The 115,343-nt window shown below is 43.9% G+C and carries 99 protein-coding genes and 1 tRNA gene (1 of these 100 running past the window's edge); 58 read left to right on the top strand and 42 right to left on the bottom strand.

From position 1 onward, the window contains the following. From MR764_RS05640 to MR764_RS05620, 5 genes are all read left to right on the top strand, one after another. Positions 1-38, top strand: the 3' portion of a protein-coding gene (locus tag MR764_RS05640; RefSeq protein ID WP_247978427.1) for a fasciclin domain-containing protein. It extends 466 nt beyond the left edge of the window; only the last 38 of its 504 coding nucleotides appear in the window; its start codon lies beyond the left edge, outside the window; the stop codon is at positions 36-38. A gap of 184 nt (positions 39-222) precedes the next feature. Continuing rightward, on the top strand, positions 223-1,101 hold the full coding sequence (locus tag MR764_RS05635) for a MerR family transcriptional regulator (protein ID WP_247978426.1): 879 nt from the start codon (positions 223-225) through the stop codon (positions 1,099-1,101). 146 nt (positions 1,102-1,247) lie between these two features. Then, a complete protein-coding gene (locus MR764_RS05630; RefSeq protein ID WP_247978425.1) occupies positions 1,248-1,748 on the top strand; it encodes a hypothetical protein in 501 nt (166 codons plus the stop codon). A gap of 98 nt (positions 1,749-1,846) precedes the next feature. Further along, positions 1,847-2,296, top strand: coding sequence for a hypothetical protein (locus MR764_RS05625; RefSeq protein ID WP_247978424.1), 450 nt, complete (start codon positions 1,847-1,849; stop codon positions 2,294-2,296). Then, on the top strand, positions 2,280-2,474 hold the full coding sequence (locus MR764_RS05620; RefSeq protein WP_119437372.1) for a helix-turn-helix transcriptional regulator: 195 nt from the start codon (positions 2,280-2,282) through the stop codon (positions 2,472-2,474). The genes MR764_RS05625 and MR764_RS05620 overlap by 17 nt, the downstream gene beginning before the upstream one ends. Before the next feature lie 218 nt (positions 2,475-2,692). Here the strand turns inward: MR764_RS05620 and metG are convergent, their stop codons facing one another. Continuing rightward, positions 2,693-4,726 carry a methionine--tRNA ligase gene (metG, locus tag MR764_RS05615; RefSeq protein WP_247978423.1) on the bottom strand — a complete coding sequence of 678 codons (2,034 nt, stop codon included), beginning with the start codon at positions 4,724-4,726 and terminating at the stop codon, positions 2,693-2,695. A 160-nt stretch (positions 4,727-4,886) separates the two neighbouring features. On the opposite strand from metG, the gene MR764_RS05610 reads away from it, so the two are divergent. The 7 genes from MR764_RS05610 to MR764_RS05580 all read left to right on the top strand — a co-directional run bounded on the left by MR764_RS05610 (position 4,887) and on the right by MR764_RS05580 (position 9,900). Beyond that, the gene (locus MR764_RS05610; RefSeq protein WP_247978422.1) at positions 4,887-5,540 is read left to right on the top strand and encodes an HAD hydrolase-like protein; all 654 of its coding nucleotides are present in this window, start codon (positions 4,887-4,889) and stop codon (positions 5,538-5,540) included. 42 nt (positions 5,541-5,582) lie between these two features. Continuing rightward, positions 5,583-6,800: a dienelactone hydrolase family protein gene (locus MR764_RS05605; protein WP_247978421.1), complete on the top strand. Its 1,218-nt coding sequence runs from the start codon at positions 5,583-5,585 to the stop codon at positions 6,798-6,800. Between the two features lie 9 nt (positions 6,801-6,809). Beyond that, on the top strand, positions 6,810-7,712 hold the full coding sequence (locus MR764_RS05600; RefSeq protein WP_247978420.1) for an LD-carboxypeptidase: 903 nt from the start codon (positions 6,810-6,812) through the stop codon (positions 7,710-7,712). A 92-nt stretch (positions 7,713-7,804) separates the two neighbouring features. Then, on the top strand, positions 7,805-8,167 hold the full coding sequence (locus MR764_RS05595; RefSeq protein WP_247978419.1) for a YraN family protein: 363 nt from the start codon (positions 7,805-7,807) through the stop codon (positions 8,165-8,167). Between the two features lie 88 nt (positions 8,168-8,255). Then, the gene (locus MR764_RS05590) at positions 8,256-8,606 is read left to right on the top strand and encodes an MmcQ/YjbR family DNA-binding protein (protein WP_247978418.1); all 351 of its coding nucleotides are present in this window, start codon (positions 8,256-8,258) and stop codon (positions 8,604-8,606) included. Positions 8,607-8,608: 2 nt separating this feature from the next. After that, positions 8,609-9,694, top strand: a complete 1,086-nt coding sequence (locus MR764_RS05585) for a C1 family peptidase (protein WP_247978417.1) — start codon at positions 8,609-8,611, stop codon at positions 9,692-9,694. Continuing rightward, complete coding sequence (locus MR764_RS05580) at positions 9,694-9,900, top strand: RNA-binding S4 domain-containing protein (protein ID WP_247978416.1); 207 nt, start codon at positions 9,694-9,696, stop codon at positions 9,898-9,900. Before MR764_RS05585 ends, MR764_RS05580 begins: the two co-directional genes overlap by 1 nt. A gap of 3 nt (positions 9,901-9,903) precedes the next feature. On the opposite strand, the gene MR764_RS05575 is transcribed toward MR764_RS05580, so the two are convergent. The 5 genes from MR764_RS05575 to MR764_RS05555 all read right to left on the bottom strand — a co-directional run bounded on the left by MR764_RS05575 (position 9,904) and on the right by MR764_RS05555 (position 13,423). Further along, a complete protein-coding gene (locus MR764_RS05575; RefSeq protein WP_247978415.1) occupies positions 9,904-10,311 on the bottom strand; it encodes a hypothetical protein in 408 nt (135 codons plus the stop codon). A 328-nt stretch (positions 10,312-10,639) separates the two neighbouring features. Then, the gene (locus MR764_RS05570) at positions 10,640-11,464 is read right to left on the bottom strand and encodes a mechanosensitive ion channel domain-containing protein (RefSeq protein ID WP_247978414.1); all 825 of its coding nucleotides are present in this window, start codon (positions 11,462-11,464) and stop codon (positions 10,640-10,642) included. A gap of 111 nt (positions 11,465-11,575) precedes the next feature. Then, complete coding sequence (locus tag MR764_RS05565; protein WP_247978413.1) at positions 11,576-11,842, bottom strand: acyl carrier protein; 267 nt, start codon at positions 11,840-11,842, stop codon at positions 11,576-11,578. A 134-nt stretch (positions 11,843-11,976) separates the two neighbouring features. Next, positions 11,977-12,513 (bottom strand): GNAT family N-acetyltransferase, encoded by a 537-nt coding sequence (locus MR764_RS05560; RefSeq protein WP_247978412.1) that lies wholly within the window; start codon positions 12,511-12,513, stop codon positions 11,977-11,979. Beyond that, positions 12,494-13,423, bottom strand: coding sequence for a hypothetical protein (locus MR764_RS05555; RefSeq protein ID WP_247978411.1), 930 nt, complete (start codon positions 13,421-13,423; stop codon positions 12,494-12,496). The genes MR764_RS05560 and MR764_RS05555 overlap by 20 nt, the downstream gene beginning before the upstream one ends. Positions 13,424-13,481: 58 nt before the next feature. Between MR764_RS05555 and MR764_RS05550 the strand changes: the two genes are divergently transcribed. From MR764_RS05550 to MR764_RS05540, 3 genes are read left to right on the top strand one after another with little or no spacing between them, the layout of a single operon-like run. Continuing rightward, on the top strand, positions 13,482-14,303 hold the full coding sequence (locus MR764_RS05550) for a peptidylprolyl isomerase (protein ID WP_247978410.1): 822 nt from the start codon (positions 13,482-13,484) through the stop codon (positions 14,301-14,303). A 2-nt stretch (positions 14,304-14,305) separates the two neighbouring features. Continuing rightward, the gene (locus MR764_RS05545) at positions 14,306-15,118 is read left to right on the top strand and encodes a peptidylprolyl isomerase (protein ID WP_247978409.1); all 813 of its coding nucleotides are present in this window, start codon (positions 14,306-14,308) and stop codon (positions 15,116-15,118) included. Further along, entirely contained in the window at positions 15,111-16,442 is a 1,332-nt protein-coding gene (locus MR764_RS05540) for a peptidylprolyl isomerase (RefSeq protein ID WP_247978408.1), read from the top strand. Before MR764_RS05545 ends, MR764_RS05540 begins: the two co-directional genes overlap by 8 nt. Here the strand turns inward: MR764_RS05540 and MR764_RS05535 are convergent. The 4 genes from MR764_RS05535 to dnaG all read right to left on the bottom strand — a co-directional run bounded on the left by MR764_RS05535 (position 16,434) and on the right by dnaG (position 20,967). Next, entirely contained in the window at positions 16,434-17,057 is a 624-nt protein-coding gene (locus tag MR764_RS05535) for an HAD family phosphatase (protein ID WP_247978407.1), read from the bottom strand. The two genes, MR764_RS05540 and MR764_RS05535, sit on opposite strands and share 9 nt — an antisense overlap. A gap of 441 nt (positions 17,058-17,498) precedes the next feature. After that, on the bottom strand, positions 17,499-18,521 hold the full coding sequence (locus MR764_RS05530) for an NAD-dependent epimerase/dehydratase family protein (protein WP_247978406.1): 1,023 nt from the start codon (positions 18,519-18,521) through the stop codon (positions 17,499-17,501). A 12-nt stretch (positions 18,522-18,533) separates the two neighbouring features. Next, positions 18,534-19,016, bottom strand: a complete 483-nt coding sequence (locus MR764_RS05525) for a pyridoxamine 5'-phosphate oxidase family protein (protein WP_247978405.1) — start codon at positions 19,014-19,016, stop codon at positions 18,534-18,536. A gap of 7 nt (positions 19,017-19,023) precedes the next feature. Continuing rightward, positions 19,024-20,967, bottom strand: coding sequence for a DNA primase (gene dnaG / locus MR764_RS05520; RefSeq protein ID WP_247978404.1), 1,944 nt, complete (start codon positions 20,965-20,967; stop codon positions 19,024-19,026). A gap of 424 nt (positions 20,968-21,391) precedes the next feature. On the opposite strand from dnaG, the gene MR764_RS05515 reads away from it, so the two are divergent. After that, positions 21,392-22,108 (top strand): NAD-dependent deacylase, encoded by a 717-nt coding sequence (locus MR764_RS05515; RefSeq protein WP_247978403.1) that lies wholly within the window; start codon positions 21,392-21,394, stop codon positions 22,106-22,108. A 10-nt stretch (positions 22,109-22,118) separates the two neighbouring features. Further along, positions 22,119-22,721: a porin family protein gene (locus MR764_RS05510; RefSeq protein ID WP_247978402.1), complete on the top strand. Its 603-nt coding sequence runs from the start codon at positions 22,119-22,121 to the stop codon at positions 22,719-22,721. Between the two features lie 18 nt (positions 22,722-22,739). Here the strand turns inward: MR764_RS05510 and MR764_RS05505 are convergent, their stop codons facing one another. Beyond that, positions 22,740-23,165, bottom strand: a complete 426-nt coding sequence (locus MR764_RS05505; protein ID WP_247978401.1) for a hypothetical protein — start codon at positions 23,163-23,165, stop codon at positions 22,740-22,742. Positions 23,166-23,214: 49 nt separating this feature from the next. On the opposite strand from MR764_RS05505, the gene MR764_RS05500 reads away from it, so the two are divergent. From MR764_RS05500 to MR764_RS05485, 4 genes are read left to right on the top strand one after another with little or no spacing between them, the layout of a single operon-like run. Then, a complete protein-coding gene (locus tag MR764_RS05500; RefSeq protein ID WP_348773073.1) occupies positions 23,215-23,826 on the top strand; it encodes a YeeE/YedE thiosulfate transporter family protein in 612 nt (203 codons plus the stop codon). Positions 23,827-23,883: 57 nt separating this feature from the next. Beyond that, complete coding sequence (locus MR764_RS05495) at positions 23,884-24,486, top strand: YeeE/YedE thiosulfate transporter family protein (protein ID WP_247978399.1); 603 nt, start codon at positions 23,884-23,886, stop codon at positions 24,484-24,486. Between the two features lie 10 nt (positions 24,487-24,496). Next, positions 24,497-25,108: a rhodanese-like domain-containing protein gene (locus MR764_RS05490; protein WP_247978398.1), complete on the top strand. Its 612-nt coding sequence runs from the start codon at positions 24,497-24,499 to the stop codon at positions 25,106-25,108. 11 nt (positions 25,109-25,119) lie between these two features. Continuing rightward, complete coding sequence (locus MR764_RS05485; RefSeq protein ID WP_247978397.1) at positions 25,120-25,572, top strand: hypothetical protein; 453 nt, start codon at positions 25,120-25,122, stop codon at positions 25,570-25,572. 13 nt (positions 25,573-25,585) lie between these two features. On the opposite strand, the gene MR764_RS05480 is transcribed toward MR764_RS05485, so the two are convergent. The 3 genes from MR764_RS05480 to MR764_RS05470 all read right to left on the bottom strand — a co-directional run bounded on the left by MR764_RS05480 (position 25,586) and on the right by MR764_RS05470 (position 28,509). Then, positions 25,586-26,629, bottom strand: coding sequence for a rhodanese-like domain-containing protein (locus MR764_RS05480; protein WP_247978396.1), 1,044 nt, complete (start codon positions 26,627-26,629; stop codon positions 25,586-25,588). A 21-nt stretch (positions 26,630-26,650) separates the two neighbouring features. Beyond that, the gene (locus tag MR764_RS05475; protein WP_247978395.1) at positions 26,651-27,700 is read right to left on the bottom strand and encodes a hypothetical protein; all 1,050 of its coding nucleotides are present in this window, start codon (positions 27,698-27,700) and stop codon (positions 26,651-26,653) included. A gap of 107 nt (positions 27,701-27,807) precedes the next feature. Next, a complete protein-coding gene (locus tag MR764_RS05470) occupies positions 27,808-28,509 on the bottom strand; it encodes a phosphoribosyltransferase family protein (RefSeq protein WP_247978394.1) in 702 nt (233 codons plus the stop codon). 347 nt (positions 28,510-28,856) lie between these two features. Here MR764_RS05470 and MR764_RS05465 point away from each other — a divergent pair, with 347 nt between their 5' ends. From MR764_RS05465 to MR764_RS05455, 3 genes are all read left to right on the top strand, one after another. Beyond that, a complete protein-coding gene (locus MR764_RS05465) occupies positions 28,857-30,389 on the top strand; it encodes an SUMF1/EgtB/PvdO family nonheme iron enzyme (protein ID WP_247978393.1) in 1,533 nt (510 codons plus the stop codon). A 40-nt stretch (positions 30,390-30,429) separates the two neighbouring features. Then, positions 30,430-31,791, top strand: coding sequence for a Gfo/Idh/MocA family oxidoreductase (locus MR764_RS05460; protein ID WP_247978392.1), 1,362 nt, complete (start codon positions 30,430-30,432; stop codon positions 31,789-31,791). 115 nt (positions 31,792-31,906) lie between these two features. Further along, positions 31,907-32,449 (top strand): hypothetical protein, encoded by a 543-nt coding sequence (locus tag MR764_RS05455; RefSeq protein ID WP_247978391.1) that lies wholly within the window; start codon positions 31,907-31,909, stop codon positions 32,447-32,449. A gap of 99 nt (positions 32,450-32,548) precedes the next feature. On the opposite strand, the gene MR764_RS05450 is transcribed toward MR764_RS05455, so the two are convergent. Further along, a complete protein-coding gene (locus tag MR764_RS05450; protein WP_247978390.1) occupies positions 32,549-33,241 on the bottom strand; it encodes a Crp/Fnr family transcriptional regulator in 693 nt (230 codons plus the stop codon). Between the two features lie 172 nt (positions 33,242-33,413). Here MR764_RS05450 and MR764_RS05445 point away from each other — a divergent pair, with 172 nt between their 5' ends. Continuing rightward, positions 33,414-33,620 (top strand): hypothetical protein, encoded by a 207-nt coding sequence (locus MR764_RS05445; RefSeq protein ID WP_247978389.1) that lies wholly within the window; start codon positions 33,414-33,416, stop codon positions 33,618-33,620. Between the two features lie 144 nt (positions 33,621-33,764). Here the strand turns inward: MR764_RS05445 and MR764_RS05440 are convergent, their stop codons facing one another. Then, the gene (locus MR764_RS05440; RefSeq protein ID WP_247978388.1) at positions 33,765-34,496 is read right to left on the bottom strand and encodes an MBL fold metallo-hydrolase; all 732 of its coding nucleotides are present in this window, start codon (positions 34,494-34,496) and stop codon (positions 33,765-33,767) included. Between the two features lie 161 nt (positions 34,497-34,657). Between MR764_RS05440 and MR764_RS05435 the strand changes: the two genes are divergently transcribed. Next, positions 34,658-36,607 (top strand): glycoside hydrolase family 97 protein, encoded by a 1,950-nt coding sequence (locus MR764_RS05435; RefSeq protein ID WP_247978387.1) that lies wholly within the window; start codon positions 34,658-34,660, stop codon positions 36,605-36,607. A 144-nt stretch (positions 36,608-36,751) separates the two neighbouring features. On the opposite strand, the gene MR764_RS05430 is transcribed toward MR764_RS05435, so the two are convergent. From MR764_RS05430 to MR764_RS05420, 3 genes are all read right to left on the bottom strand, one after another. After that, positions 36,752-39,016 (bottom strand): M56 family metallopeptidase, encoded by a 2,265-nt coding sequence (locus tag MR764_RS05430; protein ID WP_247978386.1) that lies wholly within the window; start codon positions 39,014-39,016, stop codon positions 36,752-36,754. After that, entirely contained in the window at positions 39,016-39,375 is a 360-nt protein-coding gene (locus tag MR764_RS05425) for a BlaI/MecI/CopY family transcriptional regulator (protein ID WP_247978385.1), read from the bottom strand. The genes MR764_RS05430 and MR764_RS05425 overlap by 1 nt, the downstream gene beginning before the upstream one ends. Before the next feature lie 201 nt (positions 39,376-39,576). Continuing rightward, positions 39,577-42,024, bottom strand: a complete 2,448-nt coding sequence (locus tag MR764_RS05420; RefSeq protein WP_247978384.1) for a TonB-dependent receptor — start codon at positions 42,022-42,024, stop codon at positions 39,577-39,579. A gap of 399 nt (positions 42,025-42,423) precedes the next feature. On the opposite strand from MR764_RS05420, the gene MR764_RS05415 reads away from it, so the two are divergent. After that, a complete protein-coding gene (locus tag MR764_RS05415) occupies positions 42,424-42,717 on the top strand; it encodes a CD225/dispanin family protein (protein WP_247978383.1) in 294 nt (97 codons plus the stop codon). A gap of 3 nt (positions 42,718-42,720) precedes the next feature. Next, complete coding sequence (locus MR764_RS05410) at positions 42,721-43,119, top strand: DUF2752 domain-containing protein (protein ID WP_247978382.1); 399 nt, start codon at positions 42,721-42,723, stop codon at positions 43,117-43,119. A gap of 14 nt (positions 43,120-43,133) precedes the next feature. On the opposite strand, the gene MR764_RS05405 is transcribed toward MR764_RS05410, so the two are convergent. The 3 genes from MR764_RS05405 to MR764_RS05395 form a co-directional block, all read right to left on the bottom strand. After that, positions 43,134-43,206, bottom strand: a tRNA-Lys gene (locus MR764_RS05405). Positions 43,207-43,253: 47 nt separating this feature from the next. Continuing rightward, complete coding sequence (locus MR764_RS05400) at positions 43,254-44,753, bottom strand: family 10 glycosylhydrolase (RefSeq protein WP_247978381.1); 1,500 nt, start codon at positions 44,751-44,753, stop codon at positions 43,254-43,256. Between the two features lie 326 nt (positions 44,754-45,079). After that, positions 45,080-45,664 carry a hypothetical protein gene (locus MR764_RS05395; protein ID WP_247978380.1) on the bottom strand — a complete coding sequence of 195 codons (585 nt, stop codon included), beginning with the start codon at positions 45,662-45,664 and terminating at the stop codon, positions 45,080-45,082. Between the two features lie 263 nt (positions 45,665-45,927). Here MR764_RS05395 and MR764_RS05390 point away from each other — a divergent pair, with 263 nt between their 5' ends. Both MR764_RS05390 and MR764_RS05385 read left to right on the top strand, forming a co-directional pair. Continuing rightward, entirely contained in the window at positions 45,928-46,617 is a 690-nt protein-coding gene (locus MR764_RS05390; protein WP_247978379.1) for a 2-phosphosulfolactate phosphatase, read from the top strand. A gap of 90 nt (positions 46,618-46,707) precedes the next feature. Beyond that, positions 46,708-47,877 (top strand): PatB family C-S lyase, encoded by a 1,170-nt coding sequence (locus tag MR764_RS05385; RefSeq protein WP_247978378.1) that lies wholly within the window; start codon positions 46,708-46,710, stop codon positions 47,875-47,877. 103 nt (positions 47,878-47,980) lie between these two features. On the opposite strand, the gene MR764_RS05380 is transcribed toward MR764_RS05385, so the two are convergent. After that, entirely contained in the window at positions 47,981-49,387 is a 1,407-nt protein-coding gene (locus MR764_RS05380) for a PQQ-dependent sugar dehydrogenase (RefSeq protein WP_247978377.1), read from the bottom strand. A 208-nt stretch (positions 49,388-49,595) separates the two neighbouring features. On the opposite strand from MR764_RS05380, the gene MR764_RS05375 reads away from it, so the two are divergent. Both MR764_RS05375 and MR764_RS05370 read left to right on the top strand, forming a co-directional pair. Beyond that, positions 49,596-50,693: a metallophosphoesterase gene (locus MR764_RS05375; RefSeq protein WP_247978376.1), complete on the top strand. Its 1,098-nt coding sequence runs from the start codon at positions 49,596-49,598 to the stop codon at positions 50,691-50,693. A gap of 1 nt (position 50,694) precedes the next feature. Further along, on the top strand, positions 50,695-51,360 hold the full coding sequence (locus MR764_RS05370) for an NAD-dependent epimerase/dehydratase family protein (protein ID WP_247978375.1): 666 nt from the start codon (positions 50,695-50,697) through the stop codon (positions 51,358-51,360). 27 nt (positions 51,361-51,387) lie between these two features. Here MR764_RS05370 and MR764_RS05365 read toward each other — a convergent pair whose 3' ends face one another. Then, positions 51,388-52,734, bottom strand: a complete 1,347-nt coding sequence (locus tag MR764_RS05365; protein ID WP_247978374.1) for an FAD/NAD(P)-binding oxidoreductase — start codon at positions 52,732-52,734, stop codon at positions 51,388-51,390. A gap of 231 nt (positions 52,735-52,965) precedes the next feature. Between MR764_RS05365 and MR764_RS05360 the strand changes: the two genes are divergently transcribed. The 4 genes from MR764_RS05360 (at position 52,966) to MR764_RS05345 (ending at position 58,454) form a co-directional block, all read left to right on the top strand. Next, positions 52,966-54,024, top strand: a complete 1,059-nt coding sequence (locus MR764_RS05360) for an NAD-dependent epimerase/dehydratase family protein (RefSeq protein ID WP_247978373.1) — start codon at positions 52,966-52,968, stop codon at positions 54,022-54,024. A 185-nt stretch (positions 54,025-54,209) separates the two neighbouring features. Beyond that, the gene (locus tag MR764_RS05355; RefSeq protein WP_247978372.1) at positions 54,210-55,493 is read left to right on the top strand and encodes a transglutaminase-like domain-containing protein; all 1,284 of its coding nucleotides are present in this window, start codon (positions 54,210-54,212) and stop codon (positions 55,491-55,493) included. A 25-nt stretch (positions 55,494-55,518) separates the two neighbouring features. After that, entirely contained in the window at positions 55,519-57,447 is a 1,929-nt protein-coding gene (locus MR764_RS05350) for a peptide-N-glycosidase F-related protein (protein WP_247978371.1), read from the top strand. Positions 57,448-57,572: 125 nt separating this feature from the next. After that, complete coding sequence (locus MR764_RS05345; RefSeq protein WP_247978370.1) at positions 57,573-58,454, top strand: DUF72 domain-containing protein; 882 nt, start codon at positions 57,573-57,575, stop codon at positions 58,452-58,454. Between the two features lie 14 nt (positions 58,455-58,468). On the opposite strand, the gene MR764_RS05340 is transcribed toward MR764_RS05345, so the two are convergent. Next, positions 58,469-59,965: a hypothetical protein gene (locus MR764_RS05340; protein ID WP_247978369.1), complete on the bottom strand. Its 1,497-nt coding sequence runs from the start codon at positions 59,963-59,965 to the stop codon at positions 58,469-58,471. 361 nt (positions 59,966-60,326) lie between these two features. Here MR764_RS05340 and MR764_RS05335 point away from each other — a divergent pair, with 361 nt between their 5' ends. From MR764_RS05335 to MR764_RS05315, 5 genes are all read left to right on the top strand, one after another. Continuing rightward, positions 60,327-61,637, top strand: a complete 1,311-nt coding sequence (locus tag MR764_RS05335) for a cysteate synthase (RefSeq protein ID WP_247978368.1) — start codon at positions 60,327-60,329, stop codon at positions 61,635-61,637. A 70-nt stretch (positions 61,638-61,707) separates the two neighbouring features. Then, positions 61,708-64,893 carry a glycoside hydrolase family 2 TIM barrel-domain containing protein gene (locus tag MR764_RS05330; protein ID WP_247978367.1) on the top strand — a complete coding sequence of 1,062 codons (3,186 nt, stop codon included), beginning with the start codon at positions 61,708-61,710 and terminating at the stop codon, positions 64,891-64,893. Between the two features lie 108 nt (positions 64,894-65,001). Then, the gene (locus MR764_RS05325; RefSeq protein WP_247978366.1) at positions 65,002-65,706 is read left to right on the top strand and encodes a lycopene cyclase domain-containing protein; all 705 of its coding nucleotides are present in this window, start codon (positions 65,002-65,004) and stop codon (positions 65,704-65,706) included. Further along, complete coding sequence (locus MR764_RS05320; protein ID WP_247978365.1) at positions 65,703-66,938, top strand: glycosyltransferase N-terminal domain-containing protein; 1,236 nt, start codon at positions 65,703-65,705, stop codon at positions 66,936-66,938. The genes MR764_RS05325 and MR764_RS05320 overlap by 4 nt, the downstream gene beginning before the upstream one ends. 320 nt (positions 66,939-67,258) lie before the next feature. After that, positions 67,259-69,811, top strand: coding sequence for an adenosylcobalamin-dependent ribonucleoside-diphosphate reductase (locus tag MR764_RS05315; protein ID WP_247978364.1), 2,553 nt, complete (start codon positions 67,259-67,261; stop codon positions 69,809-69,811). Between the two features lie 193 nt (positions 69,812-70,004). On the opposite strand, the gene gcvH is transcribed toward MR764_RS05315, so the two are convergent. Then, entirely contained in the window at positions 70,005-70,385 is a 381-nt protein-coding gene (gene gcvH, locus MR764_RS05310) for a glycine cleavage system protein GcvH (protein ID WP_247978363.1), read from the bottom strand. Positions 70,386-70,632: 247 nt separating this feature from the next. Here gcvH and tsaE point away from each other — a divergent pair, with 247 nt between their 5' ends. From tsaE to MR764_RS05250, 12 genes are all read left to right on the top strand, one after another. Then, positions 70,633-71,055 (top strand): tRNA (adenosine(37)-N6)-threonylcarbamoyltransferase complex ATPase subunit type 1 TsaE, encoded by a 423-nt coding sequence (gene tsaE, locus MR764_RS05305; protein ID WP_247978362.1) that lies wholly within the window; start codon positions 70,633-70,635, stop codon positions 71,053-71,055. 187 nt (positions 71,056-71,242) lie between these two features. Beyond that, positions 71,243-72,415 carry an alanine dehydrogenase gene (locus MR764_RS05300; protein WP_247978361.1) on the top strand — a complete coding sequence of 391 codons (1,173 nt, stop codon included), beginning with the start codon at positions 71,243-71,245 and terminating at the stop codon, positions 72,413-72,415. A gap of 19 nt (positions 72,416-72,434) precedes the next feature. Continuing rightward, positions 72,435-73,286, top strand: coding sequence for a LytTR family transcriptional regulator DNA-binding domain-containing protein (locus MR764_RS05295; protein WP_247978360.1), 852 nt, complete (start codon positions 72,435-72,437; stop codon positions 73,284-73,286). A 200-nt stretch (positions 73,287-73,486) separates the two neighbouring features. Next, positions 73,487-73,990, top strand: a complete 504-nt coding sequence (locus MR764_RS05290; RefSeq protein ID WP_247978359.1) for a hypothetical protein — start codon at positions 73,487-73,489, stop codon at positions 73,988-73,990. 475 nt (positions 73,991-74,465) lie between these two features. Continuing rightward, on the top strand, positions 74,466-76,034 hold the full coding sequence (locus tag MR764_RS05285) for a glycerol-3-phosphate dehydrogenase/oxidase (protein ID WP_247978358.1): 1,569 nt from the start codon (positions 74,466-74,468) through the stop codon (positions 76,032-76,034). 85 nt (positions 76,035-76,119) lie between these two features. Further along, a complete protein-coding gene (gene glpT / locus MR764_RS05280; protein ID WP_247978357.1) occupies positions 76,120-77,463 on the top strand; it encodes a glycerol-3-phosphate transporter in 1,344 nt (447 codons plus the stop codon). A gap of 147 nt (positions 77,464-77,610) precedes the next feature. Continuing rightward, on the top strand, positions 77,611-78,378 hold the full coding sequence (locus MR764_RS05275) for a glycerophosphodiester phosphodiesterase (protein WP_247978356.1): 768 nt from the start codon (positions 77,611-77,613) through the stop codon (positions 78,376-78,378). A gap of 337 nt (positions 78,379-78,715) precedes the next feature. Then, positions 78,716-80,695: a calcineurin-like phosphoesterase family protein gene (locus MR764_RS05270; RefSeq protein ID WP_247978355.1), complete on the top strand. Its 1,980-nt coding sequence runs from the start codon at positions 78,716-78,718 to the stop codon at positions 80,693-80,695. A 30-nt stretch (positions 80,696-80,725) separates the two neighbouring features. Further along, positions 80,726-83,989, top strand: coding sequence for a TonB-dependent receptor (locus tag MR764_RS05265; RefSeq protein WP_247978354.1), 3,264 nt, complete (start codon positions 80,726-80,728; stop codon positions 83,987-83,989). A gap of 21 nt (positions 83,990-84,010) precedes the next feature. Then, positions 84,011-85,810: a RagB/SusD family nutrient uptake outer membrane protein gene (locus MR764_RS05260; protein ID WP_247978353.1), complete on the top strand. Its 1,800-nt coding sequence runs from the start codon at positions 84,011-84,013 to the stop codon at positions 85,808-85,810. Between the two features lie 34 nt (positions 85,811-85,844). After that, positions 85,845-87,347, top strand: coding sequence for a BACON domain-containing protein (locus MR764_RS05255; protein WP_247978352.1), 1,503 nt, complete (start codon positions 85,845-85,847; stop codon positions 87,345-87,347). Between the two features lie 130 nt (positions 87,348-87,477). Beyond that, on the top strand, positions 87,478-89,196 hold the full coding sequence (locus MR764_RS05250) for an arylsulfatase (RefSeq protein WP_247978351.1): 1,719 nt from the start codon (positions 87,478-87,480) through the stop codon (positions 89,194-89,196). Between the two features lie 61 nt (positions 89,197-89,257). On the opposite strand, the gene pulA is transcribed toward MR764_RS05250, so the two are convergent. From pulA to MR764_RS05225, 5 genes are all read right to left on the bottom strand, one after another. Then, the gene (pulA, locus tag MR764_RS05245) at positions 89,258-91,201 is read right to left on the bottom strand and encodes a type I pullulanase (protein ID WP_247978350.1); all 1,944 of its coding nucleotides are present in this window, start codon (positions 91,199-91,201) and stop codon (positions 89,258-89,260) included. After that, entirely contained in the window at positions 91,202-91,750 is a 549-nt protein-coding gene (locus tag MR764_RS05240; RefSeq protein WP_247978349.1) for a hypothetical protein, read from the bottom strand. A gap of 98 nt (positions 91,751-91,848) precedes the next feature. After that, complete coding sequence (locus MR764_RS05235; RefSeq protein WP_247978348.1) at positions 91,849-94,425, bottom strand: phosphatidylglycerol lysyltransferase domain-containing protein; 2,577 nt, start codon at positions 94,423-94,425, stop codon at positions 91,849-91,851. A 60-nt stretch (positions 94,426-94,485) separates the two neighbouring features. Further along, positions 94,486-95,868, bottom strand: coding sequence for an aminopeptidase P family protein (locus MR764_RS05230; RefSeq protein ID WP_247978347.1), 1,383 nt, complete (start codon positions 95,866-95,868; stop codon positions 94,486-94,488). Between the two features lie 13 nt (positions 95,869-95,881). Further along, entirely contained in the window at positions 95,882-97,738 is a 1,857-nt protein-coding gene (locus MR764_RS05225; protein WP_247978346.1) for a Xaa-Pro dipeptidyl-peptidase, read from the bottom strand. 234 nt (positions 97,739-97,972) lie between these two features. On the opposite strand from MR764_RS05225, the gene MR764_RS05220 reads away from it, so the two are divergent. Next, a complete protein-coding gene (locus MR764_RS05220; RefSeq protein ID WP_247978345.1) occupies positions 97,973-98,410 on the top strand; it encodes a DUF4395 domain-containing protein in 438 nt (145 codons plus the stop codon). A 53-nt stretch (positions 98,411-98,463) separates the two neighbouring features. Here the strand turns inward: MR764_RS05220 and MR764_RS05215 are convergent, their stop codons facing one another. The 7 genes from MR764_RS05215 to MR764_RS05185 form a co-directional block, all read right to left on the bottom strand. Beyond that, a complete protein-coding gene (locus tag MR764_RS05215; protein WP_247978344.1) occupies positions 98,464-98,880 on the bottom strand; it encodes a hypothetical protein in 417 nt (138 codons plus the stop codon). 49 nt (positions 98,881-98,929) lie between these two features. Further along, positions 98,930-99,682, bottom strand: coding sequence for a LytTR family DNA-binding domain-containing protein (locus MR764_RS05210; RefSeq protein WP_247978343.1), 753 nt, complete (start codon positions 99,680-99,682; stop codon positions 98,930-98,932). Positions 99,683-99,782: 100 nt separating this feature from the next. Further along, positions 99,783-102,785: a histidine kinase gene (locus tag MR764_RS05205; protein ID WP_247978342.1), complete on the bottom strand. Its 3,003-nt coding sequence runs from the start codon at positions 102,783-102,785 to the stop codon at positions 99,783-99,785. Positions 102,786-102,911: 126 nt separating this feature from the next. Then, positions 102,912-103,424 (bottom strand): OmpH family outer membrane protein, encoded by a 513-nt coding sequence (locus MR764_RS05200; protein WP_247978341.1) that lies wholly within the window; start codon positions 103,422-103,424, stop codon positions 102,912-102,914. 259 nt (positions 103,425-103,683) lie between these two features. Then, on the bottom strand, positions 103,684-104,394 hold the full coding sequence (locus MR764_RS05195; protein ID WP_247978340.1) for an outer membrane lipoprotein-sorting protein: 711 nt from the start codon (positions 104,392-104,394) through the stop codon (positions 103,684-103,686). 73 nt (positions 104,395-104,467) lie between these two features. Next, positions 104,468-105,136 (bottom strand): FAD-dependent oxidoreductase, encoded by a 669-nt coding sequence (locus MR764_RS05190; RefSeq protein ID WP_247978339.1) that lies wholly within the window; start codon positions 105,134-105,136, stop codon positions 104,468-104,470. A 65-nt stretch (positions 105,137-105,201) separates the two neighbouring features. After that, on the bottom strand, positions 105,202-106,308 hold the full coding sequence (locus MR764_RS05185; protein ID WP_247978338.1) for an Sb-PDE family phosphodiesterase: 1,107 nt from the start codon (positions 106,306-106,308) through the stop codon (positions 105,202-105,204). A gap of 198 nt (positions 106,309-106,506) precedes the next feature. On the opposite strand from MR764_RS05185, the gene MR764_RS05180 reads away from it, so the two are divergent. The 3 genes from MR764_RS05180 to nagB all read left to right on the top strand — a co-directional run bounded on the left by MR764_RS05180 (position 106,507) and on the right by nagB (position 110,944). Then, positions 106,507-107,721, top strand: coding sequence for an ROK family transcriptional regulator (locus MR764_RS05180; RefSeq protein ID WP_247978337.1), 1,215 nt, complete (start codon positions 106,507-106,509; stop codon positions 107,719-107,721). Between the two features lie 64 nt (positions 107,722-107,785). Beyond that, positions 107,786-110,092 carry a glucosamine-6-phosphate isomerase gene (locus MR764_RS05175; protein ID WP_247978336.1) on the top strand — a complete coding sequence of 769 codons (2,307 nt, stop codon included), beginning with the start codon at positions 107,786-107,788 and terminating at the stop codon, positions 110,090-110,092. A gap of 72 nt (positions 110,093-110,164) precedes the next feature. Further along, a complete protein-coding gene (nagB, locus tag MR764_RS05170; protein ID WP_247978335.1) occupies positions 110,165-110,944 on the top strand; it encodes a glucosamine-6-phosphate deaminase in 780 nt (259 codons plus the stop codon). A gap of 312 nt (positions 110,945-111,256) precedes the next feature. Here the strand turns inward: nagB and MR764_RS05165 are convergent, their stop codons facing one another. From MR764_RS05165 to yidD, 4 genes are all read right to left on the bottom strand, one after another. Then, positions 111,257-112,066: a metal ABC transporter permease gene (locus tag MR764_RS05165; RefSeq protein WP_247978334.1), complete on the bottom strand. Its 810-nt coding sequence runs from the start codon at positions 112,064-112,066 to the stop codon at positions 111,257-111,259. 2 nt (positions 112,067-112,068) lie between these two features. Then, positions 112,069-112,815, bottom strand: coding sequence for a metal ABC transporter ATP-binding protein (locus MR764_RS05160; RefSeq protein WP_247978333.1), 747 nt, complete (start codon positions 112,813-112,815; stop codon positions 112,069-112,071). Further along, a complete protein-coding gene (locus tag MR764_RS05155; RefSeq protein WP_247978332.1) occupies positions 112,815-113,678 on the bottom strand; it encodes a zinc ABC transporter substrate-binding protein in 864 nt (287 codons plus the stop codon). Before MR764_RS05155 ends, MR764_RS05160 begins: the two co-directional genes overlap by 1 nt. 83 nt (positions 113,679-113,761) lie before the next feature. Beyond that, positions 113,762-114,031, bottom strand: a complete 270-nt coding sequence (gene yidD / locus MR764_RS05150) for a membrane protein insertion efficiency factor YidD (RefSeq protein WP_247978331.1) — start codon at positions 114,029-114,031, stop codon at positions 113,762-113,764. A gap of 199 nt (positions 114,032-114,230) precedes the next feature. Here yidD and MR764_RS05145 point away from each other — a divergent pair, with 199 nt between their 5' ends. Beyond that, on the top strand, positions 114,231-115,211 hold the full coding sequence (locus MR764_RS05145) for an ROK family protein (RefSeq protein WP_247978330.1): 981 nt from the start codon (positions 114,231-114,233) through the stop codon (positions 115,209-115,211). Positions 115,212-115,343 lie beyond the last annotated feature (132 nt).

The following is a 115,343-nucleotide window of genomic DNA, read 5'->3' as shown; positions in this document are numbered from 1 at the left end:
TGGTACATGTAATCGACAAAGTATTAATTCCAGAGTAAACGTCGCAGCCATGACATTTATAGAAAGGATTCCGGGTGGAATCCTTTCATTTTTCTCCTTTCACTGAACAAAACAATGAGCAATTTGCTTATTATGGCGAGCTAATTTTCGTTTAATCTTAACCCAGCTTGATTAAACAAAGTACATTAATTACCTTTACAAAAAGTCAGAAGAGCAGGAAAAATGAAGACAGCAGGCTATTCCATAAAAGACCTGGAAGTGCTTTCGGGAATTAAGATGCACACCATTCGGATCTGGGAAAAAAGGTATGAACTTTTGAATCCGGACCGCACCGACACCAACATTCGCCTATACGACGATGAAGACCTGAAACGCCTTCTGAACGTTTCGCTGCTGACAAAAAACGGCTACAAAATTTCGAAAGTCGCCCAATGGAACGACTCCGAGATAAAAGACACCGTTATAAAGCTGGCCTCTTCAAAAACTTCCTATTCCGACTACATCGATCGGTTTATGTTTCTGATGGTGGAATTAAACACTGTTGGTTTCGAGAAACTGTTAAACGAAGTACTTGCAGAATTTTCGTTCGAAGATGCGCATTTCAATATTATTTTTAAGCTGTTTGAACGCGTTGGCACCTATTGGCAGGTGGGTTCCATTTTTCCGGCACAGGAACATTACGTCACCCATTTGTTTCGCCAAAAGTTAATTGCCGAAATTGACAAAATGGGCAGTTCGGAGGAAGGCAAGCGTACCATTTTGTTTTACCTGCGCGAAAACGAACTACACGAAATGAGTTTGCTTTTCTACTCGTACCTGGCACGCAAAAGTGGCTACAACGTTTTTTATCTGGGGCAGTCGGTACCGTTTGAAGACCTTGAAAAAATCAGTGCAATCAAAGAAATCGATTACGTTTTTACGGCCTTTATTAATTCCATCCCAACCGACGAGCTGGAAGATTACCTCGTCCGCCTGAGAGAGTGCTTCCCGAAACAAAAGATATTTATTACCGGACACCAGGTTCGGGAAAACAACCCTGATCTGCCCCGCAACTTTAAAACGGTAAAAGATCATCGCGAATTCAAAAAATACCTGGGCTAAGCCGGTCAAACTACTGGATCAGAAAAGCAAGTCTCTACATTTCTTTCTTTTTGTTAATTAATGTAAAAACGATTTAATGGACGTTTTTCGCATTAAAAGTTCATCCTAATTTTCATAAATTGCATCCCTGTAACTCAAACAAAAAGATGGAAAAGCTAAGTTGGACAAAGGATATTTTTGGGTCGAAGCTTGAAATCAGGCAGGGAGCGAGCAAAATAGGCAGCATTAACTGGGACAATATGCTCAGTTCGCAGGCACAGGCCATGATAAACGGAAAACTGTTTACACTTAACCGCGAATTTTTTCTCTCGAAACTCGAGATTTACGATTCGAACAGCCAGTCGCTACTCGGAACCATTATGATCAATTTCCTTAATACCCGCAGCGATGTGCTGATTAACGGAAAACGTTTCGAACTCGAAATCAAAAACTTCTGGCAATCGCGGTGGTCGTGGAAATTCAACGGCAACGACATCGTTAGTTACACGTCTCACGAATTTATCACCAAAGACAAAGGCACCATCGATCTGGCGACACCCATCAACGACGAGGTGGAAATCCTTATTCTGCTGGGACTGTTTGTGCGCAACCAGTTTATTCTTTTTATGTTGCTGATCCTGTTGATTGCAGTTTTGGTTATCGTATAACTCCATCATTTTAAAAATTTAAGGATTATTTTCTGAAATTTATGTTTTTTAATTCTATTATTTTTTACATTTGTCATGTAATTTTAACTTAACAAACCATGAAACTTCTACCTCACTACTTTAAATGGATTGGAATTACCTTGTTTTTCTTAGGTTTAATCACAGGAGCTATTGACGATGGAAGAAAAGGATTTATTGAAGGATATAATGATGCAATTGACGACCCATCGGATAGAATTGAAATAAATTTCGAAAGAATTCTTCCCAAAAGCGTCACTCATCTTGCAGATTTTGTCAGTATAGCAGGCTTGTTAATTTATGTTCTTTCAAAAAATAAGCGGGAAGATGAATTCATGCAGAAATTGCGTTATGAATCGGCATTCTTAGTCATGGTTCTTTCATTAACTGTCATTCTAATATTTTATGGTTTTAATCCGGATTTCAAGCTAGATCCTTCCTCTCTACTTTCATTACAAATGATTGTCTATTTAATTATTAGAGCATTAAAACGAAAATTTATTCTTGGAGACTATGAAGAACAAGCTTAAATTTCACCGTGTGATGCTCGATAAAACGCAGGAGGAACTGGCCAATGCCATTGGGGTTTCGCGGCAAACCATTCACGCCATCGAAAAAAACAAGTTCGTCCCTTCGGTGCAAACAGCCATGCGGCTGGCTCAATTTTTCAACCTTACTGTAGAAGAGCTATTTGAACTGGAAGATTAACGCAACGTTTCTTGCCAAACTCTTGTCTTCATAAACAAAAACCGCCTCTGCGTACAGAAACGGTTTAATATAATAGTGTAAGTTTTCTACCCGATTTAACTCGGCAAGAACCCTTACGGAAAAGCACCAACAAGAGTTGGCGCTTGTATTTTTTGACCCACTTTTAATTCCCCCGAAGGAGAAAATATTCCTCCCCTTTGAGGAGGTTAGGACGGGTATTATCGTATTTCAGAGCCGTTTTTCACCTTTTTATCCGGCGAAACAATCGACAGAGTCCCGTCAGCATTCTCCGCACAAAGAATCATTCCCTGCGATTCGATGCCTTTCAGGCTTTTAGGCGCCAGGTTCACCAGAATAGAAACCTGTTTGCCAATCAGTTCTTCGGGCTGGTAGTATTCCGCAATTCCTGAAACCACTGTGCGTTTGTCAATACCGGTATCGATGGTAAGTTTCAGCAGCTTCTTGGTTTTAGCCACTTTTTCGCATTCGATAACGGTTCCGGCACGAACATCCATTTTTGCAAAATCATCAAACTCAATGTTTTCTTTAGCAGGAGCCGCTTTGGCAGTCGCCATTTCGTTGGCTTTCTTGGTATTTTCCAGTTTCTGAAGCTGGGTTTCGATCACACTGTCTTCAATTTTTTCGAAAAGAAGCTCGGGTTTGTTTACCTGATGTCCAACCGGCAACAAAGCTGTGTCACCCAGTTTTTCCCAATCCATTTTCTCCAGGTTCAGGAAGCCACGCAGTTTATCCATACTAAACGGAAGGAAGGGCTCCAGACAGATGGTTAAGTTGGCGGTAACCTGCAAACAAACATTCAGGATGGTTTTTACCCGCTCAGGATCAGTTTTGATTACTTTCCACGGTTCCTCGTCGGCCAGGTATTTGTTTCCCAACCGCGCCAGGTCCATGGCATTTTTCAGCGCTTCACGAATCCGGAAATTATCCAGGCTCTTCTCCACATCCGCTTTAATCGTTGAAATGGAAGCCAGTGTTTCTTTGTCAAAATCCGAAAGTTCTCCGGCTGCCGGAATTACACCGTCGTAATATTTTTGCGTAAGCACCAGCGCGCGGTTTACAAAGTTCCCCAGCACCGCCACCAGCTCGTTGTTATTGCGTGCCTGAAAATCTTTCCAGGTAAAATCGTTGTCTTTGGTTTCCGGCGCGTTGGCTGTCAACACATATTTCAGCACATCTTCTTTTCCCGGGAATTCTTCCAGGTACTCGTGCAACCAAACCGCCCAGTTTCGTGAAGTGGAGATTTTATCGTTTTCCAGGTTCAGGAATTCATTTGCCGGCACATTTTCAGGCAAGTTGAAGGTTCCTTCTGCTTTCAGCATAGCCGGGAAAATGATACAGTGAAAAACAATGTTGTCTTTCCCGATAAAATGCAACATCCGCGTTTCCGGGTCTTTCCAGTACGTTTCCCACTCGGGAGTCAGTTCTTTGGTAGCCGAAATATAACCTATCGGTGCATCAAACCAAACGTACAACACTTTGCCTTCGACACCTTCCACCGGCACCGGCACGCCCCATTCTAGGTCGCGGGTAACCGCACGCGGTTGTAAACCTCCGTCGATCCACGATTTCACCTGGCCGTACACATTCGGTTTCCACTCTTTGTGGCCTTCCAGAATCCACTCGCGCAACCACGGCTCGTACTGATCGAGCGGCAAATACCAGTGTTTGGTTTCCTTTAAAACCGGCTGGTTTCCGCTAAGGGTCGATGTTGGATTGATCAATTCAGTCGGGCTAAGCGATGTTCCGCAGCTTTCGCACTGGTCGCCATAAGCTTTCTCAAATCCACATTTCGGACAGGTACCAATAATGTAACGGTCGGCCAGGAATTGTTTGTTCTCCTCGTCGAAATATTGTTCCGATGTTTTTTCAATTAACTTACCCGTTTCATAAAGCTTTCTGAAAAACTCAGAAGCCGTTTCGTGATGAATCTCCGAACTCGTACGCGAATACACATCAAACGAAATACCCAGTTTCTGAAAAGATTCCTTGATAATTTCGTGGTACCTGTCGACAATATCCTGCGGTGTAACACCTTCATTTTTAGCTTTGATCGTAATCGGCACTCCGTGCTCGTCGGAACCGCCAATCATGATCACGTCTTCCTTTTTCAATCGAAGATAACGTGCATAAATATCAGCCGGGACATAAACTCCGGCCAGGTGACCGATGTGAATCGGGCCATTGGCATAAGGCAGTGCAGTGGTTATCAGCGTACGTTTGAACTTACTCATTCTGAATTATTTTGAAGATTCCTTGATTTCTGTTTCAGGGGTGCAAAGATAATAAAAAGGAACAGCAATGACTTCGCATTAAAAAGCAAATTTTGAGGCAATTTGCCCCTTTGGTTGCGGATATTTGAGCATTCCGTTAACTTCGCTGTTTTAATCTGATATGGCAGCATTCTATCACATCATTTTCGACTTCGACGGAACGCTTAGCGATAACACGCAGGGAATTATTAACTCGTTGAAATACGCACTCAACCGCATGCAAATCGATGAATACCCCGAAAATGTTCTGGATGGTTTTATCGGTCCGCCGCTACAGTGGGGTTTTAGCCAGTTGTTTGGCATGAACGAACGAAACACCAAACTGGCCGTGGAATATTTCAGGGAATATTACAGCGAAAACGGCTGGCACCAGAATGTTCCTTACGACGGAATCCTCGAAATGATGGCCGAACTCGACCGCCTGGGAAAACGCATGTACATTGCCACTTCGAAACTCGAAAAATTTGCGGTACAAATCATGCAGCATTTTGAAATGGACAAATACATCCTTCAGCTGAAAGGAGCAGATTACAACGGAGAGAAAGCCACGAAAACACAGATCATTACCGATCTTTTGCAAATGCAGCAGTTGACTCCTTCTGAAGAGATTGTTATGGTGGGCGATACCTTATTCGATATTGAAGGCGGAAAACAAAATGGCTTATCAACCATTGCGGTGGCCTATGGTTTTGGCAAAGAAGAAGAACTAAAGGCTGCGCAACCCGACTATTATGCCGAAGACGTGGATGAACTTTACGAATTACTGGCCATGTAGTTTAAATTTGAAAATTATTCAGCAACCATAAAAACAACAGAAATGTTAAAAAAATTGATTCTTTTTTCATTCGTCCTTGCCCTGATCTCTTCGTGTGAAAATCAGGACAAAAAAGACGTAAAAATGCTGGAAACACTGAATACCTATCTTCAGTCTTCCCCCGAAAAAGTATCGGAACTTACCGGCGAAATTTCTGCTGAAGCAGCCACAAAAGCTGAACAGGAAATTCATGCCTATCTCGAAAACAAAATAAAAGCTGCCTATCAGGCTGATTGGGACAGCCTGAAACTTGTTGTAAACCACAAAGAACTAAAATTCAAATACCGGAAGTTTGGAGAAAAACCACCGCAAGGCTGGAGCCTTTATATTTCGATGCATGGAGGAGGCAACGCGGCTCCTGAAGTAAACGACCAGCAATGGAAAAATCAGATCAACCTGTACCGTCCCAAAGAAGGTATCTACCTTGCACCCCGTGCACCCACCAACACCTGGAATCTTTGGCATGAGCCACATATCGACAGTATGTTTACGCAACTGATTGAAATAGCCGATGCTTTTGAAGACATCAATACCAACCGCGTTTATTTAACCGGGTATTCTGCCGGAGGTGACGGAACGTATCAACTGGCTCCGCGAATGGCCGATCAGCTGGCCGCTGCCGCCATGATGGCCGGTCATCCAAACGATGCTTCTCCACTCGGATTGCGCAACCTTCCTTTCACCATTCACATGGGCGGCGATGACGGCGCTTACAACCGAAACAAGATTGCCGCCGAATGGAAAAACAAACTGGATTCTTTGCAAAAACAGGATCCCGAAGGTTATATTCACGATGTACAGATTCACGAAGGCAAAGGCCACTGGATGGACAGACAGGATACAGTTGCCATCGAGTGGATGGCGCAATTTACACGCAATCCTTATCCTAAAAAGGTCGTCTGGAAACAAAGCGGCGTAACACACAATCGTTTTTACTGGCTGGTGGTTCCTTCGGGAAGTGCAAAAAAGGATGCTGAAGTCATTGCAACCCTTGATGATCAAACCATTACCATTGAAGAAGCAGAACTGATCGATACTTTATCCATTCGTTTAAACGGCGACATGCTAAAACTCGATCAAAAAGTCAGGGTATTTTATAACGGCCAGCTTTTGTATGATGCAGTTCCTACCCGGAACGTGGCGACCATCTGGAAATCGCTTTCGGAAAGGAACGACCCCGAGCAGGTATTTTCTGCACAAATTGAGGTAAATTTGAAATAAATTCTTTTTATGATCCAGCCATCACCCATCAAACAGGGATCGAAGATCCGTATTGTTTCCCCCGCCGGAAAGATTAGCGATCAGTTTGTTTTACCGGCAGCAGAATGGTTGCAGGACCAAGGTTACGAGGTGGAATTGGGCAGACATGTTTTTTCCACTTACTATCAGTTTGCAGGTTCCGACGCACAACGCCTCCACGATGTTCAGGAAGCGCTGGATGATCCGGAATGTGATGTGATTCTTTGCTCTAGAGGCGGATACGGAACCGTCAGAATCATCGATAAACTCGATTTCAGCAATTTCCTGGAATATCCGAAATGGCTGGTTGGCTTTAGCGATATCACTATCCTGCACTCCTGCCTGAACAATTACGCCGTGCCCACGATTCACGGCGTAATGCCGCGATATTTCCTGGATGAATCAGGTCAGCCTACCGAAAACCTGCAAAGCCTGATGAAACTGCTCACCGGAAACAGCATTGAATATCACATTCCTGTATCAGAAGCCAATCGAAAAGGTGAGGTAAAAGCCGAACTGGTGGGCGGCAACCTGTCGATTATTAGCAGCTTACAGGGAACGAGTTATGATTTGGATACCGACAGCAAAATTCTTTTTCTGGAAGACATTGACGAGTTTTTATACCACACCGACCGCATGATTCACCAACTCAAGTTAAGCGGCAAACTGGATAAACTGGCCGGTTTAATCCTGGGCGATTTTACCGACATGAAAGACAACGAATCGCCTTTTGGAAAAACCGTGCAGGAAATTATCTGCGAGGCGGTGGAAGATTTTTCTTACCCCGTTTGCTTTGGATTTCCTGCAGGCCACGACAAACGAAACCTCGCGCTGATGTTTGGAAAAGAATGGGAACTGAATGTAGGAGATGAAACGACAACACTAAAAAACTAAATATAATGCGATTACAAATCGCATATCCCTCTCAACAACTTTAAACACTGAACTTTGAACACTGAACGCTAAACTATTAAACTCTACCTCCCATGGTTAGCACTCGTAAATTAGGAGAAATTGCTGAAGGCCTGGCCGAAGATCACCTTGTAAAACTGGGCTACCAAATCCTGGAACGCAACTGGCATTATGGGCATCTGGAGCTCGATATTGTTGCGCAAGACGGCGACGAGCTGGTAATTGTAGAAGTAAAAGCCCGTTCGGGATTGCGGTACGAACACCCTTCGGAAGCCGTTACCGATGCCAAGATCAGGAGAATTGTTGAAGCGGCAGATGCCTACATCATTGAGAAAAAGATAGAATCAGACACCCGCTTCGATGTCATCACCGTAATTTTCGTCCATCAAAAATTTGAACTCGAACATTTCAAAGATGCCTTTTACCCCACCATGTAAACAAATCAACAATCTGCAGTTTTACCATCTGCCAATCATTTTTAAGTTGCACTTATTCTGCTAAATTTAGGCATTCAAATCATTTCGTATGAACGTTGAAGAAGTCAGGGAATATTGTATTGCGAAGAAAGCGGTAACAGAGAGTTTTCCGTTCGATGAAACCACGCTTGTTTTTAAGGTGATGAACAAGATTTTTTGCCTGCTAAGTCTTGACGAAATCCGTATGAGTCTTAGAAACGATGCGGAGAAAAACATTGAACTCAGGGCACATTATCCCGCCATTATTCCGGGCTATCACCTGAACAAACAACTTTGGAACACGATCGACCTGAACGGAACGGTTCCTGCCAAACTATTACACGAAATGATCGATGAATCCTACGAGATCATCTTAAAAAGCTTACCCAAAAAAGTACAGGAAGAATATAAAAACATTTAGGCATGTCGAAAATACTAGCACTTTTTATTGCATTACTTCTCATCGTTCCAGTCACTTCGAAAGCGCAGGACGAAAAAGAAACATTTACGCTTGTAAAAGAAGTAAAACACACCCCCGTTATAAACCAGGGAAGCACCGGTACCTGCTGGAGTTTTGCAACTACCAGTTTTCTGGAGTCGGAAATTATGCGCCTTGGATTCCCCGAAACCAATCTTTCTGAGATGTTTTTTGTGTATCATACCTACAAGAACAAGGCGAAAGAGTATCTGCTTCTCCAAGGGAACAACAGTTTTAGCCAGGGTGGACAGGCGCACGATGTCATGAATGTTTTGCGGGAATACGGCATGGCCACATTTGATGCTTTCCCCGGCGAAATGGAAGACGGCCGCTACAAACACCGCGACCTGGTTGCAAAACTCGAGTTGGAAGTTTCGGAACTCAACAAGAAAAAATCGGATGACTTTGATGCATCGAACCTGAAATCGCTCGAACCGATCCTGGAAAAAGGACTGGGAAAACTTCCCCATAAAATAAAAACAGACGGAGATAAACTGACACCGGCTGAATTACGAGATCAATTTAAACTGAATGCGGAAGATTACGTTGAGCTGACTTCGTACAATCATCATCCGTATTACCAACAGTTTTCGCTCGAAGTTCCCGACAACTGGTCGCACGACTTATATTACAATTTACCCATCGATGAGTTAATGGAGGTGATGAATTATGCGTTGAACAACGGCCACAGCGTTTGCTGGGACGGCGATACCAGCGAAAAAACATTTCAGCATAAAAAAGGAAAAGCTGACCTGCCCGAAAAACAAATCGGGAAAGTGGATCAGGAACTGCGGCAAAAAACGTTTTACGACCGTTCCACTACCGACGATCACTTAATGCATTTGGTTGGCCTGTCGAAAGATTCGGCCGGAAGAACCTGCTATTACACCAAAAATTCGTGGGGTCCGGAGAGCAACGAATACGGTGGCTATTTGCACATGACCGAAGACTACGTTCGGTTAAAAACCGTCGCCATATTGGTACACAAAGATGCAATACCGAAAGCCATTAAAACAAAACTCGGACTATAATGAGGGAATTTCAACTAACAGAAGAATACATTGAGCTGGTTAAACTTTTAAAACTGCTCCGGATAGCCCAAACGGGAGGCCATGCCAAAATAATAGTCGAAGAAGGCGAAGTAATTCGAAACGGCGAAACGGAATACCGGAAACGGGCCAAGCTAATAAAAGGCGACCTTATTGAAGTGATGGGGGAAACGATTAAAATCGTATGAAATTTAAGAAGCTTCAGACAGCAACATAAATGCTTCCTGACGCAAAATGCCGGGCAGTTGTACCTGGCGTCGTTCAATACTGATCAGCCACATTTTAATCTCATCGTTTTTCAGCGTATATAAAACATCGCGAAACTCGTCGATCTGTGCATCATTGTACGCATCGGCTGCTATGCCCTGAAAACGGTCCAGTTCCTCGTCTTCAAAATAAAGAATTTGTTCGGGGTTTTGAAGCATTTCTTCCACTTCGCAAACCTCGTGTGCCCCGCAGCAATCGGTAGGTATTTTCACCACCTCTTCTTCCGCCGGAGCGTCTGTTTCCTTTTTTCTTCCAAAAAATTTATTGCTTACCCAGGTTCCAAGTGCAATCAAGGCTCCAAAGGCCAAAAAAATTAACAGTATAATCTTCATCTTCCTACACTTTATGCTTTCAATGCTTTAAACTGAATCCACAGCTCAAAATTTTGAATACTGCAGAAACTATTTCCGGCTCATCTCAGGTTTACTCTGCTGTTACTTACTTTCTCTAAACAATCGAACAAAGGCTTTGATCAACACCTTTAGATTTATGAGCGCACAAATCTAATCGATTTTTCAGACGCGGCAATCCCGCAAGGCTATTTCTCTGATAATGTTACAGTTTAATTAATTCTGAAAGGTTTACTATTCGACAAAACCAAAAGAAAAAGGCCGCCGGTAACTCCCCGACAGCCTTTCCTTTATCACTTATTGTAACGTTTTATTTCTGAATATGCACATCCATTTGAGGGAAAGGAATATTGATACCTTCTTTCGCAAACGTTTTATACACCTTCTCGTTCAGATCAAAATAAATTCCCCAGTAGTTGGCTGCTTCTGCCCATACCCGAACGACCAGATTAACCGAGCTGTCGGCCAATTCGCTAACTGCAACAAAGGGTTCGGCAGGATCATTGACAATACGGCTGTCATCTTTTATCAATTTCAGCAATACTTCTTTTGCCTTGTCAACATCATCGCCATAGGCAATACCAAACGTAAAATCAACGCGTCGTTTGGCTTCTGCCGAGAAATTAACCATCGACCCAGTCGACAAGCCACCATTCGGAATAATGATGGTTTTATTATCCGGCGTTTTCAAGATGGTATTAAAAATCTGTATCTCGTGCACGCTTCCGGCGTGTCCCTGTGCATCAATGTAGTCGCCCACCTTGAAGGGTTTGAATGCCAGAATCATTACACCGCCTGCAAAGTTCTGCAACGTACCCGACAGCGCCATACCAACAGCCAAACCTGCAGCACCCAAAATCGCGACAAAAGAAGTCATCTGAACTCCCATCATTCCGATCACGCTTACCCACAACATCACCTTTAAACCTATTCCGATCATGCTGTTAAGAAATCCGCGAAGTGAAGGATCGACGTTTCTTTTTTCAAATCTTTTTTTCAGGGCATTGCGAATCACCGAGATCATCCACATACCAATAATTAATGTAATAATGGCACCTATTAGCTTTGGGCCATACTCCAATACGATGTCGTAAATCTGTTTTGAAAGGTTCTGAATGTTTTCAATATTATCCATACGATGTGTTTTGAATGTTTTTGTTAACTGCAACTACAAAATCATGAAGAGAAAGTTCATAAAAAAAGGGACCTTATTTTTTCAGTCCCTTTCTATTTCCATAGATTTAACCTAATTACTCAAGTAATTTAACTCCCCTCTTAAATAATGAAGAGTGTCGTTCACATTGCCAAATTTACTTAATTCTTCGTCCCTCACCGAGATGTTAAAAACACGCTCCAGGTAATACGTAAAAATGGTCCAGTCAACTTTGTCAAATTTCAGATCATCGATAAACGACGCCGTCAGGCAGATGTTTTCTTTCATAACACCTGTCTTTCGCAGCACCCTGTATAGGTTTCTTCTTATCGACTTTTCTGCCGAAACTTCTGCTTTCATATTGCTTTATTAAAATTCGAACAAATGAATTTTCGGGTCAAAATTATAAATAATCCATTAGTTCTCTATACTTTTTGCGAAATAAATTCATTTTTACTTCGCTTTAAGAAACTAAAGCGGAAATATTTCTGAGACTAAACTGAATCTGCTGCCAATCGACTGAATATCTTCAGGTTTAAATAATCCTTGCCGTGGAGCTCTCCGGCTCGTTCTATACCTTCAAATGTAAAGTTGAGTTTCTGCGGAATGGCTTCACTTTTCTGATTGCCTTCGGCCACTTTAATTTGAACCCTGTTTAACTTCAGTTTTTGAAATGCATACGACAGTAGTTTTTGCACGCAGGCAGAAATAATCCCCTTCCCCTGCATGGCTTGTGCCAGCCAGTATCCAATTTCGGTTTTTTTGTTGGTCCAGTCGGTATCTTTAAAACCCACCAAACCGGCAAACTCCTCGTTGTACCAGATACTGAATATTTCATCGCGTACATTTTCAGGCGAGCTGATGCTCTCGATAAACATTTCGGTGTCGCTTACCTTTTCCGTAAAATTCACAAAAGGCAACCATTCCTTTAAATATTCCCGATCGCGATCAATGGTCTGAAAAATAACCGGAGCCATGGAGGCTTTCACACGTTCAAGCCTGATCTTGTCGTTAATTCGGATGTGTTCCATTTTTCAATTCGTTTAAATCAAGCAGAAATACCTGTTGCCGGAATGACTTTGTCTGCTCGCACGAAATCAGAACCGAGTCGTTACTCAAAAAACTAATCCCTTCCGTTTGTACGCCGTCCAGGTTATCAAGATATATGCAGACACTTTTCCCGGCGAAAAATGCTTCCCCTTTAAAATTGGAAAACAGCCACAAATACGCTTTCCAGTTTTCGTACTGCAACAAGGCCAGAGTTTTGCCATCGGGGCTGAAATCAGCGCCGGTGACCAGGCCCCGGACATTGAATGAACCGTCTGCTTCAAGCTGGTAACTCCCTTTTTTCACCGGCAAAGCATAATGTTGGGTTATCCGGTCTTTCCAGTTTTTACTAAAGAGGTGCAACTTTCCATCGCGAAAAGCCATGGCTTCACAATCGTACGCTGTTCCGTTTACAGGAGAAACAAACGACTGCTGATTGTTGTATTCAAAAGAAATTTCCTCCGCTTTCAGTTTCTGGCGCCTTTCGTCGTGAATATCTTTCTTTTTGATTTTATAAACCCGAAGGTTTTTCCGGCTGCCATGATTGTTCCCAAAATCACCGATATAAATATGCTTTGCATCCTGGGTAATCGACTCCCAATCCTGGTTCATCGCGTTTTCAATTTCGACCTCCATTTGTATCTCCCCTTTTCGGTTAAAAGCATACAAAACGTTTTTGCCTCCGCTATCGTTAAAGCCCCAGAACAGATCGCGATACATCAGCAAACCCGATACCTCCTGCAACTCGTCGGGAAGTTCGGGAATAAAGGACTGAACGCGCATTTTTGCCGTTATCACCGAAGGCTCCACATCTTTTGCATTTTGTTTTTTACCTGAACCAATGCACGAAAAAATGAGGAACAAGATCAACAAATTCGAAAGTATTTTGGTCATCTTTATATCTTTACAGGAATTTTAAGAAGTGCGTCAAGTTAAACAAATTATCATTCAGATGAAGAAGTTCGGAGTTTTAGTGTTCATTATACTTGTTGGTTTTGGAATCTCGTGCAGTCATGCCAATAAAACCTCTAAAGAGACACAGGTCCTTATCAAGACCGATATGGGGAATATTACGGTAAAGTTGTACGACGACACTCCTGAGCACAAAAAGAACTTCCTGAAACTCGCTGATGAAGGATTTTATGACGGACTCCTGTTTCATCGTGTGATGCAAAATTTCATGATTCAGGGAGGCGACCCAAAATCGAAAGATGCAGCACCCGGCGTACGTCTTGGTGCCGGAAATCCGGGTTATACCATTCCCGCCGAGTTTGTGCCGGCGCACTTTCATAAAAAAGGAGCTTTGGCTGCAGCCCGCACCGGTGGTCCTGAAAACCCTGATAAACGCTCCAGCGGATCGCAATTTTACCTTGTACAGGGTGAAATTTTTACACCGGGCAAACTCGATACCATGGAGATAATGATAAACGGCCGGGCAAAGAATCAGTTTCTTCAGGAGCAGTTTAAAGCCTCATCTGAAAAATTGAATGAGTTCCGCAGCAACAACGACGAAGCGGGCTTTAACGTGTTTGTGGCCGAAATCCGCGCCAAAGCCGACAGTTTATGGGACGGTCAGAATAAATTCTCTTTTACTCCCGAGCAGCGTGAGGCCTACACCACCATTGGTGGCTATCCTTCGCTCGACGGAGAATACACCGTTTTTGGCGAGGTTGTGGAAGGACTGGAGGTACTCGACAAAATTGCAGCGGTGGAAACCGACCGATACAACCGTCCGAAATCAGATATAAAAATGGAAATAGAGGTGATAAAATAGGTATGATCAGATTCAGTTTAATTCTTTTAATCGTTAGTTTTTTTAGTTTTAATTCGCAGGCGCAGTCAACCGTAGTGGAAATCTCCACGAACATGGGCTCCATGAAATTCAGACTATACGACGATACGCCCAAACACCGGGATGCTTTTATCGAACTGGCCGGCCAGGGTTATTACGACGGCACGCTTTTTTACCGTGTAATTCAGGACTTTCTGATTCAGGGAGGTTCCAAAAGTTCAAGAAATGCCCCTCCCGGAAAAAGAATTGGTTATGGCGATCCCGACAAAACAGTGGATGACGAAATCCTCTCGAAATACTTTCATAAGAAAGGCTCGCTGTGCGCACCACGCCAACCCGATGAAGTAAATCCGTTTAAACAGTCTGATATTTCCCAATTCTTTATTATAAAAGGAAGCGTTTGTACCGAAGGGGCGCTCGACACTATGGAACTCGCGGTAAATAGACCCATCCGCAATAAAATTATCCAAAAATACATGACGCCCGAAGTGCGGGAAACACTCAAAAAACTAAAAGAAGAAAAAAAAGTAGAGGAGTTCAGGGAATTGGCCGATAACGTAAAAACCGAAATTGAAACAGAATACGCCCTCGATCCGGGTGTACTGACTTTTTCCGAAGCCCAGCGTAAAGCATACACCACTGTTGGAGGCTACCCCGAACTTGATGGGAAGTACACCATTTTTGGGGAATGTATTGAAGGTTTTGATGTGATCGATAAAATTGCAGCTTTAAAAACGGACAGCAACAACCGCCCTTACACCGACGTTGTTATAAAAGTGAATGTTCGGGATGAATAAAATTGCAGCCATAATTATTTTAGCATTTTTCGCAGCTGCCTGCGGTGGAAATGCAAAAAAACAGCAGGAAACTGCAACTCAAAAAGCAACACTCCAAACCGAAGCTCTGCCAGATAACAGCGATTGGGAAGAAATTCATGCATCCATTGCAGAAATTGAATCGTTTGACGGGACACGAATTCTGGAAAGCGGCCAGGGATTTTTTGTGGGAAACAATCTGTTGGTTACCCAATATTCATTGGTCAGTCAGGCCACCAACGTAAAAGTTAAACCATTCAACGAAAACAAAACTTATACTGCCGATAAGTTTGTGGCTTTCGATCGCATCAACGACCTGATCATTTTGCAGGTTGACGGAATCGACCGAAATCCAATTCAGTTGTTTGAGGGAAGTCTGCCCAACTTTACAAAATCGATGTACGTAGCACCCAAAACAGGAAAAACTATTCAGCTATTCTCGGGTAAAGTACTCAATCTGGCCAATGTTAAAGGCTCCAGGCTGTACCGGCTATCCAATGTTATTCGAAAATCGCAGTTTGGAACTCCCATTTTTACAGCCGACAAAAAAGCGATCGGCGTGGCGTATTCGGCCACTGTTGATTACGAAATGCAGAGTTTTGCGATTCCGTCCGTGTATATTTCCGACATGTTGAAAAAGCAAAAGGAAAAACCTGAATCGCTCGCTGCACTGAGTGTAAACGCCAATGCTGAAACCGCCGCCGAAAATGCAAAAATCAAAGGCATTGTACTGGAAACCGATGCCGGCAACATCACCCTTCAATTGTTTAATGAAACACCCGAATACCGCGATAATTTTATCCGATTGGCCAAAGAACAATATTTCGACAGTTTACTGATTCACCGTGTAATTGCCAATTTCGGCATTCAATCCGGAGCAGCCGACACTCGGTATGCCGAACCCGGCGATAATGTTGGTTGGAAAGGACCCGGTTATACCATCCCTGCCCACATCATTCCGGGGCTGTATCACAAACGGGGAATGGTAGGTTCACCCCGGAAACCAGATACGGCTAATCAGCGAAGGCGTTCGGACGGATCACAGTTTTACATCGTATCCGGAAGAAAATACTTCGACAATGAACTCGACGAAATTGAAAAGCAAAACGATTACAAATTTTCGGCAGAACAACGTCAGGTATATAAAACCATTGGCGGAGCGCCTCATCTCGACGGATCTTACACCATTTTCGGAAAAGTAATCTCCGGTATGGATGTAGTCGACAAAATAGCAAAAGTGGAAACCGACCAGCGCTGGAGACCGGTCAAAGATATCCGCATAAAACGGGTGCGCATTTTAAAATAAATCGGCCATCTCCATCCCGTTTTTTAACCACAACACTTTTAGCCCGGCATCTTTTGCAGCTTCGATATTCTTTTCCAGATCATCGACAAAAAGTGTTTCTTCCGGATTAACTCCAGCCAGTTGAATCACCTTCTCAAAAGAAGTTAAATCAGGTTTTCGCTCATGAATTTCGTGGGAGTAAAAATCCTGTTCGAACAAGGCAGGAAAAGCAAATCCATAGCTTTCCTCAAATTCAGGATGCAAGCGCGAGATGTGGATTTCGTTGGTATTACTAAAAAGAAATATCCTGTAATTCGCCTTAAGACGCTTCAACGTTTCTACCCGATTCTCCGGAATATCCCGAATCATAGCATACCAGGCATCGTCAATCTGCTGATCACTTGCCATCGGGTTATTTAAAATTTCCCGTACGCGATTCCGAAACTCTTCCGGAGAAACCGCACCTGTTTCCAGTTGATAAAACACTGGATCGGCATAGGCCTGCTGCCGGTTAATCACTCCACGATCCAAACCCAATTCCTGAAATGCACGAATGGAAGCATCAAAATCAAGGTTGAGTATAACGTTACCCAGATCAAAGATGATATTGCGGATATTTGAGAGATCGGTTTTCATTTTTCTTTTGATTTAAAATCAAAGACAAACATACGAAACTACTTTTTAAAAAGATGATCAGAAATTTGAACAATCGGGGCTCAGAAAAATGTTCGCTCTTCTTTCCATTATGCCCATAAATGCACGGAAACCGCCTCGTTTACATAATTTCCGGTTGAAAAATTTGGAAATCTCGCTGCAGTGTCTTTATTTTACGAGCACAAACCCTTATTTTTTATCTTTTTGTTTTTTATTATGGGCAGCTTTTTGGACAAGAGTTGCCCCCTTTTTTTATATATGAAGGAGTTCACATAGTAAAACTTAAAAAGAGACTACTTATTGAGATAACCATAAAGAACCGGTCAGCACTGAATAAAAGCTGGCTAAGTGCCTGAGAGGGCATTTCTTATCGGGAAATAAAAATGTTTACGGACGTAAAAGAGCAGGATGAACCTGCTCTTTTTACTTGAGTTCATTTAACATACAAGAGGCCGTGAACCGGATCGAATCAGCTACCGGGATATACTCAAAATCCAATATCCCTTTTATTTTCGATCCGTCGTAATTGTGAATTTCATTTCTTCCGGTGGCTACCTCACGGGTAATAGCGGCCGGTTTCCGGGTAAAAAGGCTTGCAATCGCCGCAACGCGCCAGGCAATGCCCGACATAAAATCGGAGGCAAATACAGAAGGCCGTGGTTTTTGGAGCGCATCAGCAATCTGATTAAAAACATTCTGATAACTTAAATTCTCCGCATTCAGCAGGAAACGCTGACTTTTGCATTTTTCAAAATTCTCCGGCTCCATTAGCAGCACCATCGCCCGCACCACATCTCGTACATCGACAAAACCGGTGGTTCCTTTGGTGTAAAACTTCATTCCATCCCAAATGGTCTTAAAAAACTTTGAACTCCCGCTTTCCCAGTTTCCGGGGCCAAATATGATCGACGGATTAACGATTACGCCTTCCAGCCCTTCTTCCATCCCCCGCCAGATCTCGGTTTCAGAATAAAATTTGCTGTCAGAATAAGCTGAATTCTTTTTCGAAGGATTCCAATTGGTTTCTTCGGTAACCGGCTCTCCGTTTTGCTTTTTTCCCAAAGCAGCGATGGAACTAACATGGCAAATCTTCTTTACCCCGTTGATCAGCGCCGCGTTTACCAGATTACCTGTACCTTCCACATTGTTATCGATCATTTGCTGCCGCTCTTTTCTGCTAAAAGACACGATGGCGGCACAATGATAAATCTCTGTTACACCGGAAAGAAGCGGTTCCAATGAATAATAATCAAGAATGTCACCGTTTACCCATTCAATCCGGTCAAACAACTGTTGTGCATTTTCGACATAACAGGAGAATGTTTTTTTTACCTGTTGCAGGTTGCTTGTTTCCCGCTTTAGTGCACGCACCTTTTTACCTTGCTTTGTGAGTTCAAAAAGCAGGTGTGATCCTACCAGTCCTGTTCCTCCTGTTACAAATATCATATCGAAGTTGTATTAACTATTCCAGGGAGTAATTGCTTTCGCGCCAAATTCCTTTGCTCCGAGCGAATCCAGGTGTACTTTGAAAATTCCTACATTTTTTACCGCCGGTGTTCCGAATTTAAACTCACGATCGCTGTACTGTTTCATCAGAATTTCAAGGCAGCGGTATTTTTCGTCAAAATCGTCAATAATTTCCTCCGTTCCTTCCCATACCACCGATTTCGACTTAACGCGATAGCTGCAACCCACCTGCACATCCTGCCAGGCCAGTTCTTCACCCAATGTCCAGTTGATGCAAACGTTTGGATTCTTTACAATGCTTTCCCACATGCGGCCTTCCTGTGCCGAATGCAGAATAACCACGTCGCCGTCGAGGGCAAAATTCATGGGCAGCACATAGGGTTTATTATCCACCGACATGGCCAGGTAACAGGTTTTACAGGCGCGGATCACCTGGTCAACGTCTTCTCGGTTCTCAATCTTATAGGTTCGCATAATCGGCTTAACTTATTATTCGGTTCCCCAATTGCATGGTAAGTTCTTTTTCCACACGTTTCAGGTTCATATACATCGATTGTTCTTCAATCACCCGGTCGAAATCTTTGGCAGCGCTTGCCTCTTCAATCGCTTTTTCAATACCCGACAACATGCCTCTCACTTTGTTCAGCTTATACTCGTTTACGATTCGCGGTATGAGTATATCCAGAATGTCTTCCTCCCGCTCGGTAAAGGCCCCGGCTTTTGTCCAGCGTTTACTCTCGATGTATTTATCCGAAAGTAAATCGGTTGCCAGCTTGCTGATTTCTCCGTTAGGATGATAAATAAAGTGTTTCCACGAATCGAAGGCATCGTTTTCGATATTGTCAGCCACGTCGTAAAAGATCTTCTGAAACAAAGGATTTTGCGACACCAGCTCATCTTCTTCGATTTCAGCCACCATAAAGTCTTTCACGCTTACGGCAATCTTCTCGTCGCTTCCTTTTTCCCTGAAATAAATGAGGGCATTGGCATGTTTTAACAGAAACCTCAAAAACTCAAGTTCTTCGGTCTGAAATCCCGAAGGAGTTAAAACCGGAGGAACTTCCATTTTGGGTACCGGACGCACTTGTTGCTCCCGGGTATCTCTCCGTTGAAAATCTCCTTCCTGCTTCTGTTTTTGCCTTCTGACTTCGTTGTACAATACTTCTTCGTCGACACCCAACAGGTTGCTGCAATCTTTGATATAAACCGAGCGGGTAATCGAATCAGGGATAATCGCCACCGAGCGGATCACTTCCGAAATAAGCCTTGCCCGGGCAATCGGATCGTTCTCGGTATCTTTCATCAACAACTGGGTTTTGAAGCGGATAAAATCGGTTTCGTGTTCCTTAATGTAGGAAAGAAAAGCGCTGGCCCCCATTTTCTTGGCAAACGAATCGGGGTCTTCGCCATCGGGCAAAAGCAACACTTTTACATTCATTCCCTCTTCCAGCACCAGGTCGATTCCCCGCAACGAAGCTTTTATTCCGGCTGCATCGCCATCGTAAATAATGGTAATATTGGGCGTGAATCGTCTCACCAAACGAATCTGTTCCACGGTCAAAGCCGTACCCGAAGAGGCCACCACATTCTCAATTCCGGCCTGGTGCATCGACAACACATCGGTGTAACCCTCCACCAGGTAGGCTTTATCAGAACGTGTCATTTCACGTTTGGCCTGATAAATTCCGTATAAAACTTTGCTTTTGTGGTAAATCTCCGATTCCGGAGAATTGAGGTATTTGGCAATTTTCTTATCGTCTTTCAGAATACGGCCCCCAAAAGCGATCACCCTCCCGGCCAGGTTGTGGATCGGGAAAATCACCCGGGCAGCAAAGCGGTCGCGCAACCAGTCGTCGCGTTTAATGGTCAGCCCCGTTTTTTCAAGGTAGTCGATTTTGTACCCTTGTTTCAGAGCAGCATCGGTAAACGGTGTTTTGCCGTCAGGGGCGTAGCCCACTTCGAACTTTTTCATCACATCGTCGCGAAAACTGCGTTCCCTGAAATAACTCAGTCCAATGGTACGTCCTTCGTTTTCTTCCCACAAAAAACGGCTAAAATATTTCTGGGCAAAACCCGACACGATCATTAAACTTTCGCGCTCGTCTTTTAGCTGTTTCTGCTCATCGGTTTCCTCTTCCTCAACAATCTCGATGTTGTATTTTTTAGCCAGCCACTTGAGCGCTTCGGGGTAAGTCAGGTTCTCGTGTTCCATGATGAAGTTCACGGAGTTTCCTCCTTTTCCGCATCCAAAACACTTAAAAATCCCCTTGGCCGGAGAAACCGTAAACGAAGGTGTTTTTTCGTTATGAAACGGACACACGCCCAACATGTTAACCCCTCGTTTTCGAAGTGTCACAAAGTCGGATACCACATCTGATATCTCGGCTGCATCCAGTATTCGCTCTATGGTAGCATGATCGATCACAAGTGCAAATGTAGAGATTTCAAATTAAGATTCCGGTTATTTTTATGAACACCGGGAAGGACGGAAAGTAAAATTCATATGCCGGGAAACACGACAGATACTTCGGGGCGCAAGATAATCCCCTTGGTTCTCTGTACAATCCCCAAGGGGCACAAAACGCGTCCCTATTTTCACAAAAGCATTCCCTTAGGGCACAGGCCGTGCCCCTGTTTTCGGATTTCGATCCCCATGGGGCAGAGAACAAAAAGATTGGGGCACAAACCGTGCCCCTTGTTTCGCAAACCATGTTTCATGGGGCACGGAATAATCCCCTTGGGGCACAAAGCCAAAAGACATGGGCAACCATTACCGACAAGCTTAAAAACATATTTACCCGGAGTAAACCAATGATCCAGGATTCTTTTTCTTCACCGAAATTGTATTTTTGAAGAAACTGAAAATCCTTTTCAAAAAAATGAAAAAACTGGTGGTACTTTCAGGGGCCGGCATGAGCCAGGAGAGCGGATTAAAAACCTTTCGCGACATGGGCGGATTGTGGGAACAATACGATGTTACCGAAGTGGCATCGCCCGAAGCCTGGGAACGCGATCCGGCACTGGTACTTCGTTTTTACAACCAGCGCCGCAAACAACTTTATGAAGTGGAACCGAACGCCGGGCACCTTGGAATTGCCGAATTGGAACAATGGTTTGATGTGGATGTAGTAACACAGAATGTCGACAACCTGCACGAGCGGGCCGGGAGTTCGCGCGTTTTGCATTTGCATGGCGAACTAACAAAAGCCCGCAGCACGATTGATCCTTTCCTGGTTTATGAGCTCGATCATTGGGCGCTCGACCTGGGCGATTTATGTGAAAAAGGCAGTCAGCTCCGTCCGCATATTGTGTGGTTTGGCGAAGCAGTGACTGAAATTCCGAAGGCCATCCGAATTGTTGAGCAAGCCGATATCCTGGTTGTTATCGGAACTTCGCTGGCCGTTTATCCCGCTGCAGGGCTGGTTAATTACGTGCAAAGCGGCACGCCGGTTTTTGTGATCGACCCGGGCAAACCTGCCATTCACCAACCCAATGTCTTTTATATTCAGGAAAAAGCCGGCAAAGGAGTGGAGTTACTAAAAGAAGAACTCAAAAAATTAATGTAACTTGGCATTAATGAACAAGAATCTAGTCATCCTGATCTTTTTGCTGGCAACAAACCTTTCATTTGCCCAGCGTTTCGATGCGGGCCTGATTGCCGGGTTCAACGGAACTCAGGTGGAAGGTGACGCTTTCAAAGGCTACCACAAAGTAGGCCTTTTGGCCGGGATTTTTGTACAAACCGACATCGCCCCCGCTATCTCTGCCGGTGTTGAAATCAAATATTCACAAAAAGGATCGAGACGAAATTTCAATCCAAAAACCAACGAGGATCAATACATTATGCGGCTCGGCTATGTTGAAGTTCCGGTATTCCTGGCCTTTCGAACCAACGACAAAAGCATGATTATCGGCGGAATTTCACCGGGAGTGCTGATCCACTCGCGCGAAATTATCGGAGTTGATGATGTCGACGATCCGAACAAAACACCATTCAAAGAATTCGATCTTCAACCGTTTGCCGGGTTTCAGTTCGATTTTCTGGAGCGCATGTCAGTCGATCTGAGGTTTGCGCTTTCGGTAGTACCGGTGCGTAATAAACCCGAAGCTACCACATCGTACTGGCTTAACAACCAATTCAACAACGTAATTTCGCTGGCCTTGTATTACCGATTGTAAATTTGTCGGTAGTCGCGATCAGCTGTTGACCATCCATTTCGAAAACACATCGAGGTAATTCCAGAACGACAGTACCACATTCTCGGGCAAATCCAGCTTTTTGAGCACTTCGCGGTAACAATTCAACCACTCAATACGGGCTTCGGCCGTAATCTGAAATGGCCGGTGCCGACGATTCATTTGTGGCAAACCCCGGTTTTGGTTAAAATAATCGGGGCCTCCGCAAATTTGAATAAAAAAATCGGCGGCGTGTTCCTTTGCCTTTTCCAGCGCTATCGGATTTTTGGGAAACAGGTGTTTTATCGGGCTCTGCACCAACAAATCGTAATGATCGCTCACCAGTTTTCGCATTCCCTCTTCCTTTAATAAAACAAGCAGCTCGTGCGATGGCATGGGTACATTGGGCCGTACACCCGGAAAATATTTACTGATTTCGAAGTTCATTTAATTTTTGTGTTTGCAAGAAAAAACAAAGAAAGCCTAAAGATGTTGAATAGATTTTACGGAAATAGCAGATAATTTCCCGAATAAAAAACAAAGCGCCAGTCTCAGTTGTATTAATAGCAAAACCGATTTTACTCAAACAGCAGGTATGAAACGTAAAAAGTATATGAATCCCTACCTTGCAGGAATTATGCTTGGTTTAGTGTTGTTATCCGCCATGTTTTTTTCGGGGCGGGGCCTGGGCGCCAGTGGCGGGCTCAAATATGCTGTTGTGGCAACTGTTGAAGCCATCCACCCTCAGCATGTGCGGGAATCGCAGTATTACAGTAAATATTTTGAAAACGGGGAACATCCGTTAACAAACTGGCTGGCACTCGAAGTGCTGGGCATGTTCCTCGGGGGCTTTCTTTCAGGAGCGTTCTCGGGACGACTTACCTTTAAAATTGAAAAATCGCCGAAAATATCAAATTCCAAGCGTCTGCTCTTTGCTTTTCTAGGAGGCGTATTTTTTGTGTACGGGGCACAACTGGCCCGGGGATGTACCAGCGGCGCAGCACTTTCCGGAATGGCAGTACTGTCAGTTGCAGGTTTTCTGACCATGATCTACATTTTTGGATCGGCCTTCCTTTTTTCCTGGTTTTTTAGAAAATTATGGATCTGAAAAGTAACTGCAATGACGAGATATGTTCATAATCACAACATTCAAGACACATAAAATATGGGGCCAATATCGCTTTTAACAACAATGCCGGAGTGGGTCAATTTACTCATCGCATTTCTGATCGGTACCGGGTTTGGATTTGCACTGGAGCAGGCCGGTTTTTCTTCGAGCCGAAAACTGGCTGGCATGTTCTATGGCTACGACACTACTGTTTTGAAGGTATTCTTCACCGCCGCAATTGTTGCATTGGTGGGTTCTCAGTTCCTGAGTTACTTTGGATACCTGAATCTTCAGCTGGTGTATGTTAATCCGTATTATGTTTGGGCGGCTTTGGTTGGAGGTGTTATTATGGGAGCCGGATTTATTATGGGCGGGTTTTGCCCCGGCACGGGTATCAGCGCACTGTCGATCGGGAAAATCGATGCCTTATTCTTCCTCGTCGGCGGGCTCACCGGCGCGTTTCTTTTTGCAGAAACCTATCCTTTTATTCAAAACCTGGCAAACAGCCATTACAAAGGACCTGTTCGTATTGACGAATGGATGAACCTTTCTCCGGGAATGTTTACCCTGATTTTGATTTTAATCGCGGTATTCCTGTTCTGGATCGCTGAAAAAGCAGAAAAGAAATTTAAACGTCCCGAAATTTCAAATGAAATTTAAAATACGGAATATGACACCACGTTTAAACATCGCTATATTATTGTTGGGCTTGGGGACAATACTGGCTTTTCTCCCCTACAATCCGTCCAAAACGTTTCGGCTGCAGCCCGATGAACTGTTGGCGATGTCGCTCAACGACGAAAGTTATTTATCGGTTGATCAGGTTGCCCGTTTTATAAACAACGAAGACACCAGCATACAACTGATCGATCTTCGAACCGATGCTGAATTTATGGAATGTAACATTCCGGGATCCATCAACATCCCGTTTAACGATTTGCTAAATCCGGACTGGGAAGGTTATCTCAACCAAAAAAAAGTAAAGAATATATTCTATTCGAACGACGATCAGAATGCTTCACTGGCGTGGACCATCGTTTCGGGATTGGGATACGAAAACAACTTTATGATGCGGGGAGGAATGAACGAGTGGTTCAGAACGGTGATGCTGAGTAAGTTTGAAGGAGAACATATTTCGGCCCGGGAAAATGTACTTTTTGAAAACCGGTTAAAAGCCCGCCGCACCTTCACCCAAATCAACAGCTTACCCGATAGTTTAAAACGCCAGTACCTGGAAGCCAAACGACTGGAAGAATCTCAACTGGACGGAGGCTGCGAATAAATATCAATTGTATGGGAAATTTAAAAGTATCAACCGCTATTATAGCCGCTCTGACCCTTTTGCTGATTATGGTCTTGCTTCGTTCTTTTAACGAAAACCTGTTTACCCGCAACGTGGAGGATGCAATATCTGTAGTCAAAAATAAAACGATCAGCATACAGCATTTAGCCGATTTCCAACACCCCTATCAGGTGGTGAACCTTGACGGAGACTCGACAAAATTTAAAAACGCGTGGCCGATTCCGCTCAAAGATATTTTGCTTCCCGAAAACCGTAAGAAACTTAATACCGCCGAGAATGATCTTCTTCTGTATTCCGAAAATCCTGCAACTTCGGCAAAAGCCTGGGTTATATTGAATCAACTGGGCATAGAGCGGATATTTATTTTATCGGACGATACAAACCCGGAGGTATTAAAATACAAATTCCAGCCCGACACAATGATCAGACTGGAATCGAATTAAGTAACAATAAAAACTAATTCTTTGTATACGGAAAATCTTCTATTTCTTCTTCGGTGAAAGGCATCCACGACAATGTGCTTTCCTCTTCTTTCATTTTATCGTACATAAAAGCATTGTTCCCGAAAGTGAGCGTTTTGGCATTGTAGCCAAACAAGCGCAAATAAGCGGTAACAAAGCTCGAATTATGCCCGGTGTTGCAATACACGACCACGTCTTTATCGCGGGGAATGGTTTGCATTTCAGTAACAATCCCGAGGGTTCCGCCAGGTTTGTAACGTACCGCGCCGGGAATGTGCCCTGATTCGTATTTATCTTTTCGCTCGTAGTTAATGGTGTAATAATGCGCAGGATCTTCAAACACCTCTTCAGCCGTGATGAGAGCATCAGCATATCCTTCTGCAAACAAGGTCTTCACCCGCTCCTGCAACAAAGCTTCACCAGTGCTTTCTCCGGCATTCAATTCCGGAAAATCACCTGCCGGATTACCCGGATTCTCTTTGGTTTCCAACTGACCCTGATAATCGGATGATATATTGGCCAGCCAGGCATCTTCTGCAAAATCCCTGTTCCAACCACTCATCCCCCAGCGCATCGAATAAACATTACCATAACCTTCAAGCCTCAGCAAAGAAGTGGCATAGCTCGAAATTTGACCCGAGTAACAAACCAAAATAATCTTATCGTATTCGAAAGGTTTTATCTGCTTGGTAAAATAATCAGGTATCGCGGTAAAGTCAACATTTACGGCGCCCTTAATATGGCCGCCAGCAAATGTTTTGGGCCTGCGAATATCGATGATCAGGTTATTCCCGTTCAGTTCTTCATATACTGCCGAAGGTTTGATCAACGAAGGGAAATTTCGGCTGTTTACATAGTCTCCCAGTTCATTTAATGTGGAAAGCAGCATTTTTGCTTCAGCGTTGATCTCCACTTTTGGAGCATTTGTATCCAACTTAATGCTGGCTTCCGCGCTTGGCTTTTTTCCACCTGAACATGCAACTACAGCAGCAACAAATACAACAAATAAGGTTTTTAAAATCGATTGATGTAGAATCATATTTTTCAGCAATAAAATAGTCTAGCTTTTACTTTCCACCGGGTTCATGTCTTTATCGTAACGCAGTGTTTCCGTTCGACGGCCTTGTTCGTCGTATTTGTATTCAACAATGGCGACACCGTTGTCCGGATGGTTCACCACGTTTTTATTGGCATCCATCGAAATACTTTTCACCACAGCGCCGTGCTCATCGTATTCGTTGCGGGTTACCGGAATATTTTTCCCTCCCCACAACTCATCATCCTGATCATACACCACAGTTTCCAAAACATTGCCGTTTTCATCCACCGAATTCTCTCTTTTTGCCCATCCCCAATACAGGTTCGACAATTGCCCTGTGGTACTGTGCACCGAGAAACTCAGCACATCGCCTTTCTCATTGTTCTTAAAAGTAAAATAGGAAACGCCTACATCGCCGCAATTCTCCGCAGTACAATTGTAAAGCGTATCAGCTTCGAAGTTGGCCATTCGGGTTATGTAGCCGTTATCGTCATATGAAAAACGAAGCTCGTAAAAGGGACAAAACGGATTCATAATCGTTTCCTCACCGGCTAAGTTATAGCGCAATTCCCTGATCATTCCATCGGGTAATCTTGTCCACACATAATTGTGAATGTTGTTGCGGTTTTCGATGGCTTCTCCGTTTTTGTCCAGGAAACGCATAGCAGTTCTCATTCCTTCTTGGTCAAGCGTGTACTCGAATGCATAAGCGCCACCATTCTCTATGGGCTCGCCGGCTTCGTTAAAGAAATGTTTAACCTGCTTATCCCCGTCATAGGTATACGTGATTTTCGCTGCCCACAGGTTCGAATAGCCCAACAAAACGCCGCCACGATTATATTCAACCGAAGCAAGTTTACCTGCTTCATTCCAGGTAAATTTATAATTGTTTACTGTTTTTGCTTCTTCTTCTGAAAGTGGATAAGTTCCGCGTTCCAAATCCCACGGTGTCTCGCTAAACAACAACTGCCGGTAATATTTTACATTCTCCTGTTCGGCAACAGGCTTTTGAGTACAGGAATACATTCCTGACACCATTATAACCAAGATAAATAAATACCTGATGTTCATCTTTTATCGTTTTAAATGAATAATTACTGTGTGGTGTTGAAATAACACTTTCCGGAATAGATTGTTTAGTAATGAATGGTTGGACTCTGCGATTATAACGCCAAATATTAAAAATCGGCAAAAGCCAGAGTGGCAATACTAACTTTCACTCCCTCTATCTTTAACAGTTGGTAAGCACAGGCTTCGAGGGTCGATCCGGTGGTAACCACATCATCCACCAGCAAAACATGCTTCCCTGTAAATTCTTCCGGACGGTGAATGTCAAAAATTCCTTCAACGTTTTGCCAGCGCTCAAAACGGCTCTTGCGGGTTTGCGTTTTGGTAAACACCTTTCGGTAAAGGTTATCCGACGACACAGGTTTCGCCAAAGCTTCCGCCATTCCCCGCGCAATGTAAAGACACTGATTGTAGCCCCGCTTTTTTTCTTTCCTGGGGTGAAGCGGAACCGGAACCAGAACATCTGCCGCTGCAAACCGTTCGCTTTCCGCAAGGCGGTATCCGAATTTTCTTCCGGTTTCAACACCCAGTTCTTTCTGCCCTTTGTATTTAATAAAATGAATCAGTTGCTGGTAGCGACTTCCTTTTTTATAGGCATAAAAAGCAGTCGCGCCATCAATATTCACTCTTCCCCAGAACAATTGCTCCACCTTGTTTTCATCATGTAAATGGAAATTCGTAACCGGTAAATCGTACCAGCATTTCAGGCAAAGAAACTTTTCCTGCGAAACCAGTCGTTCGCCACAGGTTACACAAAGCGATGGAAAAAATAATTCAACGATGTCGGAAACACTATGCCTGAGTTTGTTCATAGCAATAAGTTACAAAATAATTCCAGATCCGTTTAACACAATTTAGCGATTGTTCGGTAGTTTCTTAATTAATTTTTAATCCTTTTGTAATCAAGCACTAACACAATTTCAACATTTTGGTTATACCTTGCCCTAACAATTATTTCCCTTTATCTCTCTTGTATTCCTATCGGGAACTATCCAGAGGTTGTCGTTTCCGGCAACCTTTTCATCTTTATGGCCAGTTAAACAACAAATAAAATATCTGGTCTGCTACAAATAATCAAATACAGAACAGTTGGGAAAGATAAAATAGTTAATTTAGGGCCACTTAAATCAATCGATAATACCTGATAAATTATTACCAGATGTTCAACAAATTTGGCAATTACCTTAAAAAGAAGCTCTTACTTGTTCTTTTCCTTGGCTTTGTGGTTGGAATCCTGATCACAATTTATGCGAATAAAGCTATTGAAGCTACGTCGACACCGGAATCGTGTGAAATGTGTCATGTACATCCACACGTAACTGATTCGTGGAAACTTTCCGTGCATCACGACACCCGCGTCGGAATAAAAATTGGTTGTGTTGACTGCCATTTACCGCCCAAAGGACAAGGTTATTTTAAAGAAAAAATCAAAGCTTCGGCCCGCGATCTTTACGGTTATGTGTTTAAAGACTCGGCCGATTTTAACTGGGAAGCAAAATCCAGCCTCGAACAGGCGCAACACCATGTATTTGAAGCCTCGTGTGTTAAATGCCATTCGAATCTTTTCCCGCTAACGCTTTCGCAGAAGGGACAGGATGCCCACTTATATTACAGTCAAAACGAAAAAGAACTGAGATGCATCAACTGCCATCTCAATGTGGGGCACTACGACCCCAAAGCTTTACATGCTAAAAATGTTGAGTTTGGAAGCACGGGCGCTGAAAACCTGGAGAAATTTACCGAGGCAGCGAAAGTTACAGGTTTGGAAGATTTTACCGAAACCATCCCGGCAACTACAATTTCCTTCAACATGAAAGCCATTCCTGGCGGTAGTTTCAAAATCGGTAGCCCCGATAACGAACAAATGCGCGAAGCAGACGAAGGTCCGCAAAAAACAGTAAATATCAGTCCTTTCTTTATGGCTGAAGTAGAGGTAACCTGGAACGAATACCTCGCTTTCTACACGGCTACAGCAACCGAAGGAAGAACTTCGGATACAGAAGGAACACGCGCCAGCGGCGACGTAGATGCGATTTCAGGACCAACTCCGCCATACGGACAACCCGATCAAAACTGGGGCATGGGAACCCGCCCGGCGATTACCATGAGTTACCATTCAGCTGAAACCTACTGCAAATGGTTATCACAGGTAACCGGCAAAACTTATCGACTGCCAACCGAAGCAGAATGGGAATACGCGGCACGAAGCGGCACTGAAACACCTTATTTCTTTGCAGGAAATCCAAAAGACTTTGGCAAAAAAGGATTCCTGGGAGGATTATTCGGAAAAAGCAGCGATGCTATCAACGAATTCGTGATCTACGAAAAGAACAGCGGACTGAAAACCGGAACACCCGAAGAAGTGGAAGCCAATCCATTTGGGCTGAAAAACATGCTTGGAAATGCTGCTGAATACTGTCTCGACTGGTATGCTGAAGACAGCTACACCAAACTCCAGGACGGAGCTACCGACCCCAAAGGTCCGGCTTCAGGAGAAGAAAGAGTGGTAAGAGGAGGAACTTTCAAAAGTCCGGTTGGCGAAGTCCGAAGCGCTGCACGTGATCATACGCAAAGTGTGGCATGGTTAAAAACAGATCCGCAAATACCAAAAAGTATCTGGTGGCTATCCGACTGTAATTACATCAGCTTCAGGGTAGTTTGTGAATTCGACGAAAATACAGGTAAAAAATAAACATAACTCTATTCCTAAATTACAACTAAAATTTATCATCATGAGTGAAAATAATTTTTCGAGAAGAAGGTTTTTGACCGGAGCAGCTATGGTCGGTGCAGCCAGTGCCATGGGAGTAGGAACCATTACATCCTGTTCATCAGGAGGTGGAGAAGGCTCAGCAGCCGGAGTGTCTTACGATTGGGAACCAAGGGAATACAATTTCCCGCCAATGTTAGATGAAGTTCCGGCAGGAACAGAACTTAAAGCCGGTGTAATCGGATGCGGAGGTCGGGGTACCGGTGCAGCCATTAATTTCCTTGAAGCCGGTGGATCTACAGTAACCATTACTGCACTTGGAGACGTTTTTCAGGATCGCCTTGACAGTTGCCGCGATAAAATTAAAAACGAAAAAGGCGTTGAAGTTCCTGCAGAAAACTGCTTTGTTGGTTTTGATGCTTTCGAAAAAGTAATTGACTCGGGTGTAGACATTGTAATTTTGGCTACTCCTCCGAAATTCCGTCCCGAACAATTTGCGGCTGCTGTAAAAGCGCGCAAACATGTATTCATGGAAAAACCCGTTGCTGTTGACACTGCAGGTGTTCGCCAGGTACTTGCCGCTGCAAAAATGGCTGACAGCCTGGGCCTGAAAGTGGTTACCGGAACACAACGTCGCCACCAGCACAAATACCAGAGTATCTACAAAGAATTGAGCAACAACGCCATCGGACGACTGGTTACAGCTGAAGTTTACTGGAATGGTGGTCAGTTGTGGTACCGTGATAAAAATCCGAACTGGAGTGAAATGGAATGGATGATCCGCGACTGGGTGAACTGGTGCTGGTTATCAGGCGACCACATTGTTGAACAACACGTACATAACATCGACGTTGCCAACTGGTTCTTTGGAAAACACCCGGTAAAAGCGCTCGGTTTTGGTTCGCGCCAACGTCGCCCCACCGGAGACCAGTTCGATAACTTTGCCGTTGATTTTGTTCTGGATGATGACAGACATCTTTTAAGTACTTGTCGTCAGATCAACGGATGTGCCAACGCAGTAAACGAACTTTTCCACGGAACAAAAGGACATTCATTCACCTCACAGGGAGGTACTGCAAAAATTACCGACCTTCAGGGCAACGAACTGTTTAGTTTCGAAGATCATGAAACCAGTCCGTACGTTCAGGAGCACAAAAACCTGATTACCTGTATCCGCCAGAACATTCCGTTTAACGAAGCTGAAGAAACAGCTAATTCGGTAATGACAGCTATTATGGGCCGTGTTTCTGCTTACACCGGAAAAGAAGTAACCTGGGACGAAATGATGAACTCTGACATGAAACTGGGTCCTGACACCTACATCATGGGAGACATTGGTTTTATTGCCAATGCAACTGTACCCGTTCCCGGATCTGCCGACTAATTTCAATTGCGAAATCAGATATAAAACCTTCGGTTAACTGCCGAAGGTTTTTTTTGGCACCATACTTGATTAAAAAACTATCAAAACATATTATTCATCAGAAAATCATTAAGACATGAAAAAGCTAGCAAACATTTTTTTACTCGCAGCAGCCCTGATAATCAGCGCCTGCGAAGGACCGGTTGGCCCTCCCGGACTTCCCGGGGAAGATGGTTATAATTTTATCGGTACCGTGTTTGAAATGGAAAACATCGATTTCAATTCAGGAAACGGATACAGCGTGATCGAAGATTTTCCAAGCAATGTTACAGTATACAACAGCGATGTAGTACTGGTGTACATCTTATGGGAACAGGATAATGGCCTGGATGTTTGGCGGTTAATGCCTCAAACAGTAGTCTTAGACGAAGGTGTCATTCAGTACAATTATGATTATACTCTCGAAAATGTGCGGGTATTCCTTGAATTCACCATCCCTGAAGAACAGCTGCAAGCAGGAGAAACAGATAATCAAATCTTCAGGGTAGCCATCCTTCCTGCTGAATTTGCGTCAAGGAAAGATGTCGATATAAATGACATCAACACGGTTATCAATGCGCCAAATATTCAAATGAAAGATCTTGGCACACTTGACGTGAAAACCAATATCATGAATTAACCATCAGCATCAAAATACTTCAAGGCCATCCGGAGTTCCCGGGTGGCTTTTTTTATGCCTTATGTTCTTTTGAAATTTCTGAATGATTATGAGCGACGATTAACCTTTTCGCTGAATTTCTTCCAGCTTCTTTTCATCAACAATCGTAACCTTACTTTTTTCAACCCGAATGATACCGGCATCCTGAAATTCCTTTAGCAAACGAGCTACACTTTCGCGTGAAGTCCCAATCAATGCCGCGAGTTCCTGTTTGGTAATGTTCAGGTTAAAAGGATTTTCACCATAAACCTGGTTTTTGAAATAAAACAGCGAATTGGCCAGCCGCCCTGGAACCTGCTGCTGAATATTGTTTACCAGCCGTTCGAAATAATTCATTTCATCGTTCACAATGTATTGAATCACCTCCGACGCAAACTGCCCGTTCTTTTTAAGCAGCAAGCCAAATACCTCGGCATCGATAAAACATACTTTCGAAGGTGTAATAGCAGTGGCTGAAACACTGTTTTGGCGACTCCTCTTGTTTAAATTATTTAACGCCAGGTAAGCTCCTTCTTTATGAATGCTAAGAATATAATCCTTGTCACCTATCCCCTTTTTGCTAAGCTTTACAAAACCTTCCCTAATATATACCACATGATGCGCTGGCGTGCCCTCCTTAAAAATCAGCTCGCCCTTTTTGAATTCTGTCTGCAGACATCCCCTTCCTAACTCACAGAGCTCTTCCTCATTTAAAATCGATACCATATTCGATTTAATATTACAATTTAAGCAGGCATCGTATTTTATTTCCATCGTTCAATTTATTATCAAAATGTTGCAATTATCACACTTTCAAGTGTGTCCCATCACGTATTTACACCTTTAACATCTCATGTACAAAGCAAATATATCATATTTATTTATGAACATATGTTATTTTCAATTCTTTTCTTTGTTATAAGAAACAATCTTAATACTTCGAGTCATGAAAAAAATTTTTGTTTTAACCTGCTACAACCTCGCGCTCTGGGGAATCCTTGGATTCTTTGCCACGCTGCTGCTTGGCTTTTTATCGTGCTGCGCCCATCTTTCTGAAAACTTCTTTTACGGTTTTCTGGTGATCTTTGCACTAGTCGGACTCATTGCCACCTCTTTTTGCGTTTCACGGGGATGCAAAAAAGCAGCAAAATAGCATTGATGCAAATAAACTATACGATTCTCAGAGGAATTGGTTTACTGAGCTGCAAGTGGCAAAACATATCACCACACTGTATTAGCGAGTGATTTTATTGGCTGAATACAACTTCTGCCCACCTATTCGCTTTTCTGCAAAAAATCAATTCAACTTTCTAATTCTGATGTCAATATCCTTGTCGTTTTCCATTAACTTGAGCAGTTCGTTGGTGTCGGTTTCTCCGAAATGATACGGATATAAAACTTTAGGATGAAACATACGAGCTGCAGCTGCACACATTTCCGGAGTCATGGTATAGGGTAAATTCATTGGCAGAAAAGCAATATCGATGTCTTTCACGTTGGCCATTTCAGGGATATTTTCGGTATCGCCGGCTATGTACACTTTTTTATCGGCAAAGCGAATGACATAACCGTTGCCCCGGCCTTTGGGATGAAACGGCATCCCTTCCGACCGCATTTGTTTAATATTATACGCCGGCACTGCTTCAACCGTTATTGTTCCAAATACTTTGGTATCGCCGTTCTTCATTACATCGGTTCCGGTATATTTATCAGAGCAGCTCTCTGTCAGCACAACATGGGTCGATTCTTTTTTAATCGCATCAATCGCTTTTGGATCGAGGTGATCGCCGTGCTCGTGCGTAATCAGCACTAAATCGGCTTTGGGCATGGTTTCATAGTCGGTAAACCACGATACCGGATCAACATGAATGACCATCCCGTTAAACTCCATCATTAACGTTCCGTGCCCGATAAAAGATATTTTCAACTCGCCTGCCGAGGTTTGAAAAACATCTTTTTCAAATTCACTTGCAGTCGATTGCACACCTGTCAGAACAATAAAAATCCAAAATATTACATGCTTTTTCATATTCAACGGTTTTTTTATTCCTTACTAATTTAACCATAATTTGGCTATCTTGCATGCCGTTTAAAGTCTAAATAAATTATCTAATAAACTATGAATGGCGACGAACTTCAACTACATACTGTTGACATTCGCTGCCTATCTTCCAATTCAAAATCGAATCTATGTATAAATTAACCATCATTGTACTATTGGCGCTTATTGTGTCAGCAGTATCAGCAAAAGACTACACCGTTTCTTCTCCCTCGGGGAAACTTGCGGTAAAGGTTTCGGTAAACGAACAGGTTTCTTACACCGTTCTTTTAAACGGACAAGAAATTGTTGCTCCTTCCACCATTTCGATGAAAATTTCGGACGGAACGGTTTGGGGAGCAAAAGCGAAAGTTAAAAAGGCAAAAACCACTTCGGTGTCGCAGGAACTTCACCCTGTTGTAGCCCGCAAACACGCGGTTATTAAAGATGATTACAACTTGCTGACGCTGACTTTCAGCGGTTATTCGCTCGAATTCAGGGCTTATGACGAAGGTACTGCCTATCGTTGGGTTTCGGCTACCAAAGGCGATTACAAAGTAATATCGGAGGAAGTAACCTTTGCATTTCCTGCTGATCATGCCATCTGGTTTCCCGAAGAAGAAAGCCTGATGTCGCACCAGGAAAGAGAATACCTGAGAGAAAAACTATCGAATGTTGGAAGCGACCGTTTTTGCTCTACGGGGATGTTGGTGGATTGTGGCAACGGCGTTAAAACCTACATTTCGGAATCAGGATTAATGGACTACGCCGGACTTTGGCTGCGCGGTAGCGACGAAAACCAAAATACACTGATTGGTAAATTTCCAGGTGTCGTTCTGGAAGAGAAACAACAAAACGACCGTAACGTAAAACCTACCAAATATGCTGATTATATTGCTGAATGCAGCGGACCGAGGGTTTTCCCGTGGCGTGTTATGTTGATCACTGAAAACGATGCCGACCTGGTTGAATCTGATTTGATCTACAAACTTGCTCCGGAACAAAAAATTGAAAACACCAGCTGGATCAAACCAGGAAAAGTTGCGTGGGACTGGTGGAACGCCAATAATATTTACGGTGTTGATTTCGAATCGGGGGTAAACAATGAAACTTACAAGTATTTCATCGACTTTGCGTCCAAATATGGTTTAGAGTATATTATTCTGGATGAAGGATGGTATCATTTAGGCGATGTTCTGGATGTTGTGGACGAGATCAATATCCAGGAACTGGTAGATTACGGCAAATCGAAAAATGTTGATATCATTCTTTGGGTAGTTTGGAAATCTCTCGACGATAAACTGATCGAAGCTTTGGACCAATTCCAGAAATGGGGAGTAAAAGGGATCAAAATGGATTTCATGCAGCGCGATGATCAGTGGATGGTCAATTTCTACGAAAAAGTTGCTTTGGAATGTGCAAAGCGCGAATTACTGGTAGACTACCACGGAGCCTACAAACCCTGTGGTCTTGATCGTGCTTATCCCAATGTGATTTCTTACGAAGGAGTTAAAGGGCTTGAAAATGCAAAATGGTCAACACTTCCGGACCCGGAACACGATGTTACCTTACCTTTTATCCGCATGGTTGCCGGTGCGATGGATTTCACTCCGGGTGCAATGATCAACAAAACAAAACAGAATTTCAATCCGGTTTTTACCGAACCCATGAGCCAGGGAACCCGTTGCCACCAGTTGGGAATGTATGTGGTGTATGAAAGTCCGCTGCAAATGCTGGCCGACAATCCATCGAACTACTACCGTGAACCGCAATGTATGGAGTTTCTGTCGGCAGTTCCATCGGTTTGGGACGATACAAAAGTTCTGGAAGGCAAAGTAAGCGATTACATAGCTGTTGCCCGTCGCTCCGGCGACACCTGGTATGTGGGCGCCATGACGGATTGGGATCCGCGCTCGCTGGAATTGAAACTCGATTTTCTAGGTGAAGGAAATTACACGATGAAAGTTTGGAAAGACGGTGTGAATGCCTCCAAGCATGCTTCCGATTTTGCTCAGGAAACCGTAAATGTAACTTCCGGTTCTACCGTAAAAGTAAACATGGCACCAGGCGGTGGCTGGGTAGCTATTATTGAAAAGAAATAAAAGCAGAGAATCTAAGCGCAAAACTCTAGCTAATAAAGATACTGGAAGAGGGAGATTCCGAATGGATCCTCCCTCTTCCTATTTGCCAAAATGACTCAACAGCCAGTTCTTGCTTTCAACTAATTTTTAAAAAAAGCTTTTTTCTTACTTGGGTTCCTCCAACATAAATTTTACAGTCATTATTACATCCTTGCCCAGCAATTCCGGAATATCGATTGCAGGCATCAGGGAAACCACCCGCTTTGCTTCTTTCTTCAGAGCTTCCATGGCGGCATCAGTTTCGGCGACTTTCGGCGACTTGGGCCCGAAGCCAACCACAACCACCTCATCGAGCGAAACTGCATCTTTAGGCTTTTCATCTAAAAATGTAATACTTCCATTTTCAGCCACATGAATAAATACATTCACATCGCCTGTTTGATTGCACTCCTGAGCTACAACCGGATATTTGATTCTGTAGGCAATAAATTTGCGAAGTTTTAAATCCGAATCAATTTTTTCATCTTGCAATTGTTCAGAACTCTTCACAGTAACCTGATCCGTATACAATTTTCGACTACTTACCTCTAACACACCGGATTTTCCAAAATCGCCATATTTTTTAACCGCTTCTTTCGGTTCTACCCGCTTTATTTTTTCAATCAGATCCCGATCAACCTCATTTATCTTTTTACTGATTGGTTTCCCATTAAGTACCACAGGAATTTCGGTTTGAGCCAACTGCTCAGCCCTGTTTGCCGAGGTAATAACAACCACTCCGTCAACGGCCTCTTCTCCATACTTCTGTTTGGCCTCATCGCCTTTTAATATTGATACAGATTCAATTTCACCGGGAGAAATATCGTTAATATCTCCTTTGTATTTTTCGCCATCAACAATTACAAGGGGTGATTTCCCATTAAAAGATTGCTGCGCTTTATCTTGTATTCCGACAGTTGCTGTTTTATTCCCTTCAGCATTTTCCATTTCAGATTTTTTCTGACCTGATTTAGTGGTAATAATTATCACCCCGTTCTTTCCTAAATCGCCATAAAGGGCAGTAGCACTTACATCTTTCAAAACACTTATTGATGCGATATCATCTGGATTTACCTCTTCAACCGTAGGCGCTTTTTTACCATCAACCACATACAGCGGTTGTTTATCGTTAAGCCCATATTGCGAAAGGTTTAATCCGCCGGACGAACCCGGTGTAATTTTCGTTTTATCGCTGTTAAAATCAACAGTACCCTTCTGCATACCGGTAATTTGAAATCCGGACTGACTGTCTTCCGAAGCTTTTTTTAGCGTAACGTTTAGTTCTTTACTTCCATCAACGCCCATCTCTTCTTTTTCGAAACCGGGCAACATAAAAACCAGCGTAGCAGTTTCATTAGTATCAATCTTATAGTTTCCGTCTGCATCGGCAACCGTACCAATGGTTGTCCCTTTTACCAGTACTGCTGTTCCGGCTAAGGGCTTGCCTTTTTCGTCGGTTATTTTCCCAGTGATTGTTTTTTCTGGTCTGGTAATTTCCGTAGAAAGATTACTTTGTACAAGCTCTGTTTTTACTTCCTTATTCGAAAGCCCCATAATTAGGATGGCCAGCAAAGGAAGCACTACCAGCTGTTTGAGCAGCGGGTATTTGTTGTCTGATTTTTGTTTCATCATAATAATTCGGTTTTTAAGTTGTGATCCGTTTAATGCAGTTAGAAAAGGAGCAACACCTTTTTTATCGGCCAGTCCTACCATTGCCAACTGGTAAGCTTCGGCATTGTGGCATTGCGTAACCTGGTGATCGGCAAGGTATTCGAGGTTATTTTTCATGGCATCTTTAATCAGCCAGGCAAAAGGATTAAACCACTGGAACAGAAAAAGAATTTCTGCCACCAGAATATCGATCGTATGGTGCTCCTGTACATGAATTCGCTCGTGGCAAACAATCATTTCGAGGTTGGGATTCCGGATTGTTTTTTCAGAAAGTACAATTTTATTGAAGAACGAAAAGGGGTGAACGTCCTGGCCGGTTACATTTACCGGGGTTCCAAAAAGTATTTTTACACTACTGTTTCGAACCATCCGAAAAGCCTTGTAGTGCCCCAAAAGCAAGTAGCCCAGAAACAGGACAATTCCGGTCGCATAAATCAAAACCAGCACATCCATCCAATCCATTTTTGACTCTGCTACTGTCGAGACAGCAACTTCGGGTAAATAGGTAAAACTATCGGCGTAACCCGCTGTATCAGTTGAGATGTAATGAACCGTAGCAAAGGTAATCAGAGGAATCAGAAAGCTGATCGCCAACGACACCGGCAGATAGATCCGGTTAAATAAAAACTGCTTCCGATTCTGAAAAAGCGCCATGTAAACCAGGTAAAAAGCGCCTGCAGCCAACGCCGATTTTCCGAGGTAGATTAAGAAGCTTTCCATTAATTTCCCTCCTTTATCATTTTTATCAGCTCATCAATCTCTTGTTCCGAAAGGCCTTTTTCTTTTACAAAAAAAGCAACCGCACTTTTATACGAATTGTCAAAATAATCGCTCACCACCTGTTTCATAAACGTTCGGCGGTATTCTTCTTTTGAGAGAAGAGGAAAGTACTGATAGGTGTTTCCGTATTGTTTGTAGCCCACCACTCCTTTCTCCTGCAACAAACGCACCAGCGACGAAATGGTGTTGTAATGTGGTTTCGGATCGTCGTACTCTTCGATGATGTCTTTTACAAAAGCCCTTTTCAGCTGCCAGAGGATTTTCATTACCTCTTCTTCTTTTCTGGTAAGTCTTTTCATTTTACGGTTCATTAAAATGTTTTTTCATCTGTCACAACAAACATATAACTGATTTTTCAGTTTTGCAACTATTTTTTCAGTTTTTAAACTGATTTTTCAGTTGGCATTCCCAATAACCAGATTAATGAACCTTTGAAAAACAAAGAATGCCGCCCAAAGAGCAGCATTCCATAAAAATATGACGTATTATTTTATTATGGATCAGAATTCTCCGCCGTCCATATCCATTCCTCCACCTTCTCCGCGGTTGTTTCGATCTTCTTTGAAATTATTCAACTTATAACTAAGGGTAAGCATTACTGTTCGGGGTTCGTGCTTCCATTGGCTCCAGCGTTTAAAATCGGTTCCGTAGGATTCACTTTCAAATTTACCGGTACCTAAAATATCGCGTACATTTAGTGTTGCTGTTAATTTGTTGTTCCAGAAATCCTGTCGGTAAGAAATATTCGTAAATATCATCGCCTTTCTTTCTCCCTGTGCTGAAACCGATTTTCCGTTAAAAAATCCCTGCAACTGCAATCTCGAACTTTGAGATATTTTGAAAGTCGTGTTCATTCTGCTGCTCAAGTTGTTGCTGCTACGATCGACCGACTCGCCGTTCAGATCTCCTGTAATCCGGTAATGATACAGCGAAACGCTCGCATTTACCAGCAGCCATTTGGTAAAATTGACATTCCCGGTAAGTTCTGCCCCGGTTGAATAATCTTTGTCAAAATTGTCGGTGTTCAAATAATAAATTCCATCGTCGCCGAGCGTTTCAATGCGGTCAATTTTATTGTTGGTAATCCGGTGAAAGGCATCGAGCGAGATATAGGAACGATCGAAGCGATACATCGCACCCAATTCATAGGAGTTGGTAAACTCGGGCTTCAAATCGGGATTACCGAAGCGAATGGTGTACCGGTTGTAATAATTTGGTGTTGGATCGAGATCACGTCCGCGCGGACGATTAATTCGCCGGCTGTAACTCGTCATAAATTCGATGTTATCACCTAAACCATACGAAAAATGAACGGTTGGGAACAAATCAAAACGATTCAGCTTCGATGGTTCATCTGCTTTGGTATTCCGGGTTTCACGGTGTGTCAGTTCCCCGCGCAGTCCGCCCATGTATTGCAGTTCGCCCAACTTATTGCTGAATGTGGTATAAACCGCATGAATGTCGCGTGTGAAATCGGTAGAGCTGGTATAATCTTCGTTAATAATCCAGCTATCGTTGCTTTGATTGTAATCCTGAAACGCCAGGTCTTCCTTATCGGTTTCCATTCGGCTCAGCATTCCGGCTTCGAATTTACCGTCTTCACTAAATGGATAAACATAATCTAGTTTGAGGCGAAATTCCCTTTGCTTTTCATTTTCGAGCGTTGCCACCCTTTCTATATAATCGGGTGTCCGGTTGTAATCTTCATCAGCCAGAAGTTCGCCTTCGACTTCGTCGTCCGAGCCTTTTTCGCGCGAATAAAAAGCCAATGCGTCCAGCTGGTGTCCCTTTTTATCAAATTTATGCTGAAAGCTCAATGTTCCGCTGTAAAATTTGCTTTCGTTATTGGACACTTCCTCGCTAATCGAAAAAAGTTCGTCGCCGGCCGGAACCGAATATTCGTGTGTTCTTCCTCCGCCGTTATTGGTATTATCCGAACGCCCCAATTCTCCGGAAAGCGACAAGGTTGATTTATCGGTTACAAACCAATCGGCGCCTGCCTTAACGTTCTTTCCGTTTCTGTTAAAATTACGGTCGCCATCAATTTTTATATACGATGTAGTATCTCCCGAATAGGTTTCGCTAAGCGAGTGCGAACCACCTTTAAACGTATCGTCGCGCCAATCAAAACCTCCAAAAAAGTTAAATTTTTCGGTCCGGTAATTAAGGGTAACGTCGCCCCGGTATTTATCGTTCGATCCGATGGTGGCGTTAACGATTCCGCTTAATCCGTTCAGCGAATTCTTTTTCATAACGAGGTTGATAATCCCTGTGGTTCCATCGGGTTCGTATTTCGCGGAAGGATTGGTAATAATCTCAATATTTTCGATCGCTGAAGCAGGAATCTGGCGTAATGCATCGCTCCCGGTTAATACGCTGGGACGCCCGTCGATCAACACCGTAAAATTCGATGACCCGCGCAATGAAACGTTCCCTTCGAGATCGACCTGTACCGAGGGTGTATTTTCCAAAACTTCTACCGCTGTACCTCCGGTTGCACTAATCATTTGGCTTACATTCACCACTTTCTTGTCGAGTTTGAATTCAACCGGACTACGGTCGGCCACTACTTCAACTCCTTCGAGTTCAACCGACGAACTACTCAACTTTATTTTTCCTGAATTAAAGGTTGGATTGTCACGGGTGATAACAATGTTATCTACTTTTGACTTATCAAAACCAATAAAATTGGCTTCCAGGTAATATTCTCCTAACTGTAATCCTGTAATTTCGAATTCGCCTTTCCCATCCGTAATTCCTCCGGAAACCAACGCCGAACTGGCCGTGTTATAAACCGCAACATTGGCAAATTCCATGGGTTGCCCCGAATGTTCTTCAACGATTACTCCTTTTATTCTTCCTGTTTTATCATCATCGCCATTGGCATACACATTAAAAAAACTGATGTGTATCAGGAGTGACAAAAAAATTCCTAGCAGCTTTTTCATTTCTGAATTCTGTTTTCTGATTTGTTTAATTAATTCAACTTCAAATAAGACAACTTTGTCTGAAGTAGGTTTAAATCCTGTTTTGTTAATAAAGTGTTAAAGGCTTTTCCCGAGATGTCAAACACCGTACAGACCATATTAAACCACCGGATAAAAACACATTTTCATTTTTCAACTAAAAAGAGAAATACCACACTATAGAATGACATTTCATCAAAACTTAAAGTCTATGGAAAAATGTACTGATGTAGCTTCATCCACCGGACGACGAACTTATACAAGAATTCATAATGCGTTATAATTTGTCCGAATCAATCTTGCATTATTTATTTTTTTTTAAAATTACTTAACTTAATTTTGAAAGGCATCTTCCAAAAAAGATCAATTAACATATACATTATGAACGAACAAGTTTCACACCCGGGCACTCCTCCTCCTAACTATCTGGTATTTGCAATTTTAGTTACAATTTTTTGTTGCCAGATTCTAGGTATTGTCTCCATCGTTTTTGCCGCACAGGTCAATTCCAAATGGAATGCCGGCGACCTGGAAGGAGCCCGCATTGCCAGTAAAAATGCCAAAATGTGGGCCTGGATTGGACTGGCCAGTGGATTAGCACTTGCAACCATCGCTGTTTTACTGTCTGTATTTGGTATTCTGGCCGGGATTTCGCTCGGTGGAATGAACTTATAATACATGAAAAAAATAGTCCATTTTGTTTTGCTGCTTTTAATATTAGGAGTGGCCGTGGTATTTTTTGTGCTCGATCCAGGCAAGACCCAATTGTTTCCGCAATGTCCGTTTCATGCCATTACGGGTGGCTATTGCCCCGGATGCGGCTCGCAGCGGGCATTACACAGTTTATTGCATTTGAACATTGCCGGTGTGGTTAGTTATAACTTCCTGTTTCTACCAGCAGCACTTTTGGTGCTTTACCATTATGTTTATTCGATTTTGAACCGGTTTTTCGGATGGAACCTCCCCAACCTGTTGTATAAAAAACAAACGCCCTGGATTATTTTAATTGTAGTGATCGCGTTTTGGATTTTTAGAAATCTCCCGTGGTATCCTTTTTCGGTGTTGGCCCCGGGATAAGAGAAAATAAATTGTCGGCCTGCAGGGATTCGAACCCTGGACCCGCTGATTAAGAGTCAGCTGCTCTGCCAACTGAGCTACAGGCCGCGGTGCATCAAAGGTAACCGGAAAATGAGTTTTTACAAAAACAAAAGTCACATTTTTACAGTTACCGGAACCGACAACCGGCTTTCGTTATTCAGCCTGTCGAGCACAGAAATACGAACTTCATATTTCTTCTTTTTCCGGTTTATCCGGTCGAATTTAATTTCCTTATCTTTTGTAATAATGAACATATTCTGGCTATTTTCAGGATCGAAGCTTTTCCCAACTTCGTTTCGGTAAACTACAAATTGCCAGGGTTTATCCAATTCAGCGGAAGCCTCAGCAACGCTCCACATTACTTTTCTTCCCGATCTTTTCAATTTGGTTATGGCCTTTGGAGGCATTGCATCGAGCCACGGCATAGGTGGAATAATGGCAGGGTGCTTGTAAAAGTCGAGGCGCAGACTATCCTGAAATCCCAAAAGATTTTTATTAAAGCTCTTCGAACTAAAATAAGCGGAACCGCCTATTTCGGGAATGCTATGAATCATGCGAAGCTGTTTGGGCAATTGGTCGGGCTCTGTCCACTCCGGGGTATTCGATCCGGGATCGATGCGATAGGGCGCCTGCCCAATATAAAGCGCTCTTCCGTATGTATGATTTGACCACCAGTGAGCCAGAACTTCAAAATCGGCAGCAGGCATACCAATGTGCCAGTACAATTGCGGCAGCGAATAGTCGATCCATCCTTCTTCCTGCCATTTGATAATGTTTGCATACAACCCGTCGTAATTGCTTGTACCGGCTTTTGTTTCCGATCCGCGTGGGTCATCGGCTTTATTCCGCCAAACACCAAAAGGACTGATTCCGAATTTCACCCAGGGTTTTACCGATTTAATGGTTTCGTTCAACATTTTTATGGTAATGTCAACATTCTCCCTGCGCCAGTCGCCAATGTTCTCAGCTAAAAAACCACGGCTGTATAACTGAAAAGAAGCTGTATCAGGAAAGGCTTCTTTTGTAGGATATGGATAAAAATAATCATCCATATGAATGGCATCCACATCGTATCTTTTTACAATATCTTTCACCACCTCGGCAATAAAGCTTCGAACGGCCGGGATTCCCGGGTCAAAATATAATTTGTTCCCATACTCAAGAACCCATTCCGGATGCTGAAATACAATATGATTGGCAGAAAGTTCCTCGTTAACTTTTTGTGTAATCCTGTAAGGATTCAACCAGGCGTGCAGTTCCATCCCCCGTGCATGGCATTCACTGATCCAAAACTCCAGCGGATCGTAGTACGGATTGGGAGCCTGTCCCTGTGTTCCCTCCAAATATCTCGACCACGGTTCGATTTCGGAACGATAAAAAGCATCGCCGGAAGGCCTGATTTGCAGAATTACTGCATTCATCCCCAAATCCTTGTGCATATCCAAAATGCGAATTGCCTCTGCCTTTTGGGTTTCAGTATCCAACCCCGGTTTCGAAGGCCAGTCTATATTGGCAACAGTTGCCACCCAAACAGCACGGAATTCGTACTTGGGTTGCGCGCCCGAAATCAAGACCGTCAGAACAAAAATGATTAGAAATAAATACCGGCTCATAACAGATTTTTCAATTTATTTGCAGCAAATGTAATCATTCCCTAAATTTTAAATTATCATCTGATTACATGAAGGTGCATTCATCTGCGAAAAAAAATCCTATCTTTGCATCAGGAAAGTAAACAAGACAAGAAAATATTTAAGACAATCCGGGTTTACTGTTCTGGTAAATCCGTGGTTTATTAGGTTTAGTTGGTTTAGGTTAAAAAGGCTGTCAGTAGGGCAGCCTTTTCTTTTTTGACGTTTTTCAACACAAAATAACAGGCAAAAAAAAAGCCGGTAATCTGTCGATTCCCGGCCTTGCTAAACCAATAACATTTTCTGAACTATTTTACCAAACTATATGTGTACTCGTTATTCGAAGAACTTAATACAACTTCGTATTTGCCTTTCTCCAGTGCAGAAAGATCGTATCCGTTTACCATGTTGAATTCTTTACCCAACTTCGATTGGTAAACCAAACCGTTTTCATTATAAATGTTCAAAGACATGTGCTCCTGATCAAAATTCAGGTACGAAAGTTTCAACACATCGTCTGCATAAGCAAAATACGGATCGAAACGCAGTTTTGATTCTCCCACCGAAATACCGTTCGATGCAACTTCAAATTCTTTTGACAAACGGGTATCGTTCACTTTCAGATTCATGGTGTATTTACCATCTGTAAGCTCAGTAAAATCAAATACTTTCTGGTACGAATTCAATGGCTTTGCCGATTGCTTGTAGTACACCAACTCACCATTCTCAGCCTTAATGCTTAACTCAAACATCGCTTCTTTGTTATTTAAGATCGAAACAACTGCTCTGTCCGGAGTCAAGGGAACAACATCCATTTTTGGTTTTTCAACCGCAGATGCAACTGCTACAATTGCCACTGCCAATACTGTAAATAAAAATTTAATTGTTTTCATAACCATTCAATTTTAAGTTTAACTCTGAATGACAGGACAAATTTATATGTTTTTCAACATAAATGCTGTAAAACATATTTTAAAACCGGAAAATTAAATGTAAAATTAACGTTGAATCTTGATTGGATTTTTTGTCAAATTTCTGGATGTCAATAACAAAAGGCTTTTTGTAGCAATAAGGGCCGGCTCCTATCAATTATCATGCCAAATTATTCATTTTATTGTTAAATAATTTTTATTAAGATTACATTCAAATAAAAACGATGAAGATCAACATACTTCAACTAATTGAAGGAGCGCGAATTGCCGAAGGAATTACGGTAATTATTGATGTCTTCCGGGCATTCTCGACAGCGTGCTTTGCCATCGACAAAGGCATTGAAAAGATTTACCCGCTGGGAGAAATTGCCACGGCCTATCAAATGAAAAGCGAACATCCGGAATTCCTGCTGGTTGGAGAAAGAAACGAGCAAAAACCGGAGGGCTTCGATTTTGGAAACTCTCCCTTTCAATTGATGAACGCTACCTTTACTGCCAAAACCATGCTTCACACTACCAGCTCGGGGACACAGGGAATCGTTAACGCCACCAACGCTAAAGAAATTCTGACGGGCGCCTTTGTAAATGCCGACGCTATAGTCCGGTACATCCGCACCAAAAATCCGGCTATCGTTTCACTCGTATGCATGGGCTATGCCTGCCAGCGCCCTACCGACGAAGACACACTGTGCGCCCAATACATTAAAAATGCATTGGAAGGCAGAGAAAACAATTTCCCGGAAATGGTAAAAACCATTAAAGCAGGCAATGGCGCACGTTTTTTTGATCCTGCCAAACAAAGCTGGTCGCCCGAAAACGACTTCCATCTCTGCACCCAACTCAGCCGGTTCAATTTTGTATTGAAAGTTGAAAAGGAGGGTGAATTAGTTTATCTTCGCCCCATCGAGGTGTAAAAAGTCGGTCGGACGACACCTACTCCTCACAATAAAACTTCCCCCAAGAGCCTAAAATGAACGCCAGTTAATGATCAGAAAAAGGAAAACATGAAGACATACAATTTTGATGAAATTATAGAGAGAAAAGGCACCAACTCGCTAAAGTACGACGCACTGGGATCTTATTTCAAATCGCCCGACCTGCTTCCGCTCTGGGTGGCCGACATGGATTTTCGCACACCCGATTTTATCATGGAAGCCATCAGGGAACGAGCACAGCACGAGATACTGGGCTACACCTTTAAACCCGACTCTTATTTTAACGCGATCATGGGATGGATGAAACGCAGACACGACTGGGAAATTCAACGAGAATGGATTTCTTTTAGCCCGGGCGTAGTGGCCGGTCTTACCATGGGAATTGAGACGTTCTCCAATCCAGGCGATAGCGTGGTAGTTCAACCGCCGGTATATTTTCCGTTTTTCGACAGCGTAAAGGGAACCAAACGCAAACTGATCGAGAATCCGTTAAAACTGGTAAACGGCAGATATACCTTCGATTTGGATGATCTGAAAGCCAAGATCGATTCCAATACTAAACTACTGTTGCTTTGCAATCCGCAAAACCCGGGAGGCATGGTGTGGACACGCGAAGAGCTGGAAGGATTAGCAAACCTTTGCCTCGAACACAAGATCATGATTGTTTCGGATGAAATTCACTCCGATCTCATCTATGAAGGAAACCGCCACATTCCGATTGCCACTATTTCCGACGAAATAAAAGAGAACTGCATGATCACCATGGCCCCCAGCAAAACATTTAACGTTGCCGGACTATCTTCTTCGCTCGTAATCATTCCCAATAAAACCAAGTTTGCCCGTTACGAAAGGCATCTGGGAGTGGGACATCTGGGAATGGGCAATATATTCGGATCAATTGCGTTGGAAGCAGCCTACACCCATGGCGACAGCTGGCTCGACCAAATGCTGAGCTACTTATGGGAAAACTACTTGTTGCTCGAAAGTTTTGTGGAAAAGCATCTGCCCCGGGTAAAAGTGATGAAACCTGAAGGCACGTACCTGGTTTGGCTCGATTTTTCCGATTACCAAATGAAAAACGATGAACTGATGAAGTTCACCATCGAACAGGCGCAGCTTGCACTTAACGATGGTGGAAGGTTTGGCACCGGCGGCGATGGCTGGCTTCGCATCAACATTGGTTGCCCGAGAAGTATATTGGAAGAAGCATTAAACCGGCTGGAGAAAGCATTCAAGTAACTTATTCAGATATAAAACAGAAATCCGTCTTCAGAACACGCTTCGAGGTCATCACCGGAGCAAAAATTCTAAAGACGAATTTTTTATATCATCTAAAAATCAATTACTCCATTTTCGGAGTCAGACGAATCACTATATCAGGTTTATTCAGAACCACATAAATGGCGCCATCGGGTCCGGTAGAAACATCGCGGACACGCCCCTGTCCTTTCACAATCACCTCTTCGTGCATCACACGGTCGCCTTCAATATCCAGCAAACTTACTTCCTCGTATTTCAAAGCCCCTACCAGCAATTTGTTTTTCCACTTTTTAAACAAGTCGCCGCGGTAAAAGTCGAGTCCGCAAACAGCAGTAGAAGGTTTCCAGTAGAACACAGGCTGCTCGTATCCCGGCTTGCGGGTATATTCCGAAACAATGGTTCCATTATAATTCAATCCATAGGTAATAACGGGCCAGCCGTAATTTTTCCCCGCTTCAATCAGGTTCAGTTCATCACCGCCCATCGGGCCGTGTTCGGTCGCCCACAGCTGACCGGTTTCCGGATGAATGGCCATGCCCTGAATATTCCTATTACCCAGCGAATACAGCGATTTAATTGAATTCTCTTCATTAAACCACGGATTATCGACAGGCACAGTTCCGTCTTTGTAAATCCGGTGCACCTTTCCGTTGGGCCGTGTAATATCCTGCGCATGAACATCGGTTCCCCGCTCGCCAATGGCAAAATAAAGATATCCCCAGGGATCGAAAACTATGCGACAGCCGTAATGATGGCGTGTTGTCCGGTAAGTTTCGTGCGGCGCTTCAAACAGTACCTGTTGATCCACCCAGGTATTATCGCTGATCTTTCCGCGAACAATACGTGTCATCGCGGGAGGACGCTCGGCTCCCTCAACATTGTTCAAAGCATGACTGTAGGCCAGATAGATCCATCCGTTTTCACTGTAATCCGGATCCACTGCCACATCCAGCAAACCACCCTGCCCTTCGTTCAACACTTCCGGAGTATTTCTTACCGCTTCCTTCTGCAGAACGCCGTTTTTTACGATTCGTAAACGACCGGGCCGCTCGGTGATCAAAGCTGTACTCGCATCGATGAAATCAATCGCCCACGGAACCTCAAGATTTTCGGCAAAAACATCCACGTTCATAAAATAATCCATCGTCTCCAGTTCTTTTACAACAGGAGGCCGTTCAGCTCCGGCATTTTTTTCTGAACTCCGGATATATTTCAGAATCGCGCCGATTTCCACATCACTTAAGGTCTTCTCGTACGAAGGCATGCCCAAATGCGAAATCCCAAATTTTATGTTTCGGTAGATGTAGCCATCCTCGGCCCCAAACTGCCAGATACCATCTACAAGACTGGTGGCATTTCCGCCATTCAGATCAGCGCCATGACATTGAGCACAGTTTTGCTGATAAAGCGCCTGTCCATCCTGAGCGCAAACGCTACCGATCAAAAAGAAATAAAGAGATCCAAAAATCAAAAGTCGGAATACATTCATTGCTGTCGATTTAGATTATATCTTCAAGATAAGGATTTTCGGGCGTTTTTGTTCAACAAGACCCTACAACAGTGGACCTTGTACCGCAATGCCAGCAAACTTTCTCTGCAACAAGCCTGCTTCTGTATTCACATTCGATTAACCTATAATGATCAAAGTTTGATTAAATTGCAGCGTTTTAATCCAGACAACTGAAAACAATACAACAATGAGAAATTTCTTTCCAATATTATTTCTGATTATTTTTCTGACCATTCTCATAAGCGCCAACATTTATCTGGCCCGGCGATTCACGTTCTGTTTCGACCTGAAAAGCTCCAGGTTTTTATACCTTACTTTTGGTGCAATCACCGTTTTTATGATCGCCGGAATTGTGGCTTTTTCGAACGCTGAATCGCGATTTGCCAACCTGGCCTACAGCGCAGCATCCATTCTTATGGGCTTCATGTTGTATCTTGTTTTATCTGCTCTGGCCATCCACCTGCTGAGTGTATTCGCAAAACTATCGCCCCGGATTCTTGGCATTTCGTCACTGGCGCTGGCTGTGCTGGTTACAACGCTGGGCATCTGGAACGCGACTTACAAGAGAATCACAAAAATTGAGATTCCGGTAAAGGGTCTGAAAAAAGAAGTAAGCATCATGCATTTGTCCGACATCCATATCGGGCATTTCTGGGGACCCAAAACACTGCAAAAGATTGTAGATAAAACCAATGAGCAGAAACCTGACGTGGTATTTATTACCGGAGATTTGTTTGACGGGAAAATACGGCTAAACAAAGCCAGCATTGAGCCGCTGACCAAACTTTCTGCACCCGTTTATTTTGTGAAAGGAAACCACGACGGATACTCCGGCGCCGAGGAGGTAAAAGCAAAACTGAGGGAAATAGGAGTAAACGTGCTTGAAAATGAGGTAACACATTTTGGCGAGCTGCAGATTATCGGGCTCAACCACATGCGGGGCGACAACCGCAAAAACCCAACCGCCAAACGACCCACCATCGAATCGACACTTAATCAGCTGAATATTTTTGATGGGCCGCCAACCGTTCTGCTTCACCACAGCCCCGACGGAATTGAGTATGCCAACCAACACGGCGTGGATCTTTACCTGGCCGGGCATACGCACAACGGACAATTGTTCCCGATAAACCTGCTCATTCCTTTGTTTTTCAAATACAACAAAGGATTATTTAACTACAAAGGAACCCATATTTATGTATCGCAGGGCGCAGGCGCTTACGGCCCTCCGATGCGCGTGGGAACCATCAGCGAAATGCCTTTCATAACACTAAAACCGGAATAAGATGAAAGCAATAATAACCGGCGCAAGCGGCATGGTAGGAAAGGGTGTTCTTCTGGAGTGCATCGATCATGAAGCCGTTACGGAGGTTTTGGTCATCAACCGAAACCCGCTCGGAATTCAGCATCCGAAATTAAAGGAAGTGATTCATCGTGATTTTGCCGATTTCACAGCTATACAATCCGAACTGGAAGGCTACGATGCCTGCTTCTTTTGCATGGGAGTGAGCTCTGTGGGCATGAATGAAGCCGATTACCAGCGGGTAACCTACGATTTCGCCCTGGCACTGGCCCGGGTACTTCGTACCTTGAATCCGGACATGACCTTCAACTATGTTTCGGGTGTTGGCACCGACTCAACCGAAAAAGGGAGAAGCATGTGGGCCCGCGTAAAAGGCAAAACCGAAAACGATCTCATCGGCCTTGGTTTTAAGCAAGCCTACATGTTCCGCCCGGGAATGATTATCCCCAAACGGGGCATAAAATCACGCACCAAAGCCTACCAGTTTTTGTACGACTATTTTCTCTGGCTCGTAAACCTTGTAAAATTCTTTTCTCCCCACTCGGTGGTCGATACCACGCAGGTGGGCAAAGCCATGATAAATTCAGCTCTGAAGGGCTATTCCCAAAACGTATTAGCCCCCAAAGACATCATTATTCTGGCAAAGTAAAGTCTGGCAAGCAGATCGCGGCATCGGTTACATCAGGCCTTTTAACATGCCATGATAGTACATTGGCTCCAGCCCGTGCACTTTCAACATCCACCACATTCCGCGCTCTACCGCAGGGTCCAGCCACGGAATGGTTGGCATCAGCTCTTTCTCGTAACCAAATTCACACATCAGCACCTTTCCGTACTCCGTTACGATCGGACACGCAGAGTAACCGTTGTACGTTTCTTCGGGCTCGTTGCCTTCCATAATCGAAACCAGGTTGGCAGCAGCCACCGGGGCCTGCATGCGAATGGCCGCCCCTGTTTTGCTGGTACGCAGTCCGCCCGCATCGCCAACCACCATAATGTTTTTATAATGCGTATGAACCAGTGTGGCATTGTCTACATCGGCCCAGCCACCGTGACGCAAATCGCCTGTTGTTATGGCCAGCGGAGAATTTTTCACAAAATCGGGCGCACTCATCGGCGGGATAAAATGAAGCAAATCATAATCCACCGTGATCAATTTTGTATCGTCCACCGGCAAAGGAGCCAGCGTAGCTTCCTCTATCTGCTGAAAAACAGCCTTTTTTGCTGAAGTATCCACCGATACCAAGCGGTGTTTGTAAGATATCCCAATGTTTCGTTCATCATAAATTTCCTGAAGGCGGTCACCAAAAACCACGGGCGTCATCAGGTTGGTCGAATTCCCGAAATACTGAATATCAAACCCGTCCCGGATCTCTTTGTCACGCAGAAAATCTTCGGTAATCAAACAGATCTTTTTAGGCGCGCCGCCGCATTTCAGTTTTGTGTAGGTGTCGGTAAACACCAGGCGGGCATCTTTGCGGCCGGAGGTAAGTTTCTCCATGGCCCGGTGGTATTTTATGGCTCCCTGGTAATCGTAGATGCAGTGCGCGTTTCCTTCGCCCAGCGTTTCACGCGAAATTCCTTCAATCAAATCGAAGTTCATCTGACAACCCGGTGTCAGTACCAAAAAGTCATAATCAATCTTCCCGCTCTTCTTTGTGCTTACATAGTTGGCATCCGGCACCAGTTCGGCCACCGAATCTTTTATCCACTTCACGCCTCTGGGAATCAGCTTTTCGGTAGATCTTGTGACCTGCTCGGGAGAAAAAGTTCCCGATGCAATCAAGGTATAGCCCGGTTGGTAGAAATGTGTTTCGTTGGGCTCAACAATGGTAATATCAGGCGTTCGCAACTTATCGGTAAGGTAGGCGGCCATGGTTATTCCGGCAGCACCTCCCCCCACAATCAGTATCTTCGCCTTTGCTTTACTCTCTGAAAAAAAATCGTAAGTTCTCTCAGCAACAATGAGCCCACCAAGACCCAATGCCCCGTTCAAGAGAAATCTCCGTCGGTTAATGGCCATATTTCGGTTTTTTAGTTGGTAAATATTATAGGTGTCGCAAGGCTATCGAATTTTATCCTCTTAAGCATCTTTAATGCCAAAAGAAAGGTTGATTTTACATTTTATTAATGATGAATCAGGGATTATTAGATCAAGTAAAACTATACTTGCAAACAAAATTCTTAGGGGCAACGAATTTTCCGGACAAGCCCCGTTACGGCATAGAAAACTAACTTTATGAACCAATAGATTATGAAGACGATCGATAAATCAAAACCCGTACTGGTTACCGGTGCCACCGGTTATGTGGCAGGCTGGCTGGTAAAAAAACTTCTTGAAGAAGGATTAACGGTGCATGCAGCAGTTCGGAATCCGGACGATAAGGAAAAACTAAAATACCTCGACGGGATTGCCCAAAACACACCGGGTGAGATCCGCTATTTCAGGGCCGATTTACTCGAAGAAGGATCGTATGCCGAAGCTATGACCGGTTGTGAGCTGGTTTTCCACACGGCATCGCCCTTTGTTACCGATGTAAAAGATCCGCAGAAAGACCTCATCAACCCGGCCAAACTGGGAACCCGCAATGTACTGGAACAAGCCAACCAAACGGAATCGGTGAAGCGGGTGGTTCTTACCAGCAGCGTGGCTGCCATTTATGGCGACAATGCCGACCTGAACCACGCTCCCGGCAAGGTTTTTACTGAAGAAGTATGGAACACCAGTTCTTCGCTCGAACACCAACCTTACTCGTATTCCAAAACACTGGCAGAAAAAGAAGCCTGGAAAATTTGTGAAGAACAACTGCAGTGGGAGTTGGTGGTGATAAATCCCAGCCTGGTGATTGGCCCGGCAATTAACCCCACGCAGGTTACTTCCGAGAGTTTCCGGATCATCCAGCCCTTTGGCGATGGCAAACTCAAAATGGGTGCTCCCAAACTGGGCATGGGTTTGGTGGATGTACGCGATGTAGCCGAGGCACATTTTTTGGCCGGATTTAAACCCGACGCAAGTGGCCGTTACATCATTTCAGGCCACAATACCTGGTTTATCGACATGGCCAAAGCCCTTCAACCCAAATACGGCGACAAATACCCCATCCCGAAAAAGGAAATGCCCAAATGGCTGATCTGGTTGATGGGACCAATGATCAACAAAGCCGTGACACGAAAATACATTTCACGCAACATGGGGCTCCCTTTTGTAGCGGATAATTCAAAAAGCATCAACGAACTGAAAATGAATTACCGCTCTGTAGACGAATCGCTCAACGAGATGTTTCAGCAACTCATCGACAACGGTTTGATTTAAGAAACGGACACCGACCTTTATCTCATTAATACGTAATAAGCCGGCCGATTAATCATTTAATTATCAGCCGGCTTCATTCATTCACTCCCTTCATTTTTTCAGGGATTTTTTCCCTCCACAAGTTTATTGTTCATTTTTTTGTGTTAGTTTTGTTTATTATTAAAATATTTTAATAACTCAAAAAGATGAATAAGCTGCTACTACTCGTTGCGACTGTTATGCTGGCGATTGCCTGTCAGTCGAAGTACCCCGGAATTCCAGAAGAATATTATACCCTGCTTGATTCGGCTTTGGTAAAAGCCGGTGAAAATGCGACAGAATTGCAGAAGGCCCTTACCGACGCTCCTTCAGAAGAGAAAGAAGGAATGGCCTTTCTTATCAGCTACATGCCCGAGCGCGACCTGACCACTTTAACCGCTGATTTTCTGCTCGAGAACAACGAATATGCGTATAAAGCCCGCAAGGAATTCCCCTGGTGCGCAGCTTTACCCGATTCTGTTTTTTTGAATGAAGTGTTGCCCTACGCCAATATTTCGGAAGACAGGGATCGCTGGAGACCCGGCTTTTACGAACGCTTTTCGAAATATGCAAAAGGGAAAGACGATATGGTGGAAGTTTTGATGGACATTGCACACAACATTCCCAAAGAAGTGGATGTAGAGTACAACACCAATCGTTCGCGGGTCGATATAAGTCCGTTACAGGCCATGAAGGAACACATGGCAACCTGCACCGGACTCTCCATTTTACTCACCGATGCCTACCGGGCCGTGGGAATCCCATCGCGCCTGGCCGGAACTGCCATGTGGACCAACTACAAAGGCAATCACACCTGGAGCGAAGTATGGATCGACGGAGACTGGAAGTTTATCGAATATTATGTAGACACCTTGGATCAATCGTGGTTTGTGGCAGATGCAGGCAAGGCCGATCCCGATAACATGCTCCACTGGATCTATGCCACGTCTTATAAACCAACCGGACTTCCTTATTATGCGGCAGTCGACGGCCCATATGTTGCCAACGTGGTAGACCTTTCCAAACTCCCCGAAGAGATGCGCCCGCGTTACCAACGAATGAAACAACGGGCTCAGGAAGTGAAGCCTTATATTTGGGGACACAACGTTACTCAACGCTACATCGATTTGTACGAGAAATCAGTACAAAACAGCCAGCTTGCCGAAGATGAACTGCTGGTCAACGTGGTTGTTTTTGCCGACGAAAACACAAGTTCCAGTGAGTCGCGTCTGAGCTGCCGGGTAGATGTTCAAAAAGACGGCGAGAACGTTAATTTTGGATATTCTCCACGCAAAACCGACGACCTGAATCACTTCCTTCAATTTAAGTTGAAGAAAAATACAAGCTACCAGTTTTTGGTCAGCAATCCGGAACAAAACGTCGACAAAACATTCGCTGTTACGACCGGCAACAATGCACAACAAGATATTCAACTCATCCTTTCGAAATAAAAACCATTGAAAACATTCAAGTCTGATGAATAAGAAACTTATCCTTCTGCTCATTGTCCTGTTTTGCGGACAATTCGCTTTCTCCCAACCTTCCAATGTTAAAGTGTTCGACAAAGTAACCATAGTCACCGATCCTTCGCAAGGAGTGAAAAGCTTTGTCAACTGGGGCAAATTTCCTTCAGCCAGTGAAAACGTTCGGCGGGTGGTTATGAATCTCACCCTGGCATATCCTGAAGACAGGGCGATTGCACACTGGGACTACATGGACCGCGTAAAAATTCTGCGTCAGGGCGGGAAGAACGGCAAAGCAGTAAATTTTGAAATCGGCCGCATGCTAACACCCTACGGAAGCAATTTTAAAGAGGGATGGAGCTTTACCTGGAGCATCGACGTTACCGACTTTCAGACCTTTTTGCGCGACAGCGTGGAACTGGAATACATTCACTCGGGATACGAATCACCGGAGCTAGGCTGGGACCTGAGTATTGATTTCGACATCACGTATGGCCCTCAGGTAGCTGACTTTATTACCGTTCAGAAAATGTGGGACGGAAACTATCAATACGGAAACCCGGCCAACAACATCGAAACGCAGTTAACTCCAATAAAAGTTAAAACAGCTAAAAATGCAGCTTTTGGAAGATTCCGGATTCAACATACGGGGCATGGAATGGACGAACCCAGTGGATGTAGCGAGTTTTGCAGCCGCTGGCGCGAGCTAGTTTTTGATGACCAGGTGGTTGATCATCGCGATATGTGGAAAGACTGTGGAAATAACCCACTTTACCCGCAGGGCGGAACGTGGATCTTTGACCGCGCCTATTGGTGCCCCGGCGATTTGCAAGTGCCCGATGTAATCGACATTCAGCTCTCCAAATCGAAACACACCCTCGATCTGAACATGGAGCCACTCACCGCCAATAATATCGATCAGCCCAAAGAGCAGATCACTTCCTATTTTTTCCAATACGGAGAGCCCAACCACACGAACGACGTAATTATCGAAGAAATTATTGCGCCCAACAGTAAAGACAATTACAACCGTTTTAATCCGAGAGGATTCAGTCCGATCATAAAAATCAGAAACCTGGGGAAACAGGACCTGACCAGCCTCGACATTGTCTACAAAACAGTGGGGTTTGCAGAAAAAACCTACAAATGGGAAGGCAACCTCGGCTTTTATGAAGGCGCTGTAATTACCCTGCCCGGAGAAATAGATGCCAATCCCGGCACCAACACTTTCGCAGTAACACTTACCGATCCGAACGGTGTGGCTGACGAATGGGATGCAGACAACAGTCTTGAAGCAAGTTTCGAAGACATTCCTAAGATTCCATCAACATTTGTGGTTGATTTTATGACCAACAATCGCCCAAAAGACAACTCGCTTTATATTGTGAACAGCGAATACGACACAGTATATGCCAAAACTCCTGAAATGCTTGACTCTGCGACCACCTATCTCGATACAATCCAGCTTCCTGAAGGAAACTATTACATGCAGCTGGTTGACACCGCCGGAGATGGGCTGGAATTCTGGTTTCTGGCACAAGCCGGTTACGGACGGCTTCGTTTGAAAGACACCGAAGGAAACCTCGTTCATTTGTTTGAAAGCGACTGCGGAAACGGACAGTTTTATGCATTCAGAGCCGATAATGAAACAAAAGTCGATCCATCGGTTCCTCATCTTTCGGTGAATATTTATCCGCGCATGGTTCGCGATTACGCCACCGTGTACACCACAACCAACAAACCATCAACACTAAAAATCAGAATCACAAAAGACGGCGGGTACATCGAAACCCATGAATTTACCAACATTAAAGATGCGCAAACCGGCCTGGACCTGCGACACCTGGAAGAAGGACGTTATGTGATGGAAATTTATGTGGATGGCGAACACAAAATGAACCGTAGATTTAACAAAGTACCCGAAAGAGGAAGACGACGTTAGCAAATTTCAGATTAACAATAAATAATTGATAACCAGTTATCTTTTACATATCAACATTTCCGGAAATTTGCGTTTGAGTTAAATAAGCGCGAATTTTGTTCTTACAGAATTTAAAAACGCGCGGAATGATTTTTGGAAATGTTGATAATCTCTCGGAGGTTAACTTTGAGCTCCCCCCGGACCACAAAGACACGGAGAAAGTGTTGAAACAGGCGGGAAAAAACGGAAAACCTGAGGTATACGTTGGTTGCGCCAAATGGAACAGAACAGAGTTAAAGGGATTTTATCCAAAAGGGATTAGAGATGAATTGGCTTATTACGCATCACAATTCAACAGCATTGAATTAAATGCCTCCTTTTATGGCACTCCACGAGTTGAGCAGGTTACTGCCTGGCACAGAAAAACTCCGGATGATTTTAAATTCTTTCCGAAGATAACCAGAACGATCAGCCATTTTAAACGCTTAAGGGATGTAAAATACCTTGCAGATGAATTTTGCCTGCACATCAGCAATTTTGAGTCGAAACTGGGAATGGTATTTTTGCAGCTGAATGATAATTTTACCTACAAAGATTTCAAGTATTTAAAAGAATTCGTCACTTCTTTTCCCGTGGGGATTCCGTTGGCTGTTGAACTAAGAAACCAATCGTGGTTCGACGATGAAAAGATCAGCAGCGAACTTTATGCTTTTCTGGAAGAAAATAATGTCACCAATATTATTGTCGACACAGCCGGCAGGCGCGACATGCTTCACATGCGGCTAACAACACCGTCAGCCTTTATTCGTTATGTCGGCGCGAATCACTCTTCCGATTACACTCGCCTCGACGAATGGGTGACACGCATTGAAGATTGGGTTGAAAACGGACTTGAAAATCTTTACTTTTTTGTGCATCAAAATATCGAAGAAGAATCGCCAAAACTGGCAGCACATTTTATTCAGAATTTAAATGAAAAACTCGGTTTCTCGGTAAGAGGTCCGCATCTGAATGGTAAATTATTCTGAGACCCGGTTGTTGTCTAGCCGTACCACGCACGTGTACGTCCCTGCAATTTATCAAGCACATCGTTGGTAACGTTTGCATTTTGCACCACCTGGAAATCAAACATTCCCACGCAAATAAAATCTGCACCATTACGAAAGGCCCATTCAAAACCATCTTCGGGCTGAATGGCTCCTGCCGCCAGTACTTTAAATCCCATCACCGGCACCTTCGCCCGTTCAACAAATTCTACAGTTTTATCTGGAAACAAGCAAAAACAGTTGTCGTGAAACCGGTTGTGATCGGCGTACTTTTTACCGTCCACTTCAAAAGGCACACGGTTTTCACGCGGATGCGCCGACCAGTAATTATCGTGGTGCATGGTTTTCATGTAGTAGTCCGGAATAATTCCGTTTTCTTCGCAGGTCATCAGCGAGTCCACCGTGTGTGAGGCCAGTCCGGCGGTGTATCCCTGAGTGCGAATACGATCCAGCATCTTTTCAATCACATCCAACCGATTGTCGCGCACCAGCCAGTCGCACCAATTTCCCTGCACCTGGACAATATCAACCCCAAAATCAATTGCTTTATCGATGTTTACGTAGTAGTCGTTCTTCTCCATATCGGGATGAACCTGCGAAATAACTTTAATCTTACTGCCCGTAACTTTCTTATATTTTGCCATCAGCTCATTCGTCGGGAAACCAATATTGATGGTGTTTACACCCGTTTTTTCGAGCAACATCAGGGTTTCGAAGATTTTGCGTTCGGTGTTGTACGCCCTGAACAGAGAAGGCACATAATGCAGATCGCGCGAATGAGCCCAGCCTCCGATTAAATTTCCCCCTGCCACCAAACGGCTAATCTCGTGTGGCCCGATTTTCCCCATCGGCACAGTTTTTTTTAATTCTTTGATGTCAACACCGCCAATCTGAACAGTAGCTCCCGAAAGTGCATCCACTCCATAGGTTTTCTGATCGCGAAGCGCTCCTATTCCCAGAACTCCAAGTGCAGGAATGGTGGCCAGGTTTTTAATCGCCTCCCGCCGTGAATAACTAGCCGCTGCTTCCTCTTTCTTTTCCTTTTTAAATTTGAATGAAAGAGCATGCAAGCCCCATCCATTTTCAGGCAAAACAATCAGGACTGCAAGGGCAATTGCTTCAATTAAATTTTTGTTTACGATAAAAAGGTTTCCTTCCATGCCGGCAGTAAAAGTCCCGCCAAACGGAGGATATGCAAAGTAATAAAGCAGGAGTAAAAGAATTCCGGACCAAGAAGAAACGCGGACAGCAAGTCCCAAAAACAATCCAAGACCGATCAGTATCAAGCCGGCAACATTCAAAGGATCAATAACGCTCATCAAAAAGTCTGAACTCCCCATCCAGTGATAAAATCCGGAAAACGGCCCGGTGGAATTCGCCAGATAAGAGGCGGCACTCCAGTTTTCTACCAACAATTTCGATATTCCTTCGTAAAGGAAATGCCAGCCTATGATCATCCGAAAGGCAGTAATTGCGAGTTTTATCCAGTTCATGGTTTAGTTTTGATCCGTGTACGTAAAGCTTTTCATGAAATTCCTTACTCATCCTAAAATAAATGTATCTCATTCATTTTTAAAAGCATAGAACCCTAAAAATAATCAATCCAAATAAGCAAAGAACGGGGACAAAAAAAGCTGTTAAGTATCGCTTTTCCTGCGGTCGAAACAGCCAAACCTTTAACACAGCCAGTTCAGTGTAAATAAAGGATTGATTGCGCATACCATTCAATTCGCTGATAAAAAAAGGTTAGCAGTCATTATATTAATCCTCGCCGCCTGTTTCACGAAAATGCCCAAAGGTTATTTTAAAGCCCGCTCAAAATATTATTTTTGTGCTCTGTTCAATTTTGAGACAATGAGTAAAACTTTTGAAAAAACCGGGTACCAGCTAAAATCGATTAAAACAGGTAAAACTTTTAAAGATACCGGTTGGTTGCTGGATGCACCGGGAGAAGTGGAGCCAACGCTCATCAGGGCGATGTATGAGAAGAAGCAAATTGAAGTAAAAGACGACTCGTGGGGCTTGTACAAATTTGCCGACTGGTTACCCATCAACCGGACTTTGGAAGGATCTTCTGCTCCTGTAACCTACAAAAGTGAAGGGCTTGCCCAGGCATTGGGTCTCAAAAATCTTTGGATTACCTTTAGCGGATACTGGCCCGAAAAGGGCGCCAACATGAAAACTTGTTCGTTCAAAGAAACGGAAGCGTATTCGGTTTGCGGAAGAATGGGCGATGATATGGACAAGATTCTCGTGGTAGCTTCGGCAGGAAATACATCAAGAGCCTTTGCTAAAGTTTGTTCCGATAACAATATTCCGCTCTTAATAAGTGTTCCCGAAGACAACATCAAAGCGCTGTGGTTCGATCAACCCATCAACGATTGCGTAAAACTGATCTGCAGCCGCTCGGGCAGCGATTATTTCGATGCCATCCATTTATCGAACATTGTGGCGGCCACTCCGGGATTTATAGCTGAAGGCGGAGCCAAAAACGTTGCACGCCGCGACGGAATGGCTACAACCATGCTTTCGGCCACTACTACCATCGGACGTATTCCTGATTATTATTTTCAGGCCATTGGGAGCGGAACAGGAGCGATTGCGGCCTGGGAAGCCAACCTCCGTTTAATTGAAGACGGACGTTTTGGTTCCAACAAAATGAAACTGATGGTTTCGCAAAACCTCCCGTTTAAACCGATCCACGATGCATGGAAAGCCGGATCAAGAGCCATGCTTCCGTTTGACGATCATCACGCACGGACGCAGGTAGAAGAAATTGTAGCCAAGGTGTTATCGAACCGCAAACCTCCGTACCCGATAACCGGCGGCCTGTACGATGCCATGATGGATGCAGGCGGCGATGTGCTTCTGGCAACCAACCAGGAAGCGGCAGAGGCCGGAAAACTCTTCCTCGAAACCGAGGGTAACGACATTCACCCGGCGTCGGCGGTGGCAACCGCTACTTTAATTGCCGCAGCCAAAAACGGAACGGTAAAGGCAGATGACCTGATCATGCTGAACATTACCGGTGGTGGCGAAGAAAAATTCAAGCAAGAAAACGAATTGTTTTATCTGAAACCTGAAATTGTTTTTGATATCCATCCGAGCGAAGAAGAAGTAAAAGAACAGGTATCAAAGCTTTTTCATCCGGTTCAGCAGGTATAGAAAAAAGGGCAAAAGTGCCCTTCTACATATTAACTTGGCCTAGTAATTACGCATTCAAACTAAATTTAACATGAAAAACAGAACTGCTTTCATGCTGGTTTTGGCATTGGTTATCATGACCTCATGCAACCGGTATACCGATTATTCGGATGTTCCTTTTGAGGAACCCAACCCAAAGCCCTGGGAAGATCCAAACATCAACGAAGTGAACCGAATGGAGCCACATGCCTCCTTTATTCCGTTTACGGCAACTGAACCGGCACGTACCGAAGACAAATGGCAATCGCTGCTGGTGCAATCTCTCAACGGCCCGTGGCAATTCCATCTGTCAAACAACCCGGCAGAACGTCCTTTCTGGTTTTTTAAGAACGATTTCGATACACGTTCGTGGGACCAGATCGAAGTACCTTCGAACTGGCAAATGAAAGGTTACGACTACCCGATTTATACCAACGTAAAATACCCGCACAAAACCACTCCGCCGCTGATTACCGACGATTACAATCCGGTAGGTTCGTACAAAAGAACTTTTGAAATTCCGGCCAACTGGAAGAACAAACAGGTTATTGTGCACTTCGGAGCAGCAGGTGCCAGCCTCAGCCTTTGGGTGAACGAACAATACGTGGGTTACAGCGAAGACAGCAAAACTCCCATGGAATTTGACATCACTCCGTTCCTGAAATCAGGTAAAAACACAATGGCAGTAGAAATATTCCGCTGGTGCGATGGCTCTTATCTCGAAGACCAGGATTTTTGGCGCTTAAGCGGAATTACACGCGACGTTTACCTGGTGGCCAGAGGAAATCAGGCTGTAAAAGATTTCAGTATCGGCTCCAATCTCGACGAATCCTACAAAAACGGTTTATTTACCTTGAATGTGGATCTGGTAAACGATGGCGAATTAACGGTAGATGTAACCCTGTCGGATAACGGAACAGTGGTAAAAGAGTTTTCTGAAACCACTACCGACACGCATATTGCCTTCGAAACTGAAATTGAAAACGTAAAACAATGGTCGGCAGAAATTCCAAATCTTTACGAATTGCTGATCACCTTGCGCAACAAAAAGGGCATCATAGAAGTGATCCGTCAGGAAGTCGGTTTCAGAAGCGTTGAAATTAAAGACGGTGTTCTGCAGGTGAACGGACAATATGTTTACATGAAAGGGGTCGACCTGCACGAACACAACGACAAAACAGGCCACGTTCAGGACAAAGCCACGATGTTGCTGGATATTAAAGTAATGAAAGAAAACAACATCAACGCGGTTCGCACGTCGCATTACCCACAACCGGAACTTTGGTACGACCTGTGCAACAAATTCGGGCTGTACATTATCGACGAAGCCAATGTGGAATCACACGGAATGGGCTACGGAGACGAATCGCTCGCAAAAAATACTGATTGGAAAGCAGCGCACTTGTTCCGCACCAAAAACATGTTCGAAAGAGACAAAAACCAGCCTTGTATTGTAACTTGGTCGCTGGGGAACGAAGCCGGAAACGGGGTAAATTTTGATGCGACTTACGACTATCTGAAATCAGTAGATTCCACACGCCCGGTGCAGTACGAACAGGCACATGGTGGAAGAAATACCGATATTATGTGCCCGATGTATATGAGAATTGAAGGCATGATCAAATATGCGGAAAGCAATCCTGAAAAACCGCTGATTCAATGCGAATACGCGCACGCCATGGGCAACAGCGTGGGTAACCTGCAGGATTACTGGGACGCGATCGAGAAATACCCCGCCCTTCAGGGAGGATTCATATGGGACTGGGTTGACCAGGGACTGCTTACCACCAACGAAAACGGTGAAGAATACTGGGCTTATGGCGGCGATTTTGGCCCCAAAGATGTTCCCTCGGATGGAAACTTCTGTTTGAACGGGCTGGTAAACCCCGACAGAACACCAAAACCTCACCTACTGGAAGTCAAGAAAGTATACCAGTATATTGGTTTTAAAGCCGAAGATCTGAAGACAGGGACCATCACCGTTCAAAACAAGTATGCTTTCCTCGATCTTTCAGCATTCGATTTTGTATGGGAAGTTACCGGTGATGGAAAAATGGTGGACAACGGAAACCTGGGCAATGTTGAACTGGCTCCGGGTGAATCACAAACATTTACCATCGATTACAGCCTTACTCCGGAACCGGGAGTTGAGTACTTCCTCACTTTAAAAGCCAAATTGAAAAAAGACTGGAGCCTGCTCGAAGCCGGGACTGAATTAGCCGCCGAGCAATTTGAGTTACCGATTTTTGTCCCAGTCGCAAAGGCAAATAACAGCCAGCTCCCTTCCCTTGAATTAAAAGACACCGATTCAGAAGCGCTCCTTAGCGGAGAAGGCTTTGCCATTGCTTTCGACAAAAAAGCCGGTGTAATCAAGAGTTTTAAAGAAGGGGAAACCGAATTACTGACCAGCGGACCCGTTCCGAATTTCTGGCGGGCACCGATCGACAACGACTTTGGCAACAACCTGCACAACCGCTCCAGAGTTTGGAGAACGGCAGGAGAAACCCGCAAACTGCTTAAGTCGAATGTAAAAAAGATCAGCAATTCAGAAATACAGGTAGAGTTTGTGTTTGACCTGGTTAATGAAGAAGGTGCAAAAATTGCAAGTTATAACTCAACTTATACCGTTTACGGAACGGGAGATGTAGTGGTAAACAATCATTTTAAAATGACAGCCAAAGATCTTCCCGAAATCGTACGAATGGGCATGAACCTGGTAATGCCACGCAAGTTCGACCAGATGAGCTGGCTGGGCCGCGGACCACAAGAATCGTATTGCGACCGGAAAACCGGTGCCTTTGTTGGACTGTACAGCGGGAGCGTAGCCGACCAGTACTGGGCTTATTTACGCCCACAGGAAAATGGCAACAAAACCGACGTTCGCTGGATGACCATCACCGACAGTGAAGGAAACGGGTTGTTGTTTACCGGAATGCCGCTGCTGGAAGTAAGTGCGCACCACAATCTTATGGAAGATTTTGAATCGATGGAGCGCACCGACGGCCGCCAGATTGAAGGTATCACCGTAGTGAACCGCCACACCACCGATGTAAAACCACGCGAGCTGACTTCGGTAAATGTGGATTACAAACAAATGGGTGTTGGAGGCGACAACAGCTGGGGCGCGTGGACTCACGACCAGTACCGCCTCACCGGAAAAGAATACAGTTATTCCTTCCGAATGACTCCTCTTGCAAGAGAAGACGACCCGTTAAAAATCGCTAAAGCGCAGTTTTAATCCGGCTCTTTAATACAAAAAGTCATGCTTTCAACTTATCCGAAGGCATGACTTTTTTTGTTACAATACCTCCATATTTTTAAATAACTTTGGCGCAAATTCAGACAAATGGAATTCAAAAATCTTAGCTACTTTTTACTGCTTGCGGGCTATCTGGTGATCCCATTCATCCTGGGTTACCGGAATAAAGTGCGCTTTGTTTTCCGTTTGCGCTACCTTATTCCGGCAACCTTATTTGCCGGCGCTATTTTCATCATGTGGGACCGCAGTTTTATCGAACTCGATATCTGGAGTTTTAATCCGGAATACATGAGCGGCATCCAATGGCTACAAGTACCTGCCGAAGAATGGCTTTCCTTCATCGTTATTCCATGGTCGGCTGTGTATATTTACGAGTGGCTGAAAATCCGCTTCGAAAACTTTGAACAACCCAGAATTTTTGTGATCCTGAGCCTGGTTGGCTTCCTTGTTCTGGCGCTTCTTGCTTATATCTACCGAAGAAACATGTTCAGCTTTTTTACCTTTTTCCTCGCTGCGATTTATCTCGGATACACCGTATTCCGAAACCGGTTCAGGAAAAATATGACCAAGTTTTACCTGGCGTTTTTTATCATGCTTCTCCCCTTCACGATCATTTCTTCAGTAATAAGCCGGCTCGGAATAATAAGTTACAACACAAAGCACATTATGAACATCTATTTGGCCGATTTCCCGGTAGAGAAGTTTGCCTACCTGTTTTTAATGCTTTTAATTCATATTACGATTTACGAATATTTAAGTGAACGCCGGTATTTCTTAGACTTCAAGTTATGACATTCCTTTATAATTTAGGCATATACTTCTATGCACTTGCCACACGCGTGGCCGCCTTGTTTAATCCCAAAGCCAAACTTTTTGTAGCGGGCAGAAAAAACTGGAAACAGCAACTAAAATCAAAAGTCGACAGCCAAGCCGACTATCTCTGGTTTCACTGTGCGTCGCTGGGAGAATTCGAACAGGGCAGACCGGTTATTGAAGAAGTAAAAAAGCAGTTTCCCAACTACAAAATTGCACTGACTTTCTTTTCTCCGTCGGGCTACGAGATCCGCAAAAACTACGATGGCGCCGACCTGATCGCCTATTTACCGATGGATACGAAAAGCAATGTCAGATACTTTTTGGATGTTCTTAATCCCCAAAAAGCATTCTTTGTAAAGTACGAATACTGGTACAATTACATCCACCAGTTAAAGCAGCGAAACATTCCACTTTATATTGTATCGGCGATTTTCCGCGAAAACCAGTCGTTCTTTAAAAACGGCCTGTGGGGAAAATGGTACAGAAAAATGCTGTTCCGTTTCGAGCACATTTTTATTCAGAATGAAAAATCGGCGGAATTGCTGGAAAAAATTGGCATCAACAATTACACGATTGCCGGCGACACTCGTTTCGACCGTGTAGCTGCCATTGCAAAGAGTGCAAAAAAGTTTGAAAATGTTGAAAAGTTCAAAGGCGACTCCCCGCTAATTATTGCCGGGAGCACCTGGAAGCCTGATGAAGAGCTGCTTGCGCCGTTTATTAACAGCAGCAAAGGAGTTAAGTTCATAATTGCGCCACACGAAGTTGCCCCTGCCAATATTAACAGAATCCACCAATTGTTGAAAAAGAAGGCCATTTCGTTTAGTAAAGTACAAAATACGGCAATCGACGATTACGAGGTGTTAATAATTGATTCGATTGGCATTTTATCATCGCTTTATCAGTACGGAAACATAGCCTACATAGGCGGTGGCTTTGGAGTTGGCATCCACAACATACTGGAAGCAGCTACATTTAAACTACCCATTATCTTCGGACCAAACTACCTTAAGTTTAAAGAAGCGGTTGACCTTGTCGAACAAAAGGGAGCGTTTCCGATCAAAAACTCCGACTCGCTAAACACGGTATTAAACCTGCTTCTCGATAACGAAACCGAGCTCAAAAAAGCCTCCGGAATCTGCGAAAAATATGTAGAAAAAAACGTGGGATCGACAAAGCTTATCATGAATAAAGTTTTTAACACGTGAGTTAATTTTGCATGCTTTTTGTTAGAAAAAAATCTCTCAAAAAATTGAATTATTTCCCCAAAGATTCTATAGAAAAATACATCTTCATTGTATGTTAAAATTACATTTTTGGTAAACTTTTCTTCGCTATCAAACATGTAACTAACTGCCATTATGTGATATAACTTTTTGAAGTTGATAACTTTTAATGAATTTATTGGAGAAAATATTCCAAATTCTTCTTTTCGTATCTATATTGCATTACACAAATTCACAAGCCGAAAACTAGAGCAATCAAGGAAGATTATCTTATTAATATTTAACTCACATATAGGAATAAAATGGCATTAAACGAAGTATCTGTAAAGGCCCCGGCGGGCAAAAAAATTTACGCTCAGGAAGAAGCGGTAAAAGCCTCGCTAGAGTACTTCAAAGGAGATGACTTGGCTGCAAGGGTCTGGGTAAATAAATATGCACTGAAAGATTCTTTCGGAAATATTTTTGAACTTACCCCTGACGATATGCACCGAAGACTGGCGAAAGAAATTGCCAGAATTGAAGAGCGCTATCCCAACCCTCTGACAGCAGAGGAGATTTATGGCGTATTAAAAGACTTTAAATACATCGTACCACAGGGTGGCCCCATGACAGGTATTGGTAACGATTATCAAATTGCCTCCCTATCAAACTGCTTTGTGGTTGGAAACGATGGCAATTCCGACTCTTATGGCGGAATCATGAAGATTGACCAGGAACAGGTTCAGTTAATGAAACGCCGCGGTGGTGTTGGACACGATCTTTCTCACATTCGTCCGAAAGGTTCTCCGGTTAAGAATTCGGCACTTACTTCAACCGGCATTGTTCCTTTTATGGAACGCTATTCAAACTCGACACGCGAAGTAGCCCAGGATGGACGTCGTGGTGCTCTCATGTTGTCGGTTTCAATCAAACATCCCGACTCCGAAAGCTTTATCGACGCGAAAATGGAACAGGGCAAAGTAACCGGAGCAAACGTTTCTGTTAAAATCCAGGACGACTTTATGCAAGCCGTAGAAGCAGGCACACCCTACGTACAGCAATATCCGGTAACAGGGAAAGCAATATATAGTAAAGAAACAGATGCTATGCGTCTTTGGCAAAAGATTGTTAAAAACGCCTGGCAATCGGCCGAACCCGGTATTTTATTCTGGGATACGATCATAAAAGAATCGGTTCCGGATTGTTATGCCGACCTTGGATACCGTACCGTATCGACCAACCCTTGCGGAGAAATTCCATTGTGCCCATACGACAGTTGTCGATTGCTGGCCATTAACCTGTATTCCTATGTTGAAAATCCATTTACTCCGCAGGCTAAATTCAATTTCGAATTGTTCAAAGAACATGTTCATTACGCACAACGCCTGATGGATGACATTATCGATCTTGAACTGGAAAAGATTGATGCCATTATTGAAAAAATAGACGCCGATCCGGAGGCTGAGGAAATTAAATACACCGAAAGGAAATTGTGGGAAAACATTCAACGCAAAGCTAAAGAAGGCCGCAGAACCGGTATTGGCATCACTGCCGAAGGCGACATGCTTGCAGCTCTTGGTTTGCGTTATGGAAGCGAAAATGCAACCGACTTCTCGGTTGAAATCCACAAAACCATTGCAATAGAAGCTTACCGCTCTTCTGTTCACCTGGCCAAAGAACGTGGACCGTTCACCATCTACGATGCAGAACGCGAAAAAAACAATCCGCTTATTAACCGGATTAAAGAAGAAGACGCTGCTTTATACGAAAAAATGACCAAGTACGGTCGCCGGAATATTGCACTGCTTACCATTGCACCAACCGGAACTACCAGCTTGATGACCCAAACTACCTCGGGAATCGAGCCCGTGTTCCTGCCAGTATACAAACGCCGCCGGAAAGTAAATCCAAACGACAAGGATGTTCGTGTTGATTTTATTGACGAGGTGGGCGATCACTGGGAAGAATTCACGGTATTTCATCACCACTTCAAAACCTGGATGAAAACCAACGGTTACGACACCAGCCGCGAATACAGCCAGGAAGAACTGGATGCACTGGTCGAAAAATCGCCTTATTACAAAGCTACTTCAAACGACGTTGACTGGTTAAACAAAGTACGCATGCAGGGTCGCATCCAGAAATGGGTAGACCACTCCATTTCGGTTACCATCAACTTACCCAGCGATGTAAAAGAAGAATTGGTGGGCGACCTATATTTTGAAGCCTGGAAAAGCGGTTGTAAAGGAGTTACCGTTTATCGCGACGGATCGCGCTCGGGAGTGCTGATTTCGAATGATAAACCGGAGAAGAAAACAAGCGGTGCATTTCCTACTCACCGTCCGGAAAAACTGGAAGCCGATGTGGTTCGTTTCCAGAACAACAAAGACAAATGGATCGCCTTCATTGGCTTGGCCGACGGTAAACCCTACGAGATTTTCACCGGGTTGCACGACGATGAAGACGGAATTTTGCTGCCGCGCTCGGTGGGCAAGGGCTACATCATCAAAAGCCGGATTGACGAAGAGAATTCGCGTTACGATTTCCAATACATGAATAAACGTGGCTACAAAACCACCATCGAAGGATTGTCGCACAAGTTTAACCCGGTGTACTGGAACTATGCAAAACTGATTTCAGGAACTTTGCGCCACGGCATGCCAATCCATAAAGTTGTAGAATTGGTAACCAGTCTGCAACTCGACAACGAAACCATTAACTCGTGGAAAGCAGGAGTTGCCCGCGCACTTAAAAAGTACATTCCCGACGGAACAATCGCCGATGGAACCAAGTGTGGTGAATGCGGATCAGACGAAGTAATTTATCAGGAAGGATGTCTTACCTGCATTTCCTGTGGCTCATCTAAATGCGGTTAACGCACATGCGCCCCTGATTAATAATCGGGCCTAAAAAACAGATACGCAATTACGATTCAAATACAAAGCCCCGCCGATTGGCGGGGCTTTTCTTATGCTTTCATCTTTCTGTTTTGAAAGAAATCTATTTCTGGATCATACGAAAAAGGCGCAACTAAAAAGTTACGCCTTCAAATATTCTCGATTTTATCGCTTATGCTTCAAGCATTGCTTTGTAAGCTTCGGCATCCATCAGTTCAGCCAGTTCTCCAGCATCCGAAACTTTAACTTTAATCATCCAACCATCACCGTAGGGATCTTTGTTTACCAGCTCCGGATCGTCGGCCAGTGCTTCGTTAACTTCTGTAACTTCACCGCCAACCGGCATAAACAAATCAGAAACTGTTTTAACTGCCTCTACGGTACCAAAAGTCTCGCCTTTTCCCAGTTCTTCTCCTTCAGTTTCAATTTCAACAAAAACTACATCGCCTAATTCACCCTGTGCAAAATCGGTGATACCAACCACTGCAACGTCGCCTTCAACGCGTACCCATTCGTGGTCTTGCGTGTATTTCAATTCAGCAGGAATATTCATATTATTAAATTTTAAATTATTTCAATGTATAATATGGAACTCGCCAATGAAGATCTTCTTGTTCGCGAAAATCATTCCGGCTCGCTTCATAATGAAAGATCTCCTAGATTCTCGTCAAAATTAAGATATTTTGCCGAAATACGAACCCACAAAAAACAACCATTTCCCTGATTTTTACCCAATTTTAGCATCGATATAAGATAGTTTTGACTCTTTTTGTATTATTGCAAAAAATTACCGCAGTAATATGTATTCAAGAAAAGTAGAATCATTATCCGCTCTGCCCGCAGTTGCGAAAGAATTAATCAGCACTTTCCCCAGCGAAAGAGTATTTGCATTTTACGGAAAAATGGGAGCCGGAAAAACGACATTTATTCAATCCATTTGCCGCGAATTGGGAAGTAGCGACAACATTACCAGTCCTACTTTTGCGCTGATCAACGAATACAACACCGCCAATATGGAATCGATTTTTCATTTCGATTTCTACCGGATAAAAGACATTGAAGAAGCCTTTGACCTGGGTTATGAAGACTACATTTACAGCGGCAGTTACTGCTTAATTGAATGGCCCGAAATGATTGAACCGCTGCTGCCGCAAAAAATGGTTGAAGTGAGAATCGAAGTTTCGGAAGAGGGTTTTCGGCAAATAACAGCTCAAACCATCTGATTGACTGACACATAACCACAAACGACACCTCCACTTATCCCATTCTTGCGGCCAAGCGACAAATTCAGTTCTTCATTTTGAAAAATCCGCTTTTGCTTGTAAATTGCTGATGTCAAAAAACACCGGTTAATAACTCTACGTTTCGACAATGGAAAAAGCAAAAGAAAAGGTTTCAATACCCAAGTCAATGTTACTGCCAAAGGAGGAAATGCTGGAGGTTCGAAAGAAAGGGCAGAAATTAAAAATTGGGATACCTTCCGATTTTTCCAAGGTGGAGTACCGCGTGCCTTTAACACCACAGGCAGTTGATTTGCTGGTATCGTACGGCCACGAAATATACATTGAAAAAGATTCCGGAAAATCGGCCAGTTACAGCAACGAGGATTTCCAAAAAGCAGGTGCCATTATTGTTGAAACCAAGGAAGAAACTTTTCAGTGCGACATCATTTTGCGTCTGGCCACCTTTAGCAACGAGGAAATTGACGCTCTGCGCGGCAACCAGGTGATCATCTCGAGTATGCAAATTCAGGCTTACTGCATGGAATCCATCCAAAAACTCATGCAGAAGAAGGTAACTACCATTGCTTTCGAATATTTGGAAAACGAAGATGGTTTCTTACCCTTTGTGCATCAAATGAGCCAAATAGCAGGAGTTACTTCCATAACAGTTGCCAGCGAATATTTGAGTAAATCAAGAAATGGCAAGGGTGTTTTGTTCGGTGAAGTTACCGGTGTTACACCTGCCGAACTTGTAATTATCGGCACCAGCACTGCTGCAGAATACGCCGCCCGCGCTGCCCTGGGGCTTGGGATTTTTGTAAAGGTTTTCGACACTTCGGTTTACGAACTTAGCAAACTGGAAGAAAAACTGGGGCGCCGGATTTTTACATCGGTATTTTATCCCAAAGTTTTAAAGAAAGCACTGGTATCAGCTGATGCCGTAATTGGCGCCGCTTCGTTTAATACTCCGCCCAAATTCAAGGTCTCTGAGGAATTGATCAAACAAATGAAAGAAGGTTCAGTCATTATCGACCTCAATATGAACCAGGGAGGATGTTTTGAAACTTCGGAATGTACCGACTTCAACAATCCAACATTTGTAAAACACGGAGTAGTACATTATTGTGTGCCTAACTCTCCGGCAATGGTTGCGCGAACGGCTTCCATTTCAATGAGCAATATCCTCATTCCTATTCTTCTGGCCGTCGGCGATAACGGCGGAGTGGATAATTACATAAAAGTTTCGAAAGGATTCCGGAAGGGTGTGTACATTTACCAGGGAATACTTACCAACCACAACATTGGGCGACTGTTCAATATTCCATCGAAAGACATTAATTTGTTGCTCGCGGTTTTTTAACCCTCAAAACTACCAGAGCATGCTAGCTTCACTTAACAAGAAATACCCGTTTAACGATAATCTCAAAATCAATGCGAGAACCATCAGTTCGGTCAGTTTGGGTATATTTTTATTTCTGCTCTTTTTTCAGCCGTTCGAGATTCAAAATCCTGACTTCGACAACCGCCTCATCATTTTGGCAACTTTCGGAGCGATAACACTGGTGCTGCTGAGTATATTTCGGCTGGTGATTCCCTCGATTTTTATTCAAACCTTTTCGGAAGAACGCTGGACCATAAAAAAAGAGATTATTATCGACCTCCTTTTTGTGATTTCCAACTCGGTGGCCTTTTCCTTTTTTGCCCGATATGTTGGTGGGGTTCGGATCAATTTCCCGATTGCTATAAACATTGTTATCCTCTCGATATCTGCAGCTGCAGTTTTGGTAACCATTAACCGAATCTACATGCTGAAGAAACAGATTGAAGAATTCAGCCAATATTTGCCTGATGATCTAAAACAAAAGCAAGAATCGTCTAAAGATGAAATGATCGACTTTGAATCGGAAAACAAAACAGAATTTTTTCAAATTCCATCGAGTCAGGTTTTACTCATCAAATCGGCCAACAATTACATCGAGGTATTGTATCAGGACGCTGGCAAAATCAATAAGAAACTTATTCGCAACACCCTGAAAAATACAGAAGAGCAATTAGCCAATTACGAAGACATGATCCGTTGCCATAGGTCGTACATTGTCAATCGAAAGCAAGTTCAGAAACTAACCCGTGGAAACTACGGACTTGAACTTTCACTCTTCAATTATCCACAGCAAATTCACGTATCGCGTCAGTACGCACTAAAAGTAAAAGAAGCGCTTCGGCAACACTAATATTTCACAAAAGTTAATTATACTCGCCGCCCACCAGGTGCATTTTTCGCCATGGGACAAATGACCTTTATCCCAAATAAGCGGCTTTCCTACCATTTTCGGGCATCTGATCACATTTATTTGACTCCTACCCCAAGTTCTTTTTATACTTCTGCTCACACATTTTCTTTGCTTACATGAACGCTGAAATAAAAGACACCATGAAAACATTATTGCTCTATCCGGAAAAAAGCAACAGCACAAAAAGCTGGCTCAACAAGCTGGGGATAAACACCAGAAAAGAACATTCAACGCCACTCGAACTGCTGGAACTGTCGATTGAGTTACCGATAACATGGGAAAAGAAATTAATCGACTTGAACGAAAATAAACTACGCAGAAAAGACATTCTCTGGGCAGACTTCATCATTATAAAGGCACAAAGCAACCAAATCGAATCGGTCAACTCCATCGTTCTGCAATGCAGTGTTTTTGACAAAAGAATCATCGTTCAGGGAGAATTGGACGAATCTCCGGTTTGGAGCACCGAACAGCGTTCGCATTCGAATTTCAGCGAAATCGTAAACAATCTGTTCGACAACAGTTTCCTGGATGGCTATCTGGACACAAGAATTAAAACAAAACAAAATATCGGAAACTCAGAATATTCGTTATTTGATTTTTCGGGAAGCTTCCGAAAACGGCTACAGATTGTTCTTGACTAAATAATAGCTCAACGCTGATATCAAATCCAGAACAATCTTCCTTTCCACTTATAACAGCAATCGCTTTAGATAATTCATCCTTGCCCTTATACTTCTGCTATGGTGAAAATTCGTTGCATAGCAGTTTGTGATATTCTTCGCCCCTGCTTACATTTGATTTTCAAATAAGTACATTATCCAACGACGGGATATCAACACTCATTTATATTCGGGAGAATTACCCCTTTCTTTTCATCCTCCTATGAAATTATTTTAACCGTGTGGTTATGTAACTAAAAATTTTGCGGCAAAGCCATATCCTCTCAAACAGAAACAAACACATCAGCTCTGAAATCACATTTTTCTAAATTATATTTCGTTTTATTTTCTTTTCTTTCTTTTTGTTTTGTTTTTTCCGTTTGCTGATCTATTTTTATTCCAAACTTTTACGAACCAAAACGTAGAAGTATTTTTTAGAGATTAAAACGACATAAAAATGAACCGAGAGGGCTTTATAAGACAATTGAAATCATCAAAAGAAGAATGGGATTTCATTGTTGTGGGAGGAGGAGCTACGGGACTGGGAATTGCAGTGGATGCTGCTACCCGGGGCTACAAAACCGTTTTGCTGGAACAGTCAGATTTTGCAAAAGCGACATCGAGCCGAAGCACGAAGCTGGTACACGGAGGAGTTCGTTACCTGCAAAAAGGCGACGTAGCATTGGTTAGAGAAGCGCTGCGCGAAAGAGGCTATCTTCGAAAAAACGCGCCTCATCTCGTAAAAAACCAACGCTTTATTATCGGAAACTATTTATGGTGGGAGAAACCGTTTTATACGATCGGTCTTACGGTTTATGATTTCCTCGCCGGGAAAATGGGTCTTGGGCATTCCATTCCGATGAGTAAAAAGGAAGTAATAAAACATGTTCCGGAGATTGAGCAGAAGAACCTAAAAGGAGGAGTTGCTTATCAGGATGGCCAGTTCGATGATTCCCGCCTTGCTGTAAATCTGGCACAGACCGCTGCTGAAAATGGCGCAACCGTTGTAAACTATGCAAAGGTTATCGAACTAACAAAAGACAGCGACGGTAAAGTTTCCGGCATTGTTGCGCGCGACGAAATAACTGGCGATAAATTTACCCTGAAAGGGAAATGCATTATTAATGCAACCGGAATCTTCGTTGACGATATGATAAAGATGGATGCTCCGGAAGAAAAGCCGCTGGTCAGGCCCAGTCAGGGAGTCCACCTGGTTGTCGACAAATCCTTTCTGGGTGGAGATGACGCGATCATGATCCCGAAAACCAGCGACGGACGGGTAATGTTTGGCGTGCCGTGGCACAACCGGGTGATTCTGGGAACAACAGACACGCCGGTAAAAGACTTTGTTTTGGAGCCCAAAGCACTTCAGGAAGAAATTGATTTCATTCTCGAAACAGCGGGCCGCTACCTTACCCGAAAACCTACGCGCAACGACGTGCTTTGTGTTTTTGCAGGCTTGCGACCTCTGGCTGCACCACAGAAACATGCAGACGAAACCAAAACCAAAGAAATCTCGCGTAGCCACAAGCTGATTGTTTCCGATTCGGACCTGATCACCATCACAGGAGGCAAGTGGACCACCTATCGCATTATGGCAGAAGAAACCGTTGATCTGGCCATTAAAAGGAAGAAACTTCAGTCAAAGTCTTGTAAAACCAAAGAGCTGAAAATACATGGATACCGCGAAAACCCCGACTACAATCACTGGCTTTATGTATACGGCAGCGACCAGGACGAGATTATTCTTCTTCAGAAAGAAAATCCGGAGTACGCAACCAAGCTAATTGACAAATACGATTTTACTGTTGGCGAAGTGGTATGGGCAGTACGCAAGGAAATGGCACGCACTGTTGATGATGTATTGGCTCGCAGAATAAGAATCCTCTATCTGGATGCGAAAGCATCGATTGAAGTCGCCCCTAAAGTTGCCAGCATTATGGCATACGAACTTCAGAAAGACAAAATATGGGAAAATGAGCAAATCGAAACCTACAATGAAATTGCCAAAAGCTACTTGCCGTAAAACAACTTAATTGTAAAGAAAATGTAACAAAACATAAATACTGGAAATATATTTTTACACACCATAATAAAACTCAAAAAATTAAATGCTTAGCTTAAAAAATATTTTAGCACCTCCTGCACATAAAGAACTATTACCCAAGGAGAAAATTGATCCAACGTATAAAAAATTACGCCTCCAGGTTTTTTTGGGAATTTTCATTGGTTATGCTGGTTATTACCTGGTTCGAAAAAACTTCTCGCTGGTTATGCCCGATCTTATCGACCAGGGATACACCAAAGGCCAGCTGGGCATTGTGGCCTCAGCCGTTTCAATCGCTTACGGGTTGAGCAAATTCTTAATGGGAGGTGTTTCCGACCGAAGCAACGCCCGCGTGTTTCTGAGCTTAGGCTTGTTGCTTTCAGCAGTCACCATTTTCAGCATGGGAACACTACCATTTCTCACTTCTTCCGTAACCATCATGTTCATTGTAATTTTCATTAACGGATGGTTCCAAGGAATGGGATGGCCTGCCTGCGGACGTACAATGGTTCACTGGTTTTCGACAAAAGAACGCGGTACCAAGATGTCGATATGGAACGTCGCACACAACGTTGGCGGCGGACTAATCGGCCCACTCGCCGTGGTGGGAGTCGCAATTTTTGGGAACTGGCACAGTAAATTATATTTCCCGGCTCTGATCGCCATGGGAATCGCATTTATTGCCTACCTTCTAATCAGGGATACACCTCAATCTTGTGGCCTTCCAAATATAGAAGCACATAAAAACGATTATCCGAGTGATTACAACGAAAGCTATGAAAAGGAATTTTCAACAAAAGAAATATTCTTTACCTATGTTTTCAAAAACAAGTTTTTATGGCTGATTGCTTTTGCCAATGCCATGATTTACCTGGTGCGATACGGAGTACTTGACTGGGCACCGACCTACCTCGATGAGGCCAAAGGGTTTTCCATTACTGAATCAGGATGGGCCTATTTCGCCTACGAATACGCCGGAATACCTGGAACCTTATTATGCGGATGGATCTCAGATAAAGTATTTAAAGGAAGAAGGGCGCCAGCCATCGTGATCTACATGCTTTTGGTAATGGTGGCCATCTACGTTTACTGGCAAAATCCTGCCGGGCAAATTGTTATCGATAACATCGCTCTGATTGCCATTGGCTTTCTGATTTACGGACCAGTAATGCTGATTGGCGTACAGGCCCTGGATTTGGTTCCCAAAAAAGCTGCGGGTACTGCAGCCGGATTAACCGGTCTGTTTGGCTACCTGGGCGGAGCGCTGCTTGCAAACATTGCCATTGGTTTTATTGTTGACTCCTGGGGCTGGGATGCTGCATTTATTTTAATGCTGGCAGCCTGCGTAGTCTCCATTATTTTCACTGTATTTACCTGGAACAAGGAAAAACAGAGGCTGGCAGTGTAAACCAAAACCTGTTAACGAAATGGGAAAGATTCTATTTACAGTTTCGTTCCCGAAATAAAATGAAACAGTTAGAACAAAAATTAAATTGGCTGAAAGCAATACCTGATGATCAGTCTTATAAAATTAAATGATTAAAAATTCAAACGAATGAAAACAACATTTCTATTATTTTTCTTCATCGCAGCCAGCCTGTCCGTGTTGGCCCAGGTGGAGTTTGTAGGTCACAGAGGAGCGTCATATCTGGCTCCGGAGAACACGGTTGCAGCAGCGAAACTGGGATGGGAACTTGGTGCTGACGGAGTTGAAATTGACATTTACCTGACTCCCGATAACCGAATTGTGGCCATACACGACAAAAACACGAAAAGAACAACCGGAGCCGATCATATTGTGCCGGAAACAACGTCTAAGGAACTGCGTAAATTAGATGCCGGTAAGTGGAAAGATGAAAAATATACCGGCGAAAAGATTCCTTTTGTTGAAGAAGTTCTCAAAAACATCCCTAAAGGAAGATATTTGGTAATCGAAATTAAAACCGGTCCGGAAATCATGCCGGTCCTGGAAAAAGCCATCAAAAAATCAGGCAAAGCCAAGCAGGTAAAATTCATCGCTTTTAACTGGGAGTCGATTGTTGCCGCGCAAAAGGCATTCCCGAAAAATGACTGCTACTGGCTCACATCGGTGGAGAAAGACCTGGACGCAAAAATTAGCGAATGTGCTGCCGTTGGTCTTAAAGGAGTTGATGTAAACTCGAAACTCGTTACTTCGGAAAATATGGCCAAAGCCAAAGAACTCGGGTTGGATGTTTGGTGCTGGACCGTAGACAGCCCCGAAGAAGCAAAACGAGTTGCCGACCTTGGCGTAAGTTCCATCACCACCAACCGTCCGGGCTGGTTACGCGAACAGTTGAAATAGACCACACAAAAGACCAAGCCAGCTATGAAATATTTTTGGATCAGCTCAGCCTAAAATAACAATTCGTCTTATTGAATTACTTCTGACACCAACCAGATGAAAATTTATAATTGTGCACAACTCCTCACCCCGTTTACGGCCTTTCAACAACACCCCGAATGGGGTGAGGTACGCACAAGCTGGGATCGGAAGTGAATGTCTGGACGGAGAGAATAAGGAAGAAGACCAGAAGTATTTCATCGAAAAGAAAGTGAATTGTTTTACAATGAATTAACCGAAACATTTACAGAAAATTCTTGCCTAACAAGAATAAATACACTTTAAACGAATGAGAAAAATGAAAACGAACCTGAAATACAATAAAATTTTATTGTATTTAGTTTTTGCTGTAATTTCATCGCTGTATGGTTGCGAAGGCGGGGACGACAACGAAGAGCCTGTAGATGATTTTAATATACAGATTAGCCTCCCGTCCACCATCGATATAACCAAGGGCGGTGAATATGTTTTTACGGCGCAAGGTGGAGGCGGACTCAAAACGTCCGATTCATTCATCCTGGAGTCTGGTGGCATATCTTACGTTTGTCCTGTCACCGCTGTCTCCTCCACAGGCTTCACCGTGCAGATTTCGAATGAATGTAAAACCGGCACTTACAATGTTTCCGTTAAACGCGATGAGCGAAAAAAGTCTGTAGGAAAGATATACCTCAATATTGTTGATTTTTTATTTACGCCTGACGAAGGCACTACGGTATACGGCATCGTTAAATCGGAAGAAGGCGGCCTTGAAGGCGTCGTGGTTTCAGACGGTGTGGAAGTAACCACCACAAATGAAGAAGGCATCTACCAACTCAAGTCTGCAAAGAAAAGAAACTACGTTTTTATTTCTGTGCCTGCAAATTACGAAGCGCCCTCTTCGGGAGTGCTTCCACAGTTCTTTCAAACATTAAAAGCCAGCGCCAACACCGTAGAGCGAGTAGACTTTACACTTCAGAAGGTTAACGGACAGGATGCCTACAAAGTATTCATGCTTGGCGACATGCACCTTGCCGCCCGAACCAACGACCTTAGCCAGTTTTCGGCTTTTACCTCCGACCTGAACACCTACATGAACGCCAACGCTTCTGAAAAAATGTATGCAATTGCCCTGGGCGACATGACCTGGGATTTGTACTGGTATTCAAATAACTTTGGCTTACCCGAATACCTGAACACCATAAACAGTCAGGTTAAAAATTTGCAAATATTCCATACCATCGGTAACCACGACTACGATTACCAGGCAACTTCCGATTTTACGGCGGAACTCAAATACATGAACCACATTGCCCCTACCTATTACTCGTTTAATATAGGTGAAGTTCATTATGTTGTTATGGACGATATTGATTGCAGTGAGTACGACGGAACAACCTCCCGCAAATACAAAAAACTGACTTCTGCTGAACAGTTGAGCTGGCTTGAAAAAGACCTCGCTTATGTCGACAAATCAACGCCTTTGGTTGTTGCGATGCACGCACAAGTATATTATCCGACGGAAACTGCCGAATTTAAGATAGACCACGATATAACCAGCACCGAACAACTATTCAACATTCTGAATGGCTATAAAGTGCATTTTGTGACGGGGCATACGCACATGACTTTCAACGTTACGCCGCAAGCTGCCGTTACAGGCGGAAATGATTTCTATGAACATAACGCCGGAGCGGTTTGCGCCTCCTGGTGGTGGTCGGGTAACTTAACGCCGGGTGTTCATATCAGTCCTGACGGTACGCCAGGCGGATATTCGATTTGGGATGTTTCGGGGAAAGATTTGCAATATGTTTATAAAGCCACCGGATGGCCGGAAGATTACCAATTCCGCAGTTACGACCTAAACAATGTCAGCTTTTCGCTGGCAGATGTTCCGCTGATGCCATCCTCTGTTTCTGCTTCGGTTAAGAATAAGTACATGCAGTATGTTGATGCCTACCCGGCAAACAACAATAACGAAGTGCTGATAAACATCTGGAACTGGAATCCGCGCTGGACGCTGACCGTAACTGACGAATCCGGAAAGTGCCTGACTCCTGAAGAAGTCTGGGCATACGACCCGCTGCATATTGCCGCCCTTTCCGTGAAGCGCTTCAACTCGGCTAGTCTTACGTCGACTCCCAGCTTTATTACCGAAAAGTTCACGCACTTCTTCAAGGTGAAAGCCGACGATGCAGATACAGACCTGTCCATCACCGTCAAAGATGAATTTGGGCACATCTGGACAGAGAATATGCAACGTCCCAAAGCCTTCTCTACGGATGCTTATAAAACTAAATAAAAATTATTCTAATTAAATACCTATGAATCAATGAAAGCGTTCAAATCATTCATTTTATTGCTATTATTATTTGCGGTGGAGGGCTTTTCGGCTCTTTCCGCCCAGAATAGAAAGGTATCGGGAAAAGTTTTTGATACCCAGCAAGAAGCCCTTGTAGGAGTAACCATTCAACTTAATGGTACCACTCAAGGTACGGTTACTGCTGCAGATGGATCTTTCAATCTTCTGGTTCCATCAGAGGCTGTTGTTTTAAATATCTCTTATGTGGGCTACCTGACACAGAAAGTTAATGTTGCCCCGGATCAAAATGACATCACGGTTTATATGCAGGAAGACGTCATTTTAATTAATGAAACGGTGGTTGTCGGCTATGGAACACAGAAAAAGGTTAACCTGACCGGCGCCGTTACAACGGTAGAAAGCAAAGGGCTTGAAAACCGTGTGTCGCATTCGCTGACGAATATGTTGCAAGGCTCTGTATCGGGACTTAACATCACTACTTCTTCGGGGGTACCCGGCAGTTCGCCCGACATCAATATCCGTGGCGTAACTTCCATCAACGGCGCTTCGCCCCTGGTGCTGATCGATGGTGCTGTGGGCGACCTGAACCGTGTTAACCCAAACGACGTAGAATCAATTTCGGTCATTAAAGATGCGTCAGCTGCTGCAGTTTACGGTGCGCGTGCGGCTTTTGGGGTTATCCTGGTTACAACAAAATCGGGATCAGCGCAAGACAATAAAGCGACCGTTCGTTACAGCGGCCGCTATGGATGGGAAAGCCCGACAACTTCTACCGATTATGAAACTACCGGATATTGGTCGGTTTATACCATCAACAAGTTTTGGAAGGCTGACTCGGGAACGCTCTACGTCAACTATACCGACCGTGATATGCAGCAGCTATTAGCCCGTGTAAACGACAAGACAGAGAATCCCGATCGTCCCTGGGTAGTTGAAGAAGTAAGAAACGGACGAAACCAGTGGGTTTATTACGGCAACTACGACTGGTGGCACATGCAATACCGGGATGACCATCCTGTGCAACAACACAGTATATCCATCAGTGGAGGAACGAAGGATGTCAAGTATCTTGTATCGGGAGCATATGATCGCCAGGAGGGTATCCTGAAAGTTCATCCTGATATTTTCAATAAATACAATTTGCGTTCGAAGATCGACTTCCGGATTAACAAGTGGATGACGATGACCAATAATACCTCGTTCTATGCTTCGCAATATACTTTTCAGGGAGATGGCAGCGTAGAGAATACGCTTGCTTATGGTGCAAGGCATGCACTTGCAAATTTCCCGATGAAAAACCCTGACGGGTCATGGCTTTACAGTACGCCATACCTGAACTATAAAATAGGTAACGGCCGCCACATTATCCTTGGCGAAGGGTCGCACCGTAACGTAAACAGGGCATCTGATTTGTCTAACACTACCCGTCTTGTCGCCACTCCGATCAAACCGTTAAGCATTACGGCCGACTTTACCTACCGCCAGTATCAGACACGTAATACAAGCCGATCCAACAACATGTTTTACCGCGAATATCCGGATGCGCCTCTTGGCGAGTATGCAACCGGCGCTGGCGCCAACCGCCTCGACGAATCGGTTAATACGCGCAATTACTACTCGACGAACGTATATGCCAATTATACCCAAACCTTTGGCGAGCATAATCTGTCGGGTGTTGTTGGGTTCAATTACGAAACCCTGAAACTGAAAAATCTCTCTGCATACGGCGAATATCTTTCTTCTTCAACGCTGGATGACTTAGACCTCGTGGGTCAAAATTCGGAGGGCCAAACCATCACAGGAGTAGGAGGCGGGCAGAATGAATATGCCTTGGCCGGCGTTTTCGGTCGTGTCAACTACGATTACAAGGGCCGTTATCTCCTTGAGGTCAGCGGTCGTTACGACGGAACATCGCGTTTTGACGCTGACAGTCGGTGGGGATGGTTCCCTTCGGCATCGGCAGGCTGGCGCATTTCGGAAGAACCTTTCTTCGAATCGGCCAGGGGCACAATCGACAACCTGAAGCTGAGGGCCTCTTTCGGAAGCCTGGGTAATCAAAATGTTTCTTCCTATTATGCCTATTTGCGCCTGGTTTCTATCAACGACTTCGCAGGATATTCATTCAACGAAGGCAGCACTATGGGTAAGTATTCGTCGCTGGGTTCCCCTGTGGCCTCCGACCTAACCTGGGAAACGGCAGCGCAATGGGACCTTGGGTTCGACCTCACTATGGCCAATAACCGGCTGAATTTTACGGCCGACGTTTATATTCGCGATACCAAAGACATGTTGACCGACGGTATTGAACTGCCAGCAGTGTACGGAGCTTCCGTTCCGAAAATGAATACCGCCGATTTGCGCACAAAAGGTTACGAATTGTCTGCCTCGTGGAGGGATCAGCTAACCCTGGTAAACAAACCGCTGGAGTACAGCATTGGCGTTAATATCAGCAACTACATGAGTACCATCACTAAATACGATAATGCCGACAAAACTTTTGCCAAGAGCTATTACGAAGGTATGCGCCTGGGAGAAATCTGGGGGTTCGTTACCGACGGACTGTATCAGAGCACCGAAGAAGCGCAGGCATATGCACAGGAGGTTGATTTGAGTTATATCAACAACCGGATTACTGGTGGCTGGCAGGCGGGCGACCTTAAGTTTTTAGATCTTGACGGGGATAAAAAACTGGGTATCGGCAGCAATAGTGTTAACGATCCGGGCGACCGTAAGATTTTGGGCAACTCACTTCCAAGTTTTTCTTACGGAATTAATACAAGCATTCGCTGGTATGGTTTCGATGCATCCGTATTCTTCCAGGGCACCGGAAATCATTACTGGTATCCTACCGGACAGTCAATGCCATTCTGGGGACCTTATTCGTATCCTTATCTCACTTATTTGCAGAAAGATTTCCTGAAAGATGTATGGGCAGAAGATAACCGCGATGCATACTTCACGCGACCAATGGCCTATTCAGCCACTTCCGGTCCTTTGAGCAAGGTCAATGACCGTTATCTCCAGAACCTACGTTATTTGCGTTTAAAAAACCTGACCATCGGTTACACTATTCCGTCTGGTTTGACGAATAAAGTAGGCATTGATGTGCTTCGTTTCTATTTTTCGGGTGAAAATCTTTGCTATTGGTCGCCCCTTAAGAAACATACGAAATACCTTGATCCTGAAGGAGCCATCGACAGAAGCGGCGTTGACAACAACGCTTTCTATCCCTGGCAAAAGACCATTATGTTTGGTGTAGATATTACTTTTTAACACGATTAAGCTATGATTAAGATGAAACGTTTTACTATAGTAGCCATGACATTGCTTATGGGGCTTTCGGCTTGTGATGATCTTCTTGACCTGAAGCCATTGAGCCAGATTTCACAGGCAGATTATTTCCAGACGGAAACAGATCTTCAGCTTTTCAGCAACCCATTCTACAATAACCTGCTGGACAAATCGCCTTATGATATGCAGAGCGACCTTTATGTTTGCCAAAACCTTTCGGACGAAATGCTGGGAGGCACCAAGCGCACCGTTCCTGCTTCGGGTGGCGGATGGTCGTGGACCGACTTGCGCAGGATGAACACATTGATAGCCTATGCCGGTCAATGCAAGGACGAGGATGCTGTTATTAAATATACAGCACTAACCCGGTTCTTCCGTGCCTATTTTTATTTCGAGAAAATAAAACGCTTCGGCGATGTGCCTTGGTACGAAACTGAACTGGGTTCGGCAGATGAAGAACTCTACAATGCCCGCGATTCGCGCGAATTTGTTATGACCAAAATGATTGAGGACATTGACTACGCCATTGCCAATCTCCCCAGCAAGGCAAAGGAAACAAGCAGTCCTTATCGTGTCAACAAATATGCAGCTATGGCATTAAAAGCTCAGTTTTGCCTGTACGAAGGTACTTACCGGAAATATCACTCTGTCAACCTGGAAGGGCACGACTACCAATATTATCTGGAACAAGCGGCAACAGCGGCGCAGAATTTAATGAATGATGGCGCATACAGCCTGTACAGTACCAATCATCCGGAAAGCGACTATCTGACGCTTTTTGCACAAGAAAATGCTGATCCGAACGAGTATATTCTCGCTATCAAATTCGACTACGGACTTAGCATCTATCATAACGCTACTGCCCACACCTTGGTACCAACACAGGGACGACCGGGACTGACCCGCAAAATGGTAAATACTTATCTGAAAAAAGACGGTACGGCATTCACCAATCAGTCGGGCTGGCAGGAGATGTCGTTCATCGAAGAAATGACAGACCGCGATCCCCGTCTGGCCCAAAGTATCCGTACGCCGGGCTATACTCGCATTGGTCAAACAACCGTGCTGGCGCCCGATCTTTCAGTAAGTGTTACCGGCTATCAGCCCATTAAATTTGTACAGGATCCTAAGGCATCGGGCGGCAATGTCGATCGTAACGACCGTTCTACTTGCGACTTGCCGGTTTACCGCTATGCCGAGGTGCTCCTCAATTATGCCGAAGCAAAGGCCGAACTTGGTACCTTGACACAAACTGACCTTGACCAATCTATCAATCTGATCCGTCAGCGTGCAGGAATGCCTAACCTTAACAAGGACGTTGCCAACGCCAATCCCGACAGATACCTTTCTGACGCGGAAACAGGCTACCCGAATGTTACAGGCGCAAACAAAGGCGTCATCCTTGAAATCCGACGTGAACGGGCTATTGAACTAAATCAGGAGGGATTTCGCTTCGACGACCTGGTACGCTGGAAAGCGGGCTATTGCATCGACCAGTCTACTTACGGCATGTATTTCCCCGGCCCCGGAGCTTACGACCTAAGTGGTGACGGAAAGGCTGATGTTACACTTTATGCCAATGGAACACCCAAACCTGACGTTACTTCAGGAGTCGCGTATGAGATCGGAAACGAGATCATCCTTTCAGAAGGCAATAAAGGTTACGTTTACTATCATAAAAACATCGAACGCACTCCTTTCGACGAGGGGCGCGATTATCTCTACCCGATTCCGATTAACGAGCGTTCGCTTAACCACAATCTTACTCAGAACCCGGGTTGGAATGACGGACTCTCTTTTTAACTGAAAAATGGTAATTCATAAAAAATGCAAAACTATGAAACGTATAACTTATATCATCTTCTCTATTCTGCTGGTGTTTGCAGGCCTCTTTCAGGGGTGCTCCGATGAAGAGAGCGCACTGTCAAGGGCTGTTTTGGCAAGCGTTGGCACGCTGAATTTTGAAGCGACCGGAACATCGGAAAAAACCATCACCGTCTATGCTGATGCCGATTGGATTACGGAAGTTCCCGAATGGGTAACAATCACTCCCGTTTCCGGCTCAGGAACCATGGATGTTACAATTAATGTAACGGAAAATATACGCGGTGGCGCTGTTGACAATCCCCGCAAGGCGGCACTTGTGTTCAAGGGCGGCACACTGGCAAGCCGGGCCGAAGTGATAATTTCTCAGGAAGGAGACAAATATCGCGACTGTGAGGAATATACGCTTGCGGAATTGGCAGAATTGGAAAACGAAACGGTCGTTATTGTGCCCCAGGCCATCGTAACGGCAGTCACAACAAAAGGCTTCATTGTTAGCGATGGAACTGTGAATATCTTTATGCAAAGCTCTTCTGCAGTAAGCATTGGCGACAACGTTTCGGTAAAAGGCACAAAGCTCTCCGATAGCCACTCGCTTCCATACGTAGAATGCGACGAAGCAAACGTTAATGCCTCTGGAGGTGCGGTAACCTATCCTGCCGCGACAGATATTACCGATAAGGTGGATACCTATACCTCCACTTCGAGAACTTTTATCACGGTCAGCGGCATATTGAATGGCAATAACGTAACAGTGGAAGGCGCTAATTATTCTGTTGCTGTTACAGATGCACCGGAAAATATGGACCTTGCTCCGTTGAATGGCCATAAGGTAAAAGTTACTGGATATTTTGCAGGTGTGGCCGCTCCTGTTATTAAGCTAAACGCTACTGCCATTGAAGATCTCGGGGTGGTGGAAATCATCTATTTTGCAGAGGATTTTGAGTGGTTGAACCCATGGGCTGAAGTAAGCTCAGCCGGCCGGACAGTTGAGACAGACAACCTCAGCGCAACCGCCCCTCAGATATCGTCTTCGGCTACAGTTGTTGAGGGCATTACTGCCAATGATGCGCTTCTTCAGGAAGGTTATCAATTCCTGCGTGTTACTCCCACGAGTACGAGTGCGGGCGAGTGTATCTATCTTCAGAACAACTACCTGAAGTTCGGTAAAACAGGCTACCAGGCCGGTATCATTCTTCCGGCAATTGAAGACATTCCTTCTGGTGTAACAACCGTGCTGTCGTTCGACTGGTGTCCTATGCGCCAGGGATCGGGAACAATAGATCCCGTCAACCTGATCGTCATCGTTACCAATGGAAGCGATGAAGTAACATTTGAAATACCCGAAGCAGGTTTCGAGAGCGGTCACGTACTTGAGTGGATCAGAGCCGAAGTACAGCTTACCGGTGTTACGATCAGTAATGACACCAAGATTACGATCCATCCGACCCAATGGCAGGTATCTACAGCCAACCGCTGGTTCCTTGATAATATTAAACTTGTAAAGGCTAATTAACAAATTGCCGGATAAACAGAGAGGCTGCCCGATATTCCTGGGGCGGCCTCTCTATTATACAGGAAGAATTAAGTCAGTTTAATATATATTGAGTTTATATCACAGGAGTATCATTTTAACAAAAACACTTGTGAGAAAAAATTACTTTTTAAAAAAACACTGGTTAACCGGACTGCTACTGGGCATATTATTTATTGGCACAACCAATTGCACAATAAAAGAAAAGCAAACACAAAGACCTAATGTAATTGTGATCCTGACCGACGATATGGGATATTCCGATATTGGATGTTTTGGGTCCGAGATAAATACTCCAAATATCGATCATCTGGCTGCTACAGGCCTTCGTTTCACGCAGTTTTACAACACTGCCCGTTGCAGCCCAACACGGGCATCGCTGCTAACAGGTTTATATCCTCACCAGGCAGAAATGGGGCAACTCGCATTTTATAATCATGAAGAAGAAGGCTATCGCGACGACTTGAGTAAAAATGCGGTTACACTGGCCGAACTTTTTAAAGCCAATGGCTACTCCACTTACATGGCGGGGAAATGGCATCTTTGTTACGATGTTGAACCTGACGGCGATAAAAGCAACTGGCCGCTCCAGCGCGGATTTGACAGGCATTTTGGAACCCTTACCGGTTCGGGCAGCTTTTACAATCCAAGCGGCCTGGTTAGTGGCAATCACTACATTTCTCCCGGAAATGATTTTTACTATACCGAAGCAATCAGCGACACCACCGTAAAATTCATCAATGAACATCCGGCCGAAAAGCCATTCTTTGTTTACGTTGCATACACTGCCGCCCACTGGCCGTTACAGGCTCCTGAAGAAGAAATAGCCAAATACAAGGGAGTTTACGACAAAGGCTGGGATGAAACCCGCAAAGAGCGGTTTGCCAAACTGAAAAGACTGGGAATTATCGACGAAAGATGTGTATTGACAGAAAGAGGCGTTGATATTCCGGAATGGAAAGACGAGGAAATGAAAGAATGGCAGACCCGGAGAATGGAAGTTTATGCTGCCATGGTCGATATTATGGACCAGGGAATAGGACGGATTATTACTGCACTGGAAAACCGGGGAATGCTGGAGAATACGATTATTTTCTACCTGCACGATAACGGTGGATGTGCCGAAGCACAAGGTGAAAACAAACCTGCTTTGCCTCTTACCGAAGAACAAAAGATCTTACGCCCGTATGCCGAAGACTCGATTCTTTACGGAAGAAAACCGGAATATGCCCGCGACGGACGATATGTCCGCAGGGGACGCGGAATAATGGCCGGTCCTGCTGATACCTGGGTGGCTTATGGCGAAGAATGGGCAAATGTAAGTAACACTCCTTTCCGTATGTACAAACACTGGGTACACGAAGGGGGTATTTCCACTCCGATGATTGTGCACTGGCCCAATGGCATTAAGGCTACCAACGAGCTTCGCAGTCAACCTTCACACCTGATCGACATTATGGCAACCTGTATTGATGTGGCCCACCTCGATTATCCGAAAGAATACAACGGCCGAGAAATACAACCCTACGAGGGGAAAAGCCTGGTTCCGGCATTTGAGAACAAACCCGTCGATCGTGATTATATCATTTGGGAGCACGAAGGAAACCGAGCCATACGAGTGGGGAACTGGAAATTGGTTTCGAAAGTAAAAAAGCTCAAAAAATTCACTTCTGAAGATGAAAATACCTGGGAACTTTACGATATGGAGAATGACCGTTCTGAAACTGTCAATTTAGCTGAAAAGCACCCGGAGAAGGTAAAAGAATTAGCTGACCTGTGGGAAAAGGAAGCTGTTCGCACCAAAATAAAACCCTGGCCGTGGGATAAGTAAACCTTTGACATATTTTGAGATAAGACCAAAATCCCGTTCATTTTTAAAGTGAATGGGATTTTTATTTCACCAAAGCGAGCACAACCATTGAAAGCGGAAGAACCTGTAGCGTACTTTGAATCAACTCCCCTATTCCGGCTTCATTGATCTCGACTCCGTTGGCAACCATCCTAAACTTACCTTCCGGCAGCGGCATTTCAACAACTTCGTTATTCCCGTTAAAAAACAGCATAACTCGCTCCCAGCTGTCACCCACATGTTGCCCTTCAATACAATACGCAACAACCCCAATTTTATACTGGGTACAAAAATTCAGATGACTTCGGATCGCCTCAGCATTGGAAATCCGCAGTGCCGGATGATTTTTCCGAAGTTGAATCAACTTCTGAAAATATTCAAACACGTCGATATTATCGTGCTTGCGTGTCCAATCCAGTTGATTGATGGCATCAGGTGATTTATACGAGTTCCCATTTCCGTTTTTCGAGCGGCAAAACTCAACGCCTGCATGTAAAAACGGAACTCCCTGCGAGGTAAGCACCAATGCCCCCGCCAGTTTTACGCGTTTACGCAGTTCTTCATCGGTGGCTTTGGGCAAACTTTGTTTGAGCTTGTCCCAAAGGGTATAATTGTCGTGACACGAAACATAATTGATACATTGATCCGGTTCAGCAGCCCAGGCACTTTTTACAGTTTCGATGTAGCCAAAATTGATTTGCGGATGAAAAACAGCACCGGCAATTCCAAACTTTATCGTTTCCTCCCGCAAAGTAAGCCCACTTACAAATCCTTTCGATTTTTTATCGCCGTGATTTCCTTTTAATCCATCCCTGAAATCGTCGTTAAAGCTGGCAATTCCGGGTAATTGGGGCGTATTTCTTTTTACGGCCCGTTGATCTTCGAACATCGGACTCTGATCGGCAGCCCAGCCTTCTCCGTAAAGAAACAATCCCTTATCTAGTTTCGACATTTCTTTCCGGATCGTTTTCATGGTCTCCAGGTCGAGCACCCCCATCAAGTCGAAACGAAATCCGTCGATGTGGTATTCTTCCACCCAATATTTCAGCGTATCAACAATGTATTTCCTTACCATGTGGCGCTCCGAAGCAATTTCGTTGCCACACCCGGTTGCATTCGAAAAAGAACCATCGGGCTTTTGGCGGTAAAAATAGCCGGGTACCATCTGGTTAAACACCGACTCTTTGGTAAAATACGTATGATTGAACACCACATCCAGAATAACACCAATTCCCTTGTCGTGCAGTGCTTTTACCAGCTTCTTAAACTCCTGAATTCGCTTGGTGCCGTCGTAAGGATCGGTAGCGTACGAACCTTCCAGTGCACTATAATGCAGCGGATCGTAGCCCCAGTTGTATTTTTCAAGCGGCTTTTCCTCATCAACCGTAGCAAAATCGTTTACCGGAAGCAAATGTACATGTGTTATCCCCAGTTCCTGTAAATGATCGATACCTGTTTTAAGCCCCTGAGGAGATTGGGTACCTTCTTCGGTAAATCCCAGAAACTTCCCTTTATTTTCTATTCCCGAATTATCGGCGATAGAAAAATCACGAACATGAGCTTCATAAATAATCGCCTCAGTAAAACTGTGGTATCGTGGTCCGGTATCTTCGACCCAACCTTCCGGATTCGTGGCATTCGGGTTATAAATTTGCCCACGTTGCCCGTTGACCCCCACGCAACGCGCGTACATGCCCGGAACTTCATTCAGCCAGTCGCCGTCGTTAACACGGAAGGTGTAGTATTTCCCTTCGTAATCACCGTTCAACACGGTTGTCCAGGTACCATTTCCTGATTTCTGCAGATGGGTTTTATGAAAAGCTTCTCCCGTTAATCCGTCTTTGTAAAAACGCAGCTCAACCAACTGGGCAGTGGGTGCCCAAATTTTGATCACTGTTTTCTCAGGCGACCAAAAAACTCCCAGATCCTTTCCGTCATAATCCGGGTAAGTTGAAAAATCGATATGGTTGAACTTCCAGTTTCTCATTTAAAATTTAAACGCCGTTTTTCTCAAAAAAACAGCCCGGCTTCCGAGCTTCTTCCCTTTTACGTCTTCCAGATAAATTTTTGCCTTTGGATATTTCTTTAAACGACTGTCGTGTCCGTAAAAACGTAATAATTCAATATCGAGTGTGTGTGTTTTTCCCTTTTCGAGGTAAAGTGGATAAAAATGGTAGTTGTTACTTCCCTTCAGCCTGAATTTTCGCTTCATCCAGAAATTATCGAACACAAGCAGCGGCTGGGCCAAATCGACGTCAGCATTACCGGTGTTTTTCACCGTTAACTTTAATCTGTCGGGGAAATACACTGCACTTTTTTCCAGCGTAATGCTCACCTTTTGCCGGGCAAATAAGGATTTACCTCCACTGTCTTTTGTTTTACGTGAAGATTTGCCGGTAAGGATAAAACCAACAATCAGGGCGACAATCACCAGAAAGATATAAATGAGCTTATCTCCATCGGGACCTACCTCATTCTGAGCGAAGAGACTCGAAGAAAAACCGCAAAACAAGAGTATAACAAGTAGTTTTTTCACCCTTTAAATTTCGCGTAAAAATAAAAGAATTTAGCCCTTCTCCAACTCTTGTCTCCCCGATCAGGCCCAATGCAAATTGAACGTTAACTGTTAGAGAACTATGGCTTTGAAACTCCTTTCAGAATCATCGGAAATTGCACAAGATCATAGTCATTCCCGTAGACCAGGTACTTCTTCTCCCAATCGGGATTGAACTTGTCTTTAAACTGAAATTGCCCTTTAAGATGCTGGAGTGGCTTTAATCTTTCCAGTGCAATTTTCATCGATCTTTCTGCCATGGTTTTGGGATCTTCTATCCCGGCAAATGCGACCAATCCAAGGTTTACGTGCGTTACATTTTTGCTTTTGAAGTATGCAAACATTTCAGTCAACAGAAAATAAATGATCCCTGTTGGAGCATCGTCGGTAATCCGAATCAAATCGTAGGTTCCTTCTCCTTTTACAAAATCGGGGACAAGATTCAGAAACGCAACCACCTTTTCTTCCGGGTTCTCGATGGTCATCACCGTTGTCTTTTTAATTAACTCGGGAAGAAACATTCCCTGCGAAAAAACCATTTCGTGTTTACCCGGCTTGTTCAGCCACGCATCCGACACCTGCTGCAGCTTCTGAATCACACCGTCTTTGACTTCCGGCTCGTACACATGAAAAGTATATCCTGCATTTTTAGCTTTGTTGATTGCATTTCGAAGCGGGTGCATCTTAGAGCCGCTCAACGAAAAAATTTCCAGGTTGAGAATAGCTTCCTGCCCGATAAACAGCACGTTCTTTTTTAGCTGACGAAAAACACCAATGGAAGATTCCGGTACACGATAATAAAAAGTTTTCAGTCCATTCCCGTAACAATAACGCTCAAATTCCTGAAGCAGTGGCAATGCCGCTTCCTCGTTGGCACAAACCGGTAACTCAAGAACAACAGCGTAACTTCCCTGAATTTTATATGCCAGAAAACCATTTTCATTAAAATAAAAAAGCTTGTCGGGGTAATATTTGAAATAATCGAGCGCCGACTTTCCATAATCCTGCACGAGCAAACGTGCGTGGTTAATGTCATTTTCCTGATCAATACTGTCGGTAACAAAAATAGGGCGCAAAGAAAGCACGATAGCCGAAATCAGCAACCCGCCGCTAAAAAGATGGACCAGCAAAATGAAATGCTGTCCGAAGTTCGATTGAGGCAAATAACCCGAATCATCAAAAAGAAAAATCAAACGAAAAGATGCTTTTACCGATTCAATAAAATTATAGTCAACTCCCATGTGCATCTTCTCCAAAAAATACGTTCCACCCACTGCACCTGCTACCACGGCGGCAAAAGCGGCCAGCCATATTTTCCACCAGTTTTGAAGGAAAAATGGCAACGATCGCACATTGTACAAGCGGTAAGTGTATAACAGGCTGGCAATGGCAAACAGCGAAACGAGCGCCTCCTCATAATCAATTCCTTTTGCAAGATGACCAATCGCGGAAAGCGTTAACAACAACAGCGAGATCCGCCAGGCGCGTTTCACCCCTTTCAGAAGATAAACAGAAAGGGCAATTAAGAGCAAGCCGATAAAAAACACCGTGAAGTTTGAAATGGAAACCGCCAGCTTTGGAAGCAGTTTTTCAAGAATTACGATTCGTTCGGGCAAGGTTGGAGAAATGGCAGAAATAATGTTGATCAGCCCTGCAATAAAAATGATAAACACCGGAATAACGCGCAGCAGAATATTCTTTCGCGAGAAAAGAAAACTGCCCAATCCGGCGATTAAAGGCAGCCAAAATTCAAAGAACCGGAATACCAAAGTGATGGCGGCAGCCTGCGGAGCGGCTATTCCACTTTGAATAAAGACATAGGTCATGGACACTTCGATCGCGCCGATTCCCCGTAAAAAGGGCGACACAATCAGCAACATCACCATTACAATGTAAGCCATGAAAGCCGTAAACAAAGTAGGGTGAAAACCCAGCGCCAGCATGGAAATATACACGTGACTTACACCAACCAGCTCGATTAATACTGAAATCAGTAAAGCAAAAATAAAAGCCCGGTTATGAAGATTGGTGGAGAAAATACTTTCGAGCGTTAACAGAGTTTGAGGATTGAACCGCTGCACAAGCCTGTATACCCAACGACGTTTCGCAAACGACCAGACAATAAATAAAATCAGCCCGATCAGAACAATTAAAATGATGAAGGGAACCAATTCAACTGATGAAAGTTTGTTACGTAAAAGCAACATCAACAGAAGTGGAAAAGCCACAACTGCCACCGATAGAAACCCACAGAGCCCATAAATGTATGAGCCATAATGAATATCGGAATTACTGACTCCTTTGCCCGACAGCGGTTTCGTAAAAAACACCAGCGACGAAACTCCCCCGGCCGGCAGAAAAATACTGATCAGATTTCGTTTCAGGAACAGTGGCAAGGTGTCGCCTATTGTAATTTTTACACCCGCCGCACTGAAACTAAAAACATACATAAAAGCCTGGAGCAGAATATACAAAACAGTAACAAGCAAACCCAAAATAATGTAAAAAGAGTTGACGTTTTGCAGCGTTGACCGGATTTGGGCAATCTCAAGGTGTTCATTTTTGATGAAATAAATGCTCATCAAAATCATGAGTACAGCCAGCATAATCTGCCAAACCGGCCTGCTGCTTTTTCGGTTTTTAAATATTCTGATCATAATCACGAATTTTAAACCAACACCGGCACTCTGAAAAACCTTTTGTGCTTACGCAGTCATCTATTCGCGCAAAGCTTCCACTTCGTCAACTGTTTTGGGCTTTGGTTTCCCAAGTAATTTAGCCCCGTTTTCGGTCATTACAAAGTCCTCTTCGTTACGAATACCACCAAAATTACGATAAGTTTTCACCTTGTCCCAATTAATAAATTCGTTGAATTTGCCCTGCCCGCTCCAAAGATCGATCAGTTCGGGAATAAAGTAAATCCCCGGCTCGATGGTAAATACATGTCCGGCCTGCAAAGGCTTTGCGAGCCTCAACGATTTCAATCCAAACAAAGTACTCTTGGGCTGACCGTCGTAACCCACCCAAACTTCACCCAGATCTTCCATATCGTGCACATCAAGGCCCATCATATGACCGGTTCCGCAGGGGAAAAACAAGGCGTGAGCGCCGGCTTCCACTGCATCGGCGGTATTTCCTTTTGTAAACCCTATTGCTTTCATCCCATCAAAAATGGCAGAACACGCAGCAATATGCGCATCCCTGAAAGCTTTTTGGTAGCCCAGCGCATCAATGGCTGCCTGATGAGCGGTCAAAGTAATTTCGTAAATTTCTTTTTGCTCTGAAGTAAATTTTCTACTCACGGGAAAAGTGCTCGACAGGTCTCCGGCATAAAATAGTTCATTTTCGTAGCCGGCATCCACCAGAAACAGGTCGCCTTCTTTGATTATGTTTCCATGGTAATGGTTGTGCAACGTTTGTCCGTTAATGGTAGCAATAATCGGGAAAGAAATGCTTCCACCGGCAGCAAGCGCTACTTTATGAATCTCGGCTGCAACTTCCGCTTCGCTCATACCGGGTTGAGCAAATTTCATGGCAGCAACATGCATATCAACCGAAACATCTACCGCCCTGTTGATTTGTTCCAGCTCCTCAGCTGTTTTTATTTCGCGCTGACTGACCACCGCCTTCACCAATTCGAGTGAATATTTCGCTACCACATCTTTTGGCTGAACACCTGCCAGTTCCAGAAGTTTAATCTTGTTCTCGGGCCGGTACAAAGGCAAAAAATGAAGCGCTTGCCCTGATTTTTTTGATTTGCTTACAACATCTTCCAGCTGAGACAGAGGTTTAACAGAACTTACTCCGCATTTCGCTGCCCGATCAGCGATCGTAGGTTGTGGGCCCATCCAGACAATGTCGTCGATGGTATAATCATTTCCAAAAATAGTTTCGGTATCATTATCCACATCAATTACCGCCGCAAGGCCGGGGTGACTACTCCCGAAATAGTAAAGAAAGGTACTGTCCTGCCTGTAATGGTAGGTATTATCAGTATAATTCATCGATGATTCATCGTTTCCAAAGAAAAGAATCAGACCTTTTCCTACTTTCGCTTTGAGCGTTTTTCTGCGTTCTATGTAAGTAGATTTTCCAAACATCTCATTTAGGTTTTTAAAGTTTACCGGTAGCTTTCATCCATGCCTGCACGCCACCAACAACGGGTAACGAAACTGTAGTTCCATCCAAATCAACGGTCAATTTTGTACCTGGCTTGGGATGCAACGTGAAATCCTTATCGCTCGAAAAAATCATCAGCCCAATTTGCTGACCCGCCGGAATCACCTGGTCGTCAGGTTGTAGTTCAAATGTCATTTCATAAAACTTACCGGGTTTAAGGGGTTCGCTTTCCCGCAACGACTTATAATTCTGCAGGTCGGCCCAGCCACGGGTAATCAGATTATCGGTGATTTTTGCGTCGCTCCTGTCGTTCCAGGGCAATGACACCAGGTAAACAGAAAGATTCACCGCAGGTTTACTGCTGGCCGCCTTTATCGTAAAAACCGTTTTGCCGGAAAGATGCACATCCTCTTTCAAAACAGGTGTTACGTAAATTAAACGATGATCGGTGTTCTCTGCTTTTGCCAGTGCTTCTGCAGAAAAAGAATAATTGTCAACCAGGGTCTCTATTCCCTGCAATGTTGGTTTGGCAACCGTCAGACTTCCCTTTTCAGGTGCTCCTTTTGTAAGATATAGTTTTACCAGCGAGGCATCGGGATTGGGGTAATCGGGATACGGTGTTGGATTTCCCTGCTCGTCGTTTTCTCGCACAATCCATGCTTTGGGATCGTTCTCTACCCCGTTTTCAACATCAAACAAATAACGGGTAAACCAGCGGTTCATCATCGATACGGGTGGCGGTCCGCCATGCCCGTTCTGATGGTAATAAATCTGCACCGGAAGTCCTTTTGCTTTGGCCGCTTCATAAATACGCAGACTGTGTTCGGGCACAACATTCCAGTCGTTAAACCCGTGCGACATCAGCAAGGCGGCTTTCATTTTATCCATTTTATTGAGATAGTCGCGCCCTGCCCAGAAATCGTTATAATCGCCGGTAATTCGGTCTTGTCCGTTTTTCATTTCGGTATCGCGTACGGTTTTCCGGGCATATTCGCGTTTCGATTCATCACCACTGTGAATAAAATCGAACAAAACGTCGATGTCTTCTCCGAGATAGCCACCCGGCGAACGCACCAGTCCGTTGGAACGATAGTAATGATAATAAGAAGTATTTGGTGCTACCGGAATTATCGCCTCCAAACCTTCGACACCAGTTGTTGCCGCAGCCAAGGGAAGTGTTCCGTTGTACGAAGTTCCTGTCATTCCTACTTTCCCGGTCGACCAGTAAGCTTTCACTTCTTCGTTTCCGGTTCGTGTTGTATAACCTTTTGCCCGGCCGCAAAGCCAGTCGATCACCGCTTTGGGAGCCAGCGATTCGTTGTCTCCGCCAACGGTTGGCACTCCGTCCGACAAACCTGTTCCGGGAGATGACGAATGCACCACAATGTAGCCACGCGGCACCCAGGTACTGACATGTCCTTTTGAAATGATCGGCCTTACTCCTGTTCGTTTTATTTCGGCTGGGTGTGTATGAGGTGTTGGTTCTTCACCCAATTCCTGGTTAACATCCCAAAAATAGGATGGATCGTTTCCGGCGGTGCCGGCAAAATACGGGCTTGAATTATATACCACAGGCAATCTCAGCCCCTCGGTTTCGGTTTCCCGCTGGCGCGTAACATCTACATGCATCCGGTCCAAATGCCCGTCACCATCGCTGTCGAACCCGGTTTCTACCCACAAATCTTCCCTGATCCAGCGATCCGGGTCTTCAAAAGCTTTAACAATTTGCGCCTCACCGTCTTTAAACCAGGGCCTGGCTTCCTGAGCATATAGTGGCATGATGAAAACCCCCTGCAAAATAAATGCAGCCGTGAAACCTAAAACTGTTTTGTCAAAAAATCGACCATTCATTTTATCAGATGTTTAGTGTTTTCTTATGTTGAATTTCGTGATCCTTAAAAATCTGTCGTAACGGTTACGACAGATTTGAATGAAAACCTTAAAGATAATTACACATCGATCGCTTTTAAGCAGTACACGGGTTAATTGTTAATTTTTTGTGATGTATTTAGGTGATCTGTATCACATTGATCAATAAAAAGATATTTTGGTATTTATTTTAGTGCACGCTAAAAACATTATACGATGAAACAAATTATTTGTCCGATTTCCAATGAAAAGATTAATGAACAGATAACCCGGCTCAATGCGATTATAGGAATTGTGCTGGTTACAGCTGGGTTTGCATTTCAAATGCCGGCAATTCTTTTCTTTCTGGCAGCCGATTTTTTTGTTCGTGCATTCACCAAAGCAAAACACAGCCCCATAAGCTATATAAGCCACTGGTTAACCAACACCTTGAATCTTGGTGGCAAAGCTGTTGACAAGGCCCCCAAAATTTTTGCGGCCCGGCTAGGCTTTCTGATATTGTTGATAATGGCAATTCTGTTTGTCAGCGGATTTCATTTGGCTGCTTTGTTCGTTGGGGGCATTTTTATGTTTTTTGCCACACTCGAATTTGCACTCGCTATTTGTGTGGGTTGCATTATTTATACTTACCTGATCGTACCCTTCATTAAGTAATATTTATTACGACTAAACATTCCTGGGGTGTATCATTTGATGCGCCCCATTTTTTATTTAAGCATTTTACGGCCGTAGTTACCTGTTTCTTCTCCCGTAATCTTCAGGTAATAGAAAACCGTAGAGTCAGGAACTACAACCGGCATATTCCAGTTGCCGGTTCCAGGTTTTGCCACGGGCATATTCCATGGATTGTTACTGGTTCCTTTTTCTTCCGACACATGGAGCTGCATCATTGCCAGTTTCGGCTGTTCCTTCATTCTTCCGTACCCCAGCAAATAAGGATCTCTCCACTCGTCAAGTGTCAAAGAGTCGAGTTTCAGGCTTACAGGTATTTCAGCAGAAGTGGTTTTGAAATTGTGCAAAAATCCGGAGAATTCAAGCTTGGGAAGCGGTTGTAATGTTTTTGAATCCTGACAAACTCCGGTTAGCGACAAGCTTAGGAAAAGAAAAAGAGTTAATAGTTTCATGACTTTCAATTGTTTACCAACTAAAAATAAATAATGCGCTGCACACGAACTAATGAATCCAGCTTTTTAACATTTCCTGAACTGCATCTTTTCTTCGCCTTGAAATATTGGCACGATCGCCGTTGGAAAGTTCGAGTGTTCCGCCATCGGTTTTTAAGTAGGCTGAAACGTGATGTAGATTCACCAAATGTGATTTGTGGGTCCGGATAAACGAATATTCGTTTAAAAGTTCTTCAAACTCGACCAGCGTTTTCGCCACCAGTAAACGCCTTTTGTCTTCCAGACAGATGTGCGTATAGTTCCCGTCTCCTTTGCAATGAATGATCTTTCGGACTTCGATAAATTCAATTCTGTCGCCTGTTGGTAAGCCTATCCGTGGATTTTCTGGCTGCTGAATGTTGCGCGCCAATTCGTTGACACGTTGATTTTCCTGTTTCTGCAAAACCCGATGTGAAACCCGGTTAACAGCTTCTACCAAATCGTTGTAATTAATGGGTTTCAGGATGTAATCGGCAGCCGAAAAACGAATTGCTTTGATGGCGTAATTATCAAAAGCGGTTACAAAAATCACTTCAAAGCGGGCGTGGCCAAGCGTTTCCAAAAGCCGGAAGCCATTTTCTTTGGGCATTTCAATATCCAGAAAAACCAAATCAGGATCGTGCTTTTCAATCAACAAAACAGCAGCGGCCACCGAATTTGCTTCTCCCAGCACCAACACTTCGGGGCAATATTCCCGCAGCAATCCGGCGAGGTTTTCACGCCCGTGTTTTTCGTCGTCAACTATAATGGATTTGATTTTCATACTACTATTCTTTATTTCACGCAAAGGGCACTAAGCCAATCGCCAAGTTAGCAAAGATTTCTGCAGGCTTGGTGCTTCTTCTTTTCTTTGCGTGGAAGATCTAATTTTCTTCCGGAATAATAATCTCAACACGCGTTCCTTGCTGTAAATCAATGGTTTCAATCGAATATTTCTCGCCTTGCTTTTCTTTTAGGAGTTGCAGGCGTTCGGTAATGAGTTTTGTTCCTTTTCCGTTTTTGGTTTTCGACAGTTCTTTGGCGGCTTCCCGACCCACTCCGTTGTCTTCGATTACAATTCTTATTTCCGAGCTCTTTCGTTTCACGCTAATTCTTAACTGTCTGTTGGCTGTTTTATTTTGCAGGCCATGAACAATAGCATTTTCCACAAAAGGCTGCAACAACATGGAAGGCACCAGCGTGTTGTGCACATCTATTTCCAAATCTATTTCCATCGAATAGTCAAAATCGAAACGTAATTTTTCGAGCTTCAGGTATTGCTCTGTCATTTCGAGTTCTTCGGCCAGCGACACTTCTTCCTTTTCCGAATTATTCAGCACTTTCCGGATCAAACCGGCAAAATCAGACAAATACAAATGGGCCTCGCGGCCCATATTTTTCTGAACGAGGTTTTGTACCGAATTTAAACTGTTAAACAAAAAGTGCGGATTCATTTGCGAACGGATGGCCGTTAGCTCCAGCTCGCGCAAGCGCCGTTCGCGTTGCTCCTTTCGAAACTGTTGCTGAACGCGCCATTTCCAAACCAACAAAACCGAAACGACCAACACCAGCAAAGCGACCAGAACAATGATCACGGTTATCAGCGCCGACTTATTGATTGTTTTCTCCTTCGGTTGCACTAAATATTGTTTCATCAAATTTGTTGCCTCCAAAGGGTTTTTGGCATTTCCTATGTGTTCCCCCTCTTTATTGTAAAGGATGAAATTCTTCCAATCCGAAGGAAATATGTCTGATAACCGAATAGTGTCATTCATCAACAGCAACTGGTGCGCTTTCGGTTCAGCCCGGCTCAGGAAATCTTTCCACACATTAAGATTGCTGCCTTCCACAATGTAAACATAGTTGATGTCGGGATTTTCTTTCGAAAGGTCGTCGAAATAGTAGCGTTCGCCGGCCCAGTCTGAACTTACGTAAAAGATGGTTGGTTTTTCACCGAAGTAATCTTTCATGACGACTTCTTTCCCGTCGGGCATTGTAAGCCTCACATCGGGGACATAGTTTTCGTCCTTCCATTTTCCCTGGTTTGATACAAACCCGGATATTTCCCGGACAAAGTCCTTGTCGTTACAATATCGGAGCATGTCATCGAGGTATTCGTCCGCTTCTTCCCGTTCGCTATCGTCCCCATTCGATTCAAGGATTTGTCCTCTTTTCTCCTGAATAAGTATATCGCCTGCCACACTGTACAATGGCGGCCCGGCAAGTGTTAATTTTGCCAATTCTATCCTCGAACGAGGATCACCAAAATAGTAAGTTGAGATAAACTCATTGTAATCAACATCCCACAAAATATTGCTGGGGACAACCTTACTGCTTGCCTCCATATTTCTCGTAAAATAAGAAATTGCTGCTTGTCGCGAAAAAATTCCAAAAGAATTATAATCCAGGTTAATATTAAACTGATCGATGTATTGTATTAAATAATATGCATCAATCTCGTCAGGCTTGGTATCTCCTCTCCATACCCTTTCAACATCAAAAGAATTAAATTGACTTAACAGTTGATTTGCCCCGCAATACAACTGGTTTTGTAACTCTTTTTTTATAAAACGAAATACACTAGCGGGCATATCGTTCCTGTATTTATTGCAAATTTCGGGAAATGCTTTGCTTGCTTTTTCAAATTCGGCATATTTCGTGCCCCGGTTGAGGTAAGAATAAGAGTTAATGTCATCATCGAAAACAGGATGGGCTTTGCGATATTCATAAATCATTTGCCCGGTTTTGGCCAAAGGGCCTGTAAAAGTAATATCCCAGGGAAAGGCATCGCCTTTCGCATCAAGGTGTACTTCGTTGCCTGGTTCGGCATATATTACCAGGGTTGGCAAATCTCTCAGGTTCGCATTGTAGCCAAACCGGAGAAATATAAGCTGAGGCTGCTCCAACTCTTCTTCAATTTTAAACGAGTTATCTTCGCCAAGGTCATAGACTTTTTGACTCATGCTTACGCCGTATGGCTTCTGCAATGTTGATAAGATTACCCTCTTACCCAGCACTTTCTCCACTTTGCCTGAAATGGTGAAAGTATTGTTCCCTATTTCCTTTACCGAAGCCAAAGAAAGATACGTTTCCTTGTTCGACAGGTTTTGATATTTGCTTCGAACGAGGGCAACATTGTATCTAAGCTCGTTTAACTCAATCCGGTTGTACTGAACCAACTGATTTCTGTCCTTATCGATTTCTATTGTCAGAGAATTAAGCCCCGCCTCTGGTTTGTTTGCCGAGCAGGTAATTAATTCTGCCTCCTCCTTTTTTTGCTGTACGGTTAAGTATGCGACCGGGTCAGTTTCATTTTTGCCCGGTATCGGCACCCTGTAAATTGACTGTACCAACTTTGTTATCAGCGGTATTCCTTTTTCGTTAAATTCTTCAGCGAAATAATCCACGTCTTTCTCTGAAAAGCCTTTGTCCCTAAGAATTTTTCGAACTTCCAATAAAAGGCCGACACGGTCAAGCAAAGTAATCCGACTGGTTTCGGAGTTGATGCTGTACTTTGGGTTAACAAGGCATAATAAACTCTCGTAATACTGCCTGTTCCGCTGAGAACCTTTTCCACCCCAGAATGTCGGGTATTTAAAATCCCTAATCGCCATGGGTCGGTTATTGGGTTTTACTTCCCTGTTTTTCTCAACCGAAACCCGGAGGAAAGGCTTCTCGCCCGGCTCAAAGTTGCTGTACTGAATTTTGATCGTTTTCTCCTTGTCGTAGGGCCTGTATCTTGAATCATCATTCAATAGGATGTATTCCGACTCGGTGTATTCGTAAATATATTCCTTTCCTAACTGGGGCAAAAGTAAAAGGGTGTCGGTTTGAGCGAAGCCGAAAAAAGGGAGTAGAGTTAACAGGAATAGAATAATTGGTTTCATAGCCGTGGTATTTGGATTTACCCAAATTTTGCAGGAATTATTGATAAATAAAAGCCCCACTTATTAAACGGCGGACTTTACTTATTTTCCGGCAAAATTTGAGTTACGGGGTAGAAAAAAAACCGGCTACTTCTGAAGCTTTTCGCGAACCAGTTCGGTAATATCCTGGGCATCGGCAGCCATGTAGGCAACAGCGCCGGTGCTAACATCCAAAACGTAGGTAATGCTTTTTTCTTTGGCTACTTCGCTAATGGCAGCGGTTACATCCTGGTAAACCGGCTGAATCAGTTCCATATTTCGCTGACGCAGCATTTGCTGGGCTGTCTGGTTGTAATTCTGGACTTTCTGTGCCAACGCCAGCAGCTCTTCCTGTTTGGTCTTTTTCATCAGTTCGGAATAACCGGCACTCTCCTTTTCAAAAGCGTCCATTTTAGTCTGCTGCTCTGTCAGCATATCAGAATAAATCTGTTCCATGTCTTTGGTTTCCTGATCAAGTACGGCCTGAATACTGTCTAACAGCGGGTGCGTTTGCACCAGCTCCTGCACATTTACGTGTGCTATTTTTAAAGTCGTTTGTGCCTGAACCAGACCTATTCCAAGGGTGATAAACGCAAAAACAAGTAAAATTCGGTTTTTCATCTCATTAAAATTTTCTATTTCGTTCGTATTCAATGGAACTCCCATGATTTTAATTATCCTTTTTTGTGGCTAATCTTCGTCATGGTCGTTTCATATTATTTGATTTTAGTTTTTTCAAATCTCTGATAAATATTACCAGCCTATTTGTAAAAGACGTTAAAAATAGCCCTTCCAGAAGTTAATAATTTAAAAATCAACCACCGCAGGACACAAAAAAAGGGCGAAAATTCCGCCCTCTCTGTATCTTTCAATTGTCTTTTTATTCGCTTGGTCTCACAAAAATTGAATCGTCAATCGTCTCATCAAGTTTAATCTCTTCCATTAACAATGTTTGGGCACCCATTGGTGTACTTACTTCCATTTTGCTGCCCATTTTAATGCCGTTGATGTCTTTGTATTCGCTTACTTTGGTTTCCACATCAACCGATTGCCCCATCGACTCAACCGTAGCTTTTACTTTACTAACCAGGTAAGAATCGGCATCAATAAAATAATCTTTTACCGTACCGTCGGCGTTGGTTAGTTTTATTTTGTAGGCTTCCTTGCCATCAGCATTTACTTTACCGATTAATTCGGCAGAGTGCCCTTTTTTGGCATAATTGTACAACTCTCCTTCCATGTCGGCCTGATTCATGGCCTGCTGCAGCTCCGGCCCTTTCAGCTCGGTTATTCCGGCTCCGGCCATTGGATTTTGTGCCCATCCGGCTTTCCCGTCGTAGGCCTGAATGATCTTTTGCCCCATTACTTCCATTTCGATGCGGAATTTATCGGGCTTTTTCATTTGAATGGTCATGGGCAAATCCATCCCCATCATACTCATTTTTGCTTTCACATAAAATGTTTTTACTGCGGCGATTTTTTCCTGCCCGGTGGCAGCATAGTGTTTTTTCAGTACATCGTCGAGTGATTGCGCTTGTGTGCCAATGAATGCAAACAGCATCAGGGCGGTAACAACAAATATTCGTTTCATTTTTTAACGTTTAAGGTAACTGGATAATAATCTCACTAAATTACAAATATTGGTTGCTTCCGCAATTCTACGTCTAAAAATATATCTCGGCAAGAATGTTTTCGTACGGAACTCCCTTTTCGATCAACAAGTCGCGTACTTCAACCACCATTAACGCTTTTCCGCAGAGATAAAATTTCACATCGGGGAAGCTTTCCAAATTTGTCAGGTAATTAGTCACGCGTCCGGGGAAAACATTACACGACGATTCGCGCGAACAACATCGCACGTAATTTTCACCCATTGCCCACTCGAGTTCATCTTCGAAATAAAACTGATTTAGGTACGACACCCCGTGTAGCAGTTTTTTATTTTTATCGATACCCGAGCGAAACATGCTGTAGAACGGTGCAATTCCGGTACCGGTGGCAATCCACCAGGCCGCTTCGTCGCTCCCGAGAAAACTCCCGTACGGTTCCGACACCCAGATGGTGTCTCCGGGAATTACTGCTGAAAGTTTGGGCGTCAGAAAGCCATCTTCCTTGATATTAAAAAGTACACGAATCTCATCTTCATGATTTCCGCTGCAAATGCTGTAAATACGGGGCGGATGTTCGGAGTCGATTCCGATTTTCACCACCTGACCGGGATGAAAAGTTGTATTCCGCTTAAAAGCGATAAGATGAACACCGGGAGAAATTTCCTGATTATCGGTAATGATCTGCGGGAAAAGCTGCGGTTCTTTTTTTTTGGTACCTGCCATCTGATATGAAATGTTTCATCGCAAAAAACTCTGCCGAAACCAAATTGTTCAACGTCCGGCAGTATTTAGAGTAAATTCTTCAGTGTAAAAGTAACCACCAGGTTTTCGCCAGGCCCCGTGAACATGTTTTTTACGGCATAATAAAGGTTGATTTCTTTGACTCCTGCAATCTGATCGGAGTTGCCACTCAGGCTCAAGGGTGTAACATGATGAGCTTTCAACGTGAGGTAGTCAGGAGCATCCAGTCCCACACCGGGTTGCACCAGTTCGAGCTGATAATCAAGATCGGAATTATTCCTTAGGTACAAGACCTTGTTGGTTCCGTTTGCCAGTCGCAAAGGCGCTTTATCGTATTCGAGCGAGGCAAAAAACAGGGGTTCGAGCAACGCCGATTGCCCCACCAGTGTATTGTCGAAATACGCCAGCGTGCGTTTGCCAAACAACGCTTCCTTGATTCCGCCTTCGGTTCGGCTTTTAGCAAAAACCAATGTCATCGGGCGATGGCCTTCAAAAACCTTCATTGGTCCATGTACATCAGAATTCGCAAAAATGGTTAGCTTTTTCCCTTTGGCCCATTGCTGCGCTTCGGGGTAATATTCGTTGCTGTTGTACACTTCTATTCCGTGCAATAACCCGTTGGCGAGCAAATTCGAATGTTCGGGCCACCAAACTGTTGAATCGGGTTGCTGCGCTTTCCACCCCGGATGATTCCAAATCAGAAAAGCCCCCTGATCGCGCGCTTCCTGCAAGGCATCCAAAACTTCGTCGCGTTCCAAAAGATTGGCATTTTTGATGAACAAGGCGTTCAGATGGCCGGGAGGCATGCTTCGTGTAATCTCGGCGCCGCGAATCAGCAAAATATTTTTTTGCCTGGCAAGCGGGCCTGCAATTTCGTACGAACGGTTATGGTCCGACACAATATCGGTGGAATGCGGACGGTACTCAATATGATCGGTAATGGCGATAGCATCGAGGCCTTCTTCCCAGGCTTCATTTACCCGTTCGGTCGGCCACACGGTTCCATCAGAAAATACGGTATGAATATGAAAATCACACTTCAGTGTTTTATATCCGCTGATATCAGGAATATTGATAATTCTGCGCGATTGCCCGTTTGCCACACAAACGCTGATCACCACAACAAATATCGTCCAGAATTTCTTGTTCCACATGCCTGCTCTCTTTAACTGGTACTAGATTTTGGCTCTAAAGGTCTCCTAATTTCTACAAGATTAAAAGATTTTTGCACTATTTTTTTTTATGAATTGTAAAGCAATAGTTAATTTTAAGAGAAATACCAATTCCTTTTTAATATATTTAAAAAGAGACTTGTTTCTAACCTAATTAATTCAGATTTTTGTAAGACTATTATGGAAAAACTATTTAAACATCCGGTCAATCATAGCCAAGCTGTTGAAGTCAAGAAAAGTGCACAAAAAAAACATATTCTTCGTGCCATTTATTTCAACGGTCCTCTATCGAACTCAGAATTAGCCAAGCAGATTAAATTGAGCACGCCCAAAATAAACAGTTTGCTGCTGGAGCTGATCGAAGACGGTCTGGTAGAAGAACTTGGACGAGGTGATTCGAGTGGCGGCAGACGCCCCAACATTTACGGACTGGTAAAAGACGGATTTTATGTAGTAGGAATTACCATCAATGTTACCCGCACCATCATTTCAATTTTCAACAGCAATAATCAGGAAGTAAGTGGTCCTCACGTCTTCCCGATCAGTATGCAGTCGAACATCGAAATTTTCAGTCAGGTAAACGAAAAACTGGAAGAAGTTTTTCAGCAGAGCAATATTTCGAGGGATAAAATTCTGGTAGCAGGTATTGAACTTCCGGGGCTTATTAACCTTCAGGAGGGAACCAACAAAACGTATTTCCCTGAGGTAAAAAATCTGTTTGCCGAACTGAAAAAGATTTTTGGTATTCCTGTTTTCTTTAACCACGATACCAAATTACGCACTTTTGCTGAGCAGCATTTTGGTCTTGCCAAGAACAAGAAAAACGCATTGATGCTTCAGGTAGACTGGGGTCTGGGTCTTGGGATAATTGTCAACGGCGTATTATACGGCGGAAAATCAGGATTTTCGGGTGAATTTGGTCATGTACCGATTGTACCCGACGGCCCGCTTTGTGTTTGTGGAAAGCAAGGTTGCCTGGAGACCGTGGTTTCGGCGAAAGCCATCGCCCGACAGGCCAGAGAAGCCATTAGAAACGGCAAATCATCACTTATAAACAAACTGGTTGATAACGACTTAGAAAAAATAGACATATTAACAGTAATTCAAGCGGCCGATTCGGGCGACCAATTTGCCATCTCGCTTTTTACAGAAGCTGGCAAGTGGCTCGGACACGGTATTGCATTGCTTATTCAGATATTTAATCCGGAGCAAATTATTTTAAGTGGACAGGTAGCAGTAGCCAGCCGGTTTATACAGGCTCCTATCCAGCAAGCCATTAACACATACAGCAACCGCGACATCAGCAACGACTCTGAAATCATGTTTTCAGAATTGGGAGCAAAGGCTGGTACAATGGGAGCTGCGGCCTATGCTTTGGAGCAAATATCTAAATAAACCAAAAGAAGAACCGGATGTTAATATATCCGTAACTGTGATAGCAGAAAACATATAAAATAAAATGAAACATAATTTTACGAAAGTTGAAGAAGCGTTTCTGAAAGAAACCCAACTTCAAGCAATTACTACTCGTGTTCCCTACATAGCTTCTGATAGTTTCCCAAAACTGGGATTATTGTCATCGTTGAGTTTCCTTGAATGGGTAAGTGAAAACCCTCAGGGAGTTGTCAGTCTTCCGATTGCAAAAACAGCTTCGTTTTTTCAGAATTATACGCACTTCCTGCTCGACAACTGGGATAATCCCAAAGGTGTTAAGATTCGGGAAGAATATGGTTTGGCCGGAGTTGCAAAGCCTGACCTGAGTGGATTGACTTTTGTACAAATGGGCGAATTCTTCCCCATCGATCCAAAACAACACAACAGTTTGTACAACTACGCTGTTGAACATTACATTAAAGGTTTTGGTTTCGATGCCGAAAAGGCATTGCTGATCAATTCGGAAGATATTGAACTGGCAGAAGGCAAACATTTCAGCGAAGTTTTCCCTGATTTCAAAATCGACCTTACGCTGCGCTACCGCGAAGCAAAAACGCACATGGAGCAGCTGCAAAAACGTTCGATTTTTAAAATTGATAACTGGTGTCGCGCCTACGAAACCAAAATCAGGGAAAAAGGTGGAATCGGATTTTTCATGAGTGGCATTGGCCCCGATGGTCATATTGCTTTCAATACCCGTGGTACCGATCATTTCTCAGCTACCCGACTTACTGAAACCAACTTCGAAACACAGGCCGTTACTGCGGTTGATTTGGGAGGTATTGAGGTTTCAAGAAACCGACTGGTAATTACCATTGGTTTGGGAACATTAACTTACAATGCTAAAAACAAAGCAATTATATACGCTGCAGGAGAAGCGATTGCCGATGTGATCAAACATTCGATCGAAAGCGAACCAAGCATTTGTTACCCGGCAACATCGTTGCAAGGACTCGAAAATGCACGCTTTTACCTGACCGATGGCGCCGCGGTAAAACTCGATGATGCAATCGACTGCTACTTCAAGTGTTCGCCCTGGAACCACCAGAAAACAGAGCGTGCGGTTATCGATCTGTGCAAAAAGATCAACAAGTTTGGCCCGAAACTCGAACTGGCCGATCTGAAAGCCGACAAATACTGTAGCATGATTCCAGGCCTGAACGAAAATACGGTTCAGTCGGTAATCGATTCCATCCTGGCCAAACTTCAAAAGGGAATGGAACACCAGAAAAACCAGGTGTATTACCATACCGGTCCTCACCACGACGACATTATGCTTGGCATTATGCCCATCACTAACCGTCAGTCGCGCGAAGCCAGCAACGAATTGCACTTCTCTGTAATGACATCAGGGTATTCTGCCGTTACCAATACTTTCCTGAACGATGTGCTGCTGGATACATTGGAACTGATGAATCACGGAAAAATCGAAATGATCAATTTCCCTGATTTCTTTGAAAAAGGGTACAAGTACAAATGGGACAAAGATATTTATCACTACCTCGATAACATCGCAGCTCAGGATGCCGAAGAAAAACGCCGCGGTGTTTGCCACCGGGTGGTAAGAGCGCTGGTTTCTCTCTGGGATATCAAGAATGAAGCGCAATTACGCGAAGTGATTGATGAAATCCTTACGGTACTGAAAAACAGTTACGACGGAGGTAAAAACCCTCCAAAAATTGGAAAACTCAAAGGAATGATCCGTGAGTTTGAAGAAGAACTGGTTTGGGCGCATTACGGAACAATGGTGAAAAACGTTCACCACCTTCACCTTGGTTTCTATTCGGGAGAATCTTCGTTCGAAAACGATGTGCTGCCTATTCTTAACGATTTCAGAAAATACAAACCAACGGTTATCAGCCTTGCCATGGATCCGCAGGGAAGCGGCCCCGACACGCACTACAAAGTATTGCAGGCCGTTAGTAAAGCAGTGGCCGAGTGGAGCAAGGAAGAAGACCTCAGCCAGCTGCGCATTGTAGGTTACCGCAACGTTTGGTTCAGATATAATCCATGGGATGTGGAAGTGCTTGTTCCGGTATCGCTGAATTCACTGGCAACGCTCGATCAGTCGTTCTCTGAATGCTATATCACCCAGGTAAACGCATCGTTCCCAAGTTACCAGCTCGATGGTAAATTTAGTGATGTAACACGCAAAGTATGGTTCGAACAACACAAACAAATTGAGTTGTTACTGGGTAAAAACTTCTTCTACGAAAACGAATCACCACTGCTTAGAGCAACTCACGGAATGATTTATTACCGCGAGCTGACCGTACAGGAATTCCTGGACGCATCAGAAAAGCTGGGAAAAGTAATGGAGGATTTGGGATAAGATTAATTTGAATACTTTTGACATTTCTCCCGTACAAACGGGAGAGTGTCTAAAAATCAAAAATCATATAAAATGAAACTTATTATTCATAACAATTACGACGAACTCAGTGCCTGGGCAGCCAACCATATTGCCACCCGCATCAACGAATTTCATCCAACACCTGAAAAACCGTTTGTTATGGGTTTACCAACCGGTTCGTCGCCTCTTGGAACTTATAAAGCTTTGATCGACCTGTACAAAGCAGGAAGGGTATCGTTTGCCAACGTAGTTACGTTCAACATGGACGAATACGTTAACATTGCTGAAGACCACCCCGAAAGCTACCACAGCTTCATGTTCACCAATTTCTTTGATCACATCGACATCAAAAAGGAAAACATCCATATTTTGAATGGCAATGCAAGTGATCTGGACAAAGAATGCGCAGATTACGAAGAAAAAATCAAAGCTTTCGGAGGAATCGAATTGTTTATGGGCGGAATGGGAGCCGACGGCCACCTGGCCTTTAACGTACCCGGTTCATCGCTGCAGTCGCGCACCCGACTGGTTAACCTGAACTACGACACCATAGTTGCCAATTCGCGTTTCTTTGACAACGACCTCACACTGGTGCCAAAACAAGCCCTAACAGTGGGTGTACAAACCGTTTTGGATGCCAACGAAGTGCTGATTATTGTTAACGGATACAAGAAAGCAAGAGCATTGCAGAATGTAGTTGAAAACGGCATGAATCACATGTGGACACTTTCGGCTTTGCAGGCTCACCCAAACGGGGTTATTGTTTGCGACGAAGAAGCTACCATGGAATTGAAAGTCGGAACGGTTAAATACTTTAAGGAAGCTTATTAATATCATAATCGTAAAAAATAAAACTGCCCGTGCTTAATCGCCGGGCAGTTTTTGTTTATGGTAATCTCAATTTAATTTGCAGACTTAACAAACGCAGAAAACACGTTATTCCGGAAAATCAGGATTTATCAAACTAAGAATCTATTTTTCTGATCGGCTTTACCACAACCTCTGAATTGCAAGACGGGCAAGTATACACTTCGCATCCGGTGCAGGCAAAACAGTTACTGCAAACACGATCCACCTCAAGGTTCGAAAATTCAAAACCACAGTTCTTGCACTGATAAAACTTTTCCTTTTTTTGACCCAACATTACAACAATGCCTTAACTCCCCGAAGCACACCAAACATTACAACCAATGTGAAGATAATTGCTGCTCCCGACGGGATATCCAGAAAATAGGAGATAAACAATCCGATCATCGTCCCCAAAAAGGCAAATACCGACGACAAAACAATCAGTCTCTTAAAATCTTTGGTGAAAAGATTAGCCGAGGCTTGCGGAATAGTCAGCAACGATAAAATAAGAATAATTCCCACCACCCTGATGTTTAACACCACCGTTAGAGCAATCAACGTCATGATGAGATAATTAAACAAATTCACCGGCAATCCTGCTGTCCGGGCATATTCCTCGTCGAAGGCAATGTAAAGAATCTGTCGTAAAAAGAGAGTGAAGAACGAAACAATCACCACATTGAGCATAAACATCCACCAAAGCTCGGAGCTGGTAACGGTAAGAATATTTCCGAAAAGATAGCTCATCAGGTTGGGCGTGTAACCGGGAGTCATAAACACAAAAATGATCCCAAGCGCCATGCCGAGCGACCACCAGATGGCGATCGACGAATCTTCACGTATTTCGGCAATTTTGGTAAATACCTGGATTCCCATGGCTGCCAGTACAGCAAACAGCACCGCTCCCAGTAAAGGATTAAAGCCCAGTAAAAAAGCAAGGCCGATTCCTCCAAACGAAGCATGAGTGATACCGCCGCTGATAAAAACAATCCGGCGTGCGACAATATAACTCCCGATAATGCCACAGGAGATACTCGCAAAAACAGTTGCCAGAAATGCCTTCTGAAAGAAATCGTAATTAAATAGTTCGATTATAGCGTTCATATTCAATGCTGATGATACTTTAATACTGTGTGAGGAATTTCGCCATGTGTAATCACCTGAATCGGGCAATTGTACCCCTCCAGTTGCTCCTGGGTAATGATGTTACTCGGATGATAGTGAAGCGAATTATTGACACAGGCAATCGTTTTCACATAACTCGAAATTGTACCTACATCGTGCGAAACCAGGATAATAGCAATTTCTTTGTTCAGCGCCCGAAGTTTCTCGTACAACTCTCCTTCAAAACGGTTATCCACAAAGGTATCCGGTTCATCCAGAATCAGAAGTTTGGGGTCGCTCAGTAAGGCCCGGCACAGAAAAACACGCTGCATTTGACCGCCCGAAAGTTCACCGATGGCTTTGTGGCGAATGTCCAGGATTCCCATTTCGGCGAGAAGCGCTTCCGCTTTCTTCCGCTCTTCTGCTTTTGGACGGTTATTACCCGTCATTATCGAGCCCGAGAGCACGACATCGAACACGGTAATCGGGAATTTTTTATCGATGTGCCGTACCTGTGGCAAATAGCCAATCGGCTTCTTGCGCCCCTGCAAATCGTACCCAAACTTTATTTTCCCTTTCATTGGTTTAACCAGGCCCAAAATTGCTTTTAGCAAAGTTGTTTTCCCTCCGCCATTGGGTCCGATTACTCCCAGAAAATCGCATTCGTTTACTTCCAGGCTAACGTTTTCCAATACCGGAACCTTGTCGTACCCGCAGGTAAGATTTTCTATTTTAACGAGTGGCTCCATTAAAAATTCTGTATTAGAATGTCTGTCATCGACCTCAGGTTTTCGGCCCATTCCGGATTCAACGGCCAAACCTCTATAACTTTTCCTGTGATCTCCTCGGCAAACACCCGCGCATGATCGCGATCGAACTCACTTTGAATATAAATAACCCGGATATCGTTCTCGTTAGCCATGTCGACTATTTCTTTCATATGCTGCGGTGTTGGCTCTTTTCCGCCCGTTTCGAGGGAATACTGGTCGAGACCATATTCGCGGGCGTAGTAAGCAAGGCTGGGATGAAAGACAATAAATTTCCTGCCCTTGTAGGGTTCCAGTTTGCTTTTAAGTTCCGCATCCAGCTGATCACACTCCTCTACAAACTTTTGATAGTTGGCTTCGTACTCATCTGCTTTCTCCGGATTAAGCTTTGACACTTCATCCAGAATTACTTTTGCCATTTGCTTAACCATTGCCGGAGACAACCACACATGTGGATCAACACCGTCAATATGAACATGATCACCGTGTTGTTCCATCTGATCAGCAATTAAATCGAGCCCTTCCGCTATATTAATTACTTTCATGTCGGAGTTGGTCTGCGCAATTTTGTCTTTCCACGAATGTTCAAAAGCGATATAACCAATGCGAAACCAAACGGCCGACTGCGAAATATCTTTTAACTGCGAGGGCAAAAGCGTGTAGGTTGCCGGACTCGCTCCCGGAGGAATCAACACATTCACGGGAAAATCATCGCCAACAATTTTTTGAACAAATGTTTTTTGCGGTAATATGCTTACCGTTATCACCTTTGCTTTTTCCTGCTTCCCTGACCCACAAGACGCCACAACAAACGCCATGGCCAATATGAACAAAATTTTTCTCATCTGTTTTCGTTATTTAATGCTCACAATAGAACAACTTCTTACAAATTTAGTTTTATGTTTTTGATTACAACCGGCTAAAAGAACTAAGTCTTTTTCTTCTTTTCTTTTTTTGGAGGAACCGGGTCATAGCCATGTGTTCCCCAGGGGTGACACCTTGAGATTCTTTTTACGGTAAGCACAAATCCACGGAAGGGACCATGAATTTTAATCGCCTGAACCGCATATTCCGAACAGGTAGGCACGTGTCTGCACGAGGCTGGAGTATACGGAGAAATAGCGTATTTATAAATATAAACCGGCACCAGTAATATCCATCCAAGTAGCTGCAGTATTCTTTTCCCCAGGTTGCGCATAAGCTTCTTTTACCTCCTGCAAATTTATTGAACTTGAACGAACTTCACACAGATAAAGATTAAAGAGCTGAAAATAACCATTTACTTACTGGAATTTCAATAATATTCGATGATTAAGGCCATTGAGGCAGGGAGAATTACATATTATTTTTAAATTTGCTGAGCTGCAGAAAAAGCCTAAAAAATTAAAAATATATTTATGATGAAAAAAGTTGCAATAGGTGTTGATATAGGTGGAACAAACACCGCCATCGGAGTTGTTGATGCGGAAGGTAATGTAATGGTTAAAGATAATATTTCAACCCCTTCACACGGGGATATCGACCGTTACATCGCTGACCTGGCAACAGCCATCAAAGAATTAATTAAATCGGTAAAACTACTGAACGCAGACATTGAAATTTTGGGAATTGGTATAGGTGCACCAAATGGTAATTACTACAGTGGCACTATCGAATATGCTCCAAACCTTTCGTTCCGTGGTATGGTTCCATTTGTGGAATTACTGACCAAACATTTTTCTGAAATGAAAGCCATTGCTCTTACCAACGATGCCAATGCAGCAGCTTTGGGAGAAATGATCTATGGTGGAGCCAAAGGCATGAAAAACTTTGTGATGTTTACCCTTGGAACCGGTGTTGGAAGTGGTATCGTTGTTAACGGTGACCTGGTTTATGGCCACGATGGTTTCGCCGGAGAGTGTGGACACACCACCTTAATTCCGAATGGAAGACTTTGCGGATGTTCTGCTTTGGGACACCTGGAAGCCTATTGCTCTGCACCCGGAATGAAACGTACTGCCTTTGAATTGATGGTTCAATATAATGCCAACGACAGTATGCTTGCTGACAAATCGTTTAAAGAACTGAATGCAAAAATGATTTTCGAAGCAGCTGAAAAAGGAGATAAAATTGCTTTGGAAGTATTTGAAAAAACAGGCGAATGGTTGGGACAAGGCTTGGCCGACACGGTTCACCACCTGAGTCCTGAAGCTGTATTCCTTTTTGGCGGACCAACTGCCGCAGGTGAATACATTTTCAAACCAACAAAAGAGAGCATGGAAAAACACTTGCTCCCGATCTTCAAAAACAAGATTAAAATCCTTCCTTCGAAACTGAAACCTGGCGATGCTGCTATTGTTGGAGCAAGTGCACTGGTTTGGAAAGAACTGGAAAAATAAGATGAATGACTAGTCCTAAATAAGCGTTACAGATTATTGGACTAAGTTAATAGATTCACAGACCGTTTCAAAGCTAGCTTTGAAACGGTCTGTTCTTTTATAGCTTTTAATTTTAATGGTATCTTGTTTGTG

Source organism: Maribellus sp. YY47, assembly GCF_023111095.1.
Taxonomy (GTDB): Bacteria; Bacteroidota; Bacteroidia; order Bacteroidales; family Prolixibacteraceae; genus Draconibacterium.
Note: the sequence above shows the minus strand (reverse complement) of the source record. Positions and strands in the feature narration are given on the sequence as shown.

What these genes read in the sequence shown, in the direction of transcription:
- MR764_RS05475 (WP_247978395.1), bottom strand. Translation starts at nt 27,700, where the DNA reads ATGAACATCAGGTATTTATTTATCTTGGTTATAATGGTGTCAGGAATG.
- MR764_RS05210 (WP_247978343.1), bottom strand. Translation starts at nt 99,682, where the DNA reads ATGAAAATCAAATCCATTATAGTTGACGACGAAAAACACGGGCGTGAA.
- MR764_RS05630 (WP_247978425.1), top strand. Translation starts at nt 1,248, where the DNA reads ATGGAAAAGCTAAGTTGGACAAAGGATATTTTTGGGTCGAAGCTTGAA.
- MR764_RS05505 (WP_247978401.1), bottom strand. Translation starts at nt 23,165, where the DNA reads ATGAACTTCGAAATCAGTAAATATTTTCCGGGTGTACGGCCCAATGTA.
- yidD (WP_247978331.1), bottom strand. Translation starts at nt 114,031, where the DNA reads ATGCGCAACCTGGGGAAAAGAATACTGCAGCTACTTGGATGGATATTA.
- MR764_RS05155 (WP_247978332.1), bottom strand. Translation starts at nt 113,678, where the DNA reads ATGAGAAAAATTTTGTTCATATTGGCCATGGCGTTTGTTGTGGCGTCT.
- MR764_RS05485 (WP_247978397.1), top strand. Translation starts at nt 25,120, where the DNA reads ATGGGAAATTTAAAAGTATCAACCGCTATTATAGCCGCTCTGACCCTT.
- MR764_RS05455 (WP_247978391.1), top strand. Translation starts at nt 31,907, where the DNA reads ATGAAAAAGCTAGCAAACATTTTTTTACTCGCAGCAGCCCTGATAATC.
- MR764_RS05325 (WP_247978366.1), top strand. Translation starts at nt 65,002, where the DNA reads ATGGAATTCAAAAATCTTAGCTACTTTTTACTGCTTGCGGGCTATCTG.
- MR764_RS05575 (WP_247978415.1), bottom strand. Translation starts at nt 10,311, where the DNA reads ATGAAGATTATACTGTTAATTTTTTTGGCCTTTGGAGCCTTGATTGCA.
- MR764_RS05165 (WP_247978334.1), bottom strand. Translation starts at nt 112,066, where the DNA reads ATGAACGCTATAATCGAACTATTTAATTACGATTTCTTTCAGAAGGCA.
- MR764_RS05185 (WP_247978338.1), bottom strand. Translation starts at nt 106,308, where the DNA reads ATGTGGAACAAGAAATTCTGGACGATATTTGTTGTGGTGATCAGCGTT.
- MR764_RS05180 (WP_247978337.1), top strand. Translation starts at nt 106,507, where the DNA reads ATGGAAAAACTATTTAAACATCCGGTCAATCATAGCCAAGCTGTTGAA.
- MR764_RS05145 (WP_247978330.1), top strand. Translation starts at nt 114,231, where the DNA reads ATGATGAAAAAAGTTGCAATAGGTGTTGATATAGGTGGAACAAACACC.
- MR764_RS05415 (WP_247978383.1), top strand. Translation starts at nt 42,424, where the DNA reads ATGAACGAACAAGTTTCACACCCGGGCACTCCTCCTCCTAACTATCTG.
- MR764_RS05390 (WP_247978379.1), top strand. Translation starts at nt 45,928, where the DNA reads ATGAAGATCAACATACTTCAACTAATTGAAGGAGCGCGAATTGCCGAA.
- MR764_RS05595 (WP_247978419.1), top strand. Translation starts at nt 7,805, where the DNA reads ATGGTTAGCACTCGTAAATTAGGAGAAATTGCTGAAGGCCTGGCCGAA.
- MR764_RS05345 (WP_247978370.1), top strand. Translation starts at nt 57,573, where the DNA reads ATGATTTTTGGAAATGTTGATAATCTCTCGGAGGTTAACTTTGAGCTC.
- MR764_RS05600 (WP_247978420.1), top strand. Translation starts at nt 6,810, where the DNA reads ATGATCCAGCCATCACCCATCAAACAGGGATCGAAGATCCGTATTGTT.
- tsaE (WP_247978362.1), top strand. Translation starts at nt 70,633, where the DNA reads ATGTATTCAAGAAAAGTAGAATCATTATCCGCTCTGCCCGCAGTTGCG.
- MR764_RS05265 (WP_247978354.1), top strand. Translation starts at nt 80,726, where the DNA reads ATGAAAGCGTTCAAATCATTCATTTTATTGCTATTATTATTTGCGGTG.
- MR764_RS05340 (WP_247978369.1), bottom strand. Translation starts at nt 59,965, where the DNA reads ATGAACTGGATAAAACTCGCAATTACTGCCTTTCGGATGATCATAGGC.
- nagB (WP_247978335.1), top strand. Translation starts at nt 110,165, where the DNA reads ATGAAACTTATTATTCATAACAATTACGACGAACTCAGTGCCTGGGCA.
- MR764_RS05295 (WP_247978360.1), top strand. Translation starts at nt 72,435, where the DNA reads ATGCTAGCTTCACTTAACAAGAAATACCCGTTTAACGATAATCTCAAA.
- MR764_RS05610 (WP_247978422.1), top strand. Translation starts at nt 4,887, where the DNA reads ATGGCAGCATTCTATCACATCATTTTCGACTTCGACGGAACGCTTAGC.
- MR764_RS05470 (WP_247978394.1), bottom strand. Translation starts at nt 28,509, where the DNA reads ATGAACAAACTCAGGCATAGTGTTTCCGACATCGTTGAATTATTTTTT.
- MR764_RS05555 (WP_247978411.1), bottom strand. Translation starts at nt 13,423, where the DNA reads ATGACCAAAATACTTTCGAATTTGTTGATCTTGTTCCTCATTTTTTCG.
- metG (WP_247978423.1), bottom strand. Translation starts at nt 4,726, where the DNA reads ATGAGTAAGTTCAAACGTACGCTGATAACCACTGCACTGCCTTATGCC.
- MR764_RS05620 (WP_119437372.1), top strand. Translation starts at nt 2,280, where the DNA reads ATGAAGAACAAGCTTAAATTTCACCGTGTGATGCTCGATAAAACGCAG.
- MR764_RS05220 (WP_247978345.1), top strand. Translation starts at nt 97,973, where the DNA reads ATGAAACAAATTATTTGTCCGATTTCCAATGAAAAGATTAATGAACAG.
- MR764_RS05255 (WP_247978352.1), top strand. Translation starts at nt 85,845, where the DNA reads ATGAAACGTATAACTTATATCATCTTCTCTATTCTGCTGGTGTTTGCA.
- MR764_RS05330 (WP_247978367.1), top strand. Translation starts at nt 61,708, where the DNA reads ATGAAAAACAGAACTGCTTTCATGCTGGTTTTGGCATTGGTTATCATG.
- MR764_RS05195 (WP_247978340.1), bottom strand. Translation starts at nt 104,394, where the DNA reads ATGAAACGAATATTTGTTGTTACCGCCCTGATGCTGTTTGCATTCATT.
- MR764_RS05365 (WP_247978374.1), bottom strand. Translation starts at nt 52,734, where the DNA reads ATGGCCATTAACCGACGGAGATTTCTCTTGAACGGGGCATTGGGTCTT.
- MR764_RS05585 (WP_247978417.1), top strand. Translation starts at nt 8,609, where the DNA reads ATGTCGAAAATACTAGCACTTTTTATTGCATTACTTCTCATCGTTCCA.
- MR764_RS05420 (WP_247978384.1), bottom strand. Translation starts at nt 42,024, where the DNA reads ATGAAAAAGCTGCTAGGAATTTTTTTGTCACTCCTGATACACATCAGT.
- MR764_RS05175 (WP_247978336.1), top strand. Translation starts at nt 107,786, where the DNA reads ATGAAACATAATTTTACGAAAGTTGAAGAAGCGTTTCTGAAAGAAACC.
- MR764_RS05290 (WP_247978359.1), top strand. Translation starts at nt 73,487, where the DNA reads ATGAAAACATTATTGCTCTATCCGGAAAAAAGCAACAGCACAAAAAGC.
- MR764_RS05285 (WP_247978358.1), top strand. Translation starts at nt 74,466, where the DNA reads ATGAACCGAGAGGGCTTTATAAGACAATTGAAATCATCAAAAGAAGAA.
- MR764_RS05370 (WP_247978375.1), top strand. Translation starts at nt 50,695, where the DNA reads ATGAAAGCAATAATAACCGGCGCAAGCGGCATGGTAGGAAAGGGTGTT.
- MR764_RS05400 (WP_247978381.1), bottom strand. Translation starts at nt 44,753, where the DNA reads ATGAGCCGGTATTTATTTCTAATCATTTTTGTTCTGACGGTCTTGATT.
- MR764_RS05530 (WP_247978406.1), bottom strand. Translation starts at nt 18,521, where the DNA reads ATGATATTTGTAACAGGAGGAACAGGACTGGTAGGATCACACCTGCTT.
- MR764_RS05275 (WP_247978356.1), top strand. Translation starts at nt 77,611, where the DNA reads ATGAAAACAACATTTCTATTATTTTTCTTCATCGCAGCCAGCCTGTCC.
- MR764_RS05465 (WP_247978393.1), top strand. Translation starts at nt 28,857, where the DNA reads ATGTTCAACAAATTTGGCAATTACCTTAAAAAGAAGCTCTTACTTGTT.
- MR764_RS05430 (WP_247978386.1), bottom strand. Translation starts at nt 39,016, where the DNA reads ATGGAAAGCTTCTTAATCTACCTCGGAAAATCGGCGTTGGCTGCAGGC.
- MR764_RS05190 (WP_247978339.1), bottom strand. Translation starts at nt 105,136, where the DNA reads ATGGCAGGTACCAAAAAAAAAGAACCGCAGCTTTTCCCGCAGATCATT.
- glpT (WP_247978357.1), top strand. Translation starts at nt 76,120, where the DNA reads ATGCTTAGCTTAAAAAATATTTTAGCACCTCCTGCACATAAAGAACTA.
- MR764_RS05590 (WP_247978418.1), top strand. Translation starts at nt 8,256, where the DNA reads ATGAACGTTGAAGAAGTCAGGGAATATTGTATTGCGAAGAAAGCGGTA.
- MR764_RS05215 (WP_247978344.1), bottom strand. Translation starts at nt 98,880, where the DNA reads ATGAAACTATTAACTCTTTTTCTTTTCCTAAGCTTGTCGCTAACCGGA.
- MR764_RS05410 (WP_247978382.1), top strand. Translation starts at nt 42,721, where the DNA reads ATGAAAAAAATAGTCCATTTTGTTTTGCTGCTTTTAATATTAGGAGTG.
- MR764_RS05225 (WP_247978346.1), bottom strand. Translation starts at nt 97,738, where the DNA reads ATGAATGGTCGATTTTTTGACAAAACAGTTTTAGGTTTCACGGCTGCA.
- MR764_RS05425 (WP_247978385.1), bottom strand. Translation starts at nt 39,375, where the DNA reads ATGAAAAGACTTACCAGAAAAGAAGAAGAGGTAATGAAAATCCTCTGG.
- MR764_RS05445 (WP_247978389.1), top strand. Translation starts at nt 33,414, where the DNA reads ATGAAAAAAATTTTTGTTTTAACCTGCTACAACCTCGCGCTCTGGGGA.
- MR764_RS05490 (WP_247978398.1), top strand. Translation starts at nt 24,497, where the DNA reads ATGACACCACGTTTAAACATCGCTATATTATTGTTGGGCTTGGGGACA.
- MR764_RS05360 (WP_247978373.1), top strand. Translation starts at nt 52,966, where the DNA reads ATGAAGACGATCGATAAATCAAAACCCGTACTGGTTACCGGTGCCACC.
- MR764_RS05315 (WP_247978364.1), top strand. Translation starts at nt 67,259, where the DNA reads ATGGCATTAAACGAAGTATCTGTAAAGGCCCCGGCGGGCAAAAAAATT.
- MR764_RS05260 (WP_247978353.1), top strand. Translation starts at nt 84,011, where the DNA reads ATGAAACGTTTTACTATAGTAGCCATGACATTGCTTATGGGGCTTTCG.
- gcvH (WP_247978363.1), bottom strand. Translation starts at nt 70,385, where the DNA reads ATGAATATTCCTGCTGAATTGAAATACACGCAAGACCACGAATGGGTA.
- MR764_RS05350 (WP_247978371.1), top strand. Translation starts at nt 55,519, where the DNA reads ATGAATAAGAAACTTATCCTTCTGCTCATTGTCCTGTTTTGCGGACAA.
- MR764_RS05435 (WP_247978387.1), top strand. Translation starts at nt 34,658, where the DNA reads ATGTATAAATTAACCATCATTGTACTATTGGCGCTTATTGTGTCAGCA.
- MR764_RS05625 (WP_247978424.1), top strand. Translation starts at nt 1,847, where the DNA reads ATGAAACTTCTACCTCACTACTTTAAATGGATTGGAATTACCTTGTTT.
- MR764_RS05380 (WP_247978377.1), bottom strand. Translation starts at nt 49,387, where the DNA reads ATGAATGTATTCCGACTTTTGATTTTTGGATCTCTTTATTTCTTTTTG.
- MR764_RS05270 (WP_247978355.1), top strand. Translation starts at nt 78,716, where the DNA reads ATGAAAACGAACCTGAAATACAATAAAATTTTATTGTATTTAGTTTTT.
- MR764_RS05560 (WP_247978412.1), bottom strand. Translation starts at nt 12,513, where the DNA reads ATGGAACACATCCGAATTAACGACAAGATCAGGCTTGAACGTGTGAAA.
- MR764_RS05545 (WP_247978409.1), top strand. Translation starts at nt 14,306, where the DNA reads ATGATCAGATTCAGTTTAATTCTTTTAATCGTTAGTTTTTTTAGTTTT.
- MR764_RS05540 (WP_247978408.1), top strand. Translation starts at nt 15,111, where the DNA reads ATGAATAAAATTGCAGCCATAATTATTTTAGCATTTTTCGCAGCTGCC.
- MR764_RS05355 (WP_247978372.1), top strand. Translation starts at nt 54,210, where the DNA reads ATGAATAAGCTGCTACTACTCGTTGCGACTGTTATGCTGGCGATTGCC.
- MR764_RS05535 (WP_247978407.1), bottom strand. Translation starts at nt 17,057, where the DNA reads ATGAAAACCGATCTCTCAAATATCCGCAATATCATCTTTGATCTGGGT.
- MR764_RS05395 (WP_247978380.1), bottom strand. Translation starts at nt 45,664, where the DNA reads ATGAAAACAATTAAATTTTTATTTACAGTATTGGCAGTGGCAATTGTA.
- MR764_RS05460 (WP_247978392.1), top strand. Translation starts at nt 30,430, where the DNA reads ATGAGTGAAAATAATTTTTCGAGAAGAAGGTTTTTGACCGGAGCAGCT.
- MR764_RS05550 (WP_247978410.1), top strand. Translation starts at nt 13,482, where the DNA reads ATGAAGAAGTTCGGAGTTTTAGTGTTCATTATACTTGTTGGTTTTGGA.
- MR764_RS05565 (WP_247978413.1), bottom strand. Translation starts at nt 11,842, where the DNA reads ATGAAAGCAGAAGTTTCGGCAGAAAAGTCGATAAGAAGAAACCTATAC.
- MR764_RS05495 (WP_247978399.1), top strand. Translation starts at nt 23,884, where the DNA reads ATGGGGCCAATATCGCTTTTAACAACAATGCCGGAGTGGGTCAATTTA.
- MR764_RS05335 (WP_247978368.1), top strand. Translation starts at nt 60,327, where the DNA reads ATGAGTAAAACTTTTGAAAAAACCGGGTACCAGCTAAAATCGATTAAA.
- MR764_RS05605 (WP_247978421.1), top strand. Translation starts at nt 5,583, where the DNA reads ATGTTAAAAAAATTGATTCTTTTTTCATTCGTCCTTGCCCTGATCTCT.
- MR764_RS05320 (WP_247978365.1), top strand. Translation starts at nt 65,703, where the DNA reads ATGACATTCCTTTATAATTTAGGCATATACTTCTATGCACTTGCCACA.
- pulA (WP_247978350.1), bottom strand. Translation starts at nt 91,201, where the DNA reads ATGAGAAACTGGAAGTTCAACCATATCGATTTTTCAACTTACCCGGAT.
- MR764_RS05230 (WP_247978347.1), bottom strand. Translation starts at nt 95,868, where the DNA reads ATGTTTGGAAAATCTACTTACATAGAACGCAGAAAAACGCTCAAAGCG.
- MR764_RS05385 (WP_247978378.1), top strand. Translation starts at nt 46,708, where the DNA reads ATGAAGACATACAATTTTGATGAAATTATAGAGAGAAAAGGCACCAAC.
- MR764_RS05440 (WP_247978388.1), bottom strand. Translation starts at nt 34,496, where the DNA reads ATGAAAAAGCATGTAATATTTTGGATTTTTATTGTTCTGACAGGTGTG.
- MR764_RS05570 (WP_247978414.1), bottom strand. Translation starts at nt 11,464, where the DNA reads ATGGATAATATTGAAAACATTCAGAACCTTTCAAAACAGATTTACGAC.
- MR764_RS05635 (WP_247978426.1), top strand. Translation starts at nt 223, where the DNA reads ATGAAGACAGCAGGCTATTCCATAAAAGACCTGGAAGTGCTTTCGGGA.
- MR764_RS05450 (WP_247978390.1), bottom strand. Translation starts at nt 33,241, where the DNA reads ATGGAAATAAAATACGATGCCTGCTTAAATTGTAATATTAAATCGAAT.
- MR764_RS05510 (WP_247978402.1), top strand. Translation starts at nt 22,119, where the DNA reads ATGAACAAGAATCTAGTCATCCTGATCTTTTTGCTGGCAACAAACCTT.
- MR764_RS05200 (WP_247978341.1), bottom strand. Translation starts at nt 103,424, where the DNA reads ATGAAAAACCGAATTTTACTTGTTTTTGCGTTTATCACCCTTGGAATA.
- MR764_RS05235 (WP_247978348.1), bottom strand. Translation starts at nt 94,425, where the DNA reads ATGATCAGAATATTTAAAAACCGAAAAAGCAGCAGGCCGGTTTGGCAG.
- MR764_RS05375 (WP_247978376.1), top strand. Translation starts at nt 49,596, where the DNA reads ATGAGAAATTTCTTTCCAATATTATTTCTGATTATTTTTCTGACCATT.
- MR764_RS05480 (WP_247978396.1), bottom strand. Translation starts at nt 26,629, where the DNA reads ATGATTCTACATCAATCGATTTTAAAAACCTTATTTGTTGTATTTGTT.
- MR764_RS05300 (WP_247978361.1), top strand. Translation starts at nt 71,243, where the DNA reads ATGTTACTGCCAAAGGAGGAAATGCTGGAGGTTCGAAAGAAAGGGCAG.
- MR764_RS05580 (WP_247978416.1), top strand. Translation starts at nt 9,694, where the DNA reads ATGAGGGAATTTCAACTAACAGAAGAATACATTGAGCTGGTTAAACTT.
- MR764_RS05160 (WP_247978333.1), bottom strand. Translation starts at nt 112,815, where the DNA reads ATGGAGCCACTCGTTAAAATAGAAAATCTTACCTGCGGGTACGACAAG.
- MR764_RS05525 (WP_247978405.1), bottom strand. Translation starts at nt 19,016, where the DNA reads ATGCGAACCTATAAGATTGAGAACCGAGAAGACGTTGACCAGGTGATC.
- MR764_RS05205 (WP_247978342.1), bottom strand. Translation starts at nt 102,785, where the DNA reads ATGAAACCAATTATTCTATTCCTGTTAACTCTACTCCCTTTTTTCGGC.